This window comes from Halegenticoccus tardaugens (assembly GCF_004116405.1).
GTDB lineage: Archaea > Halobacteriota > Halobacteria > Halobacteriales > Haloferacaceae > Halegenticoccus > Halegenticoccus tardaugens.
In genome coordinates, this window is sequence record NZ_SDIC01000001.1 from 546,124 (window position 1) to 655,760 (window position 109,637).

Below are 109,637 nucleotides of genomic sequence, written 5' to 3' on the forward strand. Positions count from 1 at the left end.
GCAGGCGATCGAACTCCTCGTCGATCATCGCCTCGACCTCCCGGGCCTCGCGCGTCCGCTTCCGTCGGGTCTCGGCGGTCACCGATTCGAGCGCGTCGATGTCGCGGAGGGTGATCCCCTCGATCGCGCTCACGGCGGGGTCGACGTCCCGCGGCTGTGCGAGGTCGATGAGCACCGTCTCGCCGGCGTCCGCGAGCGCGTTCGGACCGATCACGTACGCCGAACTCCCCGTCGCAGCGATGACGACGTCGGCCTCGCGGGCCGCCGCCGCCGCGGCGTCGAGCGCGACGGCGCGCGCGTCGGACGCGACCTCCGAGGCGACGTGTTCGGCGTGGGGGACGGTGCGGTTGGCGACGATCAGCCGCTCGACGTCCGCCGCGTCGAGCGCCCGCGCCGCGAGCGTCGCCATCTCGCCCGCGCCGACGACGAGCGCCGTCGAGCCGTCGAGGTCGGTCTCGGCCTTCGCCAACTTCACCGCCGCGCTGCCGAGCGACACCGCGCCCTCGTTGATCCGCGTCTCGGAGCGCGCGCGCTCGCCGACGTGAATCGCCTTCATTAGCGCGTCGTCGAGCATCCGACCGATCCCGCCGGTCGCGCGGGCCTCTTCGAGCGCCGTCTTGAGCTGGCCGAGGATCTGGTCCTCGCCGAGGACGAGCGACTCCAGCCCGCAGGCGACGCGCATCAGGTGGCGGATGCTCTCCTCGTGGTCCATGTGCGCGATCGCGCCCTCGCGAACGTCCGGCGCGAAGTCGGCGAGGGCCGCGTAGCCCTCGGCGGGGCGGTCGGTGACGACGTACGCCTCCGCGCGGTTGCACGTCTGGACGGCGAACGCCTCGGCGACGCCGTCGCGGGCGAGGAGTTCCCGCACGGCTTCGCGACTGTCGGCGCGACAGGCCGCTTCGATCTCCTCGACCTTCGCCCTCGCGTGCGAGACGCTCACGCCGGAGATCGCGCCCGAATCCATCACCGCGACTCACCTCGCGTCTCTCGTATCACGCGGTCTGCCTCTCTGCGGGCCTTAGATTCCCCCGTACGTAAAGCCTTCCAAACCCGCGGATCGCGGACGACGGCCCGGACCGCCGTCCGTCGCTCGTCCGCCGGCGCGCCTTCGTCCTTCAGTTCCGCGCGGAGATCCGCGGTCAGGGTCGCCATCGCGCCGGCGTCGGCGAGCTCCGATTCGAGCCGCTCGCGGAGGAGCTTCGACAGCGCCGGGCTCGCGCCGCCGGTGGAGACCGCGACGGTCACGGGCCCGTCCCGAACCGTCGCCGGCACGACGACGCTCCCCCGGTCGCGTCCGCCCGCCTCGTCCGCCCTGTTGACGAGCGCACACCGCTCTCGGGCGGCGGCCTCGGCCGCCTCGTTCACGGCCTCGTCGTCGGTCGCGGCGACGACCAGCGCCGGGTCGAACCGATCGACCCACGCCGCGACCTCGTCGGGAGCGGGCGCGGCGCGGACGAGTTCGGCCGCCCCGAACTCCCGGTCGGCGAACGTCGGGGCGACGACGACGACGCGCGCCTCGCGGGCGAACCGCCGGGCCTTGCGCGCCCCGACCGGGCCGCCGCCGAAGACGAGGACGGTCTCGCCGTCGAAGTCGTGAAACAGCGGGATCATTCGACGGTGTTCGCCTCGGCGCGCTCCGCCAGCCGGATGCCGGTCTTCTTCAGGATCCGGGTCGAAAACAGCGTGTCCCAGTCGTCCTCGTCCACGTCCCAGAACTCGCCCATCGTCGCCTCGACCTCGCGGATCCGCCGCTCGCTCTCCGCCTCGCTGCGGCCGTGGGTCATCGCGAAGAAGTTGTACGGCCACACCCCTTCGTGGCGCGGTCGTTGGTAGCAGTGGGTGACGAAATCGAGCGAGACGACCGCGGGCCCGACCGCCCCGACGAGGTCGTCGGGGACGTTCCAGACGGTCATCCCGTTCTCCGTGTACCCGAGCGCGTAGTGGTTCGGGATGACGCCGACGCGTCGGACCTTCCCTTCGAGGTCGAACCGCCGTATCGTCTCGACGACCCAGTCGGTCTCGACGCCGAGCGATTCGGCCACGTCGCGGTAGGGCGTCTCCGTGATCGGCAGCCCGCCCTGAATCTCGACGACGAGGTCGCGCTCGCGGGGGGTCAGGGTCGTCCGATCCGACGGCTCCGCGTCGGGGCCGAGGTGCGAGAGGTCGACGTCGCCGTCCGCGACGGGACCGTCGACGAGGAACTTCGCCTCGACGCGGAACTCGCGGCGCTTCGGCAGGTTGTACGTCGGCTGGCCGGTGTCGGCTTCGATCTCGGCCAGCACCTCCGCCACCCTCCCCTCGTCGGCCACGCTCACGACGAACCACACGTTGAGGTGCGGGTGCTCGCGCTCGTAGTTGTGCGCCACCTCCCGGCGGGCGTTCACCCGCTCCACCACTTCGTCGAAGCGATCCGGCGGCGCGTGCATGGCGACGAGCGTCGCCGCCCCGCCGATCTCCTCGGCGTTCACGAGCGCGCCGAAGCGCGTCAGCACGCCCGCCTCGTCGAGGTCGCGGACGCGGTCGCAGAGCGCCGACGCGGAGACGTCGATCCCTCGCTCGGACAGCGCCGCGGCAGCCGGTTCGAAGGGTCGCTCGACCACCGGGAAGCCGCCCTGGAAGGCGTTGATGACGGCGCGGTCGAGCGTCGAGAGGTCCGCGTTCGCCGGTTTCATGCTCGGCTCTCGGGGATGTGGGGGAATAAGCGTCTCGAAGCTCCCGTCGGCGGCGATCCGCGCGTTCGATCGACTGGCGCTCTCCGCACCCGCGGCGCTCGCCCGCGCGTGCGACCGCCGTCCGCGAGATCGGCGCTGCCTACGGGACCGGCGTCGCGCGGTGGCCCATCCCCTCGATCGCCTCGACGATGGCCGCCTGATCCGCCGTCGCCTCGTAGTAGAACACGAGGTCGAACGTCCCCTCGCGGAGGAGCTGCTGGCACTCCCAGACGAACTCGTCGCCCTCCAGCGTCAGCCCCTGGAACTGGTTCGATGCGAAGTTCGGGTCGTCGTTGCCGGCGTAGATGTACGACTCGCCCTTGTCCGCGTGCTCGGCGATGACGTCGTTCAGTTCGACCGTCAGCTCGTGCATCTCGAGGTCCTCGGTGCCCGTGAGGTCGGTGTGGACGATGACGCCCGCGAGGTCGATGTCGCCGGGTTCGAGGAACGCCTTCGTCCGCTGGTAGAGATCCTCGTCGAGAACGTCGCTCATACGCGGTCGGTCGGCGTCCGGAGATATACGGGTGGCGGTTTCGCGGTCGCGCGCACCGGGTCGGCGAACCGGATCCGAGCCCCGGAGCGCGGCGCGTCGGCCCGCGCGACCGTCACTGCAAAAAGCACATAGGGGGGCGACGAGACTATCGAGATATGCTACAGCGGGCCCGCACGGAGTTCGACCGGGCGTACGAGCGCTTGCTCCGTCGCGAGATCGGCGACGGGCCCACGCACGTCGCCATCATTCAGGACGGCAACCGACGGTACGCCCGGCGACGCGGCGCAGACGCGCCCGACGGCCACCGGGCCGGGGCGCGGACGACCGAGAACGTGCTCGACTGGTGCGACGAACTCGGCATCGAGGAGCTGACGCTTTACGCCTTCTCGACGGAGAACTTCAACCGCCCGCCCGAGGAGCGCGAACCGCTCTTCGACCTCATCGAGTCGAAGCTTCGCGAGTTCGCCGGGGCGGAGCGCGTCCACGAGAACGAGGTGTGCATCCGCGCCATCGGCGACATCGATCGGCTCCCGCGCCGCGTCCGCGACGCCGTCGACGACGCCGAGGAGCGGACCCGCGGGTACGACCGCTTCCGCCTGAACATCGCGCTCGCGTACGGCGGCCGGAACGAGCTCCTGCGGGCCGTCCGCGACGTCGCGGGCGCGGTCCGCGACGGCGACCTCGCGCCCGACGACATCGATGTCGCGGCGGTCGAGCGCCGGCTCTACCGCCAGCCCGTCCGCGACGTGGATCTCATCATCCGAACCGGCGGCGACGAGCGGACGAGCAACTTCCTCCCGTGGCACGCGAACGGCAACGAGGCGGCCGTCTACTTCTGTGCGCCCTACTGGCCGGAGTTCTCGAAGGTCGACTTCCTGCGCGGCATCCGAACCTACGAGTCCCGCGAGGCGTCGTGGCAGCGCACCCGGACGGAGCGGGCCGTGGCGCTCGTCCGGGCGCTCGCGGGCGTCGAACTGAACGAGGCGCGAAACGTGGCGGCGCGCCTGCGCGACCAGCTCCCCAGCCGCGGAGCCGAGGAGATCAACGCGGCGCTCGAACGCCACGACGCCGAGCCCGCGGACTGATCGCTCCTTCCCCGGTGATCGCTACTCCTCGAACCGCCAGCGCGTCGCGTCTTCGGGATAGTCGCTCCACGCGAGCGCGACGCGCGGTCGCACGACCCAGAAGGGCGTCCCGTGGCGCATCCCGTACTTCGCCTCGTAGGCCGCGTCGACGCGCTCCACGAGCGCCGGGTCCGCCCCCGTCTCCGGGGCGATCTTCTCCGCGATCCCTTCGAGGATCACGACGTCCTCGCCGCTCTCTCGATGGACGACGATCTCCGGGTTTTCGGCGAGGTTCCGCGCCCACCGCGTCCGCTCGCCGCCGCCGCAGTGGAACGACCCGTCGATCCAGACGCCCCACACCGGTCGCGCGTGCGCCCGCCCGTCCGGACGCGTCGTCACGACCCAGTAGGTCCGATCGCCCCGCATCCGCGCTTCGACGTGACGCCACGGGAGCATCCCCTCGGCGGTCGCGGGGATGCCGTAGCTCGATTCGGTCTCCGGACGGCTCCGCTCGGGGTCGGCGTCGCCCGAGGCGCGTTCGTTTTCACCTGACATGGGCCAGCCTACTAGCCGCCGCCGTCGCATAAGTCGTCCGTCGTCGGCGCACAGGTCCGTCCGTCGACGTTCGCGAGTCGTCCGTCGACGTTCCCGCGTTCCTCCGTCGACGTTCACGCGTTGTCCGTCGCTTCGCTACCGACCGAACTTCCGTCGGTCCGCTCGCTCCGTTCGCTCCCCGACGACCTTTGGACGGTTCGCTTCGCTCACCGTCCAAAGCGCCGCTGTCGGTTCTGAAAGTCCAGCACCGCCCGCAGGTAGTCGCGCTTTCTGAAGTCCCGCCAGTTCACGTCCGTGAAGTACAGCTCCGAGTACACCGACTGCCAGATCATGAAGTCGGACAGCCGCTCCGCGCCCGTCTTGATCACGAGGTCCGGCTCGTCGGGGAAGACGAGGCGGCGCTCGACGTCGACCTCGTCGATCTCGCCGGGGTCGAGCGCGCCCGTCTCGACCTCCTGTGCGATCGACCGAACCGCCTCGGCGAACTCGTGTTTCCCCCCGAGACCGATGCTCACCTGGATCGGGGCGTCCGCGCGCTCCGTGTCGCCGGGGCCGCGAAAGGCGGTAGAACGGGGCGCTTCGACCGTGCGGAGTTCGCGTTCGAGCGTCGGCACGACCGCCGCGTCGAGGACGCTCACGTAGATCGTCACCCGTTCCGCGCCGTACTCGAACGCCCAGCTGAGGAACCGTTCGAGCGTCTCGTACGCGCCCTGCTCCAGGAGGTCGCGCTCCGTGATGACGACCGCGACGTGCGACGGCGGGCCGGCGGGGTGGCGTCTGTGCCGGAGAGCGAGATAGGCGTCGTAGAGTCCCACAGCCGCGAAGTCGACCTCCGACGCCTAAAGCGCACGGCTTCGCGCCGGACCGTCCTCCCGCCTCGGGTCGTGTCGGGAGCGTTAAGTGGGCGTCCGCGATACCGGGGACTGTGACTTCCACGCTCCGGCGGGCCGGCGGATTCGCAGCCGTGGGGACGCTCGCGCTCGCGGTGCCGGCGCTCGGAGCGGCGGTCGCGGTTCCGTTCGCGGTCATCGCCGCGCTGGCCGCCTTCGCGGTCCACGACGGGCCGCTGTTCGAGCTGTTCGCCCGCCCGGGTGACAGACAGGACGGCCGGCTCAACGGCCTCGCCGGCTTCGCGCTCGCCGCGACGGGGCTGGCGCTTCTGGCGACGGTGCCCGAGACGCCGATGCCCGCCGCGGTGTTCGTCGCCGCGGTGCTCGTTCTCGCGTACGGGAACCTCGGCGAACAGCTCGTTCGTCGGATCCACGCGGACCCGTTCCTCTCGGTCGCGGGTTTCACCGCCGCCGGATTCCTCGCGGGCGTCGCCGGCCAGCTCGCCGTCGACTCGCTGGTCGACGGCGTCCTCGGTCTCCCCGCCGCGATCTTCCTCTCGGCGACCGGCGCGCTCGTCGCCGCGCTCCTCCGATCGGTGCTCTACGAGCGCGACGACCCGCTCGTGATGCTCTCGGTCGGCCTGTTGCTCTGGCTCTTCGACTTCCTCGCCATCGACGCGAGCGGCTTCGTCGTCGTCACCGCGCTCGTCGTGACGGTCGTCCTCGGGTACGCCTCGTACGCGCTCGGGACCGCCTCCGTTCCCGGCATGCTGACGGGCGTGTTGCTCGGCCTGCTCACGATCGTGCTCGGCGGCTTCGGCTGGTTCGCCGTGCTCATCTCCTTTTTCGCCGTCGGCGGCCTCTCGACGAAGTTCAGGTACGAGTCGAAGCGGCGGCGGGGCGTCGCCGAGGACAACGACGGCGCGCGCGGCAGCGGCAACGTCCTCGGAAACGCCGCGGTCGCGCTCGTCGCCGTCCTCTGTTTCGCCGCCAGTCCCCACCTGCCGATCGACGAATCGGTCTTCCTCTTCGCCTTCGCCGGCTCGCTCGCGGCGGCCATGAGCGACACGCTCTCCAGCGAGATCGGCGGCCTGTACGACAACCCCCGCCTCATCACGTCGTTCGAGCGCGTCGCCCCCGGCACCGACGGCGGGATCACCTGGCAGGGCGAACTGGCCGGCGTCGGCGGATCGGCCCTCGTCGCCGTCATCGCCGCGGCGCTCCTCCCCCTCGGGTCGCCGGTCGTCGGCGGCGGCGTCGTCGCGCTCGGCGGCGTCGTCGGGATGACCGTCGACAGCGTCCTCGGCGCGACTGTCGAGGGCGACCGAGTCGGGAATCAGACGGTCAACTTCCTCGCCACGCTGACCGGAGCGGTCGCGAGCGCCGCGCTCGCGGCGGTGCTCCTGTGATCCCGGGACGATGACCGTTCGGCGCGCGGTCCCGGCCGACCGTCCGGCGCTGTCGGAGCTGCAATCGTTCCTCCCGGAGCCGTCGCCGACGCTCCTCGAACGCGGCCTCCCGACCGGCGCGTGCGACGGGTTCGTCTCGACGGCCGGCGGAGCGCCGATCGGCTACCTGCTCGCGGTCGTCGGCGACGAGGCGCACGTCGCCGAACTCGTCGTCGCGCCGGCGCACCGGCGAGAAGGACGCGCGTCGGCGCTCCTCGCCGCGCTCTTCGACTCGATCCCGGCGGGAACGCGGGTCACGCTGACCGTCCGGACGGACGCCGAGGCCGCGCTCGCGCTCTACCGGGAGCACGGGTTCGCCGTCGCGGAAGAACGGAGCGACGCCTTCGCCGACGGGGCGGGACTGGTGCTCGCTCGCACCGCGTAGAAGGAACCGCGACCGCACCTCGTCCGGCCTCACCCCGCGTCGCCGGGCGCTCCCGTCAGCCGGTCGGCGGTCAGCGCGCGGACGCTCACGGGTTTTTTGACGTACTCGCCCTCCGACCTCGCGACGGCGAGTTCGACGCCCCGCTGGGCCGCCACGTCGAGGACGCGCTGGGTGAGTTCGCCGTCGAGGATCACCGCGTACGGGACTGGTTCGGCGTCGGCGATCGCGTCGAACGCGTCCGCCGCCTCGACCTCGGAGAGCGCCTCGAACTCGTCGTCGAGGAGGCGGGCGGTTCCGGTTTCCGCCTCGATGACCTCCCTGAGGTGACCGCGAAGCGTCGGCGGGGAGGCCTCGGTTTCGGCGGCCACGTCGCTCTGAACGGCGGCTTCGTCCGCGTCGCTCGCGGCCGTGTCGGCGCCGGCTTCACCGGCCGCCGCGGTGCCGGCGGCGTTCGCGCGCGCGTCGGCGGAGTCGATCTCGGAGCCGGCGTCTTCGGAGCTCTCGGTCGCGTCGTCGCGGTCGTCGGCTTCGCTCGATTCGTCGTTAGTCTCCGTCGCGGGAGTCGGAGCCGACGGGGAGTCAGTCGTCCCCGGCGACTCCGTCCGAGGGTCCGCGGTACCCTCCGGGGCGGGTCGCGAACTGCCGTCCGTCGCGGCGACCGCCTGCTGTATGTCGGACTCCCCGACGAGCGTCTCGTACGGCACCTTGTTCCGAAGGGCCGACACGACCTCGCGTCGGGCGAGATCCTCGACGGACCGCCCCGCCGGCGCGAAGGCGACGTGGTCGACCGCGCCGACCTGCGCCAGTTCGCGCAGGATGAGTTCCCCGCCGCGGTCGCCGTCGAGGAAGGCGGTGACGGTCCGGTCCTGCGTGAGTTTCGCGACGGCCTCGGGGACGTTCGTCCCCTCGACCGCGACGGCGTTTTTGATGCCGTAGCGCAGGAGCGTCAGCACGTCCGCCCGTCCCTCAACGACGATGATCGCGTCGGACGTTTCGACGTGCGGGCCCGCCGGGTACCCGCCGTAGTCGGTGATGTCCTCGACGCGGACCGCCTCGCGGACCTCGTCAAGGATCTCCCGGCTCGTCATGACGCTGTCGTCGAACGACTCCGTCAGCAGTTCCTTCGCGCGCTCTACGACCTCGCGCCGCTTCGCCGCCCGAACGTCCTCGATGTTCGTCACCTCGACCGTCGACCGGCACGGGCCGACGCGGGTGATCGTCTCCAGCGACGCGGCGAGGATCGACGTCTCCACCTTGTCGAGGCTGGAGGCGATCGTGACCTCGCCCGCCGACTGGCCGTTTCTGCTCTTTATCTGTACGTCTATTCGGCCGACTTTCGAAGACTGTTGCAGGTCGCGGAGATCCAGATCGTCGCCGAGCAACCCCTCGGTCTGCCCGAAGATCGCACCGACGACGTCGCTCCGCTCGACGACGCCGTCGGCCGTGATTGCCGCGTGAATGAGATATTTGGCTGTGTCGTCCATGATGAGATCCCCTCCGGGGGACGTGACGTTGATAGCGATGTGGGGCTACCCACTCAGTATATATACGTTTCCCACGGGGGAAATACCTATCGTACCGTACGATGCAGCCTGAAACGTCCGTTTCCGTCGGGTATAGCGTCGCTTCGACCCGAACCCGTCGAGACGCGTTGTGAAGGATTATTTTCTTCGAAACCGATTTTAGAACGCTTTTCGATACTATTTAGGAACTCCATCGGATAAACACCAGTCAATGGAGTCGATCGAATCGGATTGGTTGTGGATACCGGTCTTCGCGATCCTCGTGGCGTTCGCGATCCCGTGGTTCCTGTGGGGGAACGCGCGCGTCGTCGCCGGACTGCCGCTTTGGCTCTGGTGGCACGTCGGCTGGATGGTCCTCGCGAGCGTCGCGTTCTACGCGTTCAGCCGCGGCGCGTGGGATCGCGGGATGGGGGTGGCCCGTGAGTGAGCTGACCGTCCGGCTCGGCGTCGTCGGCGCGTACTTGGTCGTCGCGCTGGCGGTCGGCGTGATCGCCTACCGGCTCACGAGCCGCGACGCCGAGGACTACTACCTCGCCGACCGGTCGCTCGGGACGGTCGTCCTCCTCTTTACCACCTTCGCGACGCTCCTTTCGGCCTTCACGTTCTTCGGCGGGCCGGACCTCGCCTACGCCGCCGGCCCGGAGTGGATCCTCGTCATGGGCGTCATGGACGGCGTCCTCTTCGCGGTCCTCTGGTACGTCGTCGGCTACAAGCAGTGGCTCGTCGGCCGGGCGCACGGCTACGTGACGCTCTGTGAGATGCTCGGCGACCGGTTCGGGTCGACGCGCCTCCGCGCGTTCGTCGCGGGCGTCAGCCTCTTTTGGCTCCTGCCGTACGTGATGCTCCAGCAGATGGGTGCCGGGGAGGCGCTCGTCGGTCTCACGGGCGGCGCCCTGCCCTACTGGGCGGGTGCGGCGCTCGTCACCGTCTTCATGATCGCCTACGTCGCGCTCTCGGGGATGCGAGGGGTCGCGTGGACCGACACGATCCAGGGGCTCTTCATGCTCGGGATCGTCTGGGCGGCGGTCGGCTGGGTGCTCGCGGCGGTCGGCGGCCCCGGCGCGGCGACCGCCGGGGTGGCGTCGTCGGAGCCGTCGTTCCTCGCGCTCGGCGGCGGCGTGTACACGCCGCAGTACATGATCTCGCAGGCCGTGATGATCGCCTTCGGCGTGACGATGTTCCCCCAGATCAACCAGCGCTTTTTCGTCGCCAAGTCGGACCGCGTGCTCAAGCGGTCGTTCGCGCTCTGGCCCGTCCTCGTCGTCCTCCTCTTCGTCCCCGCGTTCATGCTCGGGACGTGGGCCGCGGGCCTCGGCGTCGAGGTGCCGGAGGGCGCGAACGTCGTCCCCGTCCTGCTCAACGCGTACACGCCGGGCTGGTTCGCGGCGCTCGTCGTCGCCGGCGCGCTGGCGGCGATGATGTCCTCGTCGGACTCGATGCTCCTCTCGGGGTCGTCGTACCTCACCCGCGACCTCTACCGGCCGCTCCTCGCGCCCGACGCGGGCGACCGCGAGGAGACGTGGGTCGCCCGGGTCGGCGTCGCGCTGTTCGCCGTCGTCGCGTTCGTCGCGAGCCTGTTTCGGCCCGGCACGCTCGTCGAGGTCGGCGCGACCGCGTTCGGCGGCTACGCCCAGCTCGCGCTGCCGGTGCTCGTCTCGCTCTACTGGCCGCGGACGACCCGCGACGGGATGTACGCCGGACTCGTGGGCAGCCAGGCGCTCTACCTCGCCCACGTGTTCGTCCCCGAGACGACCCTCACCCTCCTCGGGGCAGAGATCCCCCTCTTCGCGCTCACCTACCTCGGCTGGGACGTCGCGCTCGTCGGCATGCTCGTCGGCCTCGCGCTCACCGTCGGCGTCTCGGCGCTCACCGCCCCCGCCGCGGAGGAGGAGGCGAGCCGGTTTCGAGTCGGCGTGAGCGCCGACTGACCGCGACCGTCGATCGATCGCGAGCATCGACCGACCGCGAACGCCGACCGATCGTCGAATCCGAAGCCTACAACTCGACGGCCTCCCTATCGCCCCCATGAACGACTCGGGGGCGCGGGGGCTCATGGATCAGGAGACGATCCGAGCGCGCGTCGACGCCGGCGCGGTCCCGCCGTGGGTCGCCGCCCACTACGAACACTTCCGCGCGTCGATGCTCGACGAGCGCGACGGCGCGCCCTTCCCCTGCTACTTCGGGATCGAAGCTGAACGGGAGGGCGACCTGCTCTACGCGGCCTGCCGGTCGACGACGCACAAGGACGCCCTCCTCGCGCTCCGCGACGCGCTCTCGGCGTACCTGGCCGTCTACCGCGACCACGCCGATCGCGCCCCGCTCGTCGTCTTCTTCGCGCCGCCCAACCGGCCGCTCTCGGAGGCCGAGTACCACGAGCGGCTCTGGAACGTCCTCCAGTTCCTCCACGTCCACGACCCGGAGCCGTGGCCCGACGAGATCCCCACCGACCCCGACGACTCCCGCTGGGAGTTCTGCTTCGGCGGCGAACCGATGTTCCCCACCTGCCGCGCCCCCTTCTACGACGCGCGGAAGAGCCGGTACTGCCCCGTCGGGCTGGAGATCACCTTCCAGCCGCGGACGGTGTTCGAGGGCATCACCGCGGACACGGCGGCGGGACAGCGCGCGCGAGAGGTCATTCAGGAACGCCTCGAAGACTACGACGGCGTCTGTCCGCACGCGGACCTCGGCGACTGGGGCGTCGAGGGCGACCGCGAGTGGCCGCAGTACCTCTTTTCGTCCGATCCCGAGCAGGCCCCCGGCGAGTGTCCGATGCTCGTCTCGCGCGACCATCCGAAGGTCGACCCGGAGCTTCTCGTCCCGCGCTCGCGACCCGGGGCGGGCGCGGAGGCGGACTGACGTGGCGTCCGCGTCGCTGCCTGCCGACGCCGTCCTCCTCCTCGTCGACCTGCAGACGGGGCTCGACGACCCTGTCTGGGGCGAGCGAAACAACCCCGACGCGGAGGCGCGGGCAGCCGACCTGCTCGCGGCGTGGCGCGAGGCCGAGCGGCCGATCGTCCACGTCCGCCACGACTCCCAGGAACCCGACTCGCCCCTCCGGGGCGACCGACCGGGCTTCGCGTTCAAACCCGAGACGGCCCCCGAGGGGGACGAACCCGTCGTCGAAAAGCGCGTCAACAGCGCCTTCGTCGGCACCGATCTCGAATCGCGGCTCCGCGACCGCGGCCACGACGCGCTCGTCGTCGTCGGCCTGACCACGGACCACTGCGTCTCCACGACGACCCGGATGGCGGAGAACCTCGGCTTCCGCGTCGTTGTCGCGGGCGACGCGACGGCGACGTTCGACCGCGAGGGGCCGGACGGCGAGCGCTACGCGGCCGAGGAGATGCACCGGACGGCGCTCGCGCACCTCCACGGCGAGTTCGCGACCGTCCTCGACAGCAGGGCGATTTTGGCCGCGTTCGAGTGACCCGGTCGAGCGACGTCCGCGACCGGGAGCGGGCGCGCGCGTCGGATCCGTCGCAGAACCGTTAACACTCGAACCCTCCAACTCCCCCACATGCAGACGCACGTCGTCCCGGTCGGCTTCGACTACGACCGGCTCATCGCCCCACTCGTCCGCGACCAGCGGGACGTTGACCGGGTGATCCTGCTGGAGGGGGCGGTCGGCAGCGAGGCCAACGTCGAGTACTCCCGTCGGCTCGCGAGAAAGCTGGAGAAGGACTTCCGGAACCTCCTCGGCGCGGAGACGGAGCGGGTCGTCGTCTCCGACGTGTACGACTACGACGCCGCCTTCGAGGAGGCGTACGACCTGATCAACGCCGAACTCGACCGGGGGAGCGAGGTGTGGGTGAACGTCAGCGCGATGCCCCGGCCGGTCAGCTTCGCGTTCGCGACCGCCGCCCACTCGGTCACGGTCGAGCGGCAGGCCGACCGCGACCGGATCCACACCTACTACACCGCCCCGGAGAAGTACCTCGAAACGGAACTCGCGGAGGAACTCCGGGCGGCGAAGAACCTCCTCGCCGACGCGCTGGCCGGCGAGGTGGACGGCGACCGGATCGACGCGCGACTCGACGGCATCGACGACCTCTTGGAGGAGTTCGACGAGCGCGGGACGACCATCGGCGCGAAGCGCCTCGGGGAGAGCCACGTCGTCGAACTGCCGGTCGCGCCCTTCTCGAACGTCAAGCCGTTCGAGGAGGTCATCCTCTTCAAGCTCGGCGAGGACGGCGAGTTCGAGAGCGTCAGCGAACTCGCCGAGGCGCTCGCGCGCGAGCTGAACGAGGAATACACGGACAGCTTCCGCTCGAAGGTGATCTACAACGTCGACCGGCTCGGCCCCGGCGGGAAGGGGTACATCGAGCGGGACGAACGCGGCAAATCCCACCGGACGCGGCTCTCCCGCATCGGCGAACTGTGGGTCCGCGCGCACGCCGACGGGCCGCACCCCTGAGACCGGGCGCGGGGGTCAGAAGGCCAATCCCCGGGGATCGGCCTGCGGCGACAGCGGACTCCGCGGCAGCCCCTCGACCACCTCCGGGTCGTTGTACGCGCCCGGCGCGACGTCGTTCGGTCCGTCGGGGTAGAAAAGCGACGCCAGCGCCTGCACGTGCGCCCGTCCGACGTCGAGTTCGAACTGGCCGCCGCCGTACAGGCTCGTCCCCCGCGATTCGCAGTACTCCAGCGTCTCGAACAGCGACTCGACGGTGCCGAACCGCGAGGGCTTCACGTTCAACCACCGCGGCTCGAAGGGGAGCTCCTCGACGCTCTCGACGCCGGTGATGATCGCGTCCCACGAGACGCGATCCTCCCGCTCGGCGACGATCGGCTCCGTCTCCGCCGTCAGCGCCGGATCCTCGACGACGGCGTCCGGAAAGTTCTCGAACACGCGCTCGTAGAGATCCGGGTCGGGGTCCTGATCGACCTGCGTCCCGTGGTACTGACCCTTCAGGTCGAGGATTCGAACCGCGTCGGTCGCGGCGAGGGCCGAGACGATTTCGTCGGTCCACTCCGAGGTCGGGTCGAGCTTGAATTCGAGGTCGGGGTTGCCGGCGAGCAGCGCGTCCACGCGGTCGGTGGACGGCGGCTCGCCGAGGCGCGTGCTCGCGACGAACCGGACGGGATCGTACTCGCGATCGACCGCCTCGCCGAGATTCGTCCCGGCCTGCCGGAGCGCGAGGTCCAGCCCGGCGCTTTCGAGCGCCCAGCGCCGGTAGTGCTCCGCGGTCTCCCGCTCGGGCTCCTTCGTCGGGAAGAGGTCGACCTCGTCGAGTCGGGCGGAGAAGGAATCGACCGTGTACTCGCCGGCGAGGTCGAAACCGGGCGCGTCGACGAGGGCGTCGTGATCCTCGGCGTCGTAGGTGACGTCCTCGCCGCGGCCGGTTTCGCCCCCGCCAGAGAGCGCGAAGACGGTCGTCGCGCGGGTGAAGCCGCTCGACACGTCGCGCTCGCGTCGGACGCGCCCTTCCTCGTCGATTCGCAGCGGCAGGTCGGCGACGCGTTCGTAGAGTGTCACGGTCGTCCCATCGGCCGGCCGGATCAAGGAGTTACCGCCGCGCGGGCGGTCGCGTTTTCCGGTACCGCGCTCCTCACCGGTCCGCCGCGCCCGGCGGAACTGCGCTCCTCACCGGCCCGACGTTCGCGCTTCGAGCTTCTCGACGCGGGTCGACAGCGCGAGGAACGTCGCGGAGAGCGTCAGCGCGACGGCCCCCGCGGCGGCGACCTGCAGCGCCGTCGTCCCGCCCAGCCCGGGAACCGGCGCGGCGTCGGCGAGCGGGAGGGTCGTGTGGTGCGGGTCGCCCACGATCGGGACGAAGTAGTCCACCACGTCGTTGAAGCCGTACCAGAGGGCGGCGACGAAGACGGCGCCGACGGGGAAGTCGCTGTAGCGGTGGACGAGGAACGCCTCGACGACCATCGCGAGGTGACTCACGAAGAGGAAGGCGTACATCGGCGGCGCGGTGGTCGCGAGGAACTCGCCGGCGAAGACCGCGAGGACGTACGGCGTCCACAGCCCGAGCTTCCAGCAGCCGAAGAAGGCGAGCGCGTTCACGTACTCGTTGTTCCGGCCGAGTTTCCACAGCGCGAGCGAGAGCGCGATGAAGAGCGTCGCCACGGGGCTGTCGGGGACGAACGGCCACATGATCGCCGGCGTCGTCTCGAACTGAAAGCGGTAGTACCAGAAGCCGAACGCCGTCCCGGCGAGGTTGATCGCGACGACGAGCCACGCCATCCGAAGCCCGACGTTCTCCAGCCACCGCGGCAGCGGCGCGAGCCACCGCGGCAGCGGATCGGGTGTCGGGAGCCCGTCGCCGGAGAGGAGTTCCCGGACGTCGGCGCGGGAGACGGCCATGCGCGACGGGATGTGTCGGGGTCACAAAGCCATGGCGGTCCTCCGGTTCGGGTTCCGATACCGAGCCGACGGGTCGCCGCCGTGGAGCGCGACGATCCCCCGACCCGAGAATCGGTCCGGTCCGTCGCCAACGAACACGGATAAGTGCGTCCGCTCCAAGCACCGACCATGCCCGAAGAGACCGACCTCGAGGAACTAAAGCGGGGCACCGAACTGGTCAAGCGGGGGTTCGCGCGGATGCAGAAGGGCGGCGTCATCATGGACGTCGTCGACCCGGAACAGGCCCGGATCGCCGAGGACGCCGGCGCGGTCGCCGTCATGGCGCTCGAAGCCGTCCCGGCGGACATCCGAAAGCGCGGCGGGGTCGCCCGCATGGCCGACCCGGCGCGGGTGTCGGCGATCATCGACGAGGTCTCGATCCCGGTGATGGGGAAAGCCCGGATCGGCCACCACACCGAAGCGCAGATCCTCGAAGCGATCGGCGTCGACATGATCGACGAGTCCGAGGTGCTCACGCCCGCTGACGACGCCTACCACATCGACAAGCGCGAGTTCACCTCGCCGTTCGTCTGCGGGGCGCGGAACCTCCCCGAGGCGCTCCGCCGCATCGACGAGGGCGCGGCGATGATCCGCACGAAGGGCGAGGCGGGCACCGGCGACGTCAACCAGGCGGTCACCCACCAGCGCGCGATCAAGGGCGCGATCCGCGAACTCGAAGGCAAGACCTTCGAGGAGCGAGAGCGGTGGGCGCGCGAGAACGAAGCGCCCGCCGACCTCGTCCACGAGACGGCCGACCTCGGACGGTTGCCGGTCGTGAACTTCGCCGCCGGCGGCATCGCGACGCCCGCCGACGCCGCGCTCATGATGCACCACGGCTGCGACGGCATCTTCGTCGGGTCCGGCATCTTCGGCGCGGAAGACCCCGTCACGATGGGGGACGCGATCGTCGAGGCGACGAACAACTGGGACGATCCCGAGCGCCTCGCCGACATCGCCTCGGGCATCGGCAAGGGGATGAAGGGCCGGTCGAACGCCGGGTTGCGGGAAGAGGAGAAGCTTCAGGGCCGCGGGGTCTGAAAGCCCCTGAACGCACCGGGGCGCCTTTTACGTTTTTTTTGGGCTCGCGGAACGCGCGCTACAGCACCCTCGCGCCGCGGCCGATCTCGGTCTGGTACGCCCGCGCGTCGACCCCCGCGTCGACGAAGGCGTCGACCATGGCCCCCGCGACCGCGCGGCGGTCTCGCCCGTCGCAGGCGGCGACGATCCCCGGTCCGGCACCGCTCACCGTGACGCCCGTCGCGCCGGCGTCGAGCGCGGCCTCGCGGACCGAGTTGTACCCCGTGATGAGTTCGGCGCGCGCCGGCGTGACGACGGCGTCGTACATCCCCCGACCGACGAGTTCCGGGTCGTTCCGACACATGCCGGCCGTCAGCGTCGCCGCGCGGGAGACCGTCGCCACCAGGTCGTCGAGGCTCGCCTCCGTTGGGACGACCCGGCGCGCGTCCCGGGTCGAGACCGCGATCTCCGGGAGGCACGCGACGAGCGGGATCGACGCGTCGATCGAGGTCACTCCCCGATCGGTGGCGATGGTGAAACCCCCGAGCAGCGCGGGCGCGACGTTGTCGACGTGCGCCGCCCCGGAGACGACCGCCTCGCCCTCACCGGCGATCGGGACCAGGTCCCGTCGAGAGAGCCCCCGGTCGTACAGTTCGTTCAGCGCGACGGCGGCCGCCGCGGCGCTCGCGGCGGACGAGCCCAATCCGGACGCCGGCCGGACCCCCTTGTCGATCTTGATGCGGGCGGGGGCCGAGAGCGCCTCCGCGACCGCCCCGACGGTGTTGCGGTCGGGATCCTCGGGGATGTACTGGCTCCCGACGCCGGTCACCTCGATGGTCGTCCGCTCCGCCCGCTCGACGCGGACGACGTCGGCGGGCCGGCCGAGAGCCACCCCGAAGACGTCGAAGCCGCTCCCGAGGTTCGCGCTCGTCGCGGGGGCCCTCACAGCGATCATGCCCTGCCGTTTCAGGAGTCGGAGCAAAAAGGTAGCGGAGCGGAAATCGATTCGCGACGCCCGGACGCCGTCGGCGCGATCGAACGCCGGCCCCGGAAACTCACTCGCGCGAGGTCACGTACAGGACCGGACCGACGACGAGGAGAACGAGGCCGAGAAACAGGTAGTGCATCGGCGCCAGACTCGACGGGGTCATCATGAAGACGAGGCCGAAGACGATCGTGTTGATCGCGAGCAGCCGCTGTGATTTCAGCGGAAGCATCCCGAGCGTCGTCAGTACGAACACCAACAGCAGCGCCTGCCCGACGTTGTAATTGAGCAGGAAACTGTCGATAACCTGTAGCGGGAGCATTCTTGCGGATACCTCGCCCCGAAACCCGCATTAAAGTTCCGTTCTATCGGTCGGCGGCGGGGCCGGTGAAGTCGTAGTGTCGGAGCCAGCCGAACCAGACGGCCGCGATCATCCCCCCGTACCCCATCACGAACAGAACGCTGCCGAGCGTGCCGTAGCCGGCTTCGGTGAGCGTCCACTTCGCGAGTCCCGACCCGACGACGCCGACGAAAAGCACCGCCGCGAGGAGGAGGTTACCGGCCTCCAGCCGACGGTCGCTCTGGTTCTCGCCCATACCCGTGCGGAGGAACCCTACCGCCGTGAATGGCTCGGTTCCCGGTCGAACCGTGATACTCGAAACCATCCCACGCGCCTCCGAGAAGGATATGTCGCGGCCGTCCGAGTGCCGACCATGGACTACCGTTGTCTCCCCGAAGCGCACCGACCCGTGTTCCGACGACTGGTTCGGTACGCGTTCAGCCCCGAGCGCGGCCCGGATCCGGACGACGACGAGGAGATCGAACGGCCGGATATCTATCGTCGTCGCGGCCTCTACGACGTCGACGCGGCCGTTCCCGACGAAGAGCTCGACGGGGACGATCTGCTCGCCGTCTGCGGCTACTACGCCTTCACCGCGCGCGTTCGTGGCGGCTGGCACCCCCTCGGCGGGGTCAGCGCCGTCGCGTCGCCGCCCGAGACGCGTCGGCAGGGGCACGTCGGTCGCCTCCTTTCGAGCCTCCTCCGCGAGTTTTGCGACCGGGGGACGTATTTCTCGGCTCTCTGGCCGTTCGAGTACGGGTTCTACCGCCGATTCGGCTACGCGATGGCGAACACGCACGCGCGGACGGTCGTCCCGCCCGCGGAACTGGCCGAGGCGTGCGGCGACGCAGGCGGCCGTTTCCGTTCGCTCGACGCCGACGAGCACCCCCGGCTCGACGACGTCCACCGCGAGTGGGCCACGGAGGCGCTCGCGATCCGCCGAACCGAGGGATGGTGGCGACACCGCGCGTTCTCGTGGTGGCGGACGGACCCCTACGCGTACGGCTGGGAGGACGACGACGGCGACCTCCGGGGGTATCTCTTTTACACCGTCGAGGAGGAGGACGACGAGAAGATCATGAACGTCGGGGAGTTCGCGGCCGCCGACGCCGAGACTCGGCGGCAGCTCCTGCGCTTCTGCCGCGACCACGACTCGCAGGTCGACGCGGTTCGCCTCCACGGTCCCGCGGCGGAGGCGACGTCGCTTCCGGAGGCGCTCTCGGATCCTCGCGCCGCGTCGGTCGAAATCGAGCCCGGGCCGATGGTCCGGATCGTCGACGTCGAAGCCGCCGCGGCGGCGCTCGCGTACCCCGACGGAGTCGCTGGATCGGTGACGGTCGAAGTGACGGACGATCGATGCCCGTGGAACGACGGCGCGTTCGAACTCGTCGTCGACGGCGGCGAGGCGGCGTGCCGGCCGACCGACGCCGACCCCGCGGTTCGGCTGAACGTGCGGGCGCTGTCGAAGCTCGTCGTCGGCTCGAAGTCGCTTGCGGCGCTCGCGCGCCGCGGTGAGGCGACGGTCGAAGACGAGACGGCAGCGAAGACGCTCGCGGCGGCGTTCCCGCCCGAGCCCGTGTACCTCCGCGAAGGATTCTGACGGTTCCGTCCGACTCGACCGATAGAAGAGTGCGCGTCGGAATCAGAGACGGTCCATGCCGCCCTTCGAGGACCGACGCCCGCGGGAAAGGACTCCTCTCAGCCCGGTCAACCATTCGGCGTCGTCGCGTCGCCGCCGACCGCGGTCGCGAGCGGCCTCATCCGCGGACAGGCGGACGGCCGCGGCGGCCACCGCCGACGCGAGCAGCGCGTTGAACAGCGCGACGATCAGCGCCCCCGGAGTGAAAACGGCGATGAACAGTCCGTTGACCAGCAGCCAACAGCCCATCGCGAAGAGAAGCGGGTTCAGTTCGTCGAGCAGGTCGACGCCGTTCCGATTTCGGTTCCGACCGGCGCGGTTCGTTTTCGATCGCGTCGCGGAACCGAGTCCGTCGACGTACTCGCCGATCTTCGTTCTGTCCCACCTCGACCGCGAGGTCCTTCTCCGTGGGCGGCCTCTCGAAGGCATGAAAGATACTTCCGCCCCACACGTTATGAAAACCCGTCAGACGATCGGCTGACGGACGGCGTCTCACGGGGATGCACCGCGCTCTGCGGTGACGTCGGCGTCGGTTTCTATCTGCGTGCCGCCACACTCGGCGCAGGTGTAACGCTGCCGATCGAAGGCCGATCCGCAGACGCGACAGAACCACGCGTTCGACCGACGAGCGCGAGCGGACCGCGCGTCGCCGCTCGAACGGGGCGAGGGCGAGCGGAGGGCGTCGACCAGCCCGTTCGCCGCCGCACGGAGCCGGGGGAGCCGGCGCGTCACGTCGGGCTCCTCTCGACGGCGACGGCCCGGCTCGCGACGGCGAGCACGTCGGCGACCCGCGTCCGCTGGTGGGTGATCTGCCGTCGCTCCGAGTCGTAGACGATCACCCCGATGTCCGCGAGCTTCGGCAGGTGAACGTGGTGGAGGGACCGCGCGATCTGTCGGCGGTTCGCGTCCGATTCGTCCGTCGCCTCGAGCCACTGGACCCGGTCGACGATCGTCTCGAAGTCGACCGGATCGTCCGAGAGATCCGAGAGCGCTTCGAGGACGCTCCGCCGCCGCGGATGGGCGAGCGCGTTTATCATCGTGTCCACGCGCTTTCCGTTCCGCGGTCGTTGTTTGTTCGTCACCATCGCGGCTATGTCATAGCCACAGTAATAAGAGCCACCACGACCGTTACTCACCGTTTGTCACCGTTTCGGCCCGGTTCGCTCGCGTTTCAGCTTCTCGACGTTCAGAGAGCGGCATTCGAGGCGCCGATTTCGGCGGATTGTCCCGTCTACGAACGGTCTGAACGGAGAAAACGATCTAGAATCGATCATTATCACTTCACCTATCACGGCGCACCCACGATCGATGCGTCGCAGTGGTCATCGATCAGGTACGTCGACGCTCGCGCGTCTCGACCATCCGGTTCTCGTCACCCCGACGAGGACGTACCGCTCGGCGGTGCGCTGTACTGATCGTCGGCGTACCGATCCGACCCGTCGAAATTATCGACTATCAGGCATACGTGAGGTTTTTGTTCTTAGACTCCTACGTCGGATCTAAGCAGGGTGTGTACACGATATGAAGGACGAAACCGATCCGGCGGACGTCGCGTGGCAACTGTACCTCGACCGCGGAGTCATCCTCCCGGGCTACGCGGGCGAGATCGTCGAGCGGCGGAGCGCGTTGCGCTCCTAACGAAACCGCGTCACGTCTTTTCGGTGCACGGGACGGGCGGCGACGGCCGGCTGACGCCCACGGTCGCTCGCTTCGATCGTCGCTCGCCTTCCGTCGTCACTCGTCTTCGACCCGGCGTTCACGAGCCGGCGCGGACGGATGAAGCTCGATTCCGACGTCCGCGGGCGTGATAACGTCGGGCAACGCGTCGTCTCGGTCGCCGACGACGTCGTCGAGGATCTCGCGGAGGTAGGCGTCGAACAGTTCGGGATTTTCGCTCATCGGGAAGTGACCGATCTTCGCCATCTCGACGGCGACGGCACCGTCGCCGATCCCCTCCGCGGTTTCTCGCCCGTCGTCGGGCGTCGTCAGGTAGTCGTACTCGCCGTTGACGACGTAGACGGGACACCGCTCCGCGTCGATCCGATCGAGTTCGCCCCGGTAGTCGTGATCGACCGAGTAGTAGTACAGATCCCCCTTGAACACGCCGGTCGCGCCCTGTTCGTAGAGGTACATCGTCTCCCGACGCGCCGGTTCGGGGCTCTGCGGAGCCATGAGCCCCCAGCACGAGTACGCGTTCACCTCCGTGGTGTTGACGCGGGGATGGTCGAGCCAGTCGATGTAGAAACCGGGACTGTGGGCGGCACACTCCAGACCGATCAGCGCGCGGAAGCGATCCGGGTACCAATCCGCGAGTTCGAGGACGACGTTACCGCCCATGCTCGACCCCATGTAGATCGGATCGTCGAGCTCCAGCGCGTCGACGATGCCGACGATCGTCTCCACGAATCGATCCGCCGTGAGCGTGTAGTCCTCCTCCCACCACGCCTGGGTCGTCGGCGGGACGGACTTGCCGTGAAACGGCAGGTCGTACGCGATGACGCGGAACCGATCCGTGATTCCCTCGTCGGCCAGCAGGTGACGCCACTCTTGGCAGTTGTTTCCCGCCGTGTGCTGACAGAGCAACGGGACCCCGTCCTCCGGTCCGTTCTCCTCGAAGTACACCCGGTGGTCCACGCCGCCGACCTCGACGTGCACGTACCGCCCCGTGATCTCCTCTATCGTCCCGTGTTCGGCTCCGGCGCTCACCTCATCCACCCCCTCCGTTGTGCGCGACGCGCATCAGATCCAGCGCCCGCTGGAACGGTCGCAGGTTCTGGAAGATCTTCTCGTTGTCCCCCGTGAGCCGGAGATGACCGTCCTCGCCGCGGACCGCGGTTCGATAGTGAGAGGCGACGATCTCGTGGTTGAACGGCGGCGGCATCTCCCGAACGAACTCGTTCCACGCCTCGCGCGATCCCTCGATGCCGAACGCCCACCGGTGGTTCAGCCCCGGATTCGGAATCACGTCGCGAACCCGTCCGCCGTCCATCCGGATCAGGAACCGCTCGTCGCCGATCTCCACGTAGAAGTCCTCGTCGAACTTGTCGTGACCACGAACCCGCATCTCCGGGTCGTCGTTGACGGTTTCCTTGTAACGCTCCCACCACTCGTGACTCGCCAGCTCCGTGTCGTTCATTCGACAACACCCGCCGGGTAGCACGGCGACCGCGATAATCAATCACAGCCCACGCGAGTTTGAATGTCGCGTCCGACGACTGCGCGCGGCGCGCGCGCCGGCCGTTCAAACCGCCGACGGCACTACCGTCGGACCGGAACCGGTTGTCCGGCGGAAATGAACGGCTCCGACGATCCGCGAGCGGAAAAGGACAGCCGTCCGTTCTCGTCGCACCACACGCCCCAGACCGGCACCGCGGGGATCTCGTAATCCTCTGGGGTTCGGTAGCGACACGCCAGCGTCCACTCGCGAGCGAGCATTACCACGCCTCCGCCGGCGTCCGCTTCCGTGCGTCTGCTCCGTCGGCGACGCCCCACCGGGCGGGCGTCGTCACGAAATCCGCGCTTCCGGTCGCCGACGAACGTCGATGTCGCGACTGCATACGTCTGTTTTAGGTGAACCTAAAAACTAAATACGCGTCGATTCACGACGGTCGACGCGAACCCAACTTCGAAGGAGGCCCGGACGAACTCGGCGACACACCCACCCTGACAATGTTCGTTCCGAGCAAAAGAGCGGGGAAATAACACGAAATATATATGTACGCTCGCCAGACAAGAACGCGAAATGGCGAGCGTATCGACCGCTCGGGGGGACGGTGTGCGGGGCAAAGCCTTCTCGGTGGCGCGGCGCGGCGAGAACGAAGGGACGAAGGCGACACGATCGACCGAGCGGGAGGGAGCCCGTGGGTCGTAAGGACGATCGCGCCGTTCTCCGCGGTCGCGTCGCGTCGCTCCGCGATCGGGTCGCGACGGCGCTGTCTCACCCCCGGCGCGGAGACGACCGCTCCGTGGATGATCGCTCCACGGGCGACGAGTCGTCCGACCGCGCCGATTCCGAAGAAGACGGAAAGCGGTCCCGCCACGCCGAACTGCTCGTGAACGACGAGATGCGGGCGATCGCCCGCCGGCTCTTCGAGGCGTCGAACGCCGACGACCTCCGGTTTTCGGTGACTACGGACTCCGAGGGGCACGGCTACGCGCGCGTCGAGTTGGTCTACGACGCGGAGGCCGATCGGTGACCCGGGGAAACCAGCCGTTCACTCCCGGACGCTGTACCCATTCCGTGACCGTCGGCGATTCGAATCCGGCGGCGCCGATCGTCGGCGATGCGCGCTGTCGAACGACGTCTCCTTCCCGTGCGTGGTAGTATCGGGAACTCGAAAGCGGGAACTCGACGAAGATCTCCTTCGGGTCCGTCCCGACTCTGGCTCGGATCCCTCTCACTCCTTCCGCAACGATCATCTCACGCTCGCCTGCTCGATTTCGTCCCTGAGCATCTCTCGAACGAAGAGCGCGAAGCCGTGATCGACTCCGCTACTCCACATCGCGGTCTCCTCCGGATAGCCGGGGAACGTTTCGTCCCAGACTGCGCTGACCAGTATGCCTTCTCGATCCGTCATGACGAGACGTCCGAGCGCTTGTTGCTCTGCGGTATCGTCCAGTTTGGCGAGCATAGCCGAGTCGAACAGCACCGCGTCGGGGATTTCTTCCCGCATCCGACGCTCGATCGTCTCGCTTTCGGTGCTGACGAGGACCGAAACGCCCCGTTCGAGGGCGTCCCGAAGTTGATGCAGCACGTCTTCGTCGAAGACGCTCTCGTGAACCAGTATCAGCACGATTTCATCCTCCGCCTGTTCTATCAACGAGAGCGTTTGCTCGGTTACCCCATTGTAGTTTTCGAGCGCCCACACGCCGCGTTCGACCTCCTTGTAAACCGGCTCGATCTCGCGGAGCGACCGCTCGACCGCGTCGAAATACGAATCGTACTCGTTGCGGAGGATGCGAAGCGCGGTGTCGACGCTCACCGCCTGGAACACCTTGGGCTCCGCCCGTTGGACCTGAACCAGCCCCTTTCGAGCGAGGCGATCGAGAGCGCCGTACATGCGCGACCGGGGGACGTTCGTCACGTTGCTCACGTCTCTGGCGGTGCCCTGCGGGAAGTGAGCGAGCGCGACGAAACACTTCGCCTCGTACTCGGTCAATCCCAGCCTCTGGAGCGCGGTGGTCGCCTCGTTCCCGTTCATACCGTGTAAACTGCTTCGAGACGGTTAGGATGACCGGCCCCGTGCGGCCGTGGCGACCACACACCCGTTTCAGCGGCGCGCTCGATGAAAATGCGCGGTCTCCACTTCAGCCAAATTTGATAACAGGAGTTATGCTACCTCTGGAGAGCGATCGGTCAAGTGAGCTCCCTGGCCAAGAAGGTAACTGATAGTCTCGACGAGAGATGTGACGGCGAGGGTCATTGGGAGTGCTTCAATGAATCCAAGGGGGCCGGTCATCCCAACCGGACAGAGTAAACAAAAGATACGGAGGGGTATCGCGGAGGTTCGGGGAGAAATTGTGTACTGCGGTACAGGGCGGTACAACCTCGCCGTTTACGGCGGAGATACAGCGCCCGTCGTCGGTCACTTTCACTGTGTGTCGAGGGGTCACATTCCACCGGTTCGCTTGGGTGAATGTGCGTGGAAAACTGGCAGTCCACTCGGTGTTTGCTTCATCAAAACGTAAGTAAACTGTCATTAACCGATCAGGTGACTCGAAGCCCTTCGCGGGTACGAGTAACGGCTTCGTGGCAGCGTCAGTGGTCGACAGTCCACCAACCGTAGATTCCCGACCATCCGAATCGACGGGAGTACCATAGGAACTTCGGGAAGCATCACCCTTTCGCACGGCGAGGATGTCACATCCCGCGCGGCCTTGATAGCCCCTTTATCCGGACCAAGATGGGGACAACTCGAACGAGACACTCGCGGTCAGACATTGTGAAAGAGTAGCACTGCGTGTCGACGATGGGCCTGTCAAGCACTATGGAAAGTATGGGTGTGAGTTCAACCAGCGGCTTATCGAGAGAGCCGAAAACAGGAGACTAGAACGTTCCAAACCTTGCAGGAGGGTATCTTTCTGCACGCAAAAGTATCGGAATATACATATGTAACATGTTGATACTCAGTGTTTTAATACCTGAAATAACATAAAAAGAACTAATATCCAGTTGGGGATCCTGATAGTCGTAGTATGCAGAGTAACCGTAGACGTTTCATGATCGGTGCAGGGGCAGCAGCACTAGGTATCGCGGGTCTCGGTGCGGGCAGTACGGTAATCGCATCGGATCACTCAGGGCTCGCCTTTGCAGAAGTGAACGCAGAAGATGAGTATGTCGTAATCGAGAACACGGGCGACGAGGGTTTCGACCTCTCGGGATACTGGATGGAATTCGAGCATGGACAGAACGTCAGCCAAGCACGAGAGTTCCCGGATGGGGCGGTCGTTGAGGCCGGCGAAACACTAACCGTGGCGTCGGGCGCAGAAGACGTTGATGACGCGGACGTGACGTTCGATTACGACAGAGGCGTCATCAACAACGACGGGAGTGATACGATGGCGATTCTCGAACCCGACGAGGAGACGGTCGTCGTGACGAGCGACGAATCCACGTCAGACGAGAGCGGTGAAGGTGACGACGGTGAAAGCGGTGATGAAGAAACGGACGATCGGAACGTTGAGGAAGAGAACACGATCACTATCACCGTCGTTGACGAAGAGACGGGTGATCCGATCGAAGGGGCGGAGGTAACTGGTGTCATCCACCTTCCCGGCCCCGCAGAGGACTACTTCGAGATCGAGACGAACAGCGAGGGGGTCGCTGAAACCACGTCTCCTGCCGTCTATCACGAGATCGAAGTCAGTGCAGATGGATACTACGACGGCAACGCGACTGCCGACCTCGAAGAAGGCGACAAGTCGGTCACCGTCGAACTTCAGCCTGAAAGTGACGACGGCGACGACGAAGAGTCAGACGAAACCGACAGTTCGGACGAGACGGACGACACGGGCTCTGAAGGGTCTGGAGACGGTGACGAGACTGACGAAGACGACGGAACAGAGGAAGAAAACGCGGCTGACGAGGACTGCTAAACCGATTATCTAACCATATATTTTGTAGGTCAGCCGCCATTACCAACTGACCCCTGTGACTCGTATTCGATGAGAAGGTCTGGCGCGTCGAGTTTGAGACGAGCTGGTCCGTCGGAGCAGAGTGAACTACCCCGGCCTACTCGCTCACGGCTGACGCCGTTCGCTCCGTGAGGCCGGGGCTTCCTGCTTCCACGACGCGCTTTGCAGGAACCGACTCGGTTCCCGGAGGGAGCGCAGTCTCCACAGGCATTGAATCGGAGTGAACCACTCCTACGTGATCGAGGCCGCGAGAAAGAATGTTCAGCGCCGCGTTCGCGTCTCTGTCCGCTTCGAACCCGCATGAAGGGCACGAGTGCTCGCGGACCCACAGCGGTTTATCGGTCGAAACACCGCATTGTGAACACTCTTTGGTCGTCCCTCGCGGATCGACCGCGACGAAGTGCGTCCCTTCGCGGTCGCACTTGTATTTGAGCATCCGCAGGAACGTTCCCCACGACGCCGACGCGCGGTTACGACTGTTCGACGGGAGTTCCATTAGCCCCTTCGCGTCGAGATCTTCGACGGCTACGAGGTCGTATTCTCGCGCGTAGTATGCAGACAGTCGGTGAAGGAAGTCGCGGCGCTTCCGTTTCAGGTCGGCGTGGCGTTGGGCGACTACCCGCTGTTGGGTGCGGTAGTTCGCGGAGCCGTGCTGTTTCCGGGAGAGTTTTCGTTGTGCGCGTTCCAACCGCTCGCGTTCCTCGGAGAGATCGAGCGACCCGACCGAGAACCCGTCCGAGTCGTGGGTGTACGAGAGAATCCCTACGTCGATACCGACGCACCGTTTGGGATTCTCGGGTTTCGGTGGCGCGTCGTTTTTGGTTTCGATACCGAGGACGGCGAACCACTCGCCCGTGGGTTCTCGTTTGACCGTGACTTGTTTGACCGCCGAGTCGTCGGGTATCTCGCGGTGGAGTCGGATCGGTATCTCGCCGATCTTGCTCAACCACAACTGGGGCCAACCGCTCGTATTCTTGAGCTTGAAGCCGGTCTGATTGTAGGTGAGCGAACGGTAGTCCCGAGGACGCTTCCACTTCAACATCCCAACAGCGCGTCCGTTCTCTTTCTGTGCTTTGAGCGTCGAAAGGTTATCGTAGACGCGCTTGACAACCATCTGAAGCACCTTCGAATGAACGTCCTTCAGGCCGTTCCACCACTTCTTGAGGTCGGGGAGTTGGCCCTGAAGGTCGTAGCGGGCCGGGATACCGCCGTCGGATTTGTTGAGTTCGTAGAGGCAGTGGTTGTACAGTTGCCGACACACGTCGATGTGGTGGCGAAGCTCGTTGCGGGTGGCTTCGTCCGGCGTGAGTCGGTACTTGTAGTTGTACTGCATAGACTACTCGTCTGAATCAGGTTCGGAAACGCGGACGACCTTCACGTCGGCTCCTCGCCACCGCTTCGGAACGATGACATGGGCGCTGTTCCCCGACGGTTTCGCGGTGCCATCGAGGACTTCGTGACCGTCGATTTCAAACCGATCCATTACGAGTGTATAGACTATGGATAGACAAAAGTGTATCGGTACGTGGGCCTGTGGGCCGGCTACCGAACACGTTTGAGAACTGTGCGGCGTTGACGAGACGCGCAGCGTCTCGTTCGCACACAAGAGCGAAGCTCTTGTGAACGCTGTATCCCCTCCCTACTCGCGCCTTCGGCGCTCGTTGAGGAAGGGGACTTAGCGCCTCAATTCAGTTAAAACCGTTGGGGGAAATTCTGAGTTTCACCCGATTTTGATAGTCGCTACTCTTGATGAAACTAACTCCTGAGTGGTACTGAATGGCTACGTGAAGCTACATCCTATCTCACTGTAGACATCTTCGGCAATCGAAAATCGACATACAAAGACCCAACCGCCCGTTCGATGACTGGACTGTACTCGTGAACCAGAGTAAGATTTATACGGACACCCCTCACGTCTTGTCAATGACTTCCATTCAGAATGGGAGTGGGCCAACGCGGATTTGAACCGCGGACCTCCCGGTTATCAGCCGAGCGCTCAACCTGACTGAGCTATTGGCCCAGGCGAGCGCATTCAGTTGTTGCGCGCTATTCCGTTTAAGGGTTTCCTTTTAGCGCCTCGCGTCCGTCTTTCGGTTTGAGCGCGTCGCACCCGACCGAGAATCGCGACGGACGCCGCGTTTCGAGACGACGAAATCGGATCGTACGGTAGCGTGGCGGCGCAACCCGCGCCGTTGCGGGTGCAACGCGAATGCGACGCGGGGCGAACGGCCCTATCCGTCGCTCTTCTCGTCGTCGTCGAACCGGTACGACTCCGGGTCCACGTCGTAGGTTTCGTCCTGCGGGAAGCCGGCGGTCCAGACCCCGCCGGTGACGAACCCGTCCATCCGCTTGTCGAGGTACGGGCGGAGGACGAAGCGCTTGAGCGCCTCGCGGATCGGGTACCGCGTCACGGGGACGGCGAGCAGGAAGCCGATGGTGTCGGTCACGAGCCCCGGCGTGAGGAGGAACGCCCCGGCGGCGATGAGCAGCCCGCCGTCCACGAGTTCGTTCGCCGGAACCTCGCCGACGGCGAGCTTGCGCTGCAACCGTCGCAGCGCGCTCCGACCCTCGGCGCGGACGAGTAACATCCCGACGAGCCCGGTCAGCACGACGAGCGCCACGGTGGCCTGCCAGCCGAGCAGGCCGGACACCGGGATGAGCAACAGCGCGTCGGAGAGGGGAATGAGCAACAGGAGTGCGATGATCCACCGCGTGCGCATACCTCGCCCTTCCCGGTGCGGCTGTATAGCCCTTTTCCCTCGCGCGACGGCGGGGGCGGCGCGGTTGGCATCACGCGCGGTGCGCCTCGAAGCGCTTACGCCGCTCGCTCCCCGAGGACGGCGCATGAACGACGACACGCGCGTCGAGTGGCGCGAGTGGGGTCCCGAGGCGTTCGAGGAGGCCCAGCGCACCGACAAGCCGGTCCTGCTGTCGATGTCGGCGACGTGGTGCGCCGACTGCCACGAGATGGACGCCGAGACGTACGCGGAGCCGCGCGTCGCCGCGAACCTCAACGACGGGTTCGTCCCCGTCCGCGTCGACGTGGACCGCCAACCCCGCGTGCGCGAGCGGTACAACATGGGCGGGTTCCCCTCGACGGTGTTCGCGACGCCCGACGGCGACCTCCTCACCGGGGCGACGTACCTCGGCCCCGACGGGATGCGGCAGGTGCTCGAACGCGTCCGGGAGATGTGGGCCGAGAAGGGGGCCGACGCGGGCCGGATCCCTCGCGGCCTCCGGGGGGAGTCGACGCCGCGCGGCGAGGTGACGTCGATCATCGAGGCGCACGTCGCGGGCCAACTGGACGACAAGTTCGACCCCGAGCACGCCGGGTGGGGGTCCGACGCGAAGTTTCCGCTGCCGCGGACCGTCGAGTTCGCGCTCAAGCGCGAGCGCGAGCAGGCGCTCCGAACGTTCGACGCGATCCGGGACCACCTCCTCGACGACGTCGCCGGCGGGTTCTTCCGGTACGCCGGCCGGCGGAACTGGTCCGACGCCCACCACGAGAAGCTCCTCGACGACAACGCCGCCCTCGTCCGCGCCTTCTCGAACGCCTACCTCTACACCGGCGAGGACGCCTACCGACGCCCGGCCGAGCGGACGATCGGCTACCTCGCGGACGACCTCTGGACCGGCGTCGCTTTCGGCGGGAGTCAGGGCCCCGCCGCCGGTCGGGACTACTACGCGCTCGACGCCGAGGGGCGCGCGGAGGAGACCCGCCCCCGGACCGATCTGACGGCGTACGCCGGCGCGAACGCCCTCGCCGCCGAGGCGCTCCTGTGCTACCACGCCTACACCGACGACGACCGCGCTCGCGAGTACGCCGGCCGCGCGCTCGATTACCTCGCCGCCGAACTCGTCGGCTCGGACGGAACAGTCACCCACTACGCGGCGGGCGACGACGAGGGCGAGTCGGGGCTGCTCGAAGACCACGCACGAGTCGCGGCCGCGTTCTGCCGATCGGAACAGGTCCGCGGCGAGGGGCTGGCGGTCGCGCGCGCCGTCGCCGACCGCGCGATCGAGACGCTGTTCGACGAGGGATCGTTTCTGGACGGCCCGACCGCCGGCCCGGGCCTGCTCGACCGCCCGCTCAGACCCATCGACGGAACCGTCGAGATGACCGACGCCCTCGTCGACCTCGCCGCGCTCACGGGCGACGACGCCTACCGCGAGGTTGCCCGCGAGGCCGTGGCGGCGTTCGCCGGGGCGTGGGATCGACTCGGCGTTCAGGTCGCGGGCTACGGCTCCGTCGCGGCCCGCCTCTGCGGCGAACCGCTGGTCGTCGCCGTCGCGACCGAGCCGGGGTCGGACCTGCACCGCGCCGCGCTGCGCGTCGCGGACCACGAGAAGGTCGTCGTCCCGAACGCCGGGAATCGCTTCGATCTCGACCCGAACACGGCGTCCGTCCTCGCCGGCGGCGACCCGGAGCCGGCCCGGACGCCCGACGAACTGATGGCGCGAATCGAACGGCGGTCCTGACCGCCCCTCGACGGCCCCGAACGCTCGCTCGACCACGACCCTCCCTTCCGGCCGAACGACGATCTTGACCTCGCGCGTCCAACGGTGATAAACACCCGTTGCGTTTATCCCATCGGCGTTTCATGTCCACGCCATGGCCAGCCTCCGCGACCTCGGCTTGTCGGAGTACGAGGCCCGTGCGTACCGGGCGTTGCTCCGGAACGCCCCGACAACGGCGAAGGAGTTGTCCCGCGCGAGCGACGTGCCGATGGGGCGGATCTACGACGTGCTCTCGGCCCTCGAACAGTACAATCTCGTCCGGAGTCAGGCGGCGAGCCGGCCGAAAAAGTACGTCGCCGTCGAGCCGGACGCCGCGCTCGACCGGCTGCTCGACGACAAGCGGCGCGAACTGGACGAGAAAGCCGCACAGTACGAGGCGATCGTCGACGAACTCGTCGACGAACTCGACGCCGCGAAGCCGGTCGAGGAGAAGTTCTGGACCGCGGCGGTCGGTCCCGACGAAACCCTCGACCTCCTCCTCGAACGGCTCGCGGCGGCGGACGAGTCCGTCGTCGTGGTCGCCGGCACGTCCTCGGCGCAGTTCGATCTCGGCGAGGTCGGCGAACTCGTCGCCGAAGCGCTGGAGGAGGCGCTCGACCGCGGCGTGACGGTCTCGGTGTTGATGACGCCGGAGTTGGTCGACCGGTTGCCCCGCAGCGTCGGCGAGCGCTACACCGCCCGGCTCGCCGATCACCCGTCGTTCGCGGTGCGGACGACGGACACGGTGTCTGGCGCGTTCAACCTCATCGACGACGCGGAGGTGTGCATCGAGGTGCCGAACCCGCTGCACCCCGGCGAGGCGTTCGCGATGATCGACCTCAAGGACCGGGCGTTCGCCGCGGACGTGCGCGACGTCTTCGATCCGCGGTGGGAGGACGCGGAGCCGCTTTCGTTCTGACCGCGTAGCCTCGTCCGCCCGACGATCACTCGTCCGTGCTGGCTCTGCTACTCGTCCGGGTTCCGCTCGGTGACCCTCACCGGACTACGTACTGGTATATACCGGACACGATGTTTCCGGTGAAACGGGGGTTTCTTCCCCCGATGACGATCGTCGACGAACGCCTACCGGAACAGCTCGAGTTCCGCACGCAACTGCTGTATCGTGACCTCGCGCTCGGCGTGCGCGTTGTGCTGGTGGATGGACTCGTCGTTCGACTGCTTCATGTGGACAACGGCGTCGTCCGGCAGGTGGTCGAACCGATCGACGACGGACTCGGCCATGGAGCGCACGCAGTCTTCGACGAACTTCGCGTTCGCGTGCGCGTGGTAGGTCATGTGGTCCTCGTCGGGCCGCTTCGCGAGGTTGTAGATGCGGGCGCTCATCGAGTCGCGCGCGATGTCGATGACCTCCAGCAGGTCCACGTCGGGCGAACCCTCGCTCGTGATCGTCAGGGTGGCGTGGCCGCGTTGGGAGTGACCCGGCTGCGGCACGGCGTCGAGGAACTCCGTGATGACCTCGTCTTCGACGCCGAGTTCTTCGAGCTCGTCGCGCGCCCGCGCCGTGGACATCCCCTGCGAGCAGGGGCAGACCGTCATGCCCGTCACGCGTGCGCCGATCTCCTCTCTCGTCCCCTCTTCGGTGGCGACGGCGCTGGCGATGATCTTCGAGGTTCCCTGCGTCCCGAGGTCGCTCTCCGGCGTCCGCTCGCGGGTCATGAGCTCCGCCGTCATGCGCACCTCGGCCGTCGAGGTGTAGTCGTGCTTCTCCAGCAGCCGTTCGGCCGCGTCGCCGCAGACATCCTCGACGCGGTATGTCGGCTCGCTCACGGCGGATTCGAGCGTCTCGTCTATGACCTGCATGTTCCGGCTCATGTCCGCGCCCTTGCGGGTCGCGGGGAGGTCGACGAAGACCGAGAAGTCGGCCATGAGAACGATCGGGCGCTTGCCGTCGCGGGCGACCTTGACCAGTTTCTCGACGCCCGTGACGCCGACCTGGCTGAGCCCGACGGTCACGTCGGGGCGGTTTGCCTGTACGTCAGGCAACTGGTGACTCATCGTCGGAGAGGACGGATGCGTGCCGATTAGGGCTTTCGATACCGGGGACTCCTGTTCCGCGGCCGAAAACGAGGGCGGGCGACGGGCGTCCTCGCCGCTCAGGGCCAGTCGTCGCGCCGCTCTCCCTCGAACGGGTCCTCGTCCGCCGTTTCGTCCGCGAGTTCCCATCCGGCGGCTTCCGCGGCGTCCTCGACCGCAAGGAACTCCCACCCCGTCTTCTCGGCTACGGCGGCGTCCTCGTCGGTCGTACCCACGAAGACGTGGCGGTCGGTGTCGAACTGCCGTTCTACGTTTTCTAAGCTCTCTTCGACCCCGCGCGGCCCCGAGAAGAAATCCTGTCGGATCCGCCGCTTTCGCGTGAAGTTCGTCACGACGTAGGTCGGTTTCTCGCTGACGACGCCGACGTACTTGGTCCACTGACGCGCGTCGTTGAACACGGCGTTGGGGTCCGAAAGCGCCTCCAGGGCCGCCAACTCGAACGCGAGCGTCATCGTCCCGCCGGTTTCCATACGCACGATTCCCGCGGCCGGTGGAAAACGCCTTCGGTCCGTGCGGCGGACTTCTCGGCCCACCCGCCGGCTCAGGAGGCGACGACCCGATAGTACCTCGTGAAGACGACGACGTCGTCTTCGCGGAGATCGTCCGGAAGCGGTCCGAGATCACCGGCGATCCCCTCGGTCCGGGCGAGGATGCGATCTTTCGCCGCGTCGCTCAGCTCGTCGAACGAGCGGACTCGCGCCGCCGTCGGAAGGCGCTCGGTCTCCGTCACCGCGATCGACGGCGTCGCCGAATATCGAGACATACGGTATCAATTACCACGATCGTTCATAGCTCTTTGGTCTCCCTCCCGTCCGCGTTCGACGTCCTCAGCGAGGATCCGGCGAGTATCCGCTGGAACACGAGTACCGTCCGAGTTCGACGGGCCGGATCGGGTCCGGCCCGTCGAGTCGAGTGGGTTGCTCGACGTAGTACAGGGTGAGGGCGACCAGCTCGTCGTCGTGGCGGCTGTTCCAGCGGTGACACAGGTGCGCCGCGAGGTGCCGACGAAGCCGCTCGTCGTCGCTTCGCCGGACGGTGACGAGGTACTTTCGCCACCGAGCGTTGGGGTACGTCCGAGCCACGTCGGGCGGTCGGTCGAACGTGACGGACGACCCCCGAAGCGCGTCGATCCGCGTCCCCGATTCGAGTCGCCCCGGCACCACGTACCAGCCGTCCGTCCTCGGCGGGTTCGCGAACATGTTCCACTGACTCTCGTCGGGGGCGACGTTCGCGACCGTGCTCGGGCCCGCCGACGGGTCGACGTACCCGAGCGCCGCGGCGTTCCAGACGAGGACGAGAGTCAGGAACACCGCCGCGAGAGGCGACGCGATCCGATTCCACGATCGGGCAGCCGCCGTCAGCGTTCTCGACGAGGTGGTTACCGGGGAAAGGCCGCCGAACCGGTCGAGGGGGCCGCTCGACTCGCGCACGCGTTGGAGCGCCGTCGTCGCCGCGCTCTCGACGGCGTCCCAGACCTCCTCGGGGAGGAACGCGAGCAGGGCGGCGATCGAAACCAGCGGAAAGAGCCCGAGGCGCATGGTCAAGAGCATCCCGAGGTGCGTCCCGACGAACCCCAGCGCGAACAGCGCTCGCGGGCGACCGACGAGGAGCACCAACAGCGGGGAGCAGACGAGCATCGCGAGCCAGCCCCGCCCGAGGAGGGTGAGCAGTTCGGGGTGTCGCGCGAGTTCGTTCCCGAACCCCACGACGAACTGGTCGAGGCTGAACACGTACAGGATCGCGTCCCCGCGCAGCCAGTCTCCCCCTCGAAGCTTCAACGCGGCGTTGCTGGCGTAGACGAGCACCGCCTGGAGCAAGAGCGCGGCGGACGCCGCGTTCGCTACCCGACGCCGGGGACGTCCGGATCCCCGTCGACGCGCGTCGACCGACCAGCGCTCGCCGAGGGGGAGAAACAGGGCCCAAACGAGGAGCCACGCGAGCAGCGCGTCGCCGCCGTTGAGGACGAACGGGTTACGCGCCTGTAGGGACGCCAGGAGTCCGAGCGAAATCGCCGTCGAGAGCGTCGTCCGGTGGCCGACCAGCAGCGTCGCGGCGAACACGGCGGCGAGCGCGAAGAGCGCGATCTGCGCCCGCGCCGACCCGGCGAGGGCGTGCGGTGACAGCTCGTAGTAGTCCGGGGCGGTGGCGAAGAGCGAAGCGCGCGGGAGAACGCCGGCGTCGGTGTAGAACGCGCCGACGTCGCGCGCGCGGAGGAGCAGATCGGCGAGCAACAGCAGCCCGAGAGAAATGCGGAAGGCGGCGAGCGCCCGCGCGTCGACGCCGAACCGGCGCGCGACCGCGACGCGGGCGCGGGCACCGAGACGTCTCGCGAGCGTCCACGTACTCCATCTCGTCATCGTTCGGGTAATTCGGTAAACGGGTATGTGTGTTCCGTCGTCGACGCGACGTCCGCGGCTACTTCGGGAGCGTGCGGCGGGGGTCCCGGCGCGCGCGGAGAAGGGTCACGAGCCCGGCACCGACGAGCGACGCGCCGATACCGTTGACGACCACGAACACGGGGACCGCGAGGGGGTAGCGGTAGCATCCGTCGTAATACGCTATCGTCCCGGAGCCGGTCAGGTGTACTCCGCCGGGATCGGAGACCGGATCGACGAGACAGCTCCCGCCCACCGGATCGGCGGACGCGGCGTAGAGACAGAGCGCGCCGAGGAACACGGCGAGTACGGCGAGCGTTCGTTTCGACTTCGGCCGCATGCGTTCGGAGAGTCGTCGCGAAGGAAAAGCCGTTCCGAAGGGTCAAACGACGGTTGTACCCTCGTTCGGCCTCAGGAACCGAACTCGATTCCGCCCTCGTTCGCGATACGGTAGCACGCCGGCCCGACGGTCCGTCCGTACACCTCCTCGCCGCACTCTTTGTACAACTTCGAAACCCAGTCCGGTCGCGCGGACGAGAGCGAAACCATCGCGAGTCCGTCTCCGGACTCGCTTCGCGCGTACGTCGGCCCGCCGGAGTCGCCCGCCGCGGTGTTGCAGTCCGTCCTGACCCCGTGTCCGTCGAAGTCGATACAGTCGTCGGAGTACGTCCCTTCGATCGACTCGACGACGCCGGTTTCGGCCCCGGTCGTCGTTCCCATCTTCTCGACGGTCGTCCCGTCGCCGATCATCTCCTGGAGGCGTATCTTCGTGGCGTGGCTCGCGATCCCGCCCGTCCACCGCGCGCCTTTGACGTCGAAGACCAGAGTTCCCTCGTAGTCGCCGACGGGAGCGACGATCGCCCAATCTTCGGCTTGATCGTATCGATGCACCTCGCCGAAGTAGTCGCCGTCCCCGTACTGGTACAGCCCTTCGTCCCAGTTCCCCTCGCAGGGTTCGCCGGTCAGGAACAGGTGGTTCGCGGTGAGCAGATACTCGGTCCCGTCCTTTCTCACCGGGCACCCGGACGTACCGCGCTGGTCGACTGCTCCGTCGTCGTCGCCGTCTCCGTACACGAGGACGCCGCCCCGTACCCGGTCGTAATCGTCGTTGTTGTGGCATCCGCCTCCCGACTCGGTGAGCCGTACCCCGTTGCTCCGCCTCGAAACGGTCCGAATCGCCACGTCCTCGATCGAGGCTGGGATCGAAACCGCCGACGCTTCCCCCTCCGCGACGGCGACCTCTACCTGCGTGACGCCTTTTCCTTCGACGGTTTCGTCGCTGCCGACGATCGCGGAACCGAGAATCGCCTCCGAGGGGAGGAACCGCTCGTTCACGCGAGTGAGCGCCTCCGCAACGCGGCGTTCGTGTTCGTACCAGTCGCGGGGGACCGACTTGGTGACGACGGGGGTCTCCCCCCGCGTTTCGGTCACTATCTCTACCTCGTCCTCCCCGCGCCCGACGGCGACGAACGTGCCGATACTCGCGATCCCCGCCCCGATCGTCTTCAGCGCGCCTCGCCGACCAACCAAATTCCTGACATTCATCGAAAACGATATTACCGTTTGAATATATAAATATTACTACTGTTAGGGTGGGAGGCACGGTGTGCGTTCGGGGGACTCAAACGAGCGAATCGGCCGCTATCGGGACGAATCGATTCGGGAGGAAATCGCCATGCTGCCCATTGGAATCGCGGTGAAGGCGTCGAAGAGAACCGTCCGATCCGCCGGCTTACTGCTCCTGCGCGGGGGCCAGTTCGTCGGGGTCGAACTTCTTCTCGAGGAGGACGTCCTTCTGGTCGGCGACGACCCGCTCGTCGCGCATGAGCTTCTTGTAGGCGCTCTGCGGGGCGAGGTCGCCGATGAGAACGCCGCCGACGATCTTTCCGCCCTTGAACGCCAGCCGACGCCACTCGGTGTCGGAGTACTTCATCTCGCACTCGTCGTCGCCGATCGTCGGGTGGCCGAACGAGAGGAAGGGGAAGTCGAAGTGCGTGATGGAGTACGAAGAGACCCAGCGGAACTCGGCGGATTCGGGGTCGACCATGTTCTTCGCGGCGATGCTACCTTGCTCCTTCGCGCTCCCCCACGAGCCGTTCTGGGCGTACTCGCCGAGGATCGTGTCGTAAAAGCGGGTGAGATCGCCCGCGGCGTAGATGTCGTCGACGTTCGTCTTCATGTACTGGTCGACGACGACGCCGTTGTCGGTCTTGACGCCCGTCCCCTGGAGGATCTCGGTGTTGAAGTTCAGGCCGATGGCGACCCCGGCGAAATCCGCGTCGTAGCGCTCGCCGTTCGGATCGACCGCGCCCGCGACGCGCCCGTCGTCGTCGACCTCGAAGCGGTCCACGCCGCTTTCGAACACCGGCGTCACGTTCCGCTCGCGCAGCGCGTCGTGGATGATCTCCGCGCCCTCCTTCGAGAGCGCGTAGCGCCACCAGGCGTTCCCGCGCATGAGGTAGTGCGCCTCGACGTCCTGCGCGCCGCAGATGGCCGCGAGGTCGATCCCGAGAAGCCCCGCGCCGACGACGACGCCCGTGTCGGCCTTCTCCGCGTCCTCGCGGATCTTGCGCGCGTCCTGGAACGTCCAGAAGTGGTGGATCCCCTCGGCGTCGCTGTTTCGGACCGGCAGTTGCGTCGGCGTTCCGCCCGTCGCGACGAGCAGTTTGTCGTAGTGCAGCGCGTCGCCCGCGTGGGTTTCGATCGTGTGCGCGTCCGGATCGATGTTCGTGACGAGCGTGTTCAGGCGGAGTTCGACGTCGCGCTCGTCGTACCACGACTCGTCGTGGATGGAGATGGGGGCCTCGGGCAGTTTCCCTTTGGCGAATTCTTTGATCAGAATTCGATTATAGAGGGTCTCGCCCTCGTCTGTGATGACGGTGATATCGGCGTCCGGTGCCTCCTCGCGGAGCGTCTCGGCCGCGGAACTCCCCGAGATCCCGTCGCCGATAATCACGAACGACTGGGTCATGTGGACGTGCTTTGCGTTCGGGGTTAATGTCGGTTGCTATCTTCTCCATTTCCCGTCTCGGAGGGGGTTTAAGGAATACGGGGAGTATGCGTGTCCTTCAAGGTCGTCCGACCCGAACGCGGAGCCGATGAAGATCCGCCAGAACGTCCGTCACTTCGCGGCGAAAAAGGCGCTGACGATGCCCGTCGTCGGCGACATCGCGACGCGGAAACTGGTCGACCTCCACGTGAGCGTCTTCGGAAAGAAGGCGGCCGAGGGCCGCCGCGCGGAGCGCGAACCGCACCTGGAGGCGTTCTTCGACTGCACGTTCGACGCGTACGTCGCCGCGCTGGAGGAGGGGTACTCCGAGGCGGAAGCGCGGGAGATCACGCACGTGCAGGCCAACTTCGACTTCTTCAACCACGGGTGGACGGAGATGATGGAGATCCCGAGCGACGAACTCGAAGCCCACTACGAGCGCTACGAGGACTTCTTCCGGCGGCACGGGATCACGATCGCCGACCCGCTCGGCGAGTTTCGCACCCGCGAGATCCCCGACGCGCCCTCGACGCCCGAAAGGCTCGACTCGGCCGAGCACCCGCACGCGGAGGGCGGCTTCGCCGACGACGTGTACGTCGAGGGCGACGACGGCGAGATCCGCGTCGGCGGCGGGGAGGAACCGGGCGACGTCGACGTGCGCGCCGCACCGGGGATGCGTGACGCCGAGGTCGAGGACGACGATCGGTCCGCCTGAGACGCCGCCCGAACCGCCCTACGTCCGCTTTTCGGCGATCCGGTCGGCGCACTCGTAGCCGGCGACGACGCCGCCGTTCAGGCTGCGTTCGGGGTACTGCGCGCGGCTCGCCATGCCGGCGTAGTAGACGCCCTCCGCGACCTCGTCGCCGAGGTCGTACGGGACGACCAGATCGAGGTAGCCGCGCTCGTACACCGGCGCGGCCCGGGGGTTCCTCGCGAGGCGGAAGTCGCGGACAGCGGCGCGGTCGAACGAGGGAAACATCTCGCCGACGTGGTCGAGCCACAGGTCCTCGACCTCCTCGTCGGACCGCTGCCAGAGATCCTCCTCGTAGTCCTGGATGTAACTCGCGATGTAGAGGAGGTGCCGGCCGCCGTACCGCTCCGGCGGCACGAAGTTCGTGTGCTCGATGAGCGCGCCGAAGGGGGCGTCGTGGCCGATGTTCAGCCAGTACGTGTCGGTCAGCGGTCCGTCGAGCGTCGCGACGGCGCAGACCGCCCCCTGAAAGTCGATCTCGCACTCGTAGCCCGTCAGCGATTCCAGCACGTTGGGCATCGCCGCGACGACCGTCGCGCCCGTGCTCCAGGTCGCCTCGCCGTCCTCGGTTTCGACGGTAATCGCCTCCACCGCGCCGTCCGCCGTGGCGAGGTCCGTCACGCGCGCGCCGGTCGTGATGTTCTCCTCGCCGACGGCGTCGACGAGCGCGTCGAGGAGGCGGGCGAACCCGCCCTCGAAGTACCCGAGGATCTCCCCGCGGAGGAGGTCGCGCTCGCCGCGGAACTTGATGCGCCCGAGCAGCCACGCGGCGCTCACGTCGTCCTTCCGCGAGCCGAACTTCGCGTCGAGGAGCGGCTCGAAGAAGTTCTCGTACACGCCGCAGGTCGTGTGCTCGATCAGGAAGTCCTTGATCGGCACGTCCTCGAAGTCTTCGAGGTCGTCGTAGGTGTCGAACCGCGGGAACCCGTTTCGAACGTCGACTTCGAGCGTGAGCATCCCGAGCCGGAACTTGTCGTAGACGCTCATGTGCGGGTACGCGAGGATCTCCCACGGGGTGTCCAGCGGGTGGACCACGCCGTCGACGTAGTAGGCGTTCTCGCCGACGAGCCACTCGACCCGATCGCCGACGCCGAGGTCGTCGGCGAGTTCGACGATCGTCCGTTCCGACTTCGAGAGGTGGTGGTAGAACTTCTCGATGGGGTCGCCCGGCGTCTCGTACACCGCGGCGAGCCCGCCGACCTCGTCGGACGCTTCGAACACCTGCACGTCGTACCCGCGCTGCTGGAGCCGGTAGGCGGCCGCGAGCCCGGCGATGCCGCCGCCGACGACACTGATCATGACTGTCCCTCGGCGGCGTCTATTTATGTCGCTTGTGGGTCCCGCCGCGCCGGAAGAGCTAAAGGTGCGACGCGCCCGACGACCCGTCGTCCGCGCCCGTCGATCCGCCGACCGGTTTTTGCCCCCGTTCGACGTAGGTGTACGCGCATGTCCGACGATTCCGAACTGCACGTCGAGGTGGAGGTCGACGTGGAAGTCGACAGCGAGGAACTGGAGATCGAGGTCGGCGACACCGAAACCGCGGAGGCCGAACTCTCCGTCGACGGCCTGGAGATCGAGATCGAGGTCGAGATCGAACGCACGGGTCCGTCGGGTGACGACGATGAAGAAGAGGAAGAGGAAGAAGGGGACGCCGAAGAAGAAGGGGACGACGAAGAAGAGGACGAAGACGCGTAGACGAGGAGGAGTAACAAGGCGACGGAAGAGCAACGAGACGACGGAGGAGTAGGGGGCGACCGGGTGGCGAGGCGAGACGAGTCGCGGCGCGCGGCCGACGGCGGCGTGTCGACGCGACGAGCGCGCGGTCGGTCGCCGCGTCGACTCGACCGGGCGTCGATCGGGATCGACCCTCTTTCCGTCGGGCGAGAGCGCGACGTTTAAACGACGGAGGGGGCAAAGACGAGTATGGCAGAACCGGGTGTCCCCGGCGGCCGGGGCGAGGAACTCGAACTCCCCTGCGGCGAGACGAAGCGAGTCCGGGAGCTGGACATGGGGATGCGTGAGTTCGACTGCTCCTGCGGCGAGACGCACGCGGTCGTGACGGACGTCCACCCGCCGGACCGCTTTCTCCCCGAGTTCCTCGTGGCCGTCCTGCGCGAGGCGATCGAGACGACGAGCGAGGAGATGCCCGAGTTCGGCACGCCCCACCTCATGGGGATCGTGCTGGAGGAGTTCCCCCAGCAGGTCGCGAGCGCCGACGTGACCGACGACCAGGAACTCGGCTACGCGCTCGTCTGGGTGACGGACTTCGACTCCCGCAGGCTCCACGAGATCATCGTCGAACTCGTCGTCGAGCTGATGGAACACGCGGTCAGCCACGCCGACGACGACGCGGCCGTCACCGAGTTCGAAGCGCAGATGCTGGAGTTCGACGTGCCCGCGTTCGTCGAGCAGTACCGCGCCGAGCGCGACCTCGACCCAGACGGCGTGTACGGCTGACCGCCGACGGCGACCACGGGTTTTCGACGCCGACTCGTCGCCCAGCCGTCGGCACGCCCGCCGACTCCCCGTCCAACGCCCGCTGCGCGCGAGCAGAGCGCCGGACGCCGCGAGGAGGCCGCTCGCCGGGCCGCCGTCCGCGACGGGTTTTACGAAATTCGAAATATAGCTACGCCCATCGAAATCTTTCGCCGGGCTTATTACGATGTACGGACTTCGAGCGAACAATGACCGACGAGACGACGTCGACTGGCTCTCGGACGGAGTCCGGAGAACGGACGATACTGCTCATCGGAAGCGGACCCATCCAGATCGGGCAAGCGGCGGAGTTCGACTACTCCGGCGCGCAGGCCTGCCGAGCGTTGCAGGAGGAGGGTGCCCGAGTCGTTCTCGTCAACTCAAACCCGGCGACGATCATGACCGACCCCGAGATGGCGGACCGGGTGTACATCGAGCCCATCACGACGACGGCCATCGCCGAGATCATCCGGAAGGAGCGTCCGGACGGCGTCATCGCCGGCCTCGGCGGGCAGACAGGGCTCAACGTCACGGCGGAACTCGCGGAGGAGGGCGTCCTGGAGGAGTACGACGTCGAGATCATGGGGACGCCGCTCGACACCATCTACGCGACCGAGGACCGCGACCTGTTCCGAAAGCGCATGGAGAAGATCGGCCAGCCGGTCCCCAGCTCGACGACGATCACGCTCGACGAGGGTGAGACGGTCGCCGCCCTCGACGAGGAGGCCCTCCGCGACCGCGTCGAGGCCGCCGCCGACGCGGTCGGCGGCCTCCCGGTCATCGCCCGCACGACCTACACGCTCGGCGGCTCCGGCTCCGGGGTCGTCCACGAGATGGACGAACTCGTCGAACGCGTCCGCAAGGGACTGCGGCTCTCGCGGAACAACGAGGTGCTCGTCACCGAGTCCATCGCGGGGTGGGTCGAACTGGAGTACGAGGTGATGCGGGACGCGGACGACTCCTGCATCATCATCTGCAACATGGAGAACCTCGACCCGATGGGCATCCACACGGGCGAGTCGGTCGTCGTCACCCCTTCGCAGGTCATCCCCGACGAGGGCCACCAGGAGATGCGGACGGCCGCCCTCGACGTCATCCGCGAACTCGGGATTCAGGGCGGCTGCAACATCCAGTTCGCGTGGCGCGACGACGGCACGCCGGGCGGCGAGTACCGCGTCGTCGAGGTGAACCCGCGCGTCTCGCGCTCGTCGGCGCTCGCCTCGAAGGCGACGGGGTACCCCATCGCCCGCGTCACCGCGAAGGTCGCGCTCGGCAAGCGCCTCCACGAGATCGAAAACGAGATCACGGGCGAGACGACGGCGGCGTTCGAGCCGGCGATCGACTACGTCGTGACGAAGGTGCCGCGCTGGCCGAAGGACAAGTTCGACGACGTCGACTTCGAACTCGGAACGGCGATGAAGTCGACCGGCGAGGCGATGGCCATCGGCCGGACGTTCGAAGAGAGCCTCCTGAAGGCGCTTCGCTCCTCGGAGTACGAACCGAGCGTCGACTGGTCCGCGGTGTCCGACGACGAACTGGAGCGCGAGTACCTCGAAACGCCGACGCCGGACCGCCCCTACGCGATGTTCGAGGCGTTCGAGCGCGGCTACGAGGTCGAAGACGTGGCCGAACTGACTGGCATCGAGACGTGGTACGTCGAGCGCTACGGACGCATCGTCGACGCCTCCGCGGCCGCCGCGGAAGGCGACTTCGCCCCGGCCGCGAGCGCCGGCTTCACGAACGCCGAGGTCGCCACGGCGGCCAGCGCGACGGTGGACGAGGTCGAGATGTCCGTCCCCGACCGGACGTTCAAACAGGTCGACACCTGCGCCGGCGAGTTCGAGGCGTCGACGCCGTACTACTACTCCGCGCGCCAGCCGGAGTACCTGAACGACGAGCCCCTGAACGAGGTTCAAGTGGACACCGACGTCGAGAGCGTCGTCGTGGTCGGCGGCGGCCCGATCCGCATCGGACAGGGCGTCGAGTTCGACTACTGCGCCGTCCACGCGGTGCGCGCGCTGCGCGAGGCGGGCGTCGACGCGCACGTCGTGAACAACAACCCCGAGACGGTGTCGACGGATTACGACACGTCCGACGGGCTGTTCTTCGAACCGCTCACCGCCGAGGAGGTCGCGGACGTGATCGAGACGACCGGGGCCGACGGCGTCGTGGTGCAGTTCGGCGGCCAGACCTCCGTGAACGTCGGCGAGCCCCTCGAAGCGGAACTGGAGCGCCGCGACCTCGACTGCCGGATCCTCGGGACGAGCGTCGATGCGATGGACCTCGCGGAGGACCGCGACCGGTTCAACGCGCTCATGGACGACCTCGGGATCGCCCAGCCGACGGGCGGCACCGCGACCAGCGAGTCGGAGGCGCTCGCCCTCGCGCGCGACCTCGGCTACCCGGTGCTCGTCCGGCCGAGCTACGTCCTCGGCGGTCGCGCGATGCGAGTCGTCCACGACGACCGGGAGTTGCGGGAGTACATCGAGGAGGCGGTTCGCGTCAGCCCCGACAAGCCGATCCTCGTCGACCAGTTCCTCGACGGCGCGATCGAACTCGACGTGGACGCGGTGTCCGACGGCGAGCGCGTGCTGATCGGCGGCGTGATGGAACACGTCGAGAGCGCGGGGGTCCACTCCGGCGACTCGGCGTGCATGATCCCGCCGCGGTCGCTCGACGACGGGACGCTGGCCCGCGTCCGCGAGGTGACGGAGGACATCGCCCGGGCGCTGGAGACGGTCGGCCTGCTGAACGTGCAGTTGGCGGTGAAGAAGAAAGAGAGCGCCTCGGAAGCGAGTAGCGCGGCCCACGCGAGCGGACAACGCCCGCGAGCGGACGACGAAACCGCGAGCAGCGAGGTGTACGTGCTCGAGGCCAACCCCCGCTCGTCGCGCACCGTCCCGTACGTCTCGAAGGCGACGGGCGTGCCGATCGCGAAGCTCGCGGCGAAGGTGATGGCCGGCGCGTCGCTGGACGACCTCGACGCAGAAGAGCGGATTCCGGAGCAGGTGAGCGTGAAGGAGGTCGTCCTGCCGTTCGACCGCCTGCCGGGCTCCGACCCGCGCCTCGGCCCGGAGATGAAGTCGACCGGCGAGGTGATGGGCACGGCGGCCTCCTTCGGCAAGGCGTACGAGAAGGCGCAGGCGGCGACGGGCAAGCCCATCCCCGCGGGCGGAACCGCCGTGGTCGACCTCTCGAACGACGAGTTCCCGGCCCCGGAGAGCGAGGCCGGTCGGGAGTTGCTGGACGGCTTCGCCGAGTTCTTCTCGCTCCGCGAGTTCGACGACCCCGGGGCGTTCCGCGATGCGATCCGCGCCGGCGAGATCGACCTCATCGTCTCCCGCGAGCGCGAGGCGCTCGCCGTCGCCGTCGAGGAGGACGTGACGTACTTCTCGACGGAAGCGAGCGCGCGGGCGGCGCTCGAAGGGTTGCGGGCGATGGACGAGCCGATCGACGTCGAACCCGTCTCCGACCGGCCGAAGCGCGCCGCCGAGTGGGGCACCTGAGGGAGGCGCTGGGCACGAGGGACGCGCCCGCACCCGACGCGGTTATCCCCTTGTCACGCGTACTCACAATCGCAGGTGAGGAGCCGCCGTCGGGGGATTGGTGACCTGGTCACCCACGACACAGCAGCCTTCGGCGGTTCAGCCTGTCGTTTTACGTCACGATCAGCGACGGAGCGACCGGCTCGACGGGTCGCTCAAATGGCGTTCGACGCGTGGTACCGATCGACCGCCCAGCCGGTCGTCCCGTCGTCGTACGCGATCTCCCACCACGTGTACCCGTCCGCCGTCTCGTACCCGTCGCGAACGGTGCCGACGGTTCCGGCGGGCTGGGCGGTGACGACGTTGTCGGCGATTCGCGGCTCGCTCCGGACGTTCACGTCGACGGTCACGACGACGTCCTCGCCGGCCTCGAAGCGCGCGCCGAGCGTCGTTCCCTGCACGAACGAGAGGTACCGATCCCAGTCCCACGTCGAGCCGGGGTCGGTGTGGCCGCTCGCGCCGCCGCCCCGCGAACAGTCGTTCGGATTCGGCACCTGATCGTGGCCGATGATGCCGCCGTACCCGGCCGTCGAGTCGCACGGCGCGATCCCCTCCGGACGGTACAGGGGGACGTCGAACTCGTCCGCGAGCCTGCGGACGATCCGGGCCGAACTCCGGTAGAGGTCGTCCGTGAACGTCGTCTCCCCGACGTACCCCTCGTGTTCGAGGCCGACCGATCGGCGGTTGTACCCGGCGTTTCCGGCGTGCCAGGCGTAGTTTTCCGTCTCGACCATCTGCGTGATCTCGCCGTCCGAGTTCCTGAGCACGTACTCGGAGCTGGCGTCGGCGTCGGGATTCTGGAACCAGCTTATCGCGCCCTCGTAGCTCCCCTCCGTGACGTGGACGACGATCCAGCGGACGTCGTAGTCGTTCTCGCGGTTCGCCGCGGTGTAATTGCTCGGATCGGCCGGCTCCCATCCCGCCGAGGGCTCCGGGCTGTACGCCGACCCGGTGACGGCGCTTCCCAGCAACGCGCTCCCCGCCGCGGTCCCGCCGACGAGCTTCAGATACGCCCTTCTCGTGTTTCGCATACGGTTCCAACTACGACACCGAGCAGAAATAATTTACTTCTAGAATACTACGTAAATATGAAACTCAATCAGTCCAACTTGTTGAGTGCGCGGAAAAAGTCGGACTGGGGGCCGGCGAGTCGCATCGGCGGTCCGGACGTCTCGATCCGCACCTCGGCCGGGGGCGCGAGCTCCCGCGAGATCCGGCCGTCGCTGACGACGACGGCGCGGTCGCCACCGGTCACGGCGACGGTCACCTCGCCGTCGGGCGGGATCACGAGCGGCGGCATCCCCTCCGCGGCGCACATCTCGGTCACGATCAACGCCTCGGCCTGCGGGTGGACGAGCGGCCCCCCCTCGCTCAGGTTGTACGCGGTGCTCCCGGTCGGCGTCGCGACGAGGACGCCGTCGGCGTCGCCCCCGGCGTACGGCGAGCCGTCCACCCGGACCTCGACGCTCACGCCGCCGCCGCGTCCGCGACGCGGTCCCTGCACGACGATCTCGTTCGTCGCCGGTTCGCCCGTCCAGCCCTCCCCGCGCGCGGCGATTCGCGGGACTTCGCGCGAGACGAGGTCGCCGGCGCGGAACGCGTCGACCGCGTCGGCGACCGCCTCGACCGCCTCCGAGGGTGGAACCGCGTTCAGGAAGCCGACCTCCCCGAGGTTCACCCCGAGGAGGGGGGTGTCGAGCGCGCCGCGGGCGGCGAACAGGAACGTCCCGTCGCCGCCGATGCTGACGACGAGGTCGCACGACGAGAACGCCGAAACCGGAACGCCGTCGACGCCGAGCGCCTCGCCCGTCGCCTCGTCGAGGCGGACGATCACGTCGGCGTCGACGAGCCGAGAGCGGAGGTCCGAGGCGAGTTCCGCGGCCCGACGGTTACCCCGCTGTGCGACGATGCCGACGTTCATGCGACGCGGTTGACGCCCGGCCGTCAAAAGCCCTCCGTACCGGTAACATTCATGACAGCGGAACGCAACCCCACACCAATGGCACACCGGTGGGGCCGGACGCGGCCGTTCAACGGCCGCGCTCCGGCGGGGGGGCGATCCCGATGAGCGACGACGAGGACTGGTTCGAGCGGGGGGTTCGCGAGTCGGAAGACGCCGACCGAAGCGAGTCGCCCGGCGGAGAGGGAGGCGGGGAGGGCCGGGCCGAAGCGGGCCGCGAGGGCCGCGACGCCGACCGGATCGACGGCGACGGCGGAGGCGACGCCGACCGGCGATCGGGTCCCTTCGACGGCTTCACCGACGCGTTCGACCGCGCTCCGAGGTCGGCGGGGGCAGGAAGGGACGACGCGGACGGCGACTTCGGGTTCGCCGACTTCGGTGGCTTCGACGACGAAGTCGGCGGCTTCGACGACGCGAACTTCGGCGGCGCACCCTTCGACGAGGAGGAGTTCGAGTCCGACATCGAGCGCATCGAGATCGGCATCGAGGGGCTCGACGAGATGATCCTCGGCGGCGTGCCGAAGCGGTCGCTCATCGTCGTCGTCGGCAGCGCCGGGACCGGAAAGACGACGTTCGGCCTCCAGTTCCTCCACGAGACGCTGCGTTCGGACGGGAAGGCCGTCTACGTCACCCTGGAGGAGAGCCGCGACGCGATCCTCTCGACCGCGGAGGAGAAGGGCTGGCCGTTCCGCGAGTACGAGGACGGGGGTCGGCTGGCGGTCGTCGCGCTCGATCCGATCGAGATGGCGAACAGCCTCGCGAGCATCCGGAACGAACTCCCCCGGCTCATCGACGAGTTCGACGCCGACCGCCTCGTGCTCGACTCCGTCTCGCTGCTCGAGATGATGTACGACCACCCCTCGAAGCGACGCAGCGAGGTGTTCGACTTCGCCCGCGCGCTCAAGAAGGCCGGCGTGACGACGATGCTCACCTCGGAGGCGAGCGAGGACAGCCCCTACGCCTCCCGTCACGGCATCGTCGAGTACCTCACGGACGCGGTGTTCGTCCTGCAGTACGTCCGCCCGTCCGACTTCCGCGAGACCCGGCTGGCGGTCGAGATCCAGAAGATCCGCGACGCGAACCACTCCCGCGAGACGAAGCCCTACGAGATCACGCGAAAGGGGATCAGCGTCTACCGACAGGCGAACATCTTCTGACGGCCCGCCCTCCCCTCGTTCGTACCAACCGTCGGGACTGTTCCGATTTCGGATATTTATTTCTGATCTCGATGGCCCGCAAATTTATCATGGTATCGGGCATACATAACGCCATGGCGGACAAAACCGAGACAACACGGACGATGAGCCGCGAGGAGTTCGCCGACTACCTGCGGATGTTGGCCGACGGGTTCGACGGCGACGGAGAGATGGCGGTCTCGGTGGAGAACAAGTCGGTGACGCTCCACCCACCGAACGAGGTCACGACCGACGTCGAGGTCGTCGAACGCTCGTCGATCCTCCGCGGCGACCGCGAGTCGATCGGAATAGACGCTCACTGGAAATCCACGGAGTAACCAATGGCACTCATCGACACCATCCTGATCTTCGTCATCAGCCTGCTCATCGGCGCGTTCGCCATCCACCTCGGCGCGAAGCTCGTCATCGACGCCGACGTCGGGTTCGGCAGAGCCGTCGTCACGGCGCTCATCGGCGCGATCGTCTGGGGAGTCTTGAGCTTCTTCGTGGGGTGGATTCCGCTTCTCGGACCGCTCCTCATGCTCGTCGCCTGGGTCGGCGTCATCAACTGGCAGTACCCGGGCGGCTGGGGGACCGCCGCCGCGATCGGCCTCATCGCGTGGATCGTCGCGGTCGTCGTGCTGTACGTCCTGGCCGTCGTGGGCTTCCTCTCCTTCGACGCCCTCGGCGTGCCCGGGGCGTGAGGATCGTCCGACCCGCGCCGGACGCCGTATCGCCCGACGCCCGCCCCGCGGCGGGCCGACGACGGACGAGGACGACTGGCGTCACTCCCGGCCGTCGAGCGCTTCGTGGATCTTTTCGCCGCGCTGGAGGCGCGCGGCGATAGTGAACGTCTGCTCGCGCTCCCGCCGCGTGGGCGAGTGCGCCGCGAGGTAGCGCGCGACCGCGACGAGCAGCGTCCGCCTCTCCTCCTCGTCCGTCCGCGCGTCGTGCTGGGCGAATCCCGCCTCCAACGCCTGGTACGTGTGAAATCCGGCGTCCTCGCGCAGCAGCGCCTCGCCGAGCCGCACCTTCAGCGCCGCTGGATCGCCGCCGGCGTCGAGGTAGTGTGCGGCCAGCCGCCCCGCGGCGTTCACCTCACCCTCCTCGTCGAACGCCCCCAGCAGCTCCGTCAGGAGCGCCTCCGGGTCGGCGTCCGGATCGCCGGGCTCGGGGATCGGCGCGGGCGGCGTGTTCAGGAAGCGGTCGAGGTAGACGTTGACCGCGCCGTCGAAGACGCCGCGGTACAGTTCGGGCGCGTCCGTCCGCCGCGCGAGCCGGTGGACCGCGTTCGCGTACGTGAACGTGTGGTGGACGGTGTTCCAGTCGCCGAACTCGTTGACGGTCGAAAACCGCGCGACGCGCGTCCCGGCCGCCAGCGCGACCTCCCGGGCGAGCTCCTCGACCGTCGCCCCGTCCCGAATTGCTCCCTCCAGCGCCTCGACGATCGCCTTCGGATCGTCCGCGAGGAGCATCTCGACGAACCCCTGCGGCCGCTCCCACGCCCTCCCGTCGCCCGCCGCCACCGCGTCGTCGAGGCGGTCGAACGCCGCGTCGAGCATCGCGGCGAGGTCGACCGGCCGCCGCCACGACGAGCGCTCCTCGCTCCGGGCCGCGGTCGCCAGTCCGTCGACCAGGCTCGGGAGAACGTGGTCCGCGTGCTCCCAGCCGACGTGATCGAGCGCCTCGCACGCCTTGTTGACGAAGTCCATCGTGTGCCCGACGTCGAGGTACCGGTGGTCGGTCGCGGCGGCGACGAGCATCTCCGCGAGCTCCGACTCCGAACGACCCGCCGCGATAGCGGTTCTGAGACAGCGCTCCGCGCCGTCGGCGTCGCGGACGTCGATCGTGTTCCGGAACCACGACTTCAACCGCTCTGCGGGGACGTCGCGGGCGTCGAACGGATCCTGATCGAACTTCGGCGGCTGGTCGGCGCAGTCGCGCGCGACGTGGACGAGCCCCTGGTACAGCGCCCGCTTTCGGTCCTCCTCGCGCAGCTCGGGGAGGACGTTCGCCATCGCCGCGAGGATCGTCAGCCCCGGCCCCCACCCGCCCTCGCGGTAGCGCGTCCCGAACAGCACCCCGGTTTCGACCTGTCGCTCGGGTTCGACGCCCGCGTCGACGAGTCCGATCGCCGACTTCGCGATCACCAGCCGGAGGTTCTGTTCGAGCCCGTCCTCCAGCCGTTCGGCCCAGTGAACCGCCGGCGGGTCGTCGCGCCGCGGGTTCGGATCGACGTACACGGTCCCGTCGCGGACCTCGACGGGGTAGGTCGGCACGTCGTCGGCCCACGGATCGAACGTGCTCCCGCAGGACAGTTCGAACCGCGCGTGGTGCCAGTGGCACGTCAGGATGCCGTCGTCGACGGTGCCCTCCGTCAGCGGGAAACCCATGTGCGGACAGCGGTTGTCGACGGCGCGAACCTCGCCCTCGTGGTGAATCAGCGCGATCGACCGCCCGGCGACCGTGAGAAGCGTCCGCCCCTCGGCCTCCAACTCCGCCTCGGGGACCGCCTCGACGAAGTTTTCTGTGACTTCGCTCATGTCACAGGATACCGAGGGACGGGGTAAAACCGTTCCCGGAAGCGGATTTCTGTAAGTCTGAGTATCATTCTATCCGTCCGGTCATTCCGGCGGTGGATACGCTTTTGACGGTCGCGCACGTACGATCATCGACCGTGTCCGAACTCACCGTCCGGATCGACCCCCACGTCCACTCGACGGCGTCGTACGACGCGAACGCGCCCGTCGAACTCGTGTTGGAGCAGGCGGCCGAGATCGGGCTCGACGCCGTCGTCGTCACGGACCACGACGTCATCCACGAGTCGCTCCGCGCGGCCGAACTCGCCCCGTTGTACGGCCTCGTCGGCATCCCCGGCGTCGAGGTGTCGACGGCCCACGGACACCTCCTCGCGATCGGCGTCGAGGAGATGCCGCCCCGACGCGCGCCCCTCGACGAGACCGTCGCGTGGATCCACGACCGCGGCGGCGTCGCGATCGTCCCCCACCCCTTCCAGCGGAGTCGCCACGGCGTAAAGCGGCGCTACCTCGACGACTGCGACCCCGTCGACGCCGTCGAGGTGTACAACTCGTGGCTCTTCACGGGCTACAAGAACCGGCGCGCCCGGCGATTCGCCGACGCGAAGGGCTACCCCGGCGTCGCCGCCAGCGACGCGCACAGCGTCCCGCTCGTCGGCCGTGCGTACACGGAGATCACGATCGACGGCGCGACCCGCGCGGACCTCGACGCCGCGTTGATCCTCGACGCGATCCGCGACGGCGAGACCGCCATTCGGGGCCGCCGGACGCCGATCCCGGTCTCCGCGCGCCACTACGCCATCGGCGCGGCGCGGACGAGCGGCTACTACGCGAAGGTCGGCGCGCTCCGCAGCGGACGGGTCGCGAAGACGAGCGCGCTCCTCGGCGGGAAGGCGGCCAAGACCAGCGCGCATCTCGGCGGCAAAGCCGCGAAGACGAGCGCGCTCCTCGGCGGCAAGTACGCCCTGACGGGCGCTCGGGCGCTCTATCACCTGTCGCCGCTGTCGCGGTGAGGCGCGTTTCGTGATCGATCGACGGTCCGTACCGCTCCGGACGTAGAGCGCGCGGCGTCGACGACGGCGACCCGGGAAGACGGGGTACGGCCGCTCCGGCCGCGTCGAACGCGCCAGCGCCCCCCGTTCGCGCGCTCCGGACTCCCCGTAGCGAACGGTTTTGTCGCCCGTCCCCGAAGGGCGCGCGATGTCGCACCACACCGACGGAGCGCGGTTCGTCCGCTCCCACGGCGGCCACCGCGTCGAGGCGCTGACCCCGGAACCGACCGTCCACGACGGCGCGCAGATCACGGACAGCGCGCTCGGCGCGTGGACCGAGATCAGGCCGGGCGCTCGGATGCACGCCTCCGAGATCGGCGACTACACGTACCTGATGGAGCGCGTCCAGCTCGACTACGCGAGCGTCGGGAAGTTCGGCAACGTCGCCTCCGACGCCAGACTCGGCCCGACGAACCACCCGATCGACCGCCCGACCGCCCACCACTTCACGTACCGCTGTGCGATGTACGACCTCGGCGAGGACGACCCGTCCGTTTTCGAGTGGCGGGCCGACCACCCGGTCGAGGTTGGCCACGACGTCTGGATCGGCCACGCGGCGACCGTCCTGCCGGACGTGACCGTCGGAAACGGGGCCGTCGTCGGCGCGGGCGCGGTCGTCGTCGACGACGTGCCCCCGTACGCGATCGTCGCCGGCGTCCCCGCGGAGCGAGTGGGGCGGCGGTTTCCCGACGACGTCGCGGCGCGGATCGAGAAGACGGCGTGGTGGGACTGGGGCCACGAGACGCTCCGGGAGCGACTCGACGAGTTCCGAGATCTCGACTCGTTCCTCGACGCCTACGCCCCCTGACGTATCTCAGCGCGATCGCTCTCGAACGGAGCGGGACGGAAAAGACGCGACCGCTTCAGTCGGAGGCGACGACGGGACGCTTCCGGTCGCGACCGCCGGCCAGGTCGAGCACGTCGTCGAAGAAGTCGAGCGTGTCGTGCGGGCCGGGGTTCGCCTCCGGGTGGTACTGGCGGGTGATGACCCGAAGTTCCTCGTTCGTCAGCCCCTCGGCGGTGTCGTCGTTGACGTTCACCTGCGTCACGTCGAGCCGCGGGCCGGGGTCGGCGACCGTGTAGCCGTGGTTCTGCGTCGTCATGACGACGCGGCCGGTGTCGAGGTCGCGGACCGGCTGGTTGACGCCGCGGTGTCCGAACGCCATCTTCTCGGTCGTCCCGCCGAGCGCGCGGGCGATCACCTGCTGGCCGAGGCAGATCCCGGCGAGCGGGACGTCGCCGACGAAGTGCTCGACGAGCGCCGTCGCCGCCTCGAAGTTGGCGGGGTCGCCCGGACCGTTCGAGATGAAGAGCACGTCCGGGTCGACGGCCTCCACGTCCGCGACGCTCGCGTCGTAGGGGAGGACGTGCACGTCCGCGCCGCGATCGGTGAGAGAGGAGACGATCGATCCCTTCGCGCCGCAGTCGACGAGCGCGACGTCGCACTCGCCGCCGTCGTCGGACTCCGTGCGACTCGCGGCCGAGCCCCGCTCGGCGAGCCCGCGGTGGATCGTCGGCTCGGTCACGCTCACCTGCGCGCCGATGTCGGCGTGCTCGCTCATCCCCTTGCACGCTTCGAGTTCCTCGCGCGCCGTCTCGGGGGTCGCGTCGGGACCGACGGCGATGCCACAGCGCATCGCGCCCTCCTCGCGGATCGTCGTCACGAGGTCGCGCGTGTCGACGTGGTCGATCGCCGGCACGCCCTCCTCGGCGAGCCACTCGACGATCTCGTCCGTGAACTCCCGGGCGACGGCGGCGCGCGGGTGGATCCGGTCGGACTCGAATCGTTCGTCTCGGACGCCGTAGTTCCCGATGAGGGGGTACGAGAAGGTGAGGACCTGCTCCTCGTAGGAGGGGTCGGTCAGACTCTCTTCGTAGCCGGTGTAAGCCGTGGTGAACACCAGTTCGCCGCGCGTCCGCCCCGGAACGCGGCCACGCGCCTCGACGACGCGACCGTCCGCCAGAGCGATGTAGGCGTCCGACATTACGAGAAACACATGAAACCCGGGCACATAAGCGTTACTTTCGAAGCCACGTTACGAATTTCGTAATCCATATGCCGACCGACGCGCATACCCGTGTATGGACGACCTCGATCGGCGGATCCTGAACATCCTCCGGCGCGACGCGCGGACGCCGTACACGGAGATCGCGGGACGCGTCGGCACCTCCGAGGGGACCGTCAGAAACCGCGTCGAGCGGATGACGACCGAGGGGATCATAGAGCGGTTCACCGTCGCGACCCGCACCGGCAACGTCAAGGCGATGATCGAGGTGTCCGTCGCCGTCGACGTGAACACCGCCGAGGTGTGCGACCGGATGGCCGAGTGGGAGGAGGCCGACTTCGCCTGGCAGGTCTCCGGCGAGGAGGACATCGTGCTCGTCGTCGACGCGACGGACACGCGCGCGGTGAACGAACTCATCACGCAGGCGCGCGAGCTGGAGGAGGTAAAGAGCACGAAGACGCGACTGATCCTCGACGAACGGCTCGGGTGAGACGCTTTCGGCCGGCGGTTCGTCGACCGCGACGAACCCGAGCAGCTCCCCTCCCACCACGCCGCCCGTCACACCTTTCTCGCGGGCGGGGGTAGCGGACGGCATGCGACGAGACCTCCGGTCGAGCGGCGACGCCCGGGCGCGCGGAACCGCGGCGGACGGCGGACGCGCCGAGTCGGCGGATCGGGTCGTCGTCCTGAACCCGGTCAGCGGGAGCGCAGACCACGCCGAGACGGTCCGGGAACTCGCGGCCGAGCACGGCTTCTCGGTCCGGGAGACGAAAGAGGAGGGCGACGGGATCCGCTTCGCCGCCGAGGCGGTCGACGCCGGCGCCGAATTCGTCTTGGCCGCGGGCGGCGACGGCACGATAAACGAGGTGCTCGCCGGAATCGACCGGGGCGGCGGCGTCGAGGACGTGACGTTCGGCGTCGTCCCGACGGGAACCGGCAACAACTTCGCGGCGAACGTCGGCGTCGAGGGCGTCGAACACGCCTTCGAGGTCGCGGAATCCGGCGAGCGCCGCCGGATCGACCTGGGCGTCGCCCGCGCGACGGCCGACGGCGAGGAGACCTCGCGCCCGTTCGTCAACTCCTGCGTCTGCGGGCTGACCGCCGAGGCGAGCGGGGCGACGGAGCCCGACTCGAAGAGCCGGTTCGGCGTCGTCGCGTACGTGTTGACCACGCTGCGGACCATCGCCGATTTCGAACCCATCCAGCTCCGCATCGAACCCGAGCCCGGGCCAGAGACGGGAGCGTCGGAGCGATCCCGAGGTGGCGGCGGCGACCGGGGCGACGATCGGTCCGGCGATCCTAGCGACCGCGTCGTCGCGGACGCCGCCGCCGCCGACGACGAGCCGTGGACCGGCGAGGCGCTGTGCGTCCTCATCGGCAACGGGCGACGATTCCCGGCGGAGGGGCGGACGCAGGCCGACGTGGAGGACGGCCTGTTCGACGTGACGATCATCGAGGACCGACCCGCGGTCGACCTGGCCGGTCAGGCCGCCGTCCAGCGGCTGTTCGGCGGCGAGACGGAGAACATCACCCGACTGAAGACCCCCGCGCTCTCGCTCGACGTCCGGAACGACGATCCGATCCGGTTCAGCCTCGACGGCGAGATGCTCTCGACCGATCGCCTCGTCGTCGAGACCCGCCCGAACGTCCTCGAACTGTGCGTCGGAGAGGCGTACGAACCGCACCCGGAGTGAGGAGTCTCGCCCGTCGACCTCAGTGTCCGGATTCCATCCACCCCTTGGCGGTGTGGATGCGATTGTACGCCCGCGCGAGGAGGCGGTCTGTGGGACTCAGTTTGACGATCGCTTCGACCCGACCGGCGCGGACGGCGTCGACGACCCCTCGCGGGGTGAGTTCGTCCGCGTCGATCTCGGTGTACGCCCGCCCGATCTCGATCGGGTAGTGCGCGTCGCTGCCGCCGACGAGGGGGAGGCCGAGACGGTCCGCGAGTCGCCTCGTCCGCGCGACGTGATCCGGGTTCTTGCCGTTCAGCTCGACGGCGTCGAACTCGGCGTCGGAGTTCCGGGCGGCGCTGTTTCGGTACGGGTGCGCGAGGATGGCCACGCAACCCCGATCGTGCGCGAGAGACACCGTCTCGACGGGGGTGAGGCCGCGGGCCTCGGTCCTGCTCGGCGGGTTCGGTCCGACGACGAGGACGTGTCCCTCGGTCGTCGACACCTCGATTCCCGGGATCGTCGGCGTCCGAATCTCGGCGGAGTACGCGTAGTCGTGATTCGTCACGGCGAAGCCGTCGAGGCCGCGGAGGCGGGCGGCGACGGCGTTCAAACGGAGTCCCAGCGGGTCGTACCGCGTGGCTCGGCCGCGCCATCCGTGGAAAAAACGGCTGTGGGTGTGAAGGTCGACGGCGAACACAGTCGAACAACCCGGGGATGGCCCTTTGCTCTTACCCCTCTCGCTCGGCGCTCGCATCGAAGCACCCTTCACCCCCGTCCGCAATGACTCCGCCATGAGCGCGAACGAGGTTCCCCCGTCCGACGACGGCGGCGGGACGGAGACGCGGGAGCGCGGCGAGACGGAGGTTCACCGAAACGCCCGACAGGACGTCGTCGCGGTCGACGGCGACGACAACGAACAGGGGCTCGTGAATCGCCTGGAGGCGCACACCGGCGACGGCGTCCGCCACCGCGCGTTCACCGCGCTGGTGTTCGACCGCGAGGGCCGCATCCTGCTCGCCCAGCGCAGCCCGAAAAAGCGCCTCTGGGACACCTACTGGGACGGCACCGTGGCGTCGCACCCCAGCGAGGGTCAGACGCAGGAGGAAGCGACGCGGCAGCGCCTGGAGGAGGAACTCGGCGTCTCCCCCGACCAGTACGGCGACCTCCGCGTGACGGACAGATTCGAGTACAAGCGCTACTACCCGAACGAGGGCGTCGAGTGGGAGGTCTGCGCGGTGCTGAAGGTGACGCTCGACGACACCTCCCTCGACCCGGACGAGGACGAGATCGGCGGAATGCTCTGGGTCGACTACGAGCACCTGCACGACCACCCCCGGTGGTACCGGCAGCTTCGGCTCTGCCCGTGGTTCGAGATCGCCATGCGCCGTGACTTCGAGGCTGGCCCTCGCTGAGTCCGTCCGCGGGGACGTGCTCGCCCACGCCGCGGCGGGCGCGCGCGACCCGGCCGGACCGAGGGAGGTCTGCGGCGTCCTCGTCGGCGAGCGGAACGACGCGGGGAGAAGCCGCGTCGTCGACGCGGTTCGAGTCCCGAACGTCGCCGACGATCCGAGAACCGCGTACGAACTCGATCCGGTCGCGACGCTCGCCGCGATCGAATCCGCAGAACGCGACGGACGGGATCTCGTCGGTTTCTATCACTCCCACCCCGAGAGCGCGCCGCTTCCCAGCGCCGCGGATCGAGCGCGCGCGACGTGGACGGGGTACGTCTACCTGATCGCCTCGCCCGCGACGGACGAACTGCGGGCGTGGCGCTGGTCCGGCGAAGCGTTCGATCCGGTGGCGGTCGAAGGGCCTTAGAGCACTTCCGCGATCCGGAAGAACTCGTCGGGCGCGATTCGGAGGTCGGCGCTCGAATCGGCCGCGTCGCCGTCCGTCCCGCTGCCGTCCGCCACGCGGACCGTCACGAACCCGGCCCGCCGCGCCGGTTCCACGTCGTCCCGCGCGTCGTCGCCGACGTAGACGTACCGGTCGGCCGGCAGCAGTTCCTTCGCGGCCGCAAAGAGCGCCGGGTCGGGTTTCATCGCCCCGACCTCGTGAGAGACGAGCACGTCGTCGAACAGGGATTCGAGGCCGTGGACGGCGAGCTTCGCGCGCTGTACCTCCCCGACGCCGTTCGAGAGCACCCCGAGGGCGTGATCCTCCGACAGCGCCGCGAGCGCGGCCTTCGCGCCAGCGGGGACCGTCGAGGCGGCGAGTTCCCGTTCAACGAGCGCCTCAGCGAAGACCGCGCCGTCGACGTCGAGATCGTAGGTCGCACAGAAGTCGGCGGCGGCATCGCGGTAGGGGTCGTCGTCGAACGAGCGGAACCGCTCGAAAAAGGACTCCGTGTAGTAGTCGACGCCGCCGTCCGGGACGGCGACGCCGAGCGACTCGCACGTCGAGGCGAACAGCTCCCCATACGAACGCGCGTACCGGACGAGCGTGCCGTCGAGATCGACGTAAATAGTTGCCACGCCATCGCGATCGCGTCGGCGGTAAATAAGACCTATCGTCGCGCGCCGGCAACTCGCACGGGATGGAACCGGAACCCGAGCTGTACGACGCTCTCGATGGGCAGGTCGCGCTCGTCACCGGCGCGAACCGAGGGATCGGGAGAGAGATCGCAACCCGGCTGACCGACCTCGGCGCGACGGTCTACGCGGGCACCCGAAGCGCGTCCAACGACGTTCCAGGCGGTACGCGCTCCGCGTTGCTCGACGTGACCCAGGAAGGCGACGTCGAGGCGACCGTCGACGGTATCTTCGAAGAGACCGGACGGCTGGACGTCCTCGTCAACAACGCCGGAGTCGGCGAGTTCGACGATTCGCTGGTCGCCGAGCCGACGACCCGCATCGACCGGACGCTCGCGGTGAACCTCCGCGGACCGATGCTGCTTTGCAAGCACGCCCTGCCGCTCTTGCTCCAGCGCGAGGGCGGACGCGTCGTCAACGTCTCCTCCGGGATGGGCGCGCTCGCGGAGCCGCAACGCGGCGGGTCGCCCTCGTACCGCGTCTCGAAGACGGGGCTGAACGGCCTCACGGCGTACCTCCACGGCGAGTACGGCGACCGGGGGCTCCTCGCCAACTCGGTCTGTCCCGGCTGGGTCAGAACCGACATGGGCGGCGAGAACGCGAGTCGGTCGATCGAGGAGGGGGCCGCGACGCCCGTCTGGCTCTGTCGGTTCGAACCGGGGAGTCCCGCCGGGCTGTTCTGGCGCGACCGGCGCGTCATCGACTGGTGACGCCCGACCCGGCATCGCCTCCCCCCGCCCGAATTTTATATATCAAAACGCGGCCAGACCGTCCGTGCGTTGACCGCCACCGCGGAGGATGTCGCGGGAGCACGGCACGCCCCTCCGCGTCCGTCGACGATCGTGCCGTCTGTTCGCCAGTATCTCCGTCGGACGATCGTCACCGCTCGCGGAAGAACTCGACGAGTCGGTCCGCGACCTTCACCGGTTCTTCGTGCTGGACCCAGTGGGTCGCGCCTTCGAACATCGTCAGCCGACCGTCGTCGCACAGGTCGACGCTCGTACGCGCCATCGACTTCTTCAGGAACTGATCGCGCGCGCCCCAGAGGACGAGCGTCGGAACCCTCACCCGCTCGGTGCGCGGCGTCGGGCGCGTTCGAGCGGCACAGCGGTACCAGTTCAGCATTGCGGTGATCGCGCCCGGCTGGTTCCACGCTCCCCGGTAGCGCTCGAAGTCCGCCTCGGAGAACGTCCCCGGTTCGCTCGTCTCCCGCATCGATCGCACGAGCAGCTCCCAGTCGTGAAAGCGCGAGGCGGCCTCGGGCAGCGCCGGAACCTGGAAAAAGCCCACGTACCAGCTTCTGAGCCGCTGGCTCCAACTTCGTCGGAGCGTCCGCTGGAACACCGACGGGTGCGGAACGTTCGCCGCGCAGAGCCTCTCGACTCGCTCCGGGTGATGAAGCGCGACCCACCAGCCGACGGCTGCCCCCCAGTCGTGACCGACGACGATGGCCCTCTCCCTGTCCATCTCGTCGACGAGTCCGACGACGTCGGCCGCGAGTTCGTCGAGGTGGTACGCCGAAACGTCGCTCGGTTTGTCGCTCAGGTTGTAGCCGCGCTGATCCGGAACGACGACCCGGTAGCCGGCGTTCGCGAGCGGTCGAATCTGGTCGCACCATCCGTACCAGAACTCCGGAAACCCGTGGAGCAACACGACGAGCGGCCCGTCGTCGGGACCGGCCTGCACCGCGTGCAGCCGTACGCCGTTCGTCTCGATGCGGACGCTCTCGCCGGGGGCGTCGGTCGGATAGCCGATCGAAGGGTCTGTCTCCGTGGCCATGTCACGCGAACGTCGCCGGCGAGTCGGAAATCGAAAGCGTATCGACGCCCCCGTCGGGGAGCGGTTCGTCGTCACGAAGCCCGTTCAGCTTCGGCCGGACGACGTCGTCGGACGACGACGACGGATCGGGTTTCGGGAGCCCACGGGCGACGGACGGGGGGTTCATACCGTCGGTACGCATCCTCGAAGTAAAATATCTGCGCCTCGTGGAGTTCACCGTCGACCGCGCGTCGCAGCGGTCATCGACCAGACCGCGACGAGGCCGAGCAAGAGCGCCGGGACCATCGGCAGAACCAGCATCGTCGCGAAGAACGACATCCCCAGCTCCGCCGGTGCGGTCGGAACGAGGTAGATGACGCCGGGGATCACCAGAAACGAGAGCACCACGGCGGCGACGAGAACCCAGCCCGCGCGTCCGAAGCCGGCAGGTTTCGACTCGCTCGACTCGCCCGCGGCGACGGTGCCGGGACGGTGGACGTACCCCCCGTCGTTTCGCTCGCCCCCCGACGCGTCTTCGCGCGTTTCGTCTTCGAGCGAGCGGAGCACGTCACCGGCGGGTCGCGCTTCCCGACGAGCGAGCTGCTCGCTCCGCTCGTCGGAGTTGGTCCCGGTCTGCTCGCGTCCCTCAGATCTCACTGTCGGGTTTTACCACCACTTTACCAAAGCCCTCTCGGTTCTCGATCATCTCGTGGGCGCGGGCGGTGTCGCTCATCGGCAGCACCTCCCGGATCCGCGGTTCGAACGTCCCGTCCCACACCAGTTCGAGCACGTCGTCCACCTCGCCCGGCGTCGCCATCGTCGAACCGATGACCGAAAGCTGATTCCAGAAGATGCGGTTCAGATCCGTCTCCGGTCGACCGCCGGTCGTCGCGCCGCAGGTGACGATCCGGCCGCCTTTCGCGAGGCTCTTCAGCGAGTCGTGCCACGTCGCCGCGCCGACGTGATCGACCACCACGTCGACGCCGCGTTTGCCCGTCAGCTCCCGGATCCGCGCCGCGAAGTCGTCGGCCTCGTAATCGATGACGTGGTCGGCGCCGCACTCCTCCGCGTATCGAAGCTTCTCCTCGCTGCTCGCGGTGGCGTACACCTCCGCGCCGACGTAGTCGGCGATCTGCACCGCCGCGTGGCCGACGCCGCCCGACGCACCGAGGACGAGCACCGACTCGCCCGGGCCGAGTTCGCCGCGCGTCAGAAGCATCCGCCAGGCGGTCTGAAAGACCAGCGACGCCGATCCGGCGATCTCCCAGTCGACGCCGTCGGGAACCGCCACGAGGTTGTCCGCCGGCACCGCCGCCCGTTCGGCGTGGACGCCCGGCAGGTGTTCGCCGAGGATGCGAAAGCGGGCGCACATGGACGCTTCGCCGTGTCGGCAGAACTCGCACTCGCCGCAGGCGACGCCCGCCGTCACCGCGACGCGGTCGCCCGGTTCGAACCGAGTCACGTCCTCGCCGACGGTTTCGACCACGCCGGCCCCGTCGCTGCCGGGAACGTGCGGCATCTCCAACGTGATGCCCGGTAGTCCCTTCCGGGTCCACACGTCGAGGTGATTCAACGCGCCCGCCTTGACGTCGACGACGACCTCGTCCCGCCCGGGTTCCGGCTCCGGGTACTCGTCGTAGGTGATGACGCTGCGGTCGCCGTGCTCCGCGAACTGAACTGCCTTCATGCGCCAAGGTGGCACACAGGGGGACAAAACTGTATGCACCGACGAGAGGTTCGCCGGGATTCGACGAGGGGGTGAGCGCCGACGGGAGATCCTCGCTCGCCCGCGCTACCGCCTCGGTTCGTCGGATCATGGTGGCTCACACCTCCGCCGAGTCGAGCGCCGATGAGCGCGGCGGGTGCGGCGCGCGGCGACGGACACGACGGACGGCATCGGCGATCGTCTCGTTCGGCGCTCGGTCCTGCGCGGCGGTAGACCTTTTGCCCGTTCGAGTGACGGGTTCGGAACCGACGGCACCGTCGTTTCGCGCGGTGTCGTCGAGCAGTGTCGATATATACGCTCCAGGCGTAGCCCGGCCCGGAAACGCGAACGACTATGTCGAGGCGGCCGTTGCACCCACCGTGATCTCACCCGTTCTTCTCGGAGCCGCGCTGCTCATCTCGTTCGCCGTGGCCGCGGTGACCGGCGCGAGCAGCGTGTCCGTCTCCATGGCCCCGGCGATCGGCTCGAACTCGGTCGGCGCGCTTCGCGGGGCCCTGCTCGTCGGCGTGTTCGGGTTCGCCGGCGCGGTCGCACAGGGCGCGGCGGTTACGCGCGGCGTCGGAACCGAGATCGTGAGCGGCGCGATCACGTTCGAGATGGGGACCGTCGCGCTGGTCGTCATCGGGCTGTACGTCGGATTGGGAATCGTCGCCGAGCACTCGATTCCGGTGGCCTTCTCGACGTTCGGGGCGGTCGCCGGCGTCGGATTCGCGGCGGGATACGCCCCGAACGCGGGGTACTGGACCCTCACGCTCGCCTCGTGGATCGGATCGGGCCTCGCAGCCGTCGTGCTCGCGCTCGGAATCACGCTTCTCATCCGGCGGTACGTCCCGCGCTCGTCCCGGTCCGACCGCGTCATCGACAAGGCGGTGTTGTTCGCCGGCATCGTCTTCTCCTTCATCGGCGGCGGAAGTCAGGTCGGACTGGCGGTCGGCCCGCTGGTCGGAACGTTCGAAAACCTCGGCGTCGGCATCGTCCCGCTCATCGTGTACGGGGCGCTCGGCATCCTCGTCGGGTCGTGGGTGAAGAGCCCCGTGATGTTGAACGCGGTCGGCAGACACTACGCCAGCCTCGGCCAGCGAACGTCGCTCGCGGTCCTCCTGACGGCGATCCCGATGGTTCAGGTGATCGCGAACGTCCTCGGCGTCCCGATCTCGTACAACCACATCATCATAAACAGCATCGCGGGGTGCGGCATCGCGGGAGCGGGCGCCGGCATCGACGGGCGGAAGTTCGTCGGAACGCTCGCCAGCTGGGTCGCCACGCTGATCGGCTCGACTGCGACCGCGTACCTGCTCTTCCGCGGGGTGCTCCTCGTCTGATCGGCGGCGGTCGGCCCGACCGCGGTGCGACGGAGGACGGAACGTTTTGTCCCGTCGGTTCGAACGCCCGCTATGGGAGACGCGCGAAACGACGAGACCCACGAACGCGACGTATCCGACGGCCGCGGGAACGATCGCGACCGCGACCACACCGCCGACCGTCACGAGCACCGACACGACGACCGTCACGAAAACGACCGTCACGGCCGTCACGACCACGACCACGATCACCACCACGACCACGACCTCGACCGAGTCGGCGTCGCGGTCGTGACCGTCTCCTCGACGCGCTCGATGGAGGACGACTCCGCGGGCGACGCCATCGTCGCGGCGGTCGAGGCCGATGGGAACGACGTGGTCACCCGCGACCTCGTCAACGACGACTACGACGGCGTCCAGTCGGCGGTGAACGCCCTCGTCGGTCGCGACGACGTCGACGCCGTCGTGACGTCGGGCGGGACGGGCGTGACGCCGGACGACGTGACCGTCGAGGCGGTTCGGCCGCTCTTCGACAAGGAGTTGCCGGGGTTCGGCGAGCTGTTCCGACGGCTCTCGTACGAGGAGATCGGCACGCGCGTCGTCGGCACGCGCGCCGTCGCCGGCGTCGCCGCGGGAGTCCCGGTGTTCTGCCTGCCCGGAAGCGAGAACGCCGCTCGACTCGGCGCAGAGGAGATCGTCGTCGAAGAAGCGGGACACCTGGCCGGGCTGGCCGGGCGGGCGGACGACGCGTAACGCCGTTCCGGGTTTCCCTTCGGCGGGCCGGTCTTCGATTCGACACGACGTCTGTCTCGTCCTGACCCTTTAAGCCACCGGACGGTAAGGTGCCGGTATGAGCAAACAGGAGCCCCGGGCCGAAGGGTCCGACTCCGGCGGAGACGAGCCGTTTGCCGGTACAAAGGACTCTCGACTGCGCAGCGCGGAAGTGACCGAAGGGGCGGAGCGCGCCCCGCACCGGTCGATGTTCCGCGCGATGGGGTTCGACGACGAGGACCTCTCCTCGCCGATGGTCGGCGTCGCCAACCCGGCCGCGGACATCACGCCCTGCAACGTCCACCTTGACGACGTCGCGGAGGCGGCCGTCGACGGGATCGACGCGGCCGGCGGCATGCCGATCGAGTTCGGGACGATCACCATCTCGGACGCCATCTCGATGGGGACGGAGGGGATGAAGGCGTCGCTCATCTCCCGCGAGGTGATCGCCGACAGCGTCGAACTCGTCGCGTTCGGCGAGCGCATGGACGCGCTCGTCACCGTCGCCGGCTGCGACAAGAACCTCCCCGGGATGATGATGGCCGCCGTCAGGACGGACGTGCCGACGGTGTTTCTCTACGGCGGGTCGATCCTCCCCGGCGAGCACGAGGGCCGCGAGGTGACAGTCCAGAACGTCTTCGAGGGCGTCGGCGCGTACGCCACGGGCGAGATGAGCGCGGACGAACTCGACGACCTCGAACGGCACGCCTGCCCGGGCGCGGGCTCCTGCGGCGGGATGTTCACCGCGAACACGATGGCGTCGATCGCCGAGGCGATCGGCCTCGCGCCGCTCGGCAGCGCCAGCCCACCGGCCGAGTCCGAGGAGCGTTACGAGGTCGCCCGCCGCGCCGGCGAGACGGTGCTCGACTGCGTCGAACGCGACCGCAGGCCGTCGGACGTCCTCTCGAAGGAATCCTTCGAGAACGCGATCGCCCTCCAGGTCGCCACCGGCGGCTCGACGAACGCCGTCCTCCACCTGCTCGCGCTGGCCGCCGAGGCTGGGATCGATCTGTCGATCGACGAGTTCGACGAGATCTCCCGCCGCACGCCGAAGATCGCGAACCTCCAGCCCGGCGGCTCGCGGGTGATGGCCGACCTCCACGAGATCGGCGGCGTGCCCGTCGTGATCCGCCGGCTGGTCGAGGCGGGGCTGTTCCACGGCGGCGCGATGACCGTCACCGGCCGGACGATCGACGCGGAACTGGAGACGCTCGACCTCCCCGACGACGAGGAGATCGACGTCGACTTCCTCCGGCCGGTCGACGAGCCGTTCCACGAGGAGGGGGCGATCAAGATCCTGAAGGGGAACCTCGCGCCCGACGGCGCGGTGTTGAAGGTGACCGGAAGGGACGACCAGCTCCGCCACACCGGACCGGTTCGCGTCTTCGAAGACGAGGAGTCGGCGATGCGGTGGGTGCAGGAGGGGCACATCTCCGCCGGCGACGTGATCGCGATCCGAAACGAGGGACCGCGCGGCGGCCCCGGCATGCGCGAGATGCTCGGCGTGACCGCCGCCGTCGTCGGGCAGGGCCACGAGGACGACGTGGCGCTCCTGACCGACGGCCGGTTCTCGGGGGCCACCCGAGGCCCCATGATCGGTCACGTCGCGCCGGAGGGGGCGGACGGCGGTCCGATCGCACTCTTGGAGGACGGCGACGAGGTCACCGTCGACATCCCGAACCGCCGACTCGACGTCGACCTGTCGGACGACGAACTCGCGGCCCGCCGCGACGACTGGACGCCGAAGGAGCCGACCTACACGGCCGGCGTGCTGGCGAAGTACGGCCGAGCGTTCGGCTCCGCCGCGAACGGCGCGGTGACGAACCCGGGCGCGAAGCGGTGAACGGTGGAATGGTGCGCGGAAGACGCGCGGGGGGTGCGCGAGCCGTCGCTACGGTCGCTGCCACTCGTAGAACAGGTACACGAGGCCGAAAAGGAGGAGGCCGACGCCGAGCGTCGACGTCGCCGGTTCGGGAAAGACGATCAGGACGAGCGCGACGAGGATGATGAGCCCGGGACCTATTTCGTCCGCGTACTCGGCGAAATCGAGTGCCATGTGCGACCACTCGCGCGGCGGGAAGGTAAATCTGCCCGCCGCGCGACGCCGTCCGCGGTTCTTGCCGGCCCCCGCAGCCCTCAGAAGTCGCCGTCCTTCACGTACGGGTAGCTCCAGAGCGTGACCTGCAGCACGATCGACTTGAACCACGCGTCGTACATCGCTTCCACCGCCGCGTCGTCGTGGTCGCCGTTCGCGAGGAAGTCTTTTACGGTCGCGGTGATCGGGTAGACGAACGCGACGACGTAGCGGTAGTCGATGTGCGGCACGGCGTCGACCCCGTCGGTCTCGTTTTTCTTCTCCCTGGTGTGTCTGAGCGCGATCTCGTACTGGTAGTCCAGCCAGTCCTGACCGTACGGCGCGTCGCACGTGTCTCTGATCCACCGGGCGAACCGCGCGCGAACCCGATCGAGGTACTCGTCGATCGGCTCGCCCTCCGGCGTGGAGAAGTACCGCAGGAGAAAGTCGTGCGATCCGACGAATTCGTACCACAGGTCGAGCACGTCGTCGATCTGTGGTTCGAGCACCTCGCCGGCCGTCCGAAGCGCCGCTTCGTCCTCCTCCGTGAACATCACGGTCTCCTTGAGTCGCTCGAACTCCTCCATGCTGATCGGCGATTCGGAGACCGACTCCTCGCCGAGGGTGTATCCGGGGATGTCTTCTCGACTCATTCGATTCCCTCCCGGTGACGTTCGACGCCGAGATCGGTAAACGCTAGCAAGCGGCCGCGCGCTGGTAATTCAAGCCGCGGAGCACGTCGCGTCGTCGGTGCACGCGACGACGCGCGCAGAAGAGTTCGTGTCGTCGGCCAATACGCCTCGACGGTCGGTTACAACCGCTGTTCGCGGCCGAACAGCGCCCGTTCGGCGGACAGCTTTCCGGCTCCGCTCAGCACCAGCGAGACCGCGGCGAGAAAGAGCAGGAGCGTGAACTCGACGCCGCCGTCGGACGCGAGAAAGCCGTTCGGGAGGTGGACGAGCACCGTCGCACAGAGCATGACGACGGCGACGAGCAGCGCGGCGACCTGCGTGAACAGCCCGAGGACGAGAAACGCCCCGCCGAGCGTCTCGGCGAGCGCGACGAGCCAGGCCAGCACGCCCGGTGCCGGGAGGCCGAGCCCCTGCAGCGACGAGGCGAACCCGCCGACGCCCGTCGCCGCCGGGCCGACGTCGAGCAGCTTGCCGATGCCGTGGACGAACATGATGCCGCCGAGACCGACCCGAACGACGAGCGGTCCCCAGCCGGGATGTGCCGTTTTCATCTTTTCATCGCGCGAGAGAACGTTCTACTCTCTGTTAAGTGTATCTAGTATAACGATACTGTTAAAAATATAAACAGTGGGAACGCGGAACATGGCGCGGACGAGAGCGCCGACGTCCCCGGGCGGTGGCGATCGCCCGAATCCGTCTACTCCCACCCCTCGAACGCCGACAGCGTCGAGTCCCGCGAGTCCGCGAGCGCGCTCTCGATCGCGGACCGTCGCCACCCCACCGGCGAGAGGACGCTCGTCGCCGCCCGGAGGAGGAGCGTCTCGTAGAAGTCGGCGTCGTATTCGGAGATCGTCTCGTGGGCCAACGCGACGCGGTCTCTCGACCGTTTCTCGTCGTCGACGACGACGTACGAGACGGTTTCGCCCGGACGCCGACTCAGCCCCTGACCGTCCGCGCGTTCGAGCGCCGCCGCGTTCCGCGTGTACCGCGAGTACTCGTCGACGCGCTTCGAGACGCGATTGTCGACGAGCAGGTCCGTCGGATCGACCGTTCCCCTTCGTAGCCGCTCCACCCACAGCTCCAGCCGGTCGCAGACCGCTTCCGGCTCGCGGTGCGTGTCGAGCACCCGTATCAGGTCCTTCTGCGCCCGCTCGACGAACGCCGGCGTGCTGCGCTGGCGACACTCGATCCCCCGGTACGTGTACTCGTCCTCGCCGGCGACCTTCCCGAAGTACTTCGTCAGCGCGCCGGCGTCGCCCTCGCGCGTCGGCACGAACGCGAGCCAGTCGTACTCCGCCTCGTACTCGAGGCGAATGCCGACCTCGCCCGTGATCCGCTCCGCGAGCTCGCAGAGCGGCGTCTGCGCTTCGCCCTCGATCCGCCGCACCCAGACGCTGTCGACGATCCCGTGGACGATCTCCCAGCCGTTCGATTCGAAGATCTCCTTCGAGTCGAGCAGGATCTCGCGGGCGAAGGCGTTGATCGCCTCGTGGCACTCGATTCGGCCGAACTTCGCGTTCGAAAAGCCCTGGTACCCGAAACAGGAGACGAGAATCCACTTGATCGCGTTCGACCGCCCCTCCAGCACCGTCCTGCGCTCGGGGTCGTCCGTCTCCTCCAGTTCGGCTTTGAAGCCGTCCCGATCCCGGACGAGCGGTCGGAGCACCTCGGGGAGGTACCCCGGTTCGTCGCAGATGCTGTATCCCAGTCCGGGAACGTCCTCGCGGTCGGCGTGGCAGTCGCAGCGAATCCGCTCCGGACTCACGTTCCGCGTGACGATGATGTTCGGGTACAGCGACGAGAAGTCGAGTTCGTGAACCTCCTCGTGGAGGCCCGCCTTCGGGGCGAACGTGAACCCCCCGCGATCCGCTTCGTGCAGTTGCCGCATCGTCTTGAACTGTTCGTGCCGCCACGAGTCCCACGGGACCAGCACGCCGCGCTTTCGGGCCTCCCGGATCTGTATCGCCGTGAGGACGGTTCCGATCGACGATCGGGCCACCTCCTGAAGCGGCTTTCCCGACCGCTCGACGAGGTAGAGACAGCCGTGGACGTTCGCGTGATTCCACAGGAACGCGTTCGATCGGTCGACGATCACCCGTCCGGGGAGGTTGTACCGCGCCGGCGAGTGCCCGACGCGGTCGTCGCTCGCGTACGTCGACTCGCCCGCGAGCCGCTGCCACCCGGGAAGCCGTCCCAGCTGGAACCCTCGCTCGCCGAGCCGGTCGGCCTGCCCGTACAGCGTCGGAACGACCTCGCCCGTGTTCACGAGGAGCACGTCCGGATCGTCGTCGTCGAGCCGGCCGGCGACCGCTTCGAGGACCTCCGCCTGCGTCCCCTCCACCGTCTCGTCTCCGAGTTCGACCGTCGTGATCCGCCCGTCCGCGAGCTGTGGCTCCGGCACGGAGACCGGGAGGATCGTCAGATCGCCGGTCGGAACCGGAGAGACGCCCTCTTCGAGGCAGTATCTGAACTCCCGGCCGAAGTCGACGTTGTAACACCGGTACTCGCCGGGTCTCCCCCAGCCGCGGATCTCGTGTGCGACCGCGGTGACCGCGTCGAGATCGACGACGTCGACGCGGAGCACCGGTTCCGGATCGTCTTTAAAACCGATCCGCTCTTCGGCTAAGTGGGCGAGCGAGACGTCCGGATGCCGACGGAGCACCGCCGAGACGTCGGCGAGATCGCCGTCCCCGTGGGCCGAGACGTAGATCGTCGGCTCGTAGGACGCGTTCCGCGAACACTCCGCTCCGTCGGGCGTCACCGACCATTCGAGGACGTCGCCGTCGAGGTAGTCGAACGTGAACGGCATCGGTCACTCCCCGTCCCCTCGGGTTTCGAGCCGCGCTTCGAGCGACGCGATTCGCTTTTCCTGTTCCAGCGCGACGGAAAGGAGAATCGGGAGCTCGACGAACTGGTGGTTGAGGTACCCGCCGGCGTCGGCGTGCGCGCGGGCGTGTTCGAACAATCGGTCGAAGTGCGGCCGATCCCGGCGTCTGAGCGCCCGCCGGTAGTCAGCCCACCGACCTTCCGTCGTCCGAATCACGTCGCGGTAGGTCGGATTAGTTCGCCCCACCGGCGATCACCTCCGTCGGCGAGCCCGCGGCCGCCACGGTCGGGTGTCGGGCCGCGAGGACGCGGTTCCAGTACGAGATCGTCGTCTGGACCGCCCCGTCGTCGACGGGGTACACGAGGGTCTCGAACGACTCCCCGGAAAACCGCGGCCCGTACCTCGTCACGTCGCACGTCAGCGTCTCGGAGACCGCGTCGACGACCGGTCGTGCGAACTCGTCGAGCTCCGAGAGCGTGACCAGAACCGGGACGGCGGTTTCGTCGAGCAGTTCGTCGACTCGCGCGACCGCCTCGGAGAGCAGCCGTTCGCCCTCGCCGCGACGCAGGTCGTCGGTTCGGTAGAACCGGTCGAACGCCGGCAGGACGACGATCGACGTCCCGTCCGACACCTGTTCCGGGAGGTCGGCGAGGAGACTGTAGTGCTGCCACGGCGTGAAGCCGCGAGCGATGTGAACGCGGTCGAGCGGCCGCATGGTCGGGGCGAGTCGACAGAGCTGCTGCGTCGACCCGTGCCCGTTCGCGTCGACCCAGGCGGCGTCTCCGTCCTGAACGAGGAGACGGTCGAGCACGAGCGAGTGAAGCGCGCCGGTCGCGCCGCGACCCACCCGCAGGAGCGTCATCCCGTCCTGTAACGTCGGGAGCGTCGGGTGCTCCCCGGTCTCGGGGTACATCACGGGCGGATCTAGCCGCTCCGACCGTCATAGCTAAGACAGGGTCGTTTCCGATGGTTCCGTTACCCGTCTCGGGAGGGCCGCTCGCGGGGTCTGTAGGTTCGCGCGCGCTTTTCGCCCTCGGCGACGACGAGCCTGTAGTGCTCCATCTTCTGGAGGTAGTTCCGGACCGTCCGCTTCGTCTTCGGCTCGTCGACGCGCTCGCGGTACGCGTCGTAGAGGTCGCCCGGATTCATCTCCCCCCGTTCGGTCAAAATCTCGTAGAGGGCGCGCTGATGCTCGCGGAGTTTCGCCGCCGTCGATCTCCGGATCTCCTCGCGCCCGTCGGGGATCGCTTCGTGGAGGATCTCGTTCGTGATCGCGTCCGAGGATCGCTGATCGGCGAGGCGCGCGGCGTTGCGAAGGATACCGATTCCGATCCGCGCGTCCCCCGCTGCGGCGTCCGCGATGAGCGCGAGCTGCTGGTTTCCGATAGCGCCTTCCGATAGTCCCCAGCGCGCCCGCGCACTCAGGATCGCGACGAGTTCGTCGAGGTGGTACTTGTCGAACGTGATCCGGACGCTGCTGTGGAGACGACTCGTCAGCCGCTCGTCGAATCCCGAGAACAGATCCTCCTCGCGGTTCGCGACGAGGACCATCGTGATTCCGCGGGTTCGGTAGAGGTCGTAGAGGACGCTCTCGTCTTCGAGCTGGTCGACTTCGTCGAGGACGACGACGTAGTGCGGGCCGTCGTACGCCTGTAGTCGGCTCAAAAGCTCGTCCTTCGGCGTGGAGCGACGGTGGATGTCCACGGTTCGGCCGACGCCTTCGAGGATGCGGTAGAGGACGCGAAAACGGGTGTAGTCCTGCCAGCAATTGACGTACTGGGAGTCGATGTCGAGGACGTTCTCCCGGAGGCGCTCGACGGTGAACTGCGCGATGCACGTTTTGCCAGCGCCGGACGGACCGAGGAGGAGCGACGTCTCGCCGGGCTGACCGTCCATGATCGGTTTGAGCGCGTTCGAGAGGACGTTGACCTCCTGGTTGCGATGCTCGACCTCCTGCGGGATGAACTCGGGCTGGAGGACGCGAGCGTCGTTGATCATCCGTATCGGGTCTCTTTCTCGGCTATCGCAATAAACGGAACCGGGTGATTTCCGATACTTCCGAAAGCACGAGAGACGCGCCGACCCGCTCTGTCGCCCGTTGCGTCCGCTGACCTTCCGGTCGAGTCGCTCGATGCGTTCGACCGCAGGGTCGGCGAAGGGAGGGGATCACCGAGCGGTCAGGTCGTACACGACCAGCTCTTCGATCCGTGCGGCACCCGCCTCCGCAAAGAGGGAAACGCCGGTGCTGTCCCAGTCTGGAAACACCTGATTCGTCATCGTCCGACGGCCGTCGTTGGCGAATACTTCGACCGAGGAGCGATCGACGAGGACGCGAAGTTCGATCGTCCCGTCTCGGAGCGGTTCCAGCGGCATCGACGCCACGTCCTCTCGGCCGGGCTCGAACGGGTTCGGTTGCGAAGCCCCGTGGCCGAATTTTTTGACGACATCCCGACGTGAATATAATAATTTACGACGAGTATCCAAGTACCGAAATCTGTACGTTCAGGCTCTGTGGCCGCTATACTTATTGAAAACGCGGAGCGATAGTCGAGTGCTGATTATGAGTGACACTACAACGGATTCAGAGAGGACCCGAACCCACGAAAACAACCGCTCCCGTAATACCCTGAATACGGACACGATGCAGTGGCTGAGCGCCCTCGTCGCGCTGATCGGGTTGTACCTCGTCGCCTCGCCGTTCGTCTTCGAGGCCACGGAGACGGCGATCTGGAACGACACGCTCGTCGGGACCGCGATCTTCGCACTCGCGGGGTACAACTTCGTCCGCCTGTCGAGGGATCGGTTGGCGAGCGTGGGCGTCGCCTCGCTGGCCGCCCTGCTCGGGCTCTGGGCGCTCATCTCGCCCTACGTCATCGAGATGGGAAGCGACGAACTGGCCACGGGGACGGCGATCTCCGGATTACTCGTCGCCCTCCTCTCGGCCTACAGCGCCTACGCCAACAACAAGGCCGACGCGCCCGAACGTACGGGCGCTCGCGCCTGATTCGACCGGCACTCGACCGATAGTAACTGTTAGTGAGTCGTGGACGCGACCGTGTCACGATCAAGAACCCGCCGACGGAGCGAACGCCCTCCGGTCCGTCCTCTCTTATTACGTCGTACGGCCGGTTCGCACCGCGATCGATCGCGGTCGACACCTACAGCTCGCGTTCGAAGTGCCGTCTCCGAAATTGGGCGAAATGGTGCTGCGTGAGGAGAATCGCGAAGAGGATCATCACGGCTGCGAACGGGACGGAAACGAAAAAGGACAAATCGTTGAAATAGCTGTTCGCCAGCTGGGCGAGAGCGAGCAGCGCTGGAACGAAGGAGATCATCGCAGATTGAACGGGAGTCGAGCGAAATATATCAGAAAACGCGACGTCGTCTTTGGTGGCCATCGTGGAACGCGATTCATCTATCGAGAGAACCTCCAATAACGTTTCGAATCGGATGACGAACAGTATCTCGACGCGAAGCCGCCGTCCGCACCCTCTGGCCGGGCGAGGGCGCGTTTTTCGACGAACTGGCCGGATCCACACCTCGTCGTGAGTCGAAATTCGACGGACCGAACGTCGCCATTCGACTCACCTCCAACCCTCCAAACGCCGAAAACCGGTGGTTCAGGGGTGTGAGACGCGTAATGATGAGGGCCTATAAAATTTCTTATGGGATCGCCGACGGCTCGCGCCGCTCACCCTCGTGCTCCCATTTTCGCTCCGCGAAAAGTGGGACCGCCGAGATTCGAACCCGTCGAGACGGTCATCCTCACTCCGTTCGGACGCTGCGACTCGCCTGCTCGAATCTCGCCGCTCGACACGTTCGCACGCCTCGCTGTCGCTCGGCGAGCATGAACAGTGGGACCGCCGAGATTCGAACTCAGGTCCGACGCACCCCATGCGCCGAGGATACCACTACCCTACGGTCCCGCGTATCGGGGGACGCGCGTCCGTCAATTAAGGGCTTCGTTTCGTCGCCGCCGTCGCGCGCCGCGAAAGGCGCGACCGATCGCCCGTCGATCGTCGGACGTCGCGCTGACAGCGGCACGCTACCGGCGTCACGCCAGCACGCGCTCCAGCGCGACGACCTCGCCCGCCTCCGCGTCGGGATCGCCGACGAGCCTGCCGAGGCAGACGGCCGCGCCGTCCGGCGTGTAGCACGCGAGCAACCGTCCGCGCTCGACTCCCGCGTCGACCTCGACGACGCCCGGCGCGTACACCGGCGCGCCGTGGGCCACCTGCTCCGCCGCGCTCTCTTTTATCACCAGGCGCGGGAGGTGGTCGAGGCTCCGCTCCGCCGGCGCGACGGCTCGGCGGAGCGGCGCTTCGTCGCCCTCCGCCGCGAACGCGAGCGCGTCCGCGAGGTCCTGAAGCGTCACGAGATCCCCGTCATCGAACGGCTCGGTCGCGGTCCGACGGAGGTGGCCCATGTGCCCGCCGGTTCCGAGCGCGAGGCCGAGATCGTGACAGAGCTTCCGGACGTACGTCCCGCTCTCACAGCGGATCCGGAGCAACGCCTTGCGATCTTCGACTTCCAGCACGTCGAGGTCGAACACCTCGCGCGTCCGCAGGCGGCGGGAGACGGCGCTCTTGCGCGGTGGTTTCTGGTACAGGTCGCCCTCGAACTCCGCGACGACGGTTTCGAGGTCGGCCGGCGGCCGCCCGTGCAGTTCGAGCACCGCGACGTACTCCTTCGACCCCTCCAGGAAGACCTGCGCGAGGCGGGTCGCGTCGCCGAGGAGCACCGGCAGACAGCCCGTGACCTTCGGATCGAGCGTCCCCGCGTGGGCGGCCCGCTCGACGCCCGCGAGGTCGCGTACCCAGCCCGTCACCTGGTGGGCGGAGGGGCCCGGCGGCTTGTCGAGGTTCACCACCCCGAATTCGAGGAGCTCGGTCGCGTCGCGCGCTCCGGGCGAGCCTCGCATCGTCAGAAGTCGTACCGGACGCCGTCGACGGGGTGTTTCCCCTCGTCGGCGTCGGGGTCGTACGTCTCGACCGCGGTCGCGAGCACGTCGAGCACCGCCTCGGGGTCCCAGCGCGCGGTGTTGAACGCGACGTCGTAGATCGAGAGGTCGTCGATGGGGATGTCGTAGTACGCCCTGTAGCGCTTCTTCTCGCTCGTCTCGCGGCGCTCCGTCTCCTCGCGCGCGACGGCGACGGGCTTGTCCTCGCGGTCTGCGATCCGGGCCGCCCGGACGCCGAGCGGGGCGTCCAGCCAGAGCCGCAGGTCGGCGAAGTCGCCCGCGAGCCAGCCGGCGAGCCGGGATTCGAGCACGAGATCGTCGCGCTCCTTCGCGATCTCGTACAGCCGTCGGTCGAGGTCGCGGTCGATCCCCTCGTCCTCCTCCGCCAGTTCGTTGAACTCGACGGGCGAGTACCCGCGCTCTGCGGCCAGCGCGCGGAAGATGTCGCCGCCGCTCACGTGTTCGAGTCCGAACCGCGCGGCCAACTCGGCCGCGTTAGTGCTCTTGCCGCTGCCCGGCGGGCCGGAGACGGTTATCAACATACTCACTCTCGAACGGTCGCAGTAAAATGCGTTACCTTCCCGAGCGCCCCCGACGGACCCTCAGGAAGTCGACGGCGTCGTGTTGATGTTCAGCCCCTTTCGGATGATCTGGGTGAACGCCATCGAACAGAGGAAGTACCAGACGATCCAGAGCTGAACCGGGCCGACGACGGACGATTTCCAGCCAACCTCTCCCGCGATCGGGACGATCATCGGCTGTAGCTCGATGTGAGCCTGGGAGTTCGCCCCGATGCCGACCGCCCAGTACATCCAGAGGAACACCGGGATGGTGAGGAACATGATCCACACCATCGGTCGGAACTGCTCTTTGAACATGCCCATCTGATCGCCCATCGCCTCCATCTGTTCCTCCTGAATCTTCTCCAGGGCGGCGTCGTCGCCGGACTCCTGCGCCTCCTTGCGCCGGCGCTGGATGTCCTTCATCCGCTCTTGGTACATGCCCATCTTCTCCATGTTCATCAAGTTCGCCTGCAGGAGCGTCGAGTACAGGCCGGTCGCCAGCGCGAGCACCATCACGACCGCGTAGAACGGGAGCATCTCCGCGACGGGGCCGAGGACGGTGTGGAACGTGCCGCCGACCAGTTCACGAACCGGCTTCCACGAGTAGCCGAGGAACAGCCCGACGGTCACGAGCGCCGCGCCCTTGTCCCACTTCGACCACGTCGTCCCCTCGACGTCGTCGTCGACCGACGCGGCCGACGCGCCGCCGACGTCGCTGCCGTTTTCCACCGCCGTGCGGGTCGCGGCCGGGTCGGCGAGGGAGAACCCGTCGCCGGTGTCGCCGTCGACGAGGACGCCCTTCTCGATGAGCCGCCCCCACTGCCCGCTCGTGAGATCGCCGCGGACGTCCGCCCACCGGACCTCGCCGGCCTCGGACCGGTCGAGGACCGTCTCGACGGCCGAGCGCATCTCTGGGTCCTCGGCCACGAGCGACCGGACCTTTGCTTCGATACGTGCCATTACCGGAGGATAGCCATCGACCCGTTATGAAGCTTTTACTCTGGCGGCGTCGCGGATCGCGCCCGATTTCGGTCCCTCGCGCCACCCGCGGCTCCACCGCCCCCACCGCGGTCGGATGCGCCCTCCGCCGTCGGGCGCGCCGTTACGCCCGCTCGCGGATCGTCTCCGCGACGCGGTCGAACACCTCGTCGGGCGACCCCTCGCCGTCGACCTCGACGAGTTCGCCCCGCTCGCGGTAGTGTTCGATGACCGGCTCCGTGCTCTCGCGGTAGACCCGCAGGCGCTCGCGAACCGTCTCCTCCGTGTCGTCGTCGCGCTGGACGAGCCGCTCGCGAACCGCCTCGTCGTCCGGCACGTCGAACTCGACGTGGTAGATGTCGCCCGTCTCGGGGTCGAGCCGTCGGCCGGTGAGCCGCCTGACCAGTTCGTCCTCGTCCACGTCGAGGTAGACGACCGCGTCGAGGTCCGTGATGTCCGAGAGGTACTCGGCCTGCGAGAGGTTCCGGGGGTAGCCGTCGAGGACGTAGCCGTCCGCCGCCGACAGCGCCTCCTCGACGATCTCGTTTACGACCTCGTCCGGCACGAGTTCGCCCGCGTCCATGTACTCGCGGGGCGTGCCGTACTCGGTCTCCACGTCCTTGTTGGCGCGGAGCGCGTCGCCTGTCGTGACGTGTTCGAGGTCGAACGCCTCGGCGAGGCGCTTGCTCTGGGTCCCTTTGCCCGCTCCGGGTGCTCCGAGGAGAAGCACGTGATAGTCGGCCATGTCTCCCGATTCAGTTGCATCCGTTAAGGAGGTGTTGCTTCCGGCCAGTCCGCTGAAACCGTCGCCGCCGTCGGCTACTCCCGCCGGCCGCTCTCGTCGCGCGCTCGCGCGCCGCAGTCGGCGGGTGCGACTCCCTCGCTCCGCGACTCCCCCCGTTTTTATCCCGTCGGCGACGTAGCGGCGACCATGACTCGATTCGACGCGGACACGCCGGCGGAACGCCGAAAGCTGTTCGCCGACGCCGTCGTCGCCCACCGCGAGCGCGGGAGCGCCTTCCTGACCGTCGAAGTCGCGTCCGACCCCGAACTCGACGGCGTCGACGAGGAGGGCGACCCCCTCCCGGGGCCGTGGATCCAGTTCGCGGAGCGGACGTTCAACCTGGACGCGACCGACGAGGAGCTCGATCGGGTGAAGGCGCTCGTCTCGGAGTTCCCGGAGTTCCGGATCGATCGGCTGGAGAGCCCCGAAGGGACCGAGGGGACCAACGTCCGGATCACGGCGCGCTCGGACGCGAACCGGCTCGCGGGGTTCGTCGACCGGGCGTTTCAGGAGGTGTACGGGCGCGACGACGGCTACCGGGCGTGGGTCGTCGCGATCTGAATTCCACCCGAATCCCGAAGCATATACGATCGCCCTCCGTACGCCCGCCCATGAACGACTCCGACACGCCCCTCGACGCGTCGCTCTTCGCCCGTCCGGTCGTCCCCGTCGCCAGCGTCGACGACGCCGAGACGACGGCACGGGCCGCCGTCCCCCGAATCGCGGCGGTCGACGGGGAGATGGTCGTCGTCCACGTCGTCGAGAAAGCCGGCGGCGCGCCCGACAAGGCGTCGGTCGAACAGCGCGAGGAGGTCGCCGCCGACGCGTTCTCGGTCGTTCGCGACCGGGCCGCGGCGGCCGGCGTCGACGTGACCACGCGCGTCGCCTACGGGACGGACGTCGCGGAGACGATCTTCGACGTCGCGCGCGAGGAGAACGCGTCGGCCATCGTGTTCTCGCCGCGCGGCGGGAGCAAACTGGTGAAGTGGCTCAGCGGCGACGTGGCCGCGTCGCTCGTCGAGAACGCGGACCGGCCGGTGGTCTCGCTCCCGGACGCCGAACCGGAGCGGTGACGCCGAAGGGTGCGGCCGCGCGACTGTCCTCGAAATCTGTCGAGAGACGACATTCCAAACCGTTTAAACGGATCGAACGACACCTACCGGCCATGAATTTCCTCGGAACAGCGTCGCCGAACATATCGTCGCACTGGTCGAAACATGGCTGACGAGGAACTGGCGAAGGACCTCGGATTGCTGTCGGCGATGACCATCGGCATCGGAACGATGATCGGCGCGGGCATCTTCGTCCTGCCGGGCGTCGCCGCACAGGAGGCCGGACCCGTCGTCGTCGTCTCCTTCGTCGTCGGCGGCGTCATCGCGATGGTGAACGCGCTGTCTGTCTCGGAACTCGGCACGGCGATGCCGAAGGCCGGCGGGGGATACTACTACGTCAACCGCGCGCTCGGGCCCCTGTTCGGCTCCATCGCCGGACTCGGCGACTGGGTGGGGCTCGCGTTCGCCTCGGCGTTCTACTGCATCGGCTTCGGGCAGTATCTCGCCGAACTCGTCGATCTTCCGGGCGTGCTGTTCCTCTCGCCGATACAGGTCGGCGCGCTGCTCGCCGGGTTCGTCTTCGTCGGCGTCAACTTCGTCGGCGCGAAGGAGACGGGCGGCGTCCAGACCGTCATCGTCCTCGCCCTGCTGGCCATCCTCGGCGCGTTCGCCGTCGCCGGATGGGCGTCGTTCGACTACGCGACGCTCGCCGGCGAGGACGGCCTCGCGCCGTTCGGCACCGGCGCGATCCTCCCGGGGACGGCGGTCGTCTTCGTCTCCTTCCTCGGCTACGCGAAGATCGCGACCGTCGCCGAGGAGCTGAAGAACCCCGGTCGGAACCTCCCCATCGCCATCATCGGCAGCGTCGCGCTCGTCACCGTCATCTACGCGGTCCTCGTGACGGTGATGCTCGGCGTCGTCCCGTGGCCCGACCTGAGCCGGGACGCGCCCGTCGCGCAGGCGGCCGAGGTCGCGTTCCCCGGCGGCATCGCCGGCGTCGCGGCGACCGTCATGACGCTCGGCGCGCTGTTGGCGACGGCGTCGTCGGCGAACGCCTCGATTCTCGCGTCGGCGCGCATCAACTTCGCGATGGGTCGCGAGAAGATCGTGACGAACTGGCTCAACGAGATTCACCCCCGCTTTGCGACCCCGTACCGCTCGATTCTGGTGACGGGTTCCATCATCGTCGCGTTCATCGCGGCGCTCGGCAGCGACCTCGCGGTGCTGGCGAAGGCGGCGAGCGTGCTCCACCTCATCGTCTACGCGCTGATGAACGTCGCGCTCATCGTCTTCCGCGAATCGGACGCTATCGACTACGAGCCGGCGTTCCGCGTGCCGCTGTACCCGGTGACGCCGATAGCCGGGGCGCTGCTGTCGCTGGGTCTCGTGGCGTTCATGGACGACGTCGAAATCGCGCTCTCGGGCGCGTTCGTCGTCGGCGCGGTCGGCTGGTACTTCGTTTACGCGCGCGACAAGGTCGAGGCGGGCGGGCTGCTCAGTCGGTACATCCTCGCGCGGTCCGAGCGGATGCCCGACGCGGCCGTCTCCGCCGCCAGCACCGTCAAACCCGACGGCGGCGACTACCGCGTCATGGTTCCGCTCGCGAACCCCGAACACCAGACCGACCTCATCACGCTCGCCAGCGCACTCGCAAAGCAGCAGGGCGGCACCGTCGTCGCCGTCAACATCCAGCAGGTGCCCGACCAGACGTCGCTCGAAGCCGCCCGACAGCAGGGCGACTACGCGGCGGCCACGCGCATCCTCGAGCGCGCCCGCGACGACGCCGAGACGTTCGGCGTCCCCGTCGAAACCCACACCATCCTCTCGCACCGAACGTTCGAGGAGGTGTTCGACGCCGCCCGCACCTACGACGCCGACGTGACCGTCATGGGCTGGGGACCGGACGCCCACGGCTCGCCGGGCCGCGCCGAGAGCGCCGTCGACGAACTCGCGAGTTCGCTCCCCTGCGACTTCCTCGTCCTCCGGGACCGCGGTTTCGACGCGTCGCGCGTCCTCGTGCCGACCGCGGGCGGGCCGGACTCGGATCTCTCAGTGGCCGTCGCGAAGCTGCTCCGCGCGGAGTTCGGGTCGACGGTGACGCTGCTGCACGTCGCCGACGACGAGGCGGAGGGTCGGACGTTCCTCGAACGGTGGGCGGCCGAGCGCGACCTCGACGACGCGGAGTTGCTCGTCGAGTCGGGCGACGTCGAAGCGGCCATCGAGCGGCACGCCGCGGAGGCCACGATGCTCGTCGTCGGCGCGACCGAGCGCGGCCTGCTCTCGCGGCTGTTCACCGACAGCCTCGTGATGAACGTCGTCGACAGGGTCGACTGCTCGGTGCTGCTCGCCGAGAAGAAACGGAGTCGGACGCTTCGCGACCGGCTGTTCGGCTGAGGATCCGTTCGGCGGCACGCGGCGACTTCGGTTCGGTCGCCCGCGGCCCGAACGTCTATTCCGTATCGCCCCAAAGCGTCGGGGGACAGCATGTCCCCGAACGACGGAACGGACCGGGCACCGGGCATCGAAAAGCGGGTGTTCGAGACGTTCACCGACGACCAGCCGCGCTCGACGGATCACATCGTCGAGCAGGTCGAGATCGAGCGCGCGCTCATCGAGGACGCCCTGGTCGAACTCGAACGGCAGGGCGTCCTCGAACGACACGAGCAGGACAGACCCGACGAACCGGGCGAGTCGGAAACGCTCTGGTACCCGGTCTGAGCGGTCCGCGGTCGGCCGTCGCGTCCGAGACGTTTCTTCGGCAGCCGTCGTGTCCGACGTTTCCTCGGCGATCGCCGACCGCGACGCTCCCTCGTCTGCCGCGCTCACGACGCCTCTTCGCCGAGGACCGACGGATCGGTCAGGTCCGCGGCCATGACGAAGTCGGGATCGTCCGAGACGTCGACGCGGGCGTACGCCGTGTCGCTCACCGGGCCGACGCCCTCGGGGATCAGGACGCGCGTGCGGTCCGCGCCGACCCCGGCGGCGTCGCGGGCGACCGCGCGATGGAGCGCCCGCGCGGCCGTCGGGTCGGCCCACGCGCCGACGGCGTACTCCGCCCACGTCTCGGCTTCGTCCGCGTCGTTCTCCCGCTCGTACGTCCGGTTGCGGAGCGCGATCCCCCGCGTGCCGCCGTCCCGGACGGCGAGGAGACGCCCCTCGTCGGCCGCCTCGCGGAAGTCCCGGCGCGTCAGCTCCGACACCGCCCACGACTCCTCGGCGTCGAGGGCGAGCCCCCGCAGGTGCGCGCGGGCGTCGCTCGCGGTCCAGAACGACCAGCCGGCGTCGGGGTCGTCCGTCACGCGGAGATCCGGCTCCGCGCTCGCGTCCGGCGTCGGCATCGCCCACCGAAACTCCGTGCAGGGTTCGAAGCCAGCGGCGCGCGATTGACCGAGCCCCGCGACGTTCCACGAGAACACCATGTTTCGGGCGACCGTCGCGCCCTCCGCCGCGGCCCAGCGAAACACGGCCCGCGAGAGGTCGAGCGAGACGCCGTGCCCGCGGTACTCCGGGTTGACGCGCATCCCCTGCGCCCACGCCTCGTAGTCCGAGAGCAGGACGCCCTGGCAGATGCCGGCGACCGCCTCCGACGGCCGCTCCGCGTCGCCGTCGGCGTCGAGGACGAACGTCATCTGGCCGTCGCCGTCGTCCGCGATCCAGTCGCGGTAGATCCGCGGGATGTAGTCGCTCCCGTCGCGGTCGGCCCACGTCCGGCTCGTGAACTCGGCGACCGCCTCGTAGTCCTCCGGCCGCGCCCGGCGGACGCTCAGGTCCATGGCCGCGACTGCGCCTGCAGTTCGCCCGCGAGCGACTCGCCCATCGCGCCGGCCGGATCGCCGAGGTTCGCGAGCGCCCACATGAGCTTCACCTTCGCGGTCCCCGGGAGCGTGTCGCCCGCTTCGACGACGCCCGCGTCGAGCAGGTCCCGCCCGGTGTCGTAGACGCGGTCGCACACCCGGCCTTCGAGGCACTGGCTCGTCATCGCGACGACCGTCCCGCCCTCGACGAGTTCCTCGATCCGGGGAACGAGATCGGTGTGGACGTGTCCCAGCCCGGTACCCTCGATCACGACGCCCGATTTGCCGTCGAGGTAGTCCCACGCCGCGGGGTCCATCCCCGGCGTGAACTTCACGAGTTCGACCCCGGTGTCGAGGTCGGGTGCGATGTCGAGGGCCGCCTCGCCGCGCTCGCGGTACGCCCGCCGGAACGCGACCTCGCCGGTCTCGTAATCGACCTCGCCGAGGGGTTTCGCGCCGACGGTCTCGAAGGCGTCGCGGCGGGAGGTGTGGTTCTTCCGGACGCGCGTCCCCCGGTGGAGCGCGCAGACGTCGTCGTTCTCGGAGGCGTGCATGCAGACGAGCACCTCCGCGCAGTCCGACGTGGCCGCCTCGACGGCGCAGACGGCGTTCATCACGTTGTCGGAGGAGGGCCGATCCGCGGAGCGCTGGCTGCCCGTGAAGACGATCGGAACGGGCGGGTCGAGCATGAACGACAGCGCCGAGGCCGAGTACTGCATCGTGTCCGTCCCGTGCATGACGACGACGCCGTCCGCCCCCTCCCGGATCTCCTCGTGCACCGCCCGCGCGAGGCGCTCCCAGACGGCCGGCGTCATGTTCTCCGAGAGGATGTTCGCGACGACGCGCCCGCGGTAGTTCGCCCGCCCCGCGAGCTCCGGGACGGCTCGGAGCACGTCCTCCGCGTCGAACTGCGCCGTCACCGCGCCCGTGCGGTAGTCGACCGTCGAGGCGATCGTCCCGCCGGTGGAGATGAGCGCCACCGTCGGCAGGTCCGGATCGAACTCGACGGCGGAGCTTCCGTCCGCCGGCGCGCCCTGGTCGGCGTCGTACGCGCCGGATTCGAGCACCTCGACGGCGGCGTCCTCGCGGGCGATCCCGACGTTGTAGCCGCCGTCGAGCTTGACGACCAGGTGCTCGGCCGTCGACGACGGCATCAACACCCCTTCGTTCGTGACGCCCGCGCGCTCGACGCGGACGCGATCCCCTGGGTTCATGCGGTGAGGTACCGCCGGGTCGGACTTGAAAGCACCCGTTCGTCGGGCGGACGGCGCAAGACCCATACGTTCGGCGCGCGCACCGTCGAACATGCAGCGCACGACCGACGTCGAGCGGGGCGGGGAGTCGGTCGCCGATTCGCCCGCGGACGCGAAGGCCGATCGGCGGGACCGCTCCGGTGCGAGGGGGCGGCTCGGCCTGAAGCGGCGGCTCGGGGGCCTGTTTTCGATCAAGGTGTTCCTCGCGGCGCTCGTCGGGTCGATCCTCGGCCTGTTTCTCGGCGGGGCGATCCCGCTCGTCGGCGTCCTCGGGCGCATCGCCGGCCTCTTCGCCGTCGGATTCGTCGTCGGGCTGGTCGGCCGACGCCGCCGGTACGCGGAGGTCGGACTCGCCGCGGCCGCGGCCGCCGCGCTCGTGTTGGTCCTCTCGGCGCTCGGGTCGTTCGGGACCGTCACGTTCCCGTATCTCGTCCGCGCGTACGCGCAGTACGGCACCGCCATCGCCGGCGTCGGCGCGGGGACGGGGCTCGTCGTGGCGCTCGTCGGCCACTACTTCGGTCGCGACCTCCGCGCCGGGCTGATGCGGGAGATCAACTGATCCGCCAGCGGCCGCCCCGGTTTCGCACCAGCCCGCGGTCGGAGAGTAATCGGAGCGCGCCCTCGACGGCGTTCGTCGGCGCGTCGACCTCGGCGCTGATCTCCGGCAACGTGCGCTTGCCGGTCGCCACCGCCGCGAGGATCTCGGCGTAAAATCGGCTGTCGGCGTCGGTTCCGATCGTCTCGTTCAGCCGGTCGAGCACGTCCGTCATCCGCCCGTGGACCCACCGCTGGGCGAGCGACAGCTCGTTTTCGAGCGATTCGAGCCGAGAGAACTCCGCCGCGAGGTCCGCGAGGTCCTCCTCGCCCCCGTCGCGCGAGCGCACGTCGAAGGTGACGTGCGGGCACCGGCCGGTCATGTCGAGGCTGGGGTTCGCCGGGTACGCGCTCTTCGCGCCGAACCCGTGCGGCGACACGTTCACTTCGAGCCGGAGGCTCCGGGAGATGTGAAAGTACTTCCGCCGCTGCTCGTCGGTGCGACTCTCGACGAGACCCGCCTCCTCTAACTTCCGCAGGTGATCGATGACCGCCTTCGGACTGACGCCGAGGTACTCGCTGATCTCCGTGACGTAGCACGGCTTGTGCGAGAGCAGCCGGAGAATGCGCCGACGGTTCTCGTTGCCGAGGAGATCCAAGAGCACCGCAGAGTCCATGTCGTACCGATACGCCACCAGAATTGAAAAGATTGACTCACTGCGTCTGGTCGTCGCTGCAGGGAGACTCGCGACCCGCGTTCGCCCCGTCGCCGCCGAGCGCATCCGCCGCCGCCGCGTCGTCCGAGGCCGGTGCGGCCGGTTCGCTCTCCTCCGCGGTCGTCGATTCGCCCGCGCCGTCCGCCTCGTCCGCGGATCCGATCACGGCGTCGAGCACGAGCAGTTGCGCGTCGATCCGACTCAGCCGCGCGCGGTACTGGAGCTCCGAAATCTCGCCGCCGTCGTACTCCTCTCGCAGCGCCTCGCGATCGCTCTCCAGCGCGTCGAACCGGTCTCTCAGGCCGTCGAGCCGGCGGTCCGCTACCTCGTCGCTCCCCCTCCGCTCCGCCCGGTGCTCCCAGATCGCACGGTCGATCGTCCCGCGGGCCTCGGCGGTGTTCGACTGCACGAAGGCGGAGACGACGGTGCCGTAGCGGGCTTCGGAGCCGTTCTCACGGCTCTCGTCCCCCACGGCGTCGTCGAGCTCCGATTCGCCGTCCAGCGGCGGCTCGCCGGTCGGATCCGTCGGCGCGGTCGTCGACGCCGACGCGTCGGCGGATCCGGTCACGGCGACCGTCGGGACGCTCGCGCAGACGAGAAGAACACAACTCAACAGAGCGTACGCCGTTCTCATGAACGTCAGTAGCGGCGCACCGTGGCATAAACGAGAATCTTCGTTCGTTTCGTTCACGCGGGTGAACGATCAGCTCGGGGCGGGAGCGAGGTCCTTATGATCCGCCTATCGCGACCCGTCGAGCGACTCGAACGCCGCGGCGGCGAACCAGACCGAGAGGACCGACAGCGCGACGGTGACGGCGACGAGCGCCGTCCCGGGTTCGTACCGCAGCGGCGGGTGGAAGCCGAACGCGTAGTCGAAGACGTCGTTCGCGAAGAGCAGCGCGAGCGCGAGCGCCAGCGCGCCCTTCGTCGTCCGTCCCACCCGAGCGATCAGGAGCGCCTCGACCACGAACAGCAGGTGGGTGAGGACGATTCCCCAGTAGTTCCAGAGCGCGGCGGGCGTAAAGCCGACGTACAGCGCCGGTCGGAGGTTCAACGCGACGGCCGTCCAGAGTCCGTACTTGACGAGCCAGACGAAAGAGAGGGTGTGCAGGTACGCGAGCGGCCGGTTCGTCGGCGACGCGAGCGGCGACGTGCGCCCGAGCGCGGGAAGGAGCGTCGCGAGCGACAGCGTCGCGAGCGCCAGCGCCGTCGGCGAATCGCCGTACAACGGCCAGAGGAACGTCGACACGCCGGGCATCGTCTCGACGTAGAACCGGACGCCGACGAGAAAGGCCGTCGCGTTGACCACGATGAGCCAGACGAGGCTCGGGCCGTTCCCGAGGTAGTACTCGACGTAGCGGTCCGGAACGAGACGCGCGGCGTCCATGCCGGAAGGGCGGCCGGGTCGGGTATAGGTGTCGCGGTCCGTCCGACGGCGGTCGGCCGCTTCCCTCGCCCGAAGCGAAGGGTAGTTACGCCCGGCGGCGGTGGGTTCGCGTATGAGAGCCGCGCTCGTCATTCTCGACGGCTGGGGACTCGGCGACCGGAACCGCCGAAGCGACGACGCTTCGGACGCGAACGCGGACGCGGACCGCTCGCCGCCCGGCAGGAACGCGGTCGAAGCGGCCGACACGCCGAACTTCGACCGATTCGCCGAGGACGGCGCGTACGGATCGCTCGACGTCTCCGGCCGGCGGGTCGGGCTGCCCGACGGACAGATGGGCAACAGCGAGGTCGGCCACATCAACATCGGCGCGGGCCGGGTCGTACACCAGGCGTACACCCGGATCAACGACGCCATCGCGGACGGCTCGTTCCTCGCGAACGACGCGCTCGACTCGGCGTTCGCGTACGCGGCCGAACGCGGCGGCCGCGTCCACTTTATGGGGCTCGTAAGCGACGGCGGCGTCCACTCCGATCAGGAGCACCTCCGCGCGCTGATCGGGATGGCGGCGGAGCGGGGCGTCGAGGCGGTCACCCACGCGTTCACCGACGGCCGCGACACCGCTCCGAAGGCGGGGGCGGGGTACCTCTCCGAACTCGAAGCCGTCGTCGAGGAGCGCGGAACGGGCGACGTGGCCACGGTTTCGGGGCGCTACTACGCGATGGACCGCGACCAGAACTGGGAGCGGACGAAGCGCGCCTACGACGCGATCGTGAACCGGCGGGCGAACTTCGAGGCCGATAGCGCCGTCGAGGCCGCCCGCGAGTCCTACGAGCGCGGCGAGACCGACGAGTTCGTCGAACCGACGCTGGTTTCGGGCGGCCCGGCGCTCGAAGACGGCGACGCCGTGATCTTCTTCAACTTCCGATCGGACCGCGCCCGTCAGCTCGTCCGGCTGCTCGCGGACATCGACCCGGGGTGGGATTTCGACGCCTCGCCGCCCGAGGTACGGCTGGTGACGATGACGCAGTACGACAGGACGTTCGACCTCCCGGTCGCGTTCCCGCCGAACCAGCCCGAGAACACCCTCGGGGAGGTCGTCTCCCGGGCCGGCATGACCCAGCTCCGGATCGCGGAGTCCGAGAAGTACGCCCACGTGACGTACTTCCTGAACGGCGGCCGCGAGGTCGAGTTCGACGGCGAGATCCGCCGCATCGTCCCGAGCCCCGACGTGCCGACGTACGACCGCAAACCCGAGATGAGCGCCGCCGAGGTGACGGACACCGCGGTCGAGCTCATCGAATCCGACGACCCCGACGTGCTCGTGTTGAACTACGCGAACCCGGACATGGTGGGGCACACGGGCGACTTCGACGCCGCGGTCGCCGCCGTCGAGGCGGTCGACGAACAGCTCGGCCGCCTCGTCGCCGCCGTCCGGGCCGCCGGCGGGCACGTGCTCGTCACCGCGGACCACGGCAACGCCGACGACATGGGGACGCCCGAAGCGCCCCACACCGCCCACACCTACAACCCGGTTCCGATCGTCTACCTCTCGCCGGACGGCGACGCGGCCGGGCTGAGGGTCCGCGAGGGCCGCTCGCTCTGCGACCTCGCCCCGACGATCCTCGAACTGATCGGCGTCGAGCAACCGGCGGAGATGACCGGCGAGTCGCTCCTGTCGTAGCGGCGGCGGAGCCGCTTCGTTCGATCCCGCGACGCGGTCACTCGCGGACGCCGCCGAACGCCCGGTCGTCGCCGCTGACGTGCCGGTAGACCGGACCGGCGAGAAGCAGCACCCCGACGAGCGCCGCGAGGGCGGCGAGTCGGGGGTCGACGGCTTCCGACAGCGACTCCGCGGTCAGCGAATCGAGCGACGCGCCGGCGACCGCTCCGGCGATCGCCCACGGCAGCTCTCCGAGCGCGGTGCCGACGAGAAACGCCCGGAAGGGGACGCGCGCCGCGCCCGCGCCGACCGACACCACGTCCGACGGGGCGGGGAACAGTCGGCTCGCGGCCACGCTCCGGACGGTCCCCGCGCCGTCGACGAAGCGCTCGCCGGCGTCGCCGATCCGTCCGCCGCCCGCGCGCCGGGCGAGCCAGTACGGGAGGACGCTCGTCACCACCATGAGCGCCGTTCCGACCGCGATCCCGGGGAGTCCGTACCCGTAGCCCGCCGCGACCGCCAGCAGGATCGTCGGCCACGCGAGAAACGGGCGGACGAGAGAAAGCGCGAGGAGCACGGCTGCGAACCGCACCGGGTCCGCGGCCAACCGTGCGAGCCACCGGAGCGTCCCGTCGGGCGAAGCAGCCCACGCGGCGATCGCGACCGCCGCGACGAGGAGGCCGCCGACGAGCAAGCGCGTCCGGCGATTCATACGAACCCCGCCGGGGCCGCGGGTGAAACCAGTTGCGCTTCGCGGAACGGTTATGCGTCGGGAACCTGAACGACCCACCGTGACGGACGACGCGGGCGGGGACGACCGGATCGAGCTCGCGCTCGACCTGCTGGCGCACCTCGAGGAGGACGAACTCGGCCTCCCGGAGGTCGTCGATCGGATCGAGACCGTGACGACGGACCCGACGGCGACGCGGACGATCCTCGACGAGGCGGAAAAGCGCGGCCTCGTCGAGCGCGAGGGCGGGCGCATACGGACGCGTAGCGGCGGAACCTTTGTCCGCTTCGAGAGTCAGGTGGTGACGAAGGAGGGCGAGTTCACCTGCCGCCGCTGCGGCTCCGGGCTCTCGACGGGCCACTTCATCCGCTTCGACTCGGGGGAACTCGGACCGTTCGGCTCGTCGTGCATCCGGAAGGTGACCGGGCGGGAGTGATCGGAAGAGAGCGCGAAGCGATCGGACGGAAGCGGCGGTGCGTGAGGGCCGTCGCCGTCGTCGGGTCGACGGTCCGCCGTCGGCGCGCTCACCTTACCGCCCGCGACGGAGTTCCTCGACGAGTCGTGCCGTGAGTTCCCGCTGCTGGCGGAGCTGTTCGTTCTGTCGTTCGACCACCTCGGTGAGCGCCGCGAGCTGTTCGGTGAGCGCGTCGTCCCGCACCGGCCCGGCGGGTTCGAAGCCGGAGCCGTCGAACCCGTCGGCGTCGGGTTCGGCCCCGCCGGCATCGGGCTCCACCCCGTCGCGGCCGGCCGACCCCGTCGCGCGTCGCTCGGTCGCGCGCTCGTCGCGCTCGCCCCGCGGAGCGCGCGCTTCCGCAGTCGCCGAGTCCGACGGATCCGCCGGATCCGCTGTACCCCTCGATTTGGTTCGGAACTCGGCGGACAAACCAGCCGACTCTGCCGACTCTGCCGCCTCTGCCGTCTCCGACGATCGGGTCGCGTTCTCCGGGTGTTCCGCGAGCTTCGAGGGGTTCGCGCCGAGCGGATCCGGGCCGACGCCGAAGTCCATCGCGTCCGATTTCGACGCCGGTTCGGCGTCGGCCCCGTCCGCCGTCGCGACGGTGGCCCTGAACGCCGCGAGGCTCTCGACGCCGTGGTGGGCGAGAATCGCCGATTCGAGGGTTTCGCGGACCGCGCGCGCCTCCTCGTTCGGCGCCTTGAAACGCTCCTGTCGGTTGCCGACGGTGACGACGACCGACGTGGCGACGCTGCCGCGTTCGAACGTCAGGTCGGTCACGTCGTCGTAGGCGAACTCCTCGTACTCGTCGTCCCAGACGGCCGCGCCGACGTGCTTTACGACGCGCGCGTCGGTGACGACGAGGGTCAGTTCGCTGAACCGGAACGTCCGCTCCACCGCCTCTCCGCCGTCGGTGATGCCCGCGGCGGCGAGCACGCCCGCGAGCACCGGGTGCAGCGCCTCGCTCAGCCGCTTCGTCGGCACCGAAAACGACCGCTCGCCGTCGAGGCCGTAGTCGAGCGCGACGCTCGACTTCCGCCGCCCCTCCGAAACGTCGACGCGTTCGGCGTCGTGTGGGTACGTTTCGACGGCTTCGTCGGACAACAACCCTTCGGCCCGGTAGAGGAGAGTTCGTGTCGGAGTCGTGAATAATTCGTCCTCGCCGCCGAGACTCACGCGAGCGGCGACTGGCTCCCCGTCGAGTTCGTTTCTGACCCGTTCCGGAAGATCCATGGACCCGTCTCTCGCCCTCGTGACATAAATTCGGGGGGTGGCGCGCGGCGTCGGGAGTCGATCGGCGGACGCGGTCGGGGCGATATGAGAAGGTTAAAGAGTCTCATCGCAATACGTGGAAGTGAGCCCGGGTGGCTTAGCTGGACATAGCGCCGCACTCATAGGGTATCGCGTCGGACCGGTTCGCCGGTCCAACCGCCGAGCTTCGGTGCGGTAACCGCCTTGGAAGCTCCGCTCCCGGAGGCCCGCCGAGCCTCGTACCTGGGACATGCGGAGATCGTGGGTTCGGAGCCCACCCCGGGCACTCGACGATTTCTCGTCGCCCGTTCGACCGTCCGAGATCCGTCTCCCGCGACCGGTCTCGGCCGACTCAACGGAACGCCCACCCGGTGGACGGTCGCCGATCCCGGGAATCGACGACGGTCGCGAAGTCCCCCTCGTACCGGATCTCGACGCCGTCCGGGAGATCCACCGCATCCACCGGGGCGAGCGACAGCAGGTCCGCCCGGTCGGTTTCGACGAACTCCCGCCCGGTTTCGGGCTCCCACATGCAGGGCCGCCAGGTGTCCGACTCGAACCGCTCCCAGAGGTCACACTCGGTGTAGTACCGACCGTCGGATCCTTCGTACACCCGCATGTCAGTTCCGCACCTCCTTCGGTTGCGGCGGCTCGTTCCGATCCCCCCGCCGGTCGTCCCCGGCGGGTACGCGGCGTCGGGTCGTCGGAGGCGGCCGACGGGGCGGCGGTCTCGATCGCGTCGGTCCGACGGCTCGAACCGCGACCGCCGGGACTTCTCTCGTCGTTCTCCGGTTCGTGTGACAGGTGATGGTTCGTTTCGTCATTCGTATTCCTCACGGTGTATCGAACTCGAGTCGTGGCGTCGCGACACCGCTGCTCCGGACGCACACACCTGACACCGCCCCTCTCGGAGACCACCTACGACGCGGACGGTTCCCGTCCTCCCCTTATTATCTCAGTTACCACCAACGTGGATAAACGAAAAGCATGCAAAAGCAAGGAACTTATGAACGAACGCGTCCGCACACAGTCGGACCGCTCGAAACCCTCACGGGGCGCGTCCGAACGGGCCAGCGGGTGCATCCGAATGGGCCAGCAGGTGCGCCCGACGTCGTTCCTCGACTCGCGACGTCGCGACTCTCGGGTATCGAGTGTATCCCGACCCGCGGAGGCGCGGGACGCCTAACGCGTCCACGACTCGAACGAAAGTGACCGCCGATTCCGCCGATTCCACCGCGTTCCGCTCAGACGGGACGGCCGACGCCGTCGGTGCCGACGAGGTACGTGCCGACCGTCAGGAGCACGGCGGCGGGGAGAACCAGCAGCCCCAGACTCGCCTCCGGGGAGACGCCCGGAAGGAAGGCGATCGTTCCGACGATCATCAGAGCGAGGCCCAGCGTGCCTTTGCGCGTGAATCCCATGACTCTAGTTCCTTCTTCCCGCCGGATCGCATAAGGAGTTTGGTTTCCCCTCGAATACCACACAATCTATTATGTCGTATTCGGCGCGCCCGCGCCCGATTCCGAACTACGCTCGTTCGCCGGCGCGGACGGCGACGCCGAGCCAGTTCTCCTCGGGCGGAAGGGGGCACGAGAAGGCGTCGCTGTAGGCGCAAAACGGCGTGTAGGCGAGGTTGAAATCCAGCGTCAACGCGCCGTCGTCGAGTTCGCCCTCCGGTTCGAACTCCATGTACCGACCGCCGCGGTACGTCTCCTGACCGGTCGTTTTGTCCCGAAACGGCACGAACAGCGTCCGCTCCGACGCCGTCTCCCGTCGGTACGCCGCGAGCGTCAGCGGATCGCCTCGGATCTCGAACTCGAAGGTCGCGACGCGTAGGTACCGAACGTTCGGTCCGGCCGTCGTCTCCATCTCGATCGGGTCGGGCCGATCGTGCGCGCGGACGACCGCCTCGATCCGGTACTCCGGGTCGGGATCGAAGTACGAGAGGCCCTCGAAGCCGTCGCGTTCGTCCGGCGGGATCGGCGACTGCGGGTGCTCGGCGAAGAACTCGTCCTTCTCGGCGCGCTTCGCCCGCAGCTCCGCCGCCCACGCGTCAGGGTCGAAATCGCTGGCGTTCACGCCCGCCGCTAGCCGGCGCTCCCCTAATGCTCTGACGGACGACGGCGAACCGTCGTGCTCCCGGGTCGAACGAGCGGACTCACCGCCGGTGGGCGTGTCCGGCGAACAGCGCGACGGCGTTCGCGGCCAGCAGGCCGACGAAGACGACGTCCTCAGAACCTTTCAACCCACCGAACAGGAGCGGGACGTAGAGGAACGGCAGCGCGACGGCCGCCCAAAAGCAGACCGCGCGGACCGGCACCGCGACGGCTTCCGAGAGCGCCTCGAAGACGCCCGCGTCGACGCCGATCGCGAACGCGTCGTCGACGGTTCCGGACCGGGCGGACTGCTCTTCGACGGCGGTGGAGGGACGTGACATGATGTGTGACCTCGTCGGCCGTCCGTTCGAGGGGACGTGCGATATAACCGGGAGAGCCTTTGACTCCGTTCGACGCGCTTCACTCCGAGAACGACGGAGGCCGGACGTTTCACGGAACGTTTTCTGTCTGTTAAACGATTTATCGAACGCGCTAATACTTCGTTGCAGTCATATCAAGGAAATATTATTTCGGTGCGCGACGCGGGCGGGCGTCGAAAGAACGAACGGTCTCGGGCGCGAGCGAAGACGCATGCCGACGGTACGAGTGCTCAGTTGCGGCGGGACGATCGCGAGCGAACCGGACGACGCGGGGGCCGCCCCGGCGAAATCGGGACGGGAACTGGTCGACGCCGTGCCGGCGCTGTCGGCGCACGCCGACCTCCGCGTCGAGGAGATCGCGTCGAGACCGGGGTTCGACATGGACGTCGAAACCGTCGCCCGCGTCGCCGAGGCGGCGGCGACCGCCGCCGACGCCGACGCCGACGACCGCCCGGACGGCACGGGCGGCGCGGACGGGATCGTCATCACGCAGGGAACCGACACCATCGCCGAGGTGGCGTACGCGCTCGATCTCGCGCCCGCGATTCCCGTGCCGATCGTCGTCACCGGGGCCCAGCGTCGGTTCGACGAACCGGGATCGGACGCGCCGGCGAACCTCCTCGCGGCCGTCCGCGCGGCGACGGACGAGCGGTTCGCGGCGGGCGTCTACGTCGCGTTCGACGACGAGCTGCACGCGGCGCGCGACGCGGTCAAGGCGCACACGAACGCGCTCGGAGCGTTCGAATCGCCCGGGAAAGGTCCCGTCGCGACGTTCACCCGCGGGGGCGTCCGCGTCCACCGCGAACCGCGGAGCTACTCCGACGACGTCCCAGCGATCGGATCGGGCGTGACGGTGCCCGTCGTCCACTCGGGCCTCGGCGTCGACGGCGGACGGCTCGAACGGGAGGTCGACGCCGGCGCGGACGGCGTGATCGTCGAGGGAACCGGGCTCGGAAACGTCACGGGGGACCTCGGCGACGCGATCGCCGCGGCCGCGGAGCGGGTGCCCGTCGTCGTCGCCTCGCGGTGCCACGCCGGCCCGACGGAGCCGGTGTACGGGACCCGCGGCGGCGGGGTGACCCTCCGCGACCACGGCGCGCTCTTCGCCGACGACCTGCCCGCGGCGAAGGCGCGGGTCAAGCTCCTGCTCGCGCTGTCGGCGGGGCTGTCGGACGACGAGATCGCCGCGCTGTTCGACGATTGATCGGATCGGGGGCGTCGTTCGACGCCCGATCGGATCGGGGGCGGACGGATTTATCCCCCGCTCGCGCCTCCCTGGAACCATGGCAGATCTCAACCCGCTCGCAAAGCGCATGTACAACGTCAGTCCGGATCCGGTTCGGCTGACGCTCGACGACGGCTCGTCGGCCGTGTACCACCTCCGCAGCGCGGAGTTCTTCCAGCGGGAGTTTCAGGCCGAAGGGACGCGGGAGGGGGACGACGCGGCGTACCGCTTCGCGACGACGGCCGACAACGAGGGGGTCCTCGTCGGTCGGGAGGGCCCCGACGAGGACGGCTGGTCGACGATCGGCAGCGTGGTCGAGGTCGAGCGGGCGGAGTGAGGTCGGGGCGTCAGTTCCGGAGAAACAGCGCCCGGAGGCCCCCGCGGATCCGCGGCAGTTCGCCCCGGATCGCCTCCCGCTTGATCAGGAGGAATCCGACGAAGATGAGGAGGAAGCCGGCCGCGGTCGCCGGTCGAAGCTCCTCCGCGAGGAACAGCCACCCCGACAGCGCGGCGAAAACCGGCGCGACGTAGGAGACGAGGTTGATCTGGATCGCCCCGAGCCGGTCGAGCAGCGTGAAGTAAATGAGAAAGCCGACCGCGCTCGATCCGATCGCGAGGTACAGCAGGGCGGCGAGCGCCGCCGGCTCGGTCCACTCGACGCCGCGGATCGGCTCGCCGAGTCCGACCGAGACGGCGTGCATCAACAGCGCGCCGCCGAGCATCGACCACGCCTCCATCGACTCGATCGGCATCTCCGCGTCGATCCGTTTGGTCAGCACGCTCCCGAGCGCGAACGCCGCCGTCGCGCCGAGGACGAGCAGCTTCGCGACGAAGCCGCCGGACAGGAGGGCGTCCGGATCGGGCTGCGAGAGCACGACCACCCCGACGAGGCCGAGGAGAAGCCCCGCGATCCCGGCGGTCGTCAGCCGATCGCTGGGAAGCAGCAGCCGCGCGAAGCCCGTCGTCAGCACGGGACTGAGACTCACGATGACCGCCGCGACGGCGCTCGTCACGCCGGGGTCGGTCTGACCGACGAAAAGCAGCGCGTGGTAGACCGCGATGAGGAGCACCGAGCCGATCGCGACGAGCGCCCACTGACCGCGACCGCGGGGGACGGGATCGTCGAGGACGTGCCACGCGTACGCGAGCATGAGTACTCCGGCGAGGTCGTAGCGGACGGCGGCGAACAGCACGGGCGGGAAAAACTCCAGGCCGGCCTTGATCGCCATGAACGCCGACCCCCAGAGGGCGGCGAGGACGGCGAACAGAACGGCGTCTCGGTACCGGCTCACAGAGATGGTCGCGAACGGGCGAGCCTCAAGGTTTCGCTTCCGGCGCGTTCGGCCGATTCGCCGACGGGGTGGCGTCGGTCGGAGGAGTCGCTCGCACGGCCGACTGCGAACGAAATCGATCCCTCGGGGCGCCTCCCGCGCGGCGATTCCGGCGTCGCCGGCGCCGGGAAACTACGTCGTCGTCGACGTGACCCACTTTTCCACGACGGTCGTCGAACTGCTGACGAACGGCGCGGCGTACGTCCACGTCACCGACGAGCGCGGCGACGAGTTCGCCTTCAAAGAGGACCACCCCGACTGTCTGATCGGGGGCGGATCGAGCGCCGATTACACGCCGACGGAGGGGTACGACTTCTTCAACTCGCCGAGTTACGTCCGGTCGCTCGACGTCGACGGCCGACCAGTGGCGATGACGTCGACGAACGGCGGCGGCACCGTGGCCGACCTGCGGACGGTGGGCGTCGACGGCGTTGAGGTGTACGTGGGTGGGACGACGAACGCGGACGCCGTGGCGGCGCACCTCCGAGAGAGTGACGCGCCGACTTACGTCGTGGCCTGCGGTTCGAAAGGCAAGCCCTCGCCCGAGGACCTCGTCGGCGCGGTCCTGATCGGCCGCTATCTCGAGGACTCGCCGCCGAGCGACGCAGAGATTGACGCGTACCGCGGAATCATCTACGCCGCGAAGGGTCGAAAGTACGCGACCAAGGCCGAGATTCGACGCCGGGACCTCCGAGAGCACAGCACGACCGTCAACAGCCGAACGGCGGTGCCGAAACTCGTCGGGCGGAAACTCCGCGACGTCGGCGATGCCGCCTGAGGGACGCACGGGACGGCCGTTTCAGCCCGTGGCGAACGGGAACCGACGCGCTCGTCGGTTAGAAGACGACGACGAGCGCGGCTGCGAACGCGATCGAAGCGCAGAAGAAGGCGGCGTCCTTTGGCGTCGATCGGAGCTCTGCGAGCCTGAGATCCCGGCTTTGGTCCTCCCCGAGCGCGTGCGAGAACCCCTTCGTCTCCATCGCCTCGACCGTCACGCGGGCACGTTTGGCGACGTTGAAGATCATCGGATAGAACGCCTTGACGATGACCGTCACGAGGTACAGGTAGTGACGCCAACGAAGGATTCCGGCGTTTTCGGGCGCTTTGCTCCGCAGCCGGTACGTGTTCACCAGGGCGTGGTACTCCTCGACGAGCACGGGGAGCATCCGGTAGCCGTAGGCGATGACGAACGTAAACTGGTGGGGGACACGAAAACTCAAGAGTGCCTTGCTCAGGTTTCGCGGACTCATGCTGGAGAACACCGCCAGGCTGAGGATCGACACGATGGTGAGCTTCAGCGTGAACGGGACGAGCGCCGCCACGACCGACGGTCCCGCGTCTCCGAGGTAGGTCGCCAGTAATCCGTAGAAGAACAGGTTTGAGGCGGTCGAGAACGCGAGCGTTGCGACGAGAAACAGGCTGACCTGCGACCGGGCGGCTAGGATCGCAGAGACGAGAAAGAGGATCAAAAGCGGCGTCAGGTCGAAGAACAGCCACGGGAGAAAGATGAAGATCGCGTACCAGACGAGGAGCATCCGCGGGTCGAACTGGTTGAGAAAGGCTCGGTCGTTGTCGTAGGCGGTGCGGAGGAGGTCGATTTTGAGTTCGTCGATGCGCACCGCGTCGCGGAATGAGGAGACGTACCCCATCGTTACCGTCCCTCCGCGGCGATACGTGCGGCCAGATCGTCGACATCGAGCGCGAAGGGACGGACACCGAGTCGTGCGCTCAGTTCGACGACCTGCGGTAAGCGAAGGTTCGACGTCTCGAGCAACGTCTCGTCTTCAAACACGCGGCCGGGCGGACCGTCCGCGAGCACCTCGTCCGCGCTCATGACGACGACGCGAGTGGCCCAGGAGGCCGCCAGTTGCAGGTCGTGTGTGGCCACGAGCACCGTTTGAACCCGATCACCGACGCGGTCGATCGTCTCGGTCACATCGCCGCGGCTCGCGACGTCGAGGCACCCCGTCGGCTCGTCGAGCAGCACGAGCGACGGTTCCATCGCCAGACCGATGGCCAAGGAAGCCCGACGCTGTTGTCCGACGCTCAGGAGACGCCCATCGCGATCCTCGAGGTGCGTCAGGTCGAGCGACCGAAGTACCCTGTCGACGCGCTCGTCAGCGTCCTCGTAGCCTCGCTGTTCGAGGTAGTACGCGACGTCACCTCGGACGGTATCGGCGACGAACATCTCTTCCGGGTTCTGGTGGACGTAGACCACGTCCTCTGCGATCTCCTCGGGCAGGGTCTTCGCGGTGTCGTGACCGAGCACCCGCACGGTCCCGGCTTGCGGCGTCTCGATCCCCGTGAGAACCTTGAGCAGGGTCGACTTTCCGGTCCCGTTTCCTCCGAGAACCGCGATCCTCTCGCCCGCGCGAAACGATAGCGAGAGGTCGTCGAAGACGGTCGTGCGTCCGTTGCGAAGCGTTCGATATCCGTGCGTCACCCCGTCGAGGGTTGCTACCGTTTCGGAACCGTCGGCCGTGGTTCCGAGACACGCGCTTCCGACTGCGTCGGCGGTCACGTCCGATCGCAGGCCGCCGTCAGCCGAAGGGTGAACCACACCGAACGCCCCGACGGCCTCTTCGACGGTGACGGGGAGGCGGTCCCCGTCGACCGTCGCTTCCGGGACACGCTCTGCAACCTGCGTGACCTGCGGCGGATAGATGTTTCGCGCCCGGAGATCGTCCAGTTGGTTCATCGCCTCCGCGGTGGGTTTCTTCCAGACGATCCGACCGTCGTCGACGAGCACGACGTGGGTGCAGTAGTCCGCGACGAACTCGGTGTGGTGTTCGATGACGACGATCGTCTTCTCGTGATCTTCGTGCAGGCGTCGCAGGTGCTCGTAGGCCAACTCGGCGTTCATCGGATCGAGCTGTGCGGCGGGTTCGTCGACGACGACGACCTCCGGATCCACCGACAACGCGCCGGCGAGCGCCGCGAGATGCTGCTGGCCGCCGGAGAGCTCCCAGACGAACCGATCGGCGAGCCGTCCGATCCCCAACCTGTCGAGCGCCGTCCTCGCGCGGTCGCGGTAGTCAACGTGCCCGTGGTTCAGGGGGGCGAACTCGACGTCCTCCAGCACGGTGGGCTGCACCAGTTGATTTTCGAATTCCTGAAATACGTATCCCACGTTCCTGGAGAGCTCGGAGACGGACGCTTCGGCGGTGTCGGTACCGAACACCGACACCGTTCCTTCGACGCTTCCCTCGTAGAAGTGTGGAACGAGCCCGTTGAACGTCTTACAGAGCGTCGTCTTTCCACACCCGTTCCCGCCGATGACGGCGGTGAACTCGCCGGCTTCGACGGTCAGGTCGACGTCCCGGAGGACGTACTTGTCCGCGCCCGGATACCTGAAGGAGAATCCTCGAACCGAAATCGGGGTCGTGTCTGCTGAGATCATGCGGTAAAGAACGGTTTGCCTCGGACGCTACGCCGCCGTTCGGTTCCGTCGCATCCGCATCCAAAGGAGCGCGAGGACGACGATCGCGCCCACGATCGGCACGACGAGGAACACCTGGCCGTAGGTTTCGACGAACTCCGGTTCCCAGATGACGTTGACCATCCCGCCAGATTCGCTCAGGATCTCGAAGCCCATCGCGAACGGGAAGGCGAGAAGCGGGAGGAACAGCAGCTTCAGCGACCGCGCGTCGAGCATCGACGCGTTCGGATCGGCCGGACGCGGCTCCATGCCGAGGAGCGGTTCGAGCTTCCCACGGAGCTTCGGATAGAGATATAGCGTCGGGATGAGGCCGAAGATGACGCCCGCGATCAGCATCTGATTGAACCAGTCGAACAGTTCGATAGCCCAGATACTCTCGGGGAGGCCGGGAACGGCTTCGAGTTCTTCGACGCCGACGTACACCTTCGCGACGTCGATCAGCACCGCGAACGCCTCCTCAAGTCCCTCAGCGACGAGCACGGCGATCGCGAGCTGGAGCTTGCTGTCCGGATTCTTCAGGAGGGCCGACGCGAAGTAGTAACACGTCGTGAGCATGATGAGGTTCTCCATCGCACCGAGTCCGTCGAACTCGCCGATGAGAATCTCACCGAAGACGATCTCGCCGACCGGAACCGCCAGCGCCGCCCAGATCGTCCCGAAAAGCATCACGAGCGTCATCGGGATGAACAGGAACTCGTCGAAGCCGATCTCCATCGGCCCGAGCATGAACTCGGGCGAAAGTTCGGTCACCGCGTTCTGCAGACCGTTGAGGGACATGATGAGGATGAACACCATCATGTCCCGGTGGTCGAAATTCAACCAACTTCTCTCCGAATTAGACTCGGTCGCTTTTGCCATGAGGCTCGTGCGGGTGTCTCCACCAAGGGCCCATTTGATTTTATATTTCTGATATTTAGCCCGGATGTCTCCCCCAGAGCGTCACGAGCGATAGATACGGGGCGGAGCGCAGCATTTGCCACTGTATGTCATAGGTTGCGGAAATACCGGACGAAAACGGCCGAGACGACGTCTAGTCCACCCGCGCCTCCGCTTCGTCCCCCTCTCGGCTCTCGACCGGTTGGTCGTACAGGTGGCAGGCCGCCGGGTGCTCGCGCTCTTGCAACACCGGTCGGGTCGTCTCGCAGACGCTCTCGAAGCGGGCGCGGAGCGTCTCCGCGGCGCGGTCGCGGTCGCCCTCGGCCAACGCGTCGAGCGCCCGTTCGACGGCGTTCTCGTTCTCCCCGTCGAGGTCGTCGGCGAAGAACTCCTCGCGGAGGTGGCGCTTGAACGCCGGCTTGTCGGACCCGTCGGGATCGCCGACCGCGTCCCAGATCGCGGCGAGGTTCAGGTCGGCCGCCTCGACGCGCTCGCGGAGATCCATCACCTCGCGGTAGGTCCGCTGGTCGACGTCGATCCCGGCGGGCGGGATGACGAGCGGGCAGCGCGTCCGGAACCGGCAGCCGGACGGCGGGTTCCGCGGCGACGGCACGTCGCCGGCGAGCGCCTCGACCCGTCGGCCTTGCTCCGTGAGTTTCGCCCGCGGGACGCTCTCCAACAGCGCCCGCGTGTACGGGTGCTGGGGGTCGTCGAACAGGTCGTCCGTCGGCCCCAGTTCGACGACGTTGCCGAGGTACATCACGGCGACGCGGTCGCAGATGTGACGGACGACGGAGAGGTCGTGGGCGATGAAGAGGTACGTCAGCCCGAACTCCTCCTGCAGGTCGTCGAGGAGGTTGAGCACCTGCGCCTGCACGCTCACGTCGAGCGCGGAGACGGGCTCGTCGAGGACGATGAAGTCGGGTTCGAGCGCGAGCGCGCGGGCGATGCCGATCCGCTGGCGCTGCCCCCCGGAGAACTCGTGCGGGTAGCGGTCGATCTGGTCCGCAGAGAGGCCGACGCGGTCGAGCAGTTCCTTCGCGCGGTCGCGTCGATACTCGGCCTTCGAGCGCCCGTCCCCGGTGTCCTCGGGTAACCCGTGAATCCGAAGCGGTTCGGCGAGGATTTCCCCGATCGTCATCCGCGGATCGAGGCTGGAGAAGGGGTCCTGAAAGACGATCTGCGCGCGTCTCCGGAAGGCCTTGAGCTCGGCGTCGTCCATGCCGAGGACGCGTTCGCCGTCGAACTCGACGTCGCCGGCCGTCGCCTCGCGCAGACGGAGCAGCGTCTCCCCCGTCGTCGACTTGCCGCACCCCGACTCGCCGACGAGTCCCAGCGTCTCGCCGCGGTCGATGTCGAAGCTCACGCCGTCGACGGCCTTCACGCTCCCCGCGTCCCGTCCGAGGAGTCGGTCGAGAAGCGAGTCGCCGTCTCCGTAGTACTTCCGCAGGTCGCGGACGCGAACGAGGGGGCTGCCGTCAGTCATCGGCGTTCACCTCCGATTCCCGCCCCCGGTTTCCGCCCTCGGGCCGCGCTGGTGCTCCCGACTCGGCGTCGAAATAGCCGTCGGGGAGCGCCTGCGAGGGGTCGTAGTCGCGCTCCGCGAGCACGCAGCGCGCCCGGTGTTCGGCGTCCCCCTCCCCGTTCGACCCGCGCGACGGGACGTCGTCCGCCGCCGCGAACTCGGGGATGCGCGTCAGACACTCCTCCATCGCCATCGGACAGCGGTCGGCGAAGTAACACCGTTCGCCCATCTCGGCGTCGAGCAGGCTCGGGACGTTGCCCTCGATCGGTCGTAGCCTCGGCGCGGGGTCTTCGAGGTCCGGGATCGATCCGAGGAGCCCCCGCGTGTAGGGGTGGACGGGGTTTTCGAACACGTCTTCGAGGGTTCCTCGTTCGACCACCTCGCCGGCGTACATCACCCCGACGCGGTCGCACATGCGGGCGATGACGCCGAGGTCGTGGGTGATCAAGATCACGCTCATCCCCTCGCGCTCCTGCAGGTCCCGGAGGAGGTTCAGGATCTGCGCCTGGATCGTCACGTCGAGCGCCGTCGTCGGCTCGTCGGCGACGAGGACGTCCGGTTCGCCCGCGAGCGCCTGAGCGATCATCGCCCGCTGGAGCATCCCGCCGGAGAACTGGTGGGGGTACTCGTCCGCCCGGTCGACCGGGTCCGGAATGCCGACCTGTTCCAGGAGTTCGATCGCGCGCTCCCGGCTCTCCGTCGAGACGTACGATCGCGAGGGGACGACGCTGTCGACGACGAAGTTGACGAGCCCGTACCCCTGCGTCCGCGACCGGGTGCGTCGCGGGTTCGCGCGGGCGCGGCGCTGGGCCTCCACCGCCTCGGCGATCTGCTCGCCCACCGTGATCGAGGGGTTCATGCTGCTCATCGGGTCCTGAAACACCGTGCTGAACGACGGCCCGCGGAGCGCCCGCCGCACGCCCTCGGGGAGCCGCCGCACGTCGACGAAGTCGCCGTCGACGGCCTCCGGGCGCTCGCCGCGGAACTCCTCCGCGAGGTCGGCGTTTCGGTACCACACCTCCCCGGCGGTGACGCGCCCGGGGGAGTCGACGAGATCGATGATCGAAAGCGCCGTGACGCTCTTTCCGGATCCGCTCTCGCCGACGATGCCGTAGATCTCGCCGTTTTTCACGTCGAAGCTCACGCCGTCGACGGCGTTGACCTGCCCCTCCTCCGTGAAAAAGCGGGTCCGCAGGTCGCGGACCCTGAGGATCTCGTCGCTCATACGCCCCCCTCCCCCTCGATGCTCGGATCGAGGGCGTCGCGGAGCCAGTCGCCGACGAGGTTGATCCCGATCACGGCGAGGACGATCGCGAGCCCCGGCAGGGAGGCGATCCACCACGAGGACGCGAGGTAGCCGCGGCCCTGCGCGATGTCGAAGCCCCACGAGAGGTTCGCGCCGGAGAAGCCGAGGTAGGCGAGCGAGCTTTCGAGCAGGATGATCGCGGCGATCTGGATCGTCGCCAGCACGAGGATCGGCGTGACGCTGTTCGGGAGCACGTGTCTGCCGATGATGTGCGCGTCGCTCGCGCCCAGCGCGCGGGCCGCCTTGACGTACTCCTCCTGTCGGACCGACAGCGCCTCGCCGCGGGCGACCCGGGCGAACCAGACCCAGTTGACGAGCGCGACGACGACGATGACCGTCCCCGGCAGGACGACGTTCGGCGGCATTCCCGGCTCGATTCCGGCCGCGACGATCGGGTCGGGGATCCGAACCGACGCCCCGCCGAGGAGCCCGATGAGCGCGATGGCGAGCACCAGCGAGGGGAACGCGAGCATGATGTCCGAGAGGCGCATCAGCCCGTCGTCGACCCGGCCGCCGTAGTAGCCGGCGGTCTGCCCGACGGTGACGCCGACGAGGACGGCGAGCGCCGTTCCGAGCACGCCGACGAGCAGCGAGGTTCGCGCGCCGTAGATGATGCGAGAGAGCATGTCTCGGCCGAGGGAGTCGGTGCCGAGGGGGTGCGCGAGCGTCGCGTCGACCTGCCGTTCGCGTTCGACGACCTGAACCTCCCCGTCGACCACCTCCGACGTCGTCTCGTTCTGCGTCGCGCTGAACCCGAGCGGGGGGAGCTGCGACTCCCCGAGGTTCTGTTTCATCGGGTGGTGCGGCGCGAGCACCGGCGCGAAGGCCGCCACGAACAGGACCGCGATGACGAGCGCGACGCCGAGCTTCGCGAGCGCGCTCCGGCCGAACTCGCGCTTGAGGCTACGGAGGGTGCGCGGGGACACCATCAGTCGTTCACCACCCGGGGGTTGACGTACGCGTACAGCGCGTCGACGACGATGTTCACCACGACGAAGCCCGTCCCGATGACGATGAGGCTCCCCTGGATGAGCGGCCAGTCGCGGTCGTTGATGCTCTCGATCACGAGCGTGCCGAGGCCGGGCCACGCGAAGACGGCTTCAGTGATGACCGCGCCGCCGATGAGCGTCCCGAGCTGGAGTCCGAGCACCGTGATGACCGGGATGAGCGTGTTCCGCAGCGCGTGCTTGTACCGGACGAGCGACTCGGGTAGCCCCTTCGCCCGGGTCGCCCGGACGTAGCTCTTTCCGAGTTCGTCGAGCATCCCGCTCCGCGTGAGCCGCGTGATGAGCGCGGTGAAGTACGTTCCGAGGGTGATCGCCGGGAGCGTGATGTACTTCGCCCAGACGACCAGCCCGGCGGGGTTCCCCTGGGCGAGATACCCGAGCGCCGCGGCGAACCCGATCGCCCTGCGGCTCGTCGGGAAGATGCCGAACTGTACCGACAGGACGAGCACGAGCATGATGCCGAGCCAGAAGTTCGGCGTGCTGATGCCCGCGAGCGAGAACGTCGTCGCCGCGTAGTCGGCCGGCTTGTGCCGCCGCGTCGCGCTCACGACGCCGAGCGGGATCGACAGGACGACGGCGACGACGGTGGCGACGACCGCCAGTTCGACCGTCGCCGGGAGCTTGGCGAAGATCCGCGCGCTGGCCTCGGTACCTCTGATGTAGGAGTACCCCATCTCGCCCTGCACGAGCCCGACGAGGTAATCGACGTACTGTACGTAGAGTGGTTTGTTGAGGCCCAGATCCGCCGCGATCCGCTGGCGGAGCTCGGGGCTCGCGTCGAGGGGCGCGATGAACGTGACCGGATCGCCCGGCGTGATGAATCGGAGGAGGAAGACGACCGTCACGACCCCCCAGACGACGAATATTCCCTGCAGACCTCGCTTGAGTATGAATCTACCTACTGACATGTGTTGGTCGAGGGTTGCTGTCTCGGCGTCCGCCGATGCGTCGTCGGCGCGGCGTTACCACGGCGGGTGGCGCTGGTGCGCCGGATCACGCCCGCGAGATCGAGTACGCCTTGATCGACTCGTCCCGACGCGGCGTCCAGTCGAGTCGTTCGCTCGCGCCGTAGACGCTGTACTGGCGGTTCAGGAAGATCCACGGCGCTTCGTCGTGGGCGAGCTGGTTCGCCTGCCGGAGCAGCTCCTCGCGCACATCCTCGTCGGCCTCCCCGTTGGACCGCTCGACGAGATCGTCGAACTCCTCGTTGCTCCAGCTCGACAGCGTCCCCTCCGTGGTGAGAAGCGGGATGAGCGTCTGGCTCGCGTCGAACGTCTCGTTGCCCCACCCGATGAGGAAGAAGTCCGGCTTGTCGTCGATGCTGCCGGTCGTCAGTTCGCCGGCGAGCGTCCCGAAGTCGCGCTGTCTGACCGACGCGTTGACGTTCGGGAGCTCGTCGATGTAGCCGATCACCGACTGCGCGATCTCGAGGTCCTTCAGGTACCGGCCGACGGGCGTGTGGAGCTCGATCTGCGCGCCCGCGTGACCGCTCTCTTCGACCAGTCGCTCGGCCTCGTCGGGGTCGTAGGGGTAGATGTCGACGTCCGGGTTGTAGCCGACGAATCCTTCGAGGGTCGGCTGACTCGTCGGATCGGCGAAGTCCGACAGCACCTCCTCGATGATGGTCTCGATGTCGACGGCGTAGTTCATCGCCTGCCGGAACTCGCGGCTGGAGAACGGCTCCACGTCGTACCGCATCCCGTTGTAGATGATCCGCGTGCTCGGCACCGCCTCGATCCGGGTCTTGCCGCTTTCTCTGATCCGGCCGACCTCCTGCGGCGGCACGTCCAGCGCGATGTCGGTCTCCTCGTTGACGAGCTGGTTGACGCGGGTGCTCGACTCCGACGCCGCGTTGAGCGTCACCCGGTCGACCTCGGCCGGCTCGCGCCAGTAGTCGTCGTACCTGGTGAAGACGACCTCCTCGTCTTCCGTGTACGACTCCAGCGCGAACGGGCCGGTTCCGTTCGCCTCGCTGTTGATCGCGTTCTCGTCCCGCCCTTCGACCCACGATCGCTGCATGACGTCGCCGTAGCTCGCGAGGAGGCCGACGAGCACCGGATTGACGCCGTCGGAGACGACGTCGACCGCCCGCTCGCCGTCGACGACGGTCGCCTCCGAGACGCCCGCGAGCTGGTCGCTCTGCGGGCTCGCGAGCCCGCCGACATCGTTGTCGACGATCCGGTTGATGCTGAACGCCACGTCCTCGGGGGTGAGTTCGTCGCCGTTGTGGAACGTGACGCCCTCCCGGACGAACAGCCGAAGCGTGTCGTCGGACACCTGCTCGTAGTTCTCCGCGAGGGCCTCGACCGGCTTCCCGTCCGGATCTCGGTCGAGCGTCCCCTCGTAGGCCTGCATCAGAATGATGTCGGTGTTCGTCTCGCGGTGGTCGTGCGGGTCGAGCCCGGAGTCCATCTGCCCCTGCGTGACGGTGACGGCGAACTCGCCGCCGTCTCCGCCGCCCCCGCCGCCGTTCTCGCTCGGCGTCTCGATCTCGTCGCCGCCGGCGCAGCCCGCCACCGCCGCCGCGACTCCCGCGCTTCCGGCCAGCGTTAAGTATTGTCTTCTGGTAACGTGTGTCTGTTTACCGTCAGTCATGGACGTACATTGGCGGACCCCTATAAATATGCTCTGAAATATCTAACGAAGCAGTCATTTCGATGAGGCTTCCGCCGTCGATTCCGCCGCTCGAACTTTGCCTCAGGCGGCGAATACTTAAGTAATCCACGAGCCAAGCGGAGGTATGGCCGTTCACGGCCGGTCAACCCTTCGGGACCTGTTCGACGAGTCGCCCACCCCCCACATCGCGCACCCGCCGCGCACCCACCACCGCCACTTCTACGTCGCAGCCGACGGCTCCTACCGTCCCGGCGGCGGCGGCCTCGGCGCGGTCATCGAAACCCGGGACGGCGAGCGGGTCGCTCGAATCGCCGTCCCGGACGCGCCGCCGAACAACAACGTCGCGGAGTACCGCGCGCTCCACCTCGGGTTGGACGTGCTCGCCGCCCGCGCGCCGCGGAGCGCCCGCGTCGGCGTCCTCGTCGATCACGACGCACTCGCCACGAACGTCAACGCCGCGGTTCTCGCCGCCGACCACCCCGACCGGGAGCCGCCGCGGCCGATCAATATCCCCGCCGACAGCGAACACCACTGGCGGGGAATCCTCGCCCGCATCGCCGGATTCGAGGAGCTTCGGGCCGCGCAGATCGACGGTCGCGTCAACCCCGCCCACCCGCTCGCGAATCGACCGGAGGAGTACGCGCACGTCAACCGGCGGTCGCCCCGGTGCGTGCTCCCGGAACCGCTCGACTCGGCGGACGCGAACGCGGCCGATCCGCGGTTCCCGCCGCCGTCGCGTTTCGAACGGCGAGCCGGGGATTGAACCACCACCTTTTGCGCTGTGCGAACCCGCTCCGCGGGTTCGCTCGGCAAAAGCTGGACCAAAACCCTCGTCACTCACTTCAGCACAGCGAAGCTGTGCTTCCGTTCGTTCCTCGGTCCGCTCGCTCACTCGCTACGCTCGTTCGCTCCCGGTACAACCGCTGCCTAGTCGTGAGAATCCAGATCACCGCCAAGCGGTTGTACCGCAAGCGCCTTTGGCGCTTGCGGGCCGACGACTGAACGGAGGTGCACGAAGTGCACCGAAGTGAAGGAGGAGGCTTTTGGTCCAGCTTTTGCCGAGGGCCACCTCCGGTGGCCCGCAGCGCAAAAGGTGGTGGTTTACTCCTCCTGCGCGTCGACGACGGCCACGCCAGCGAGGTTGACGATGTCCTTCACCTCGTCGCCGCGCTGGAGGACGTGCACCGGCTTGTCCATCCCGACGAGCATCGGGCCGATCGCCTCCGCGCCGCCGAGGCGCTGGAGCAGCTTGTAGCCGATGTTGCCCGCTTCGAGGTTCGGGAAGATGAGCACGTTCGCCGGCTCGTCGAGGTCGGAGAACTCGTAGGTTCCGTTCAGGATGTCCTCGACGACCGCGGTGTCGGCCTGCATCTCGCCGTCGACGGGGAAGTCCACCTCGGGGTCGTCGTGCAGCAGGCGAACCGCGTCGCGCGGCTTTCGGGTCCCCTCGTTGGTGACGCTCCCGAAGTTCGAGTACGAGAGCATCGCCGCGCGCGGTTCGACGTTGAACCGCCGAGCCAACTCGGCGGTGTGCTTCGTCACCTCGGCGAGCACCGCCTCGTCGGGCGCGAGGTTCACCGTCGTGTCGGCGGCGAAGATGATGCGGTTCTTGAACGTGAGCAGGTAGACGCCGGCCGCGTAGTTCGCGTCCTCGGCCGTGCCGATGACCTGCAGCGGCGGACGGAGGGCCGAGGGGTAGTGGTGCGTCAGGCCCGTGAGGAGGGCGTCCGCGTCGCCCCGCTCGACCATCACGCTTCCGAAGTAGTTGGTGTCGCGGCGGATGAGCTCGCCCGCCTCGCTCCGGGTGAGCCCCTTCCGCTTCCGGAGTTCGTACAGCCGGTCGGTGTACGACTCGTAGCCGTCGTCGCGCGGATCGACCACCGTGGGCTGGAAGTCGAGCCCGAGCTTCGCCGCCGTCCGGTCGATCCGCTCTTCGCTCCCGATGAGCACGGGTTCCGCGATCCCCTGCTCTTGCAGCTGGTAGGCCGCGCGGATCATCTTCTCGTCCGTCCCCTCCGCGAGCGCGACGCGCTTGGGGTCGGACTTCGCCTTGTTGAGCACCACGCGCATCATCTCCCGCGACTTGCCGAGGCGGGCCTCAAGCTCCTCGGCGTAATCGGCGACGTCGAGGTCCTTTCTGGCCGCGCCGCTCGTCATCGCCGCCTGCGCGACGGCGGGCGCGACCTCGAACAGCACGCGCGGGTCGAGCGGCTTCGGGATGATGTACTCGGGGCCGAACTGCAGCGGCTGGTCGCCGTAGGCCTTGACGACGGCGTCCGGCACGTCCTGCTTCGCGAGGTCGGCGAGCGCTTCGGCGCTGGCGACCTTCATCTCCTCGTTGATCTCGGTCGCCCGGGCGTCGAGCGCGCCGCGGAAGATGAACGGGAACCCGAGGACGTTGTTCACCTGGTTCGGGTAATCGGAGCGGCCGGTCGCCATGATCACGGTGTCGTCGCGGGCCTCCTTGGCCTCCTCGTAACCGATTTCGGGATCGGGGTTCGCCATCGCGAAGATGATCGGGTTCTCGGCCATGGAGCGCACCATCTCCGGCGAGACGATCCCGCCGACGGAGAGGCCGACGAACACGTCCGCGCCCGCCATCGCGTCCGCGAGGTCGCCCTCGGGGGCGTCGCGGGCGAACTCCCGTTTGTACTCGTTGAGGTCGCCCGCGCGGGCCTCGGTGATGATGCCCGTCGAGTCGCACATGGTGATGTTCTCGCGCTCGGCTCCGAGCGAGACGTAAAAGCGCGCCGAGGCGATGGCGCTCGCGCCCGCGCCCGAGAAGACGATCTTCAGGTCCGAGATGTCCTTCTCGACGAGTTCGGCCGCGTTGAGCAGCGCCGCGCCGCTGATGATGGCCGTCCCGTGCTGGTCGTCGTGAAACACGGGGACGGACATCTCCGTCCGGAGTCGCTCTTCGATCTCGAAGCACTCGGGGGCTTTGATGTCCTCCAGGTTGACCCCGCCGAACGTCGGCTCCATCGCCCGAACGGACCGAACGATGTCCGACGGGTCGTCGAGGTCGAGTTCGATGTCGAACACGTCGATGTCGGCGAAGCGCTTGAACAGGACGCCCTTGCCCTCCATGACCGGTTTCGACGCCTGCGCGCCGATGTCGCCGAGGCCGAGGACCGCGGAGCCGTTCGAGACGACGCCGACGAGGTTCGCCTTCGCGGTGTAGTTGTACGCCTGATCGGGGTCGTCGGCGATGTCGCGACACGGCGCGGCGACGCCCGGCGAGTACGCGAGGCTCAGGTCGCGCTGCGTGTTCGTCGGCTTCGTCGTCGAGATCTCCAGCTTCCCGGGCGGATTCCGCCGGTGGTATTCCCTGGCTTCGTCGTCCAGTCCCATGACTGGGGCGTCTTCGGGTGACGGCAAAAAGCTATCCCTGCTGTCGAGTTTTCAGTTCGACGACTGTCGATCCCACCCGGACAGCTCGCCCCGGCCGTGGGCGTTCCCGTCGCCGCCGTCGCTACTGCGGTCGTCGCCGCCGCGCCACCCGCTCCCGCCGTCGTCCTCATCGTCGCCTCCGCCGCCGTCCCCATCGTCGCCTCCGCTTCCGTTTTCTCCGCCTCCACCGGTTTCGCCGTTCCCGCCGTCCTCGTCGGTTCGTCGGGGAAGCAGCGCGAACGCCCGGTTCGCCGCCCCGAGCGTCGAGAGCTCGTAGGTCGTAAAGAACGTCTGTACGAGGATTCCGATCGGCAGCCACACGAGCAGCAGCGCGAGCAGCCCGAACAGTCCGAGCAGGACGATGACGGCGATTCCGACCGGCGACTGGGTCGCCGCGGCGAACCCGCCGAGGGCGGCCGCGACGGCCAACCCCGCGACGAGGCCGACGATCGCGACGATCGCGGCGAAAATTGCGAAGAGCAGCCCGCTCGCGAGGCCGACGCCGAGACCGAGCAGGAACCGGATGACGACGAACACCAGAAACTGCGCCGGCTCCCCGCGGAGCGTCGGCCAGAACCGCCGCCACCCCTCGATGACGCCGCTGTCGGTCGCGATCATCACCGGGGCGACGAACTGGACGGTGAACTGGAAGAACAGCGCGACGAGGAGGGCGAGGGCGAGGCCGACGAGCGCCAGCGCCGCGAGGCCCGCCGTCCCGATCCCCGCCAGCGCTCCGAGGTCGATCGTCCCCTGCCAGGCGAGCAGACCGACGGCGGCGAACGGCAGCCCCAGGAGGAGCGACAGGCCGAACTGGAACCCGAACAGCCGAACGCCCTTCCCGAACCGACGGCGAAACGGTCCGCGGATGCGGACGTCGTCGGTCCGCAGCGCGTCGAGGAAGACGAAGCGCATCGTCGACGAGATCACGCCGAAGAGCAGCGCGATCCCCGCGACGACCGCGATCGCGGCCGCCACGATGGCGAGTTCCGAGCCGCCGATTCCGGGGACCATCGGTCCGCCGGGCGTCGGTCCCCCCGGCGTCGGCCCCGGTCCCGGGGACGGCGGCGCGTTCGCGACGCTG

119 protein-coding genes and 3 tRNA genes (2 of these 122 only partly in view) are annotated in these 109,637 nt (G+C 68.3%); 44 read left to right on the top strand and 78 right to left on the bottom strand.

All coding sequences use genetic code 11. The features are described from left to right. From hemA to C3L37_RS02905, 4 genes are all read right to left on the bottom strand, one after another. Window positions 1-967, bottom strand: partial view of a glutamyl-tRNA reductase gene (gene hemA / locus C3L37_RS02890; protein WP_129113105.1) — the 5' portion only. 380 nt of this gene lie to the left of the window's left edge; the window shows 967 of its 1,347 coding nt (coding positions 1-967); it begins with the start codon at window positions 965-967; the stop codon falls past the left edge of the window. Then, the gene (locus C3L37_RS02895) at window positions 964-1,611 is read right to left on the bottom strand and encodes a precorrin-2 dehydrogenase/sirohydrochlorin ferrochelatase family protein (protein ID WP_129113106.1); all 648 of its coding nucleotides are present in this window, start codon (window positions 1,609-1,611) and stop codon (window positions 964-966) included. The genes hemA and C3L37_RS02895 overlap by 4 nt, the downstream gene beginning before the upstream one ends. Then, window positions 1,608-2,672, bottom strand: coding sequence for a siroheme decarboxylase subunit beta (ahbB, locus tag C3L37_RS02900; RefSeq protein ID WP_129113107.1), 1,065 nt, complete (start codon window positions 2,670-2,672; stop codon window positions 1,608-1,610). The genes C3L37_RS02895 and ahbB overlap by 4 nt, the downstream gene beginning before the upstream one ends. A gap of 139 nt (window positions 2,673-2,811) precedes the next feature. Beyond that, complete coding sequence (locus C3L37_RS02905) at window positions 2,812-3,204, bottom strand: DUF5778 family protein (RefSeq protein WP_129113108.1); 393 nt, start codon at window positions 3,202-3,204, stop codon at window positions 2,812-2,814. Between the two features lie 155 nt (window positions 3,205-3,359). Between C3L37_RS02905 and uppS the strand changes: the two genes are divergently transcribed. Continuing rightward, window positions 3,360-4,289 carry a polyprenyl diphosphate synthase gene (gene uppS / locus C3L37_RS02910; RefSeq protein ID WP_129113109.1) on the top strand — a complete coding sequence of 310 codons (930 nt, stop codon included), beginning with the start codon at window positions 3,360-3,362 and terminating at the stop codon, window positions 4,287-4,289. Between the two features lie 21 nt (window positions 4,290-4,310). Here the strand turns inward: uppS and C3L37_RS02915 are convergent, their stop codons facing one another. Together C3L37_RS02915 and C3L37_RS02920 are read right to left on the bottom strand one after the other, a co-directional pair. Continuing rightward, complete coding sequence (locus C3L37_RS02915; RefSeq protein ID WP_228546090.1) at window positions 4,311-4,823, bottom strand: pyridoxamine 5'-phosphate oxidase family protein; 513 nt, start codon at window positions 4,821-4,823, stop codon at window positions 4,311-4,313. Window positions 4,824-5,029: 206 nt separating this feature from the next. Then, the gene (locus tag C3L37_RS02920; RefSeq protein ID WP_129113111.1) at window positions 5,030-5,638 is read right to left on the bottom strand and encodes an undecaprenyl diphosphate synthase family protein; all 609 of its coding nucleotides are present in this window, start codon (window positions 5,636-5,638) and stop codon (window positions 5,030-5,032) included. Between the two features lie 110 nt (window positions 5,639-5,748). Between C3L37_RS02920 and C3L37_RS02925 the strand changes: the two genes are divergently transcribed. Then, entirely contained in the window at window positions 5,749-7,062 is a 1,314-nt protein-coding gene (locus C3L37_RS02925) for a DUF92 domain-containing protein (protein WP_129113112.1), read from the top strand. Window positions 7,063-7,072: 10 nt separating this feature from the next. After that, complete coding sequence (locus C3L37_RS02930) at window positions 7,073-7,486, top strand: GNAT family N-acetyltransferase (RefSeq protein WP_129113113.1); 414 nt, start codon at window positions 7,073-7,075, stop codon at window positions 7,484-7,486. A 29-nt stretch (window positions 7,487-7,515) separates the two neighbouring features. Here C3L37_RS02930 and dnaG read toward each other — a convergent pair whose 3' ends face one another. Then, a complete protein-coding gene (dnaG, locus tag C3L37_RS02935; protein ID WP_129113114.1) occupies window positions 7,516-8,970 on the bottom strand; it encodes a DNA primase DnaG in 1,455 nt (484 codons plus the stop codon). 250 nt (window positions 8,971-9,220) lie between these two features. On the opposite strand from dnaG, the gene C3L37_RS02940 reads away from it, so the two are divergent. From C3L37_RS02940 to C3L37_RS02960, 5 genes are all read left to right on the top strand, one after another. After that, on the top strand, window positions 9,221-9,436 hold the full coding sequence (locus C3L37_RS02940; RefSeq protein WP_129113115.1) for a DUF3311 domain-containing protein: 216 nt from the start codon (window positions 9,221-9,223) through the stop codon (window positions 9,434-9,436). Continuing rightward, window positions 9,429-10,937, top strand: a complete 1,509-nt coding sequence (locus C3L37_RS02945; protein ID WP_129113116.1) for a sodium:solute symporter family protein — start codon at window positions 9,429-9,431, stop codon at window positions 10,935-10,937. The genes C3L37_RS02940 and C3L37_RS02945 overlap by 8 nt, the downstream gene beginning before the upstream one ends. Before the next feature lie 97 nt (window positions 10,938-11,034). Then, window positions 11,035-11,865 (top strand): YqcI/YcgG family protein, encoded by an 831-nt coding sequence (locus C3L37_RS02950; protein ID WP_129113117.1) that lies wholly within the window; start codon window positions 11,035-11,037, stop codon window positions 11,863-11,865. Window position 11,866: 1 nt separating this feature from the next. Beyond that, a complete protein-coding gene (locus tag C3L37_RS02955) occupies window positions 11,867-12,436 on the top strand; it encodes a cysteine hydrolase family protein (RefSeq protein WP_129113118.1) in 570 nt (189 codons plus the stop codon). Window positions 12,437-12,526: 90 nt separating this feature from the next. Beyond that, entirely contained in the window at window positions 12,527-13,423 is an 897-nt protein-coding gene (locus C3L37_RS02960) for an HFX_2341 family transcriptional regulator (protein WP_129113119.1), read from the top strand. 15 nt (window positions 13,424-13,438) lie between these two features. Here C3L37_RS02960 and C3L37_RS02965 read toward each other — a convergent pair whose 3' ends face one another. Further along, on the bottom strand, window positions 13,439-14,485 hold the full coding sequence (locus tag C3L37_RS02965; protein WP_129113120.1) for a hypothetical protein: 1,047 nt from the start codon (window positions 14,483-14,485) through the stop codon (window positions 13,439-13,441). A 108-nt stretch (window positions 14,486-14,593) separates the two neighbouring features. Continuing rightward, window positions 14,594-15,322: a DUF1405 domain-containing protein gene (locus C3L37_RS02970; RefSeq protein ID WP_129113121.1), complete on the bottom strand. Its 729-nt coding sequence runs from the start codon at window positions 15,320-15,322 to the stop codon at window positions 14,594-14,596. A 168-nt stretch (window positions 15,323-15,490) separates the two neighbouring features. Here C3L37_RS02970 and pdxS point away from each other — a divergent pair, with 168 nt between their 5' ends. Continuing rightward, on the top strand, window positions 15,491-16,399 hold the full coding sequence (gene pdxS, locus C3L37_RS02975; protein ID WP_129113122.1) for a pyridoxal 5'-phosphate synthase lyase subunit PdxS: 909 nt from the start codon (window positions 15,491-15,493) through the stop codon (window positions 16,397-16,399). 58 nt (window positions 16,400-16,457) lie between these two features. On the opposite strand, the gene C3L37_RS02980 is transcribed toward pdxS, so the two are convergent. From C3L37_RS02980 to C3L37_RS02990, 3 genes are all read right to left on the bottom strand, one after another. Further along, complete coding sequence (locus tag C3L37_RS02980) at window positions 16,458-17,333, bottom strand: homoserine kinase (RefSeq protein WP_129113123.1); 876 nt, start codon at window positions 17,331-17,333, stop codon at window positions 16,458-16,460. Between the two features lie 100 nt (window positions 17,334-17,433). Next, complete coding sequence (locus tag C3L37_RS02985) at window positions 17,434-17,685, bottom strand: hypothetical protein (protein WP_129113124.1); 252 nt, start codon at window positions 17,683-17,685, stop codon at window positions 17,434-17,436. A 43-nt stretch (window positions 17,686-17,728) separates the two neighbouring features. After that, window positions 17,729-17,959, bottom strand: a complete 231-nt coding sequence (locus C3L37_RS02990; RefSeq protein ID WP_129113125.1) for a hypothetical protein — start codon at window positions 17,957-17,959, stop codon at window positions 17,729-17,731. Between the two features lie 117 nt (window positions 17,960-18,076). Here C3L37_RS02990 and C3L37_RS02995 point away from each other — a divergent pair, with 117 nt between their 5' ends. Then, window positions 18,077-19,303 (top strand): GNAT family N-acetyltransferase, encoded by a 1,227-nt coding sequence (locus tag C3L37_RS02995; RefSeq protein WP_129113126.1) that lies wholly within the window; start codon window positions 18,077-18,079, stop codon window positions 19,301-19,303. A 42-nt stretch (window positions 19,304-19,345) separates the two neighbouring features. Here C3L37_RS02995 and C3L37_RS03000 read toward each other — a convergent pair whose 3' ends face one another. The 7 genes from C3L37_RS03000 to C3L37_RS25255 form a co-directional block, all read right to left on the bottom strand. Further along, complete coding sequence (locus C3L37_RS03000; RefSeq protein ID WP_129113127.1) at window positions 19,346-19,771, bottom strand: hypothetical protein; 426 nt, start codon at window positions 19,769-19,771, stop codon at window positions 19,346-19,348. Between the two features lie 63 nt (window positions 19,772-19,834). Further along, a complete protein-coding gene (locus tag C3L37_RS03005; RefSeq protein WP_129113128.1) occupies window positions 19,835-20,074 on the bottom strand; it encodes a hypothetical protein in 240 nt (79 codons plus the stop codon). After that, window positions 20,071-20,427, bottom strand: a complete 357-nt coding sequence (locus C3L37_RS03010) for a DUF7344 domain-containing protein (RefSeq protein WP_129113129.1) — start codon at window positions 20,425-20,427, stop codon at window positions 20,071-20,073. Before C3L37_RS03010 ends, C3L37_RS03005 begins: the two co-directional genes overlap by 4 nt. A 649-nt stretch (window positions 20,428-21,076) precedes the next feature. Then, complete coding sequence (locus tag C3L37_RS03015; RefSeq protein WP_129113130.1) at window positions 21,077-22,048, bottom strand: alpha/beta fold hydrolase; 972 nt, start codon at window positions 22,046-22,048, stop codon at window positions 21,077-21,079. Window position 22,049: 1 nt separating this feature from the next. Beyond that, a complete protein-coding gene (locus tag C3L37_RS03020) occupies window positions 22,050-22,478 on the bottom strand; it encodes a hypothetical protein (RefSeq protein ID WP_129113131.1) in 429 nt (142 codons plus the stop codon). 122 nt (window positions 22,479-22,600) lie between these two features. Further along, complete coding sequence (locus tag C3L37_RS24105) at window positions 22,601-22,777, bottom strand: hypothetical protein (protein WP_164974641.1); 177 nt, start codon at window positions 22,775-22,777, stop codon at window positions 22,601-22,603. Beyond that, window positions 22,777-22,899: a hypothetical protein gene (locus C3L37_RS25255; RefSeq protein WP_267195299.1), complete on the bottom strand. Its 123-nt coding sequence runs from the start codon at window positions 22,897-22,899 to the stop codon at window positions 22,777-22,779. Before C3L37_RS25255 ends, C3L37_RS24105 begins: the two co-directional genes overlap by 1 nt. A gap of 303 nt (window positions 22,900-23,202) precedes the next feature. Here C3L37_RS25255 and C3L37_RS03025 point away from each other — a divergent pair, with 303 nt between their 5' ends. Next, window positions 23,203-23,538 carry a hypothetical protein gene (locus C3L37_RS03025; protein WP_129113132.1) on the top strand — a complete coding sequence of 112 codons (336 nt, stop codon included), beginning with the start codon at window positions 23,203-23,205 and terminating at the stop codon, window positions 23,536-23,538. 219 nt (window positions 23,539-23,757) lie between these two features. Here C3L37_RS03025 and C3L37_RS03030 read toward each other — a convergent pair whose 3' ends face one another. After that, window positions 23,758-24,543, bottom strand: a complete 786-nt coding sequence (locus C3L37_RS03030) for a TrmB family transcriptional regulator (RefSeq protein ID WP_129113133.1) — start codon at window positions 24,541-24,543, stop codon at window positions 23,758-23,760. A 1,018-nt stretch (window positions 24,544-25,561) separates the two neighbouring features. Between C3L37_RS03030 and C3L37_RS03035 the strand changes: the two genes are divergently transcribed. After that, window positions 25,562-26,437 carry a lamin tail domain-containing protein gene (locus C3L37_RS03035; protein WP_228546091.1) on the top strand — a complete coding sequence of 292 codons (876 nt, stop codon included), beginning with the start codon at window positions 25,562-25,564 and terminating at the stop codon, window positions 26,435-26,437. Between the two features lie 136 nt (window positions 26,438-26,573). Here C3L37_RS03035 and C3L37_RS03040 read toward each other — a convergent pair whose 3' ends face one another. From C3L37_RS03040 to C3L37_RS03055, 4 genes are all read right to left on the bottom strand, one after another. Continuing rightward, window positions 26,574-27,809, bottom strand: coding sequence for an RNA-guided endonuclease InsQ/TnpB family protein (locus C3L37_RS03040; protein WP_129113135.1), 1,236 nt, complete (start codon window positions 27,807-27,809; stop codon window positions 26,574-26,576). Window positions 27,810-27,812: 3 nt separating this feature from the next. After that, entirely contained in the window at window positions 27,813-27,959 is a 147-nt protein-coding gene (locus C3L37_RS03045) for a DUF2080 family transposase-associated protein (RefSeq protein ID WP_129113136.1), read from the bottom strand. Between the two features lie 463 nt (window positions 27,960-28,422). Continuing rightward, a tRNA-Ile gene (locus C3L37_RS03050) sits at window positions 28,423-28,496 on the bottom strand. Between the two features lie 211 nt (window positions 28,497-28,707). After that, window positions 28,708-29,196 carry an FxsA family protein gene (locus C3L37_RS03055; protein ID WP_129113137.1) on the bottom strand — a complete coding sequence of 163 codons (489 nt, stop codon included), beginning with the start codon at window positions 29,194-29,196 and terminating at the stop codon, window positions 28,708-28,710. 124 nt (window positions 29,197-29,320) lie between these two features. Between C3L37_RS03055 and C3L37_RS03060 the strand changes: the two genes are divergently transcribed. Both C3L37_RS03060 and C3L37_RS03065 read left to right on the top strand, forming a co-directional pair. Then, window positions 29,321-30,955: a DUF255 domain-containing protein gene (locus C3L37_RS03060; protein ID WP_129113138.1), complete on the top strand. Its 1,635-nt coding sequence runs from the start codon at window positions 29,321-29,323 to the stop codon at window positions 30,953-30,955. A 133-nt stretch (window positions 30,956-31,088) separates the two neighbouring features. After that, the gene (locus C3L37_RS03065) at window positions 31,089-31,892 is read left to right on the top strand and encodes a TrmB family transcriptional regulator (RefSeq protein ID WP_129113139.1); all 804 of its coding nucleotides are present in this window, start codon (window positions 31,089-31,091) and stop codon (window positions 31,890-31,892) included. Between the two features lie 164 nt (window positions 31,893-32,056). Here C3L37_RS03065 and mptA read toward each other — a convergent pair whose 3' ends face one another. The 7 genes from mptA to C3L37_RS03100 all read right to left on the bottom strand — a co-directional run bounded on the left by mptA (window position 32,057) and on the right by C3L37_RS03100 (window position 38,374). Further along, a complete protein-coding gene (mptA, locus tag C3L37_RS03070; protein WP_129113140.1) occupies window positions 32,057-32,989 on the bottom strand; it encodes a GTP cyclohydrolase MptA in 933 nt (310 codons plus the stop codon). A gap of 98 nt (window positions 32,990-33,087) precedes the next feature. Next, window positions 33,088-33,480 (bottom strand): DUF7124 domain-containing protein, encoded by a 393-nt coding sequence (locus tag C3L37_RS03075; protein WP_394345772.1) that lies wholly within the window; start codon window positions 33,478-33,480, stop codon window positions 33,088-33,090. 89 nt (window positions 33,481-33,569) lie between these two features. Continuing rightward, window positions 33,570-33,791 (bottom strand): hypothetical protein, encoded by a 222-nt coding sequence (locus C3L37_RS03080; protein WP_129113142.1) that lies wholly within the window; start codon window positions 33,789-33,791, stop codon window positions 33,570-33,572. Window positions 33,792-33,855: 64 nt separating this feature from the next. Then, on the bottom strand, window positions 33,856-35,385 hold the full coding sequence (locus C3L37_RS03085) for an HTTM domain-containing protein (protein WP_129113143.1): 1,530 nt from the start codon (window positions 35,383-35,385) through the stop codon (window positions 33,856-33,858). A gap of 58 nt (window positions 35,386-35,443) precedes the next feature. Then, window positions 35,444-35,743, bottom strand: a complete 300-nt coding sequence (locus C3L37_RS03090; protein ID WP_129113144.1) for a hypothetical protein — start codon at window positions 35,741-35,743, stop codon at window positions 35,444-35,446. A 71-nt stretch (window positions 35,744-35,814) separates the two neighbouring features. Next, a complete protein-coding gene (locus tag C3L37_RS03095; protein WP_129113145.1) occupies window positions 35,815-36,948 on the bottom strand; it encodes a hypothetical protein in 1,134 nt (377 codons plus the stop codon). A gap of 187 nt (window positions 36,949-37,135) precedes the next feature. Then, window positions 37,136-38,374 (bottom strand): NAD(P)/FAD-dependent oxidoreductase, encoded by a 1,239-nt coding sequence (locus C3L37_RS03100; RefSeq protein ID WP_129113146.1) that lies wholly within the window; start codon window positions 38,372-38,374, stop codon window positions 37,136-37,138. A 127-nt stretch (window positions 38,375-38,501) separates the two neighbouring features. Here C3L37_RS03100 and C3L37_RS03105 point away from each other — a divergent pair, with 127 nt between their 5' ends. Beyond that, complete coding sequence (locus tag C3L37_RS03105; protein ID WP_129113147.1) at window positions 38,502-39,107, top strand: DUF6149 family protein; 606 nt, start codon at window positions 38,502-38,504, stop codon at window positions 39,105-39,107. An 18-nt stretch (window positions 39,108-39,125) separates the two neighbouring features. Here C3L37_RS03105 and C3L37_RS03110 read toward each other — a convergent pair whose 3' ends face one another. Continuing rightward, window positions 39,126-40,442, bottom strand: coding sequence for an NAD(P)/FAD-dependent oxidoreductase (locus tag C3L37_RS03110; protein ID WP_129113148.1), 1,317 nt, complete (start codon window positions 40,440-40,442; stop codon window positions 39,126-39,128). Between the two features lie 147 nt (window positions 40,443-40,589). On the opposite strand from C3L37_RS03110, the gene C3L37_RS03115 reads away from it, so the two are divergent. The 3 genes from C3L37_RS03115 (at window position 40,590) to carB (ending at window position 45,124) form a co-directional block, all read left to right on the top strand. Further along, the gene (locus C3L37_RS03115) at window positions 40,590-40,838 is read left to right on the top strand and encodes a hypothetical protein (RefSeq protein WP_129113149.1); all 249 of its coding nucleotides are present in this window, start codon (window positions 40,590-40,592) and stop codon (window positions 40,836-40,838) included. A gap of 228 nt (window positions 40,839-41,066) precedes the next feature. Continuing rightward, entirely contained in the window at window positions 41,067-41,600 is a 534-nt protein-coding gene (locus C3L37_RS03120) for a DUF5815 family protein (protein WP_129113150.1), read from the top strand. A gap of 227 nt (window positions 41,601-41,827) precedes the next feature. Then, the gene (gene carB / locus C3L37_RS03125) at window positions 41,828-45,124 is read left to right on the top strand and encodes a carbamoyl-phosphate synthase large subunit (protein ID WP_129113151.1); all 3,297 of its coding nucleotides are present in this window, start codon (window positions 41,828-41,830) and stop codon (window positions 45,122-45,124) included. A 194-nt stretch (window positions 45,125-45,318) separates the two neighbouring features. Here the strand turns inward: carB and C3L37_RS03130 are convergent, their stop codons facing one another. Together C3L37_RS03130 and C3L37_RS03135 are read right to left on the bottom strand one after the other, a co-directional pair. Beyond that, window positions 45,319-46,194, bottom strand: a complete 876-nt coding sequence (locus C3L37_RS03130; RefSeq protein ID WP_129113152.1) for a peptidoglycan recognition protein family protein — start codon at window positions 46,192-46,194, stop codon at window positions 45,319-45,321. A 68-nt stretch (window positions 46,195-46,262) separates the two neighbouring features. After that, window positions 46,263-47,084: an NAD(+)/NADH kinase gene (locus tag C3L37_RS03135; RefSeq protein ID WP_129113153.1), complete on the bottom strand. Its 822-nt coding sequence runs from the start codon at window positions 47,082-47,084 to the stop codon at window positions 46,263-46,265. 143 nt (window positions 47,085-47,227) lie between these two features. On the opposite strand from C3L37_RS03135, the gene C3L37_RS03140 reads away from it, so the two are divergent. The 3 genes from C3L37_RS03140 (at window position 47,228) to C3L37_RS03150 (ending at window position 49,002) form a co-directional block, all read left to right on the top strand. Then, window positions 47,228-48,280, top strand: a complete 1,053-nt coding sequence (locus tag C3L37_RS03140) for a KaiC domain-containing protein (protein WP_129113154.1) — start codon at window positions 47,228-47,230, stop codon at window positions 48,278-48,280. A 113-nt stretch (window positions 48,281-48,393) separates the two neighbouring features. Continuing rightward, window positions 48,394-48,636, top strand: coding sequence for an amphi-Trp domain-containing protein (locus C3L37_RS03145; RefSeq protein WP_129113155.1), 243 nt, complete (start codon window positions 48,394-48,396; stop codon window positions 48,634-48,636). A 3-nt stretch (window positions 48,637-48,639) separates the two neighbouring features. Beyond that, window positions 48,640-49,002 carry a hypothetical protein gene (locus C3L37_RS03150; RefSeq protein WP_129113156.1) on the top strand — a complete coding sequence of 121 codons (363 nt, stop codon included), beginning with the start codon at window positions 48,640-48,642 and terminating at the stop codon, window positions 49,000-49,002. 81 nt (window positions 49,003-49,083) lie between these two features. Here C3L37_RS03150 and C3L37_RS03155 read toward each other — a convergent pair whose 3' ends face one another. Continuing rightward, a complete protein-coding gene (locus C3L37_RS03155; protein WP_129113157.1) occupies window positions 49,084-50,841 on the bottom strand; it encodes a Rieske (2Fe-2S) protein in 1,758 nt (585 codons plus the stop codon). Window positions 50,842-50,975: 134 nt separating this feature from the next. On the opposite strand from C3L37_RS03155, the gene C3L37_RS03160 reads away from it, so the two are divergent. Next, on the top strand, window positions 50,976-51,848 hold the full coding sequence (locus C3L37_RS03160) for a CehA/McbA family metallohydrolase (RefSeq protein ID WP_129113158.1): 873 nt from the start codon (window positions 50,976-50,978) through the stop codon (window positions 51,846-51,848). Window positions 51,849-52,035: 187 nt separating this feature from the next. After that, window positions 52,036-52,695 (top strand): acetyltransferase, encoded by a 660-nt coding sequence (locus C3L37_RS03165; RefSeq protein WP_129113159.1) that lies wholly within the window; start codon window positions 52,036-52,038, stop codon window positions 52,693-52,695. A 55-nt stretch (window positions 52,696-52,750) separates the two neighbouring features. Here the strand turns inward: C3L37_RS03165 and carA are convergent, their stop codons facing one another. Beyond that, window positions 52,751-53,872: a glutamine-hydrolyzing carbamoyl-phosphate synthase small subunit gene (carA, locus tag C3L37_RS03170; RefSeq protein WP_129113160.1), complete on the bottom strand. Its 1,122-nt coding sequence runs from the start codon at window positions 53,870-53,872 to the stop codon at window positions 52,751-52,753. A gap of 97 nt (window positions 53,873-53,969) precedes the next feature. Here carA and C3L37_RS03175 point away from each other — a divergent pair, with 97 nt between their 5' ends. Together C3L37_RS03175 and C3L37_RS03180 are read left to right on the top strand one after the other, a co-directional pair. Then, the gene (locus tag C3L37_RS03175) at window positions 53,970-54,383 is read left to right on the top strand and encodes an Lrp/AsnC family transcriptional regulator (protein WP_129113161.1); all 414 of its coding nucleotides are present in this window, start codon (window positions 53,970-53,972) and stop codon (window positions 54,381-54,383) included. A gap of 103 nt (window positions 54,384-54,486) precedes the next feature. Beyond that, entirely contained in the window at window positions 54,487-55,587 is a 1,101-nt protein-coding gene (locus C3L37_RS03180) for a diacylglycerol/lipid kinase family protein (protein ID WP_129113162.1), read from the top strand. A gap of 19 nt (window positions 55,588-55,606) precedes the next feature. Here the strand turns inward: C3L37_RS03180 and C3L37_RS03185 are convergent, their stop codons facing one another. Further along, window positions 55,607-56,179, bottom strand: a complete 573-nt coding sequence (locus C3L37_RS03185; protein ID WP_228546092.1) for a PHP-associated domain-containing protein — start codon at window positions 56,177-56,179, stop codon at window positions 55,607-55,609. A 181-nt stretch (window positions 56,180-56,360) separates the two neighbouring features. Between C3L37_RS03185 and C3L37_RS03190 the strand changes: the two genes are divergently transcribed. Continuing rightward, the gene (locus tag C3L37_RS03190; RefSeq protein WP_129113164.1) at window positions 56,361-56,981 is read left to right on the top strand and encodes an NUDIX hydrolase; all 621 of its coding nucleotides are present in this window, start codon (window positions 56,361-56,363) and stop codon (window positions 56,979-56,981) included. Beyond that, window positions 56,956-57,387, top strand: a complete 432-nt coding sequence (locus C3L37_RS03195) for a desampylase (protein ID WP_228546093.1) — start codon at window positions 56,956-56,958, stop codon at window positions 57,385-57,387. Before C3L37_RS03190 ends, C3L37_RS03195 begins: the two co-directional genes overlap by 26 nt. Here C3L37_RS03195 and C3L37_RS03200 read toward each other — a convergent pair. Next, window positions 57,384-58,043, bottom strand: a complete 660-nt coding sequence (locus tag C3L37_RS03200) for an HAD family hydrolase (protein WP_164974643.1) — start codon at window positions 58,041-58,043, stop codon at window positions 57,384-57,386. The two genes, C3L37_RS03195 and C3L37_RS03200, sit on opposite strands and share 4 nt — an antisense overlap. Before the next feature lie 62 nt (window positions 58,044-58,105). On the opposite strand from C3L37_RS03200, the gene C3L37_RS03205 reads away from it, so the two are divergent. Next, window positions 58,106-58,810, top strand: a complete 705-nt coding sequence (locus C3L37_RS03205; protein ID WP_129113166.1) for an SDR family NAD(P)-dependent oxidoreductase — start codon at window positions 58,106-58,108, stop codon at window positions 58,808-58,810. A 169-nt stretch (window positions 58,811-58,979) separates the two neighbouring features. Here the strand turns inward: C3L37_RS03205 and C3L37_RS03210 are convergent, their stop codons facing one another. The 4 genes from C3L37_RS03210 to C3L37_RS03220 all read right to left on the bottom strand — a co-directional run bounded on the left by C3L37_RS03210 (window position 58,980) and on the right by C3L37_RS03220 (window position 61,545). Beyond that, window positions 58,980-59,879: an alpha/beta fold hydrolase gene (locus C3L37_RS03210; protein ID WP_129113167.1), complete on the bottom strand. Its 900-nt coding sequence runs from the start codon at window positions 59,877-59,879 to the stop codon at window positions 58,980-58,982. Between the two features lies 1 nt (window position 59,880). Further along, window positions 59,881-60,045 (bottom strand): hypothetical protein, encoded by a 165-nt coding sequence (locus C3L37_RS24110; protein WP_164974644.1) that lies wholly within the window; start codon window positions 60,043-60,045, stop codon window positions 59,881-59,883. A 47-nt stretch (window positions 60,046-60,092) separates the two neighbouring features. After that, the gene (locus C3L37_RS03215) at window positions 60,093-60,425 is read right to left on the bottom strand and encodes a hypothetical protein (protein WP_129113397.1); all 333 of its coding nucleotides are present in this window, start codon (window positions 60,423-60,425) and stop codon (window positions 60,093-60,095) included. Between the two features lie 79 nt (window positions 60,426-60,504). Next, window positions 60,505-61,545: a zinc-binding dehydrogenase gene (locus tag C3L37_RS03220; RefSeq protein ID WP_129113168.1), complete on the bottom strand. Its 1,041-nt coding sequence runs from the start codon at window positions 61,543-61,545 to the stop codon at window positions 60,505-60,507. 398 nt (window positions 61,546-61,943) lie between these two features. Here C3L37_RS03220 and C3L37_RS03225 point away from each other — a divergent pair, with 398 nt between their 5' ends. From C3L37_RS03225 to ilvD, 3 genes are all read left to right on the top strand, one after another. Beyond that, a complete protein-coding gene (locus C3L37_RS03225) occupies window positions 61,944-62,906 on the top strand; it encodes an inorganic phosphate transporter (RefSeq protein ID WP_164974645.1) in 963 nt (320 codons plus the stop codon). A gap of 72 nt (window positions 62,907-62,978) precedes the next feature. Further along, complete coding sequence (locus C3L37_RS03230) at window positions 62,979-63,638, top strand: MogA/MoaB family molybdenum cofactor biosynthesis protein (protein ID WP_129113170.1); 660 nt, start codon at window positions 62,979-62,981, stop codon at window positions 63,636-63,638. 97 nt (window positions 63,639-63,735) lie between these two features. After that, window positions 63,736-65,499: a dihydroxy-acid dehydratase gene (ilvD, locus tag C3L37_RS03235; protein ID WP_129113171.1), complete on the top strand. Its 1,764-nt coding sequence runs from the start codon at window positions 63,736-63,738 to the stop codon at window positions 65,497-65,499. Between the two features lie 48 nt (window positions 65,500-65,547). Here the strand turns inward: ilvD and C3L37_RS24115 are convergent, their stop codons facing one another. From C3L37_RS24115 to C3L37_RS03270, 8 genes are all read right to left on the bottom strand, one after another. Beyond that, complete coding sequence (locus C3L37_RS24115; RefSeq protein WP_164974646.1) at window positions 65,548-65,712, bottom strand: hypothetical protein; 165 nt, start codon at window positions 65,710-65,712, stop codon at window positions 65,548-65,550. Between the two features lie 80 nt (window positions 65,713-65,792). After that, complete coding sequence (locus C3L37_RS03240) at window positions 65,793-66,383, bottom strand: protoglobin domain-containing protein (RefSeq protein WP_129113172.1); 591 nt, start codon at window positions 66,381-66,383, stop codon at window positions 65,793-65,795. Between the two features lie 158 nt (window positions 66,384-66,541). Continuing rightward, entirely contained in the window at window positions 66,542-66,973 is a 432-nt protein-coding gene (locus tag C3L37_RS03245) for a DoxX family protein (protein WP_129113173.1), read from the bottom strand. A gap of 146 nt (window positions 66,974-67,119) precedes the next feature. Further along, window positions 67,120-69,231: a type B DNA-directed DNA polymerase gene (locus tag C3L37_RS03250; protein WP_129113174.1), complete on the bottom strand. Its 2,112-nt coding sequence runs from the start codon at window positions 69,229-69,231 to the stop codon at window positions 67,120-67,122. 3 nt (window positions 69,232-69,234) lie between these two features. Continuing rightward, window positions 69,235-69,495, bottom strand: coding sequence for a hypothetical protein (locus tag C3L37_RS03255; RefSeq protein WP_129113175.1), 261 nt, complete (start codon window positions 69,493-69,495; stop codon window positions 69,235-69,237). Continuing rightward, entirely contained in the window at window positions 69,482-70,162 is a 681-nt protein-coding gene (locus C3L37_RS03260) for a hypothetical protein (RefSeq protein WP_129113176.1), read from the bottom strand. Before C3L37_RS03260 ends, C3L37_RS03255 begins: the two co-directional genes overlap by 14 nt. A gap of 62 nt (window positions 70,163-70,224) precedes the next feature. Then, window positions 70,225-71,247, bottom strand: a complete 1,023-nt coding sequence (locus C3L37_RS03265) for a Cdc6/Cdc18 family protein (protein WP_129113177.1) — start codon at window positions 71,245-71,247, stop codon at window positions 70,225-70,227. A 168-nt stretch (window positions 71,248-71,415) separates the two neighbouring features. After that, a complete protein-coding gene (locus C3L37_RS03270) occupies window positions 71,416-71,733 on the bottom strand; it encodes a GH32 C-terminal domain-containing protein (RefSeq protein WP_228546094.1) in 318 nt (105 codons plus the stop codon). A 76-nt stretch (window positions 71,734-71,809) separates the two neighbouring features. Here C3L37_RS03270 and C3L37_RS03275 point away from each other — a divergent pair, with 76 nt between their 5' ends. Continuing rightward, window positions 71,810-72,253, top strand: a complete 444-nt coding sequence (locus tag C3L37_RS03275; RefSeq protein ID WP_129113179.1) for an SPW repeat protein — start codon at window positions 71,810-71,812, stop codon at window positions 72,251-72,253. 154 nt (window positions 72,254-72,407) lie between these two features. Here C3L37_RS03275 and C3L37_RS03280 read toward each other — a convergent pair whose 3' ends face one another. The 6 genes from C3L37_RS03280 to C3L37_RS03305 all read right to left on the bottom strand — a co-directional run bounded on the left by C3L37_RS03280 (window position 72,408) and on the right by C3L37_RS03305 (window position 76,495). Continuing rightward, window positions 72,408-72,647 carry a hypothetical protein gene (locus C3L37_RS03280; protein ID WP_129113180.1) on the bottom strand — a complete coding sequence of 80 codons (240 nt, stop codon included), beginning with the start codon at window positions 72,645-72,647 and terminating at the stop codon, window positions 72,408-72,410. A 457-nt stretch (window positions 72,648-73,104) separates the two neighbouring features. Beyond that, window positions 73,105-73,175: transfer RNA gene (locus tag C3L37_RS03285), tRNA-Pro, on the bottom strand. A 128-nt stretch (window positions 73,176-73,303) separates the two neighbouring features. Next, on the bottom strand, window positions 73,304-74,170 hold the full coding sequence (locus tag C3L37_RS03290; RefSeq protein WP_129113181.1) for an RNA-guided pseudouridylation complex pseudouridine synthase subunit Cbf5: 867 nt from the start codon (window positions 74,168-74,170) through the stop codon (window positions 73,304-73,306). A gap of 2 nt (window positions 74,171-74,172) precedes the next feature. Further along, window positions 74,173-74,751, bottom strand: coding sequence for a (d)CMP kinase (cmk, locus tag C3L37_RS03295; RefSeq protein WP_129113182.1), 579 nt, complete (start codon window positions 74,749-74,751; stop codon window positions 74,173-74,175). Between the two features lie 60 nt (window positions 74,752-74,811). Further along, window positions 74,812-75,732, bottom strand: a complete 921-nt coding sequence (locus tag C3L37_RS03300; RefSeq protein ID WP_129113183.1) for a DUF106 domain-containing protein — start codon at window positions 75,730-75,732, stop codon at window positions 74,812-74,814. A gap of 142 nt (window positions 75,733-75,874) precedes the next feature. Then, window positions 75,875-76,495, bottom strand: a complete 621-nt coding sequence (locus C3L37_RS03305; RefSeq protein WP_129113184.1) for an adenylate kinase — start codon at window positions 76,493-76,495, stop codon at window positions 75,875-75,877. Window positions 76,496-76,681: 186 nt separating this feature from the next. Between C3L37_RS03305 and C3L37_RS03310 the strand changes: the two genes are divergently transcribed. The 4 genes from C3L37_RS03310 to C3L37_RS03325 all read left to right on the top strand — a co-directional run bounded on the left by C3L37_RS03310 (window position 76,682) and on the right by C3L37_RS03325 (window position 80,304). Then, entirely contained in the window at window positions 76,682-77,095 is a 414-nt protein-coding gene (locus C3L37_RS03310; protein WP_129113185.1) for a hypothetical protein, read from the top strand. Between the two features lie 50 nt (window positions 77,096-77,145). Next, window positions 77,146-77,607: a universal stress protein gene (locus C3L37_RS03315; protein ID WP_129113186.1), complete on the top strand. Its 462-nt coding sequence runs from the start codon at window positions 77,146-77,148 to the stop codon at window positions 77,605-77,607. A gap of 144 nt (window positions 77,608-77,751) precedes the next feature. Next, window positions 77,752-79,980, top strand: coding sequence for an amino acid permease (locus C3L37_RS03320; protein ID WP_129113187.1), 2,229 nt, complete (start codon window positions 77,752-77,754; stop codon window positions 79,978-79,980). 90 nt (window positions 79,981-80,070) lie between these two features. After that, the gene (locus C3L37_RS03325) at window positions 80,071-80,304 is read left to right on the top strand and encodes a hypothetical protein (protein WP_129113188.1); all 234 of its coding nucleotides are present in this window, start codon (window positions 80,071-80,073) and stop codon (window positions 80,302-80,304) included. A 104-nt stretch (window positions 80,305-80,408) separates the two neighbouring features. Here C3L37_RS03325 and C3L37_RS03330 read toward each other — a convergent pair whose 3' ends face one another. Together C3L37_RS03330 and gatD are read right to left on the bottom strand one after the other, a co-directional pair. Continuing rightward, the gene (locus C3L37_RS03330; protein ID WP_129113189.1) at window positions 80,409-81,359 is read right to left on the bottom strand and encodes a GNAT family N-acetyltransferase; all 951 of its coding nucleotides are present in this window, start codon (window positions 81,357-81,359) and stop codon (window positions 80,409-80,411) included. Continuing rightward, complete coding sequence (gene gatD, locus C3L37_RS03335; protein ID WP_129113190.1) at window positions 81,350-82,594, bottom strand: Glu-tRNA(Gln) amidotransferase subunit GatD; 1,245 nt, start codon at window positions 82,592-82,594, stop codon at window positions 81,350-81,352. Before gatD ends, C3L37_RS03330 begins: the two co-directional genes overlap by 10 nt. Window positions 82,595-82,685: 91 nt before the next feature. Between gatD and C3L37_RS03340 the strand changes: the two genes are divergently transcribed. After that, a complete protein-coding gene (locus tag C3L37_RS03340) occupies window positions 82,686-83,192 on the top strand; it encodes a hypothetical protein (protein WP_129113191.1) in 507 nt (168 codons plus the stop codon). On the opposite strand, the gene C3L37_RS03345 is transcribed toward C3L37_RS03340, so the two are convergent. From C3L37_RS03345 to C3L37_RS03355, 3 genes are all read right to left on the bottom strand, one after another. Then, the gene (locus C3L37_RS03345) at window positions 83,185-83,844 is read right to left on the bottom strand and encodes an ArsR/SmtB family transcription factor (protein ID WP_129113192.1); all 660 of its coding nucleotides are present in this window, start codon (window positions 83,842-83,844) and stop codon (window positions 83,185-83,187) included. The genes C3L37_RS03340 and C3L37_RS03345 overlap by 8 nt on opposite strands. Window positions 83,845-83,881: 37 nt before the next feature. Beyond that, on the bottom strand, window positions 83,882-84,517 hold the full coding sequence (locus tag C3L37_RS03350; protein WP_129113193.1) for a DUF7096 domain-containing protein: 636 nt from the start codon (window positions 84,515-84,517) through the stop codon (window positions 83,882-83,884). A 105-nt stretch (window positions 84,518-84,622) separates the two neighbouring features. After that, entirely contained in the window at window positions 84,623-85,270 is a 648-nt protein-coding gene (locus C3L37_RS03355; protein ID WP_129113194.1) for a DUF1405 domain-containing protein, read from the bottom strand. Window positions 85,271-85,382: 112 nt separating this feature from the next. Between C3L37_RS03355 and gpmI the strand changes: the two genes are divergently transcribed. Continuing rightward, window positions 85,383-86,951 carry a 2,3-bisphosphoglycerate-independent phosphoglycerate mutase gene (gpmI, locus tag C3L37_RS03360; RefSeq protein WP_129113195.1) on the top strand — a complete coding sequence of 523 codons (1,569 nt, stop codon included), beginning with the start codon at window positions 85,383-85,385 and terminating at the stop codon, window positions 86,949-86,951. Between the two features lie 37 nt (window positions 86,952-86,988). Here the strand turns inward: gpmI and C3L37_RS03365 are convergent, their stop codons facing one another. Next, entirely contained in the window at window positions 86,989-87,642 is a 654-nt protein-coding gene (locus C3L37_RS03365) for a TVP38/TMEM64 family protein (protein WP_129113196.1), read from the bottom strand. 52 nt (window positions 87,643-87,694) lie between these two features. Here C3L37_RS03365 and C3L37_RS03370 point away from each other — a divergent pair, with 52 nt between their 5' ends. Further along, entirely contained in the window at window positions 87,695-88,096 is a 402-nt protein-coding gene (locus C3L37_RS03370; protein ID WP_129113197.1) for a DUF5830 family protein, read from the top strand. 93 nt (window positions 88,097-88,189) lie between these two features. Here C3L37_RS03370 and C3L37_RS03375 read toward each other — a convergent pair whose 3' ends face one another. After that, window positions 88,190-89,347, bottom strand: coding sequence for a DUF7115 domain-containing protein (locus tag C3L37_RS03375; protein ID WP_129113198.1), 1,158 nt, complete (start codon window positions 89,345-89,347; stop codon window positions 88,190-88,192). 125 nt (window positions 89,348-89,472) lie between these two features. On the opposite strand from C3L37_RS03375, the gene C3L37_RS24120 reads away from it, so the two are divergent. After that, window positions 89,473-89,651 (top strand) — tRNA-Met (locus C3L37_RS24120). Window positions 89,652-89,717: 66 nt separating this feature from the next. Here the strand turns inward: C3L37_RS24120 and C3L37_RS03380 are convergent. From C3L37_RS03380 to C3L37_RS03390, 4 genes are all read right to left on the bottom strand, one after another. Continuing rightward, complete coding sequence (locus C3L37_RS03380) at window positions 89,718-89,984, bottom strand: hypothetical protein (protein WP_129113199.1); 267 nt, start codon at window positions 89,982-89,984, stop codon at window positions 89,718-89,720. 625 nt (window positions 89,985-90,609) lie between these two features. After that, window positions 90,610-90,786, bottom strand: a complete 177-nt coding sequence (locus C3L37_RS24125) for a hypothetical protein (protein WP_164974647.1) — start codon at window positions 90,784-90,786, stop codon at window positions 90,610-90,612. A 106-nt stretch (window positions 90,787-90,892) separates the two neighbouring features. Next, complete coding sequence (locus C3L37_RS03385) at window positions 90,893-91,444, bottom strand: DUF1684 domain-containing protein (protein WP_129113200.1); 552 nt, start codon at window positions 91,442-91,444, stop codon at window positions 90,893-90,895. Between the two features lie 79 nt (window positions 91,445-91,523). Continuing rightward, window positions 91,524-91,802 carry a hypothetical protein gene (locus tag C3L37_RS03390; protein ID WP_129113201.1) on the bottom strand — a complete coding sequence of 93 codons (279 nt, stop codon included), beginning with the start codon at window positions 91,800-91,802 and terminating at the stop codon, window positions 91,524-91,526. Window positions 91,803-92,052: 250 nt separating this feature from the next. On the opposite strand from C3L37_RS03390, the gene C3L37_RS03395 reads away from it, so the two are divergent. Beyond that, the gene (locus C3L37_RS03395) at window positions 92,053-93,045 is read left to right on the top strand and encodes an asparaginase (protein ID WP_129113202.1); all 993 of its coding nucleotides are present in this window, start codon (window positions 92,053-92,055) and stop codon (window positions 93,043-93,045) included. 79 nt (window positions 93,046-93,124) lie between these two features. Beyond that, complete coding sequence (locus tag C3L37_RS03400; protein ID WP_129113203.1) at window positions 93,125-93,403, top strand: transcriptional regulator; 279 nt, start codon at window positions 93,125-93,127, stop codon at window positions 93,401-93,403. Window positions 93,404-93,413: 10 nt separating this feature from the next. On the opposite strand, the gene C3L37_RS03405 is transcribed toward C3L37_RS03400, so the two are convergent. Further along, window positions 93,414-94,358 carry a DMT family transporter gene (locus C3L37_RS03405; protein WP_129113204.1) on the bottom strand — a complete coding sequence of 315 codons (945 nt, stop codon included), beginning with the start codon at window positions 94,356-94,358 and terminating at the stop codon, window positions 93,414-93,416. A gap of 103 nt (window positions 94,359-94,461) precedes the next feature. Here C3L37_RS03405 and C3L37_RS03410 point away from each other — a divergent pair, with 103 nt between their 5' ends. Further along, entirely contained in the window at window positions 94,462-95,175 is a 714-nt protein-coding gene (locus C3L37_RS03410; protein ID WP_394345773.1) for a 2-phosphosulfolactate phosphatase, read from the top strand. Window positions 95,176-95,233: 58 nt separating this feature from the next. On the opposite strand, the gene C3L37_RS03415 is transcribed toward C3L37_RS03410, so the two are convergent. The 8 genes from C3L37_RS03415 to C3L37_RS03450 all read right to left on the bottom strand — a co-directional run bounded on the left by C3L37_RS03415 (window position 95,234) and on the right by C3L37_RS03450 (window position 105,145). Further along, window positions 95,234-96,046 (bottom strand): energy-coupling factor transporter transmembrane component T family protein, encoded by an 813-nt coding sequence (locus tag C3L37_RS03415; protein ID WP_129113206.1) that lies wholly within the window; start codon window positions 96,044-96,046, stop codon window positions 95,234-95,236. Between the two features lie 2 nt (window positions 96,047-96,048). Beyond that, window positions 96,049-97,797, bottom strand: a complete 1,749-nt coding sequence (locus tag C3L37_RS03420) for an ABC transporter ATP-binding protein (protein ID WP_129113207.1) — start codon at window positions 97,795-97,797, stop codon at window positions 96,049-96,051. A 27-nt stretch (window positions 97,798-97,824) separates the two neighbouring features. Continuing rightward, the gene (locus tag C3L37_RS03425) at window positions 97,825-98,655 is read right to left on the bottom strand and encodes a hypothetical protein (protein WP_228546095.1); all 831 of its coding nucleotides are present in this window, start codon (window positions 98,653-98,655) and stop codon (window positions 97,825-97,827) included. 211 nt (window positions 98,656-98,866) lie between these two features. Beyond that, window positions 98,867-100,198 carry an ABC transporter ATP-binding protein gene (locus tag C3L37_RS03430; protein WP_129113208.1) on the bottom strand — a complete coding sequence of 444 codons (1,332 nt, stop codon included), beginning with the start codon at window positions 100,196-100,198 and terminating at the stop codon, window positions 98,867-98,869. Beyond that, a complete protein-coding gene (locus tag C3L37_RS03435) occupies window positions 100,191-101,462 on the bottom strand; it encodes an ABC transporter ATP-binding protein (RefSeq protein ID WP_129113209.1) in 1,272 nt (423 codons plus the stop codon). The genes C3L37_RS03430 and C3L37_RS03435 overlap by 8 nt, the downstream gene beginning before the upstream one ends. Further along, entirely contained in the window at window positions 101,459-102,472 is a 1,014-nt protein-coding gene (locus C3L37_RS03440) for an ABC transporter permease (protein ID WP_129113210.1), read from the bottom strand. Before C3L37_RS03440 ends, C3L37_RS03435 begins: the two co-directional genes overlap by 4 nt. Beyond that, complete coding sequence (locus C3L37_RS03445; protein WP_129113211.1) at window positions 102,472-103,458, bottom strand: ABC transporter permease; 987 nt, start codon at window positions 103,456-103,458, stop codon at window positions 102,472-102,474. Before C3L37_RS03445 ends, C3L37_RS03440 begins: the two co-directional genes overlap by 1 nt. An 85-nt stretch (window positions 103,459-103,543) precedes the next feature. After that, on the bottom strand, window positions 103,544-105,145 hold the full coding sequence (locus C3L37_RS03450; protein WP_129113212.1) for an ABC transporter substrate-binding protein: 1,602 nt from the start codon (window positions 105,143-105,145) through the stop codon (window positions 103,544-103,546). A 145-nt stretch (window positions 105,146-105,290) separates the two neighbouring features. On the opposite strand from C3L37_RS03450, the gene C3L37_RS03455 reads away from it, so the two are divergent. Beyond that, entirely contained in the window at window positions 105,291-105,929 is a 639-nt protein-coding gene (locus tag C3L37_RS03455) for a ribonuclease H (RefSeq protein ID WP_129113213.1), read from the top strand. A 338-nt stretch (window positions 105,930-106,267) separates the two neighbouring features. Here C3L37_RS03455 and C3L37_RS03460 read toward each other — a convergent pair whose 3' ends face one another. Both C3L37_RS03460 and C3L37_RS03465 read right to left on the bottom strand, forming a co-directional pair. Further along, window positions 106,268-108,517, bottom strand: a complete 2,250-nt coding sequence (locus C3L37_RS03460; protein ID WP_129113214.1) for an NADP-dependent malic enzyme — start codon at window positions 108,515-108,517, stop codon at window positions 106,268-106,270. A gap of 51 nt (window positions 108,518-108,568) precedes the next feature. Further along, window positions 108,569-109,637: the 3' portion of a DUF7544 domain-containing protein gene (locus C3L37_RS03465; RefSeq protein WP_129113215.1), read on the bottom strand. It continues 149 nt past the right edge of the window; only the last 1,069 of its 1,218 coding nucleotides appear in the window; its start codon lies off the right edge, out of view; it ends in the stop codon at window positions 108,569-108,571.

Coding starts and splice junctions, on each gene's coding strand:
- C3L37_RS02895 (WP_129113106.1), bottom strand. CDS start 1,611: ATGATCCCGCTGTTTCACGACTTCGACGGCGAGACCGTCCTCGTCTTC.
- ahbB (WP_129113107.1), bottom strand. CDS start 2,672: ATGAAACCGGCGAACGCGGACCTCTCGACGCTCGACCGCGCCGTCATC.
- C3L37_RS02905 (WP_129113108.1), bottom strand. CDS start 3,204: ATGAGCGACGTTCTCGACGAGGATCTCTACCAGCGGACGAAGGCGTTC.
- uppS (WP_129113109.1), top strand. CDS start 3,360: ATGCTACAGCGGGCCCGCACGGAGTTCGACCGGGCGTACGAGCGCTTG.
- C3L37_RS02915 (WP_228546090.1), bottom strand. CDS start 4,823: ATGTCAGGTGAAAACGAACGCGCCTCGGGCGACGCCGACCCCGAGCGG.
- C3L37_RS02930 (WP_129113113.1), top strand. CDS start 7,073: ATGACCGTTCGGCGCGCGGTCCCGGCCGACCGTCCGGCGCTGTCGGAG.
- dnaG (WP_129113114.1), bottom strand. CDS start 8,970: ATGGACGACACAGCCAAATATCTCATTCACGCGGCAATCACGGCCGAC.
- C3L37_RS02940 (WP_129113115.1), top strand. CDS start 9,221: ATGGAGTCGATCGAATCGGATTGGTTGTGGATACCGGTCTTCGCGATC.
- C3L37_RS02950 (WP_129113117.1), top strand. CDS start 11,035: ATGAACGACTCGGGGGCGCGGGGGCTCATGGATCAGGAGACGATCCGA.
- C3L37_RS02960 (WP_129113119.1), top strand. CDS start 12,527: ATGCAGACGCACGTCGTCCCGGTCGGCTTCGACTACGACCGGCTCATC.
- C3L37_RS02970 (WP_129113121.1), bottom strand. CDS start 15,322: ATGGCCGTCTCCCGCGCCGACGTCCGGGAACTCCTCTCCGGCGACGGG.
- pdxS (WP_129113122.1), top strand. CDS start 15,491: ATGCCCGAAGAGACCGACCTCGAGGAACTAAAGCGGGGCACCGAACTG.
- C3L37_RS02980 (WP_129113123.1), bottom strand. CDS start 17,333: ATGATCGCTGTGAGGGCCCCCGCGACGAGCGCGAACCTCGGGAGCGGC.
- C3L37_RS02985 (WP_129113124.1), bottom strand. CDS start 17,685: ATGCTCCCGCTACAGGTTATCGACAGTTTCCTGCTCAATTACAACGTC.
- C3L37_RS02990 (WP_129113125.1), bottom strand. CDS start 17,959: ATGGGCGAGAACCAGAGCGACCGTCGGCTGGAGGCCGGTAACCTCCTC.
- C3L37_RS02995 (WP_129113126.1), top strand. CDS start 18,077: ATGGACTACCGTTGTCTCCCCGAAGCGCACCGACCCGTGTTCCGACGA.
- C3L37_RS03000 (WP_129113127.1), bottom strand. CDS start 19,771: ATGCCTTCGAGAGGCCGCCCACGGAGAAGGACCTCGCGGTCGAGGTGG.
- C3L37_RS03010 (WP_129113129.1), bottom strand. CDS start 20,427: ATGGTGACGAACAAACAACGACCGCGGAACGGAAAGCGCGTGGACACG.
- C3L37_RS03020 (WP_129113131.1), bottom strand. CDS start 22,478: ATGAACGACACGGAGCTGGCGAGTCACGAGTGGTGGGAGCGTTACAAG.
- C3L37_RS24105 (WP_164974641.1), bottom strand. CDS start 22,777: ATGCTCGCTCGCGAGTGGACGCTGGCGTGTCGCTACCGAACCCCAGAG.
- C3L37_RS25255 (WP_267195299.1), bottom strand. CDS start 22,899: ATGCAGTCGCGACATCGACGTTCGTCGGCGACCGGAAGCGCGGATTTC.
- C3L37_RS03030 (WP_129113133.1), bottom strand. CDS start 24,543: ATGAACGGGAACGAGGCGACCACCGCGCTCCAGAGGCTGGGATTGACC.
- C3L37_RS03035 (WP_228546091.1), top strand. CDS start 25,562: ATGATCGGTGCAGGGGCAGCAGCACTAGGTATCGCGGGTCTCGGTGCG.
- C3L37_RS03040 (WP_129113135.1), bottom strand. CDS start 27,809: ATGCAGTACAACTACAAGTACCGACTCACGCCGGACGAAGCCACCCGC.
- C3L37_RS03045 (WP_129113136.1), bottom strand. CDS start 27,959: ATGGATCGGTTTGAAATCGACGGTCACGAAGTCCTCGATGGCACCGCG.
- C3L37_RS03055 (WP_129113137.1), bottom strand. CDS start 29,196: ATGCGCACGCGGTGGATCATCGCACTCCTGTTGCTCATTCCCCTCTCC.
- C3L37_RS03060 (WP_129113138.1), top strand. CDS start 29,321: ATGAACGACGACACGCGCGTCGAGTGGCGCGAGTGGGGTCCCGAGGCG.
- C3L37_RS03065 (WP_129113139.1), top strand. CDS start 31,089: ATGGCCAGCCTCCGCGACCTCGGCTTGTCGGAGTACGAGGCCCGTGCG.
- mptA (WP_129113140.1), bottom strand. CDS start 32,989: ATGAGTCACCAGTTGCCTGACGTACAGGCAAACCGCCCCGACGTGACC.
- C3L37_RS03075 (WP_394345772.1), bottom strand. CDS start 33,480: ATGACGCTCGCGTTCGAGTTGGCGGCCCTGGAGGCGCTTTCGGACCCC.
- C3L37_RS03080 (WP_129113142.1), bottom strand. CDS start 33,791: ATGTCTCGATATTCGGCGACGCCGTCGATCGCGGTGACGGAGACCGAG.
- C3L37_RS03085 (WP_129113143.1), bottom strand. CDS start 35,385: ATGACGAGATGGAGTACGTGGACGCTCGCGAGACGTCTCGGTGCCCGC.
- C3L37_RS03090 (WP_129113144.1), bottom strand. CDS start 35,743: ATGCGGCCGAAGTCGAAACGAACGCTCGCCGTACTCGCCGTGTTCCTC.
- C3L37_RS03095 (WP_129113145.1), bottom strand. CDS start 36,948: ATGAATGTCAGGAATTTGGTTGGTCGGCGAGGCGCGCTGAAGACGATC.
- C3L37_RS03100 (WP_129113146.1), bottom strand. CDS start 38,374: ATGACCCAGTCGTTCGTGATTATCGGCGACGGGATCTCGGGGAGTTCC.
- C3L37_RS03105 (WP_129113147.1), top strand. CDS start 38,502: ATGAAGATCCGCCAGAACGTCCGTCACTTCGCGGCGAAAAAGGCGCTG.
- C3L37_RS03110 (WP_129113148.1), bottom strand. CDS start 40,442: ATGATCAGTGTCGTCGGCGGCGGCATCGCCGGGCTCGCGGCCGCCTAC.
- C3L37_RS03115 (WP_129113149.1), top strand. CDS start 40,590: ATGTCCGACGATTCCGAACTGCACGTCGAGGTGGAGGTCGACGTGGAA.
- C3L37_RS03120 (WP_129113150.1), top strand. CDS start 41,067: ATGGCAGAACCGGGTGTCCCCGGCGGCCGGGGCGAGGAACTCGAACTC.
- carB (WP_129113151.1), top strand. CDS start 41,828: ATGACCGACGAGACGACGTCGACTGGCTCTCGGACGGAGTCCGGAGAA.
- C3L37_RS03130 (WP_129113152.1), bottom strand. CDS start 46,194: ATGCGAAACACGAGAAGGGCGTATCTGAAGCTCGTCGGCGGGACCGCG.
- C3L37_RS03135 (WP_129113153.1), bottom strand. CDS start 47,084: ATGAACGTCGGCATCGTCGCACAGCGGGGTAACCGTCGGGCCGCGGAA.
- C3L37_RS03140 (WP_129113154.1), top strand. CDS start 47,228: ATGAGCGACGACGAGGACTGGTTCGAGCGGGGGGTTCGCGAGTCGGAA.
- C3L37_RS03145 (WP_129113155.1), top strand. CDS start 48,394: ATGGCGGACAAAACCGAGACAACACGGACGATGAGCCGCGAGGAGTTC.
- C3L37_RS03150 (WP_129113156.1), top strand. CDS start 48,640: ATGGCACTCATCGACACCATCCTGATCTTCGTCATCAGCCTGCTCATC.
- C3L37_RS03155 (WP_129113157.1), bottom strand. CDS start 50,841: ATGAGCGAAGTCACAGAAAACTTCGTCGAGGCGGTCCCCGAGGCGGAG.
- C3L37_RS03165 (WP_129113159.1), top strand. CDS start 52,036: ATGTCGCACCACACCGACGGAGCGCGGTTCGTCCGCTCCCACGGCGGC.
- carA (WP_129113160.1), bottom strand. CDS start 53,872: ATGTCGGACGCCTACATCGCTCTGGCGGACGGTCGCGTCGTCGAGGCG.
- C3L37_RS03175 (WP_129113161.1), top strand. CDS start 53,970: ATGGACGACCTCGATCGGCGGATCCTGAACATCCTCCGGCGCGACGCG.
- C3L37_RS03180 (WP_129113162.1), top strand. CDS start 54,487: ATGCGACGAGACCTCCGGTCGAGCGGCGACGCCCGGGCGCGCGGAACC.
- C3L37_RS03190 (WP_129113164.1), top strand. CDS start 56,361: ATGAGCGCGAACGAGGTTCCCCCGTCCGACGACGGCGGCGGGACGGAG.
- C3L37_RS03205 (WP_129113166.1), top strand. CDS start 58,106: ATGGAACCGGAACCCGAGCTGTACGACGCTCTCGATGGGCAGGTCGCG.
- C3L37_RS03210 (WP_129113167.1), bottom strand. CDS start 59,879: ATGGCCACGGAGACAGACCCTTCGATCGGCTATCCGACCGACGCCCCC.
- C3L37_RS24110 (WP_164974644.1), bottom strand. CDS start 60,045: ATGAACCCCCCGTCCGTCGCCCGTGGGCTCCCGAAACCCGATCCGTCG.
- C3L37_RS03220 (WP_129113168.1), bottom strand. CDS start 61,545: ATGAAGGCAGTTCAGTTCGCGGAGCACGGCGACCGCAGCGTCATCACC.
- C3L37_RS03230 (WP_129113170.1), top strand. CDS start 62,979: ATGGGAGACGCGCGAAACGACGAGACCCACGAACGCGACGTATCCGAC.
- ilvD (WP_129113171.1), top strand. CDS start 63,736: ATGAGCAAACAGGAGCCCCGGGCCGAAGGGTCCGACTCCGGCGGAGAC.
- C3L37_RS24115 (WP_164974646.1), bottom strand. CDS start 65,712: ATGGCACTCGATTTCGCCGAGTACGCGGACGAAATAGGTCCCGGGCTC.
- C3L37_RS03240 (WP_129113172.1), bottom strand. CDS start 66,383: ATGAGTCGAGAAGACATCCCCGGATACACCCTCGGCGAGGAGTCGGTC.
- C3L37_RS03245 (WP_129113173.1), bottom strand. CDS start 66,973: ATGAAAACGGCACATCCCGGCTGGGGACCGCTCGTCGTTCGGGTCGGT.
- C3L37_RS03250 (WP_129113174.1), bottom strand. CDS start 69,231: ATGCCGTTCACGTTCGACTACCTCGACGGCGACGTCCTCGAATGGTCG.
- C3L37_RS03260 (WP_129113176.1), bottom strand. CDS start 70,162: ATGTACCCCGAGACCGGGGAGCACCCGACGCTCCCGACGTTACAGGAC.
- C3L37_RS03265 (WP_129113177.1), bottom strand. CDS start 71,247: ATGATCAACGACGCTCGCGTCCTCCAGCCCGAGTTCATCCCGCAGGAG.
- C3L37_RS03275 (WP_129113179.1), top strand. CDS start 71,810: ATGAGTGACACTACAACGGATTCAGAGAGGACCCGAACCCACGAAAAC.
- C3L37_RS03280 (WP_129113180.1), bottom strand. CDS start 72,647: ATGGCCACCAAAGACGACGTCGCGTTTTCTGATATATTTCGCTCGACT.
- C3L37_RS03290 (WP_129113181.1), bottom strand. CDS start 74,170: ATGCGAGGCTCGCCCGGAGCGCGCGACGCGACCGAGCTCCTCGAATTC.
- cmk (WP_129113182.1), bottom strand. CDS start 74,751: ATGTTGATAACCGTCTCCGGCCCGCCGGGCAGCGGCAAGAGCACTAAC.
- C3L37_RS03300 (WP_129113183.1), bottom strand. CDS start 75,732: ATGGCACGTATCGAAGCAAAGGTCCGGTCGCTCGTGGCCGAGGACCCA.
- C3L37_RS03305 (WP_129113184.1), bottom strand. CDS start 76,495: ATGGCCGACTATCACGTGCTTCTCCTCGGAGCACCCGGAGCGGGCAAA.
- C3L37_RS03310 (WP_129113185.1), top strand. CDS start 76,682: ATGACTCGATTCGACGCGGACACGCCGGCGGAACGCCGAAAGCTGTTC.
- C3L37_RS03315 (WP_129113186.1), top strand. CDS start 77,146: ATGAACGACTCCGACACGCCCCTCGACGCGTCGCTCTTCGCCCGTCCG.
- C3L37_RS03320 (WP_129113187.1), top strand. CDS start 77,752: ATGGCTGACGAGGAACTGGCGAAGGACCTCGGATTGCTGTCGGCGATG.
- C3L37_RS03325 (WP_129113188.1), top strand. CDS start 80,071: ATGTCCCCGAACGACGGAACGGACCGGGCACCGGGCATCGAAAAGCGG.
- C3L37_RS03330 (WP_129113189.1), bottom strand. CDS start 81,359: ATGGACCTGAGCGTCCGCCGGGCGCGGCCGGAGGACTACGAGGCGGTC.
- gatD (WP_129113190.1), bottom strand. CDS start 82,594: ATGAACCCAGGGGATCGCGTCCGCGTCGAGCGCGCGGGCGTCACGAAC.
- C3L37_RS03340 (WP_129113191.1), top strand. CDS start 82,686: ATGCAGCGCACGACCGACGTCGAGCGGGGCGGGGAGTCGGTCGCCGAT.
- C3L37_RS03345 (WP_129113192.1), bottom strand. CDS start 83,844: ATGGACTCTGCGGTGCTCTTGGATCTCCTCGGCAACGAGAACCGTCGG.
- C3L37_RS03350 (WP_129113193.1), bottom strand. CDS start 84,517: ATGAGAACGGCGTACGCTCTGTTGAGTTGTGTTCTTCTCGTCTGCGCG.
- C3L37_RS03355 (WP_129113194.1), bottom strand. CDS start 85,270: ATGGACGCCGCGCGTCTCGTTCCGGACCGCTACGTCGAGTACTACCTC.
- gpmI (WP_129113195.1), top strand. CDS start 85,383: ATGAGAGCCGCGCTCGTCATTCTCGACGGCTGGGGACTCGGCGACCGG.
- C3L37_RS03365 (WP_129113196.1), bottom strand. CDS start 87,642: ATGAATCGCCGGACGCGCTTGCTCGTCGGCGGCCTCCTCGTCGCGGCG.
- C3L37_RS03370 (WP_129113197.1), top strand. CDS start 87,695: ATGCGTCGGGAACCTGAACGACCCACCGTGACGGACGACGCGGGCGGG.
- C3L37_RS03375 (WP_129113198.1), bottom strand. CDS start 89,347: ATGGATCTTCCGGAACGGGTCAGAAACGAACTCGACGGGGAGCCAGTC.
- C3L37_RS03380 (WP_129113199.1), bottom strand. CDS start 89,984: ATGCGGGTGTACGAAGGATCCGACGGTCGGTACTACACCGAGTGTGAC.
- C3L37_RS24125 (WP_164974647.1), bottom strand. CDS start 90,786: ATGGGATTCACGCGCAAAGGCACGCTGGGCCTCGCTCTGATGATCGTC.
- C3L37_RS03390 (WP_129113201.1), bottom strand. CDS start 91,802: ATGTCACGTCCCTCCACCGCCGTCGAAGAGCAGTCCGCCCGGTCCGGA.
- C3L37_RS03395 (WP_129113202.1), top strand. CDS start 92,053: ATGCCGACGGTACGAGTGCTCAGTTGCGGCGGGACGATCGCGAGCGAA.
- C3L37_RS03400 (WP_129113203.1), top strand. CDS start 93,125: ATGGCAGATCTCAACCCGCTCGCAAAGCGCATGTACAACGTCAGTCCG.
- C3L37_RS03415 (WP_129113206.1), bottom strand. CDS start 96,046: ATGGGGTACGTCTCCTCATTCCGCGACGCGGTGCGCATCGACGAACTC.
- C3L37_RS03420 (WP_129113207.1), bottom strand. CDS start 97,797: ATGATCTCAGCAGACACGACCCCGATTTCGGTTCGAGGATTCTCCTTC.
- C3L37_RS03430 (WP_129113208.1), bottom strand. CDS start 100,198: ATGACTGACGGCAGCCCCCTCGTTCGCGTCCGCGACCTGCGGAAGTAC.
- C3L37_RS03435 (WP_129113209.1), bottom strand. CDS start 101,462: ATGAGCGACGAGATCCTCAGGGTCCGCGACCTGCGGACCCGCTTTTTC.
- C3L37_RS03440 (WP_129113210.1), bottom strand. CDS start 102,472: ATGGTGTCCCCGCGCACCCTCCGTAGCCTCAAGCGCGAGTTCGGCCGG.
- C3L37_RS03445 (WP_129113211.1), bottom strand. CDS start 103,458: ATGTCAGTAGGTAGATTCATACTCAAGCGAGGTCTGCAGGGAATATTC.
- C3L37_RS03450 (WP_129113212.1), bottom strand. CDS start 105,145: ATGACTGACGGTAAACAGACACACGTTACCAGAAGACAATACTTAACG.
- C3L37_RS03455 (WP_129113213.1), top strand. CDS start 105,291: ATGGCCGTTCACGGCCGGTCAACCCTTCGGGACCTGTTCGACGAGTCG.
- C3L37_RS03460 (WP_129113214.1), bottom strand. CDS start 108,517: ATGGGACTGGACGACGAAGCCAGGGAATACCACCGGCGGAATCCGCCC.